Consider the following 115343-nt stretch of genomic DNA (forward strand, 5'->3'; position numbering starts at 1 on the left):
TCCGCCCCCGCAGCCTGCCCCGCGGGCGCGGAGACGCGCACAAGAGACAGGCGGTCAACACGGCGAGGACGGGCGTCTCCGCGGTCACGAGCGCGAGCGGGCCGTGTTTGAGCTCGCCGGCGGCGAAGCCCTCGGCGTGGTCGTAGGAGATCTCCTTGAGCTTCAAGGCGCCCTCGAGGGCGACGGGAACCCCGAGCTCACGGCCGACGAAGAAGAACGCCTCGCCGTCGCCGTACTCGCGGGCGGCCTCGCGCACCCGGTCCTCGGTGTCGAGCACCTGCTGGACCGCGCCGGGAAGCCCGCGGAGGTCCTCGAGGACGGACCGCGCGTCGGCCGCGGCGAGGGCGCCCCGCTCCCGCCCGATGGCGACCGCGAGCATCGACAGCGTCGCCACCTGGGAGGCGAACGTCTTCGTCGCCGCGACGCCGATCTCCGGGCCCGCGCGGATGAACGCGGTGTCGTCGACCTCGCGGGTGACGGTGCTCCCGAGGGTGTTCGTCACCGCGACCGTTCGCGCGCCGGCGGCGTTCGCGCGCCGGACCGCGCCGAGCGTGTCCGCGGTCTCCCCGCTCTGGGTGACCGCGACGACGAGCGTTCGGTCGGGAGTCCGTCCGGCGCCGAAGGCGTACTCGCTCGCGGTCTCGACGGTCGCGCGCACCCCGGCGAGATCCTCGAAGAGCCGCGCCGCGTACCGTCCCGCGTAGTTCGACGTGCCGCAGGCGACGATCTGGATCTCCTCGACGTCGGCGAGAAAGCCCGGCGGGAACGAGACGTCGAGGTCGACGCGTCCCCGGTCGAGGTCGATCCGCCCCGAGATCGTCTGCCGGAGCGCCGACGGCTGCTCGTGGATCTCCTTGCGCATGTAGTGCTCGTAGCCGGCCTTCTCGGCCGCGTCGGCCTCCCACTCGACCGTTTCGACGCCACGGTCGACCGGCTCTGACCCTGCGGCGTCGCCGGCCGCGAACACCTCGACGTCGCCGTCGGCCGACAGATCCGCCACGTCTCCGTCCTCGAGGTAGGTCACCTCGCGGGTGCGGTCGAGGAACGCCGTCACGTCGCTGGCGACGAAGGCCGCGTCCTCGCCGTGGCCGAGCACGAGCGGGCTGCCGTCCCTGGCGGCGACGATCCGGTCGGCATCCCGGTCGACGACACAGACCGCGTAGCTCCCCTCGAGCCTGTCGATCACGCGCTCGACTGCGGCGCGAAGGTCCCGGACGTCGTCGTCCGCACGCGCCGCCTCGAGGAGGTGTGGAACGACCTCGGTGTCGGTGTCGCTCGTGAACTCGTGGGCGTCGAGCTCCGCGCGGAGCTCCTCGTAGTTCTCGATGATGCCGTTGTGGACGACCGCGATCGACCCGGTGCAGTCGGTGTGGGGATGCGCGTTCGCGTCGGTCGGCGGGCCGTGGGTGCTCCAGCGGGTGTGCCCGATCCCGCAGGTGGCCTCGGGCGCGTCGGGGACGGTCAGATTCGAGACCTCACCCGAGCGTTTCCGCACCGTGAGGTCCCCATCGGTCACCAATGCGATCCCGGCGGAGTCGTAGCCGCGATACTCCAGATTCTCGAGCCCGTCGTAGACGATCGGGCCGGCCGCCTCGGCGCCGACGTAGCCGATGATCCCACACATCGTTATCCCCTCCGAACGACCGCGTCGGGCTCGATCGTCCCGCTCACGACCGCACCCGGATCGACCCGCGAGGCATCCCCGAGGACCGTGCCGGGAACGAGCGTCGCGCCGCCGCCGACGGTCGCGTTGTCGCCGACGACGCCGCCGAGCGTGACGTCCGCGTGGACCTCGTCGTCGACGATGACCGTCGCGCGGCCGCCGGCGATCGTCGCGTTCGCGCCCACGCGGGCGTTCCCGGCCACGACCGCGTCACGCACCACCGCGCCGGGCTCGATGACCGCGTCCGGAAACACGACCGACCCCTCGACGACCGCGTTCGCGCCGATCGTCGCGTTCTCGCCGAGGGCGCTCCCGCCGCCGACGACCGCGTTCTTGCCCAGGCGGACGTCCGTACCGACGACCACGTCGTCGGCGACTCCGGGGGCGGACTCGGCGTCGGGCTCGGATACGGACTGCACGTCGGACTCGGCGTCGAACGCGGTGCCGGACTGCACGCCGGATTCGGAACCGGTATCGGCGCCGGACTCGGCACCGACGAGGGAGGCGTTGACCCGGAGGAGATCCCAGAGGTACGAGACGTCGAGCCACCGTCCGCGGTAGCCGATCGCCGTGATCGGGTCCTCCCCCGCGATCCGGTCGAGCGTGTCGGTGAGCGCGAGCTCGCCCGCGGGCGAGGTCCCCCGGATCGCGTCGAAGACGTCCGCCGTGAACCCATAAACGCCGGCGTTGATTCGGCTCGTGTGGACCGGCCCCTCGGGCTTCTCGTCGATCCCGGTGACCCGGTCCCGGTCGTCGAGGGCCACCACGCCGTAGTCGCCGGGGTGGTCGACGTCGGTCACCGTCATCACGGGCGCCTTCCCGTCCCGAGTCTCCTCCCGGACGCGGCCGACGAGGTCGGCGTCGACGAGCCGGTCGCCGTTCAACACGACGAACCGGTCGTCGACGGCGGGTTCCGCCTGGAGGAGCGCGTGGCCCGTCCCCAGCTGGTTGGCCTGTTCGACGTACTCGACGTCAACGTCCCAGTCGTCGCCGTCGCCGACGTGGTTCCGGATCCGCTCCTGGCGATATCCGACCACGAGGACGATCCGGTCGATGCCGGCGTCGCTGATCGCCTCGATGACGTACTCGAGGATCGGCCGGTTGGCCACGGGCAGCATCGGCTTGGGCCGCCGGTTCGTGAGCGGCTCCAGGCGCCGCCCCTCGCCGGCCGCCAACACCACGGCGGTCACGGGGTCGTCGGTCATACCGGAAGGAGACGACCGTCCGGCATAAATCCTCACCACTCGGCGACCGTCGCTGGATCCCGCCCCGTGATCCCGGCCGGCGTGCCACCTTCCTCGCCGACGTCAGCGACGGTCCCGCGTCACCGTCTCGCCGGGCGCGGTCGTCTCCTCGACGCCGAACACGACGCCGGCGTTCAGGTTCGTATCGATCCCGGTTTTGACTCCCTCGCCGAGCACCACGCCGAGCTTCCGGCGCCCCGTGTCGACGCGCTCGCCCTTGACCGTCATCCGAACGGGCTCGTCGTCGTGGCGCAGGTTCGCGACGACCGTGCCGGCCCCGAAGTTCACCTGCCGGTCGATCACGGAGTCGCCGACGTACGAGAGGTGGCCGATCGCCGTCTCGGCCATCACGACCGAGTTCTTCACCTCGACCGCGTGGCCGATCCGGGCATCGGGGCCGATCACGGTCGATCCGCGCACGTACGCATTCGGGCCCACCTCCGCACCGGATCGAACGATCGCCGGCCCCTCGATCGTCACACCCGAGCGAACGCGGGCGCCGGACTCCACGACGACCTCGCCCTCGAGGGTTGCATCGGCCGCCACCTCACCGTCGACGCGTCCCTCGAGGTCATCGAGGACCGCCTCGGTCGCCTCGAGCAGCTCCCACGGACGTCCGACGTCGAGCCACCGTCCGTCGTACTCGACGACCGCGATCTCGGTCCCGTCGGCGAGCAGGATCTCCAGGGTCTCGGTCAGTTCGTACTCGCCGCGTTCGCTTTCGCCCGTCGCCTCGAGCGCGTCGAAGGCGTCCGCCTCGAAGGCGTAACAGCCGACGTTCGCCAGGTTCGTCGGCGGGTCGGCCGGCTTCTCGACGATCGTCTCGAGGGTCGGGTGCTCGGTCGTCCCGGACACTCCGCCGTCGGTCGTCCCGCCGTCGATCGTCCCGCCGTCGGCGGCAGCGTCGTCGGTCGCCAGGGAGACCACGCCGTACGAGCGCGGATCCTCGACCTCGGTGACCGCGATCGCGGTGCCGTCCGCTTCGGCAAGCGATCGGGGGAGCGACTCATCGATCACCACGTCGCCGTTCACGACGAGGAAGTCGTCGTCGACGATCCCCTTCGCCTGCAGGACCGCGTGCGCGGTGCCCGCCGGGTCGGCCTGTTCGACGTATTCGACCGGCGCGCCAGCGTAGCGGTCGCCGATCGCCTCCTCGATCGCGTCGCCCCGGTAGCCGGTCACGATCACGAACTCGTCGACGACGGGGAGACAGGCGTCGAGCACGCCCTCGAGCAACGAGCGATCATCCACGGGCAACAGGGGCTTGGGACGCCGGTCGGTCAACGGTCGCATTCTGGTTCCACGGCCGGCCGCGAGCACGACGCCGTACATACGTGACTCGGAGAACGGGACGGGGTTTATCTTCTGCGGTGGGAGCCGCGACCGGTGTGCGATGCGTGCGAACGACCTACATATAGCCGAGGTCGCGCAGGCGCTCCATCAGGTCCTCCTTGTCCTGGGCGCGGCCCGCGCGCTCGGTCGTGTTCTCGAGGTCCTGCAGCCAGGCCGGCTCGCCGGTGGTCTTCTCGGTGGAGACTTCGCTGCCGAGCGAGCGGAAGCCGGCGAAGTACTTCGGCGAGATCGGCACGTCCGCCTGCTCGATCCCGTCGGGGAGGTCGGCGGCGGAGTCGGGGACGTAGCCGTCCTCGGGGTAGCCCTCGACGGAGTCCGGAACGACGTAGTACCAGAAGGCGTCCCAGACGTCGCGCTCGGCGAACTGCAGGATGGGTTGGATCCGGTCGTGGGGCGGGTAGATGTCCGGGTCGTGGCGCGGCGAGAAGAACGTCTCGTCGGCGCGGGCTTCCTGTTCGTCCCAACGGACGCCGGAGATGACGCCGTCGATGCCGTGATCCTCGAGGGCGTTGTTCAGCGCGACCGTCTTGAGGAGGTGGTTGCCGACGTAGGTGTCGAGCAGGAACGGGAACTCGTCCTCCTCGTACTCGAGGATGTCCCGAACGTGGTGCTGGTTCTGCTCGCCGAGGGCGTCGATCGGGATGTCGTCGCCGGGCTCGAGGTCGTTGGCGTCGACGTACTCGCCGACGTCCTCGTTGCGCGCGTAGACGACGTCGATGTCCCATTCGTCGGCCCAGTGCTCGACGAAGTCGGTGATCTCGTCAAAATGCTGGTAGTGGTCGATGAAGACCGCCGTCGGCTTGTCGTAGCCGTACTCCTCGGCGACCTCGTTGATGAAGTAGAGCGTGAGCGTGGAGTCCTTCCCGCCGGTCCACATCACGGCCGGGTTCTCGTACTGCTCGAGCCCCCGTTTGGTCACCTCGATCGCCTTCTCGATCTTGTGTTGCAGGGACGGGTAGTCATCGGGCGACTCCCCCTCGCCGTCATCGTACTTGACGTCGACGTACTCCGGAAACTCCGACGACATACCGGAACGGTACCAGCGGGGACGTATCAGGCTTTCTACCTGGTTTCGCGGCTCCGATACCACAGATTCTATATGGGAAACCGCGTGACTGCCGGTTCCTCGGTCGCCGGTATGGACGGTTCCCGTCGACCCGATCGAACGCCGATCGGGAGGGAATCCGGCTGAAACGTGTCGTGGCTGCACGACGCACCCGAAGCCGCGCGCTCGGGCGTGTCCGACCGTCCGGCAGTATTCGTCGCGTATCCGAAGGGCTAACCCCGATGCGGTCCCGTTGGCCGATATGGGCCTGTTCGACAAGCTGCGCGGCGGCTCCGACGATCGCGTCGTCTTCCTCGGGATCGACGGGGTCCCCTACGAACTGATCACGGACCACCCGGACGTCTTCGAGAACCTCCACGCGGTCGCCGAGGAAGGCACCTCGGGGCGGATCGAGAGCATCGTGCCGCCGGAGTCGAGCGCCTGCTGGCCGAGCCTCACGACCGGACAGAACCCCGGAAAGACCGGGGTCTACGGGTTCCAGGACCGCGAACGCGGCTCCTACGACACCTACGTCCCGATGGGGAGCCACGTCGAGGCGACCCGACTGTGGGATCTCGTGACCGAGGATGGCCGCGACGCCACCGTCCTGAACGTACCCGTGACGTTCCCACCTTCGAACCGGATCCAGCGGCAGGTCTCGGGGTTCCTCTCGCCGTCGATCGAGAAGGCCGCAAGCAATGACGACGTCCGTCGGACGCTCGAGCGGTACGACTACGCCATCGACGCCGACGCGAAGCTCGGCCACGACGACGACAAGACCGCATTCATCGAGAACGCCCACGACACCCTGGCGGCCCGCCGGAAGGTCTTCGAACACTACGTCGACGAGGACGACTGGGACCTCTTCTTCGGGGTCTTCATGACTCCCGACCGGGTCAACCACTTCCTGTTCGGCGACTACGCGACCGACGGCGAGTACGCCGCGGAATTCCTGGAGTTCTACCGCGAGCTCGACGCCGTGATCGGCGCGATCCGCGAGAAACTCGACGACGACACCGAACTCGTCGTTGCCTCCGACCACGGGTTCACCCGTGAGGAGTACGAGGTGAACCTCAACCGCTGGCTCGAGGAGCAGGGGTGGCTCTCCTACGACGCCGACGCCGGCGACGAGCCCGACGAGCTCGCCGACATCGCCGACGACGCCCGAGCCTACTCGCTCATCCCCGGCCGGCTGTTCCTCAACCTGGAGGGCCGTGAACCCCGCGGGGGCATCCCCGAGGGGGACTACGAGACGGTCCGCGACGAGCTGATCGCCGACCTCGAGTCCCTCGAGGGTCCCGACGGCCGAGCCGTCTGCGACCGGATCGTGACGGGAGAGGACGCCTTCGACGGCGATTACGCCGACATCGCGCCGGACCTCGTGATCATCCCCGCCGACGGGTTCGACCTCAAGGCCGGCTTCGGATCCGAGAAGGACGTTTTCAGCACGGGACCCCGAAACGGGATGCACAAGTTCGGCAACGCCAGCCTGTTCACGACCGACGCGGACGTGACGATCGGTGACGACGTCAACCTCTTCGACGTCGCCCCGACGATCCTCGACCAGCTCGACGTCGACGCGGACCGGTCCGCCTTCGACGGTGAGTCGCTGCGTGCGGACTGACTGACGAGCAGGCGGGCCGATTGACGGGCCGATTGACGACCGGACGGGCTCAGCCTACTCGAACCGTTTGTTGACGCTCTCGGCGTGGGCCTCCAGCCCCTCCGCCTCCGCGAGCGTCGTGATCGTGTCGGAGAGATCGCCGAGCGCCTCGCGGTCGAGCCGCTGGACGGTCGACGATCGGAGGAACGTCTCCGTCGAGAGCCCTCCATAGCGTTTCGCGCCGCCGTTCGTCGGGAGCACGTGGTTCGGGCCGGCAGCGTAATCGCCGGCGGCGACCGGCGAGTAGGGGCCGAGGAAGGCGGAGCCGACGTTCGTGATCCGGTCGAGCAACGCCTCGTCGTCGTCGGCCTGGATCGACAGGTGCTCGGCGGCGTACTCCTCGGCGAACAGCACCGCCTCGGACATCGACCGGGCGAGAAGGACGCCCGACGCGTCGGCCGCGAGGGCCTCACGGATCGTCTCCTCACGGTCGCGACCCTCGATCCCGTCCGCGACCGCGGAGACGATCGCCTCGGCGGTCGCCTCGTCGTCCGTCACCGCGACGACGGAGGCGTTCGGGTCGTGTTCCGCCTGCGCGAGCAGATCTGCGGCGACGAATTCGGGGTCCGCAGTCGCGTCCGCGAGCACGAGGATCTCGCTCGGCCCGGCCAGGAAGTCGATCTCGACGTCGCCGCGCACCTCGGCCTTCGCGGCCGTCACCCAGCGGTTGCCGGGGCCGACTACCGTCTGGACGCCCGTTACGGTCTCGGTGCCGTACGCGAGCGCGGCGATCGCCTGCGCGCCACCGACCTGATAGACCGCGTCGGCGCCGGCCTCGTGGATGGCCGCGAGCGTGACCGGATTGATCTCGTCCGCCGGCGGGGTCGCCACCGCGACGTGGTCGACGCCGGCCACCGTTGCGGGGATGACGCCCATGATCGCGCTCGAGGGGTACGCGGCGGTGCCGCCAGGGACGTACACGCCCGCGCGCTCGATCGGACGGAACCGGCGGCCGAGCTCGCGCCCGTCGACGGTCTCACGGTGATCCTCCGGGACCTGCTGCTCGTGGAAGGTCCGGACGTTCGCGGCCGCCTCGCGGATCGCGTCGAGGCGGGGATCGTCGGCGTCATCCAGCTCGACGTGTGCCCGTTCGGCCGCGTCGGTGACGTCGATGTTGCCGACCGAGACGTCGTCGAACGCCTCGGCGAACTCCCGGATGGCGACGTCGCCCTCGGTCCGGACGCGGTCGACGATGTCGCGGACGTCGTCGCGGACCGCACCGATCCCGGCGTCGCGCTCGAAGAACGCGCGCCGGTGGTCGGGCGAGAGGTCGGCGATCGACCGGACGTCGAGGGGTGACTCCTCGGTCATCGGTTCCGCCCGATCATCGGTTTCTCCCAGTCATCGGTATCGCTCCGTGCGTGCAGTCATACCCCGAACTGGGCGATGCGCCGAAAAAGGCGTTCCGGATGTCGAGGTCAGCACCCGTGATCGGCGCTCGTGGTCGCTTCCGAAGCTGAACGCTCGGCGCCAACCCTTAACACGATCCGTGACGGAACGACGGTAATGGCCGATCCCTCCCCGACGTCGACCCCGGCGGCGATTCTCGACGGTCGTGTGAGCAAACCCGAGGCGGCGGTGTTCGTCTCGGGCGTCGCGAGCATGGGCTTGGAGATCCTCGCGGGCCGGATCGTCGCACCGCAGTTCGGGAGCAGCATCTACACGTGGGGGACGATCATCGGCGTCTTCCTCGCCGCGTTGAGCGCCGGCTACCACCGCGGGGGGAAGCTCGCGACCGAGGAGGCGACCGAGCGACGGCTGGCCAGGCTCCTGTTGGGGACGGCGGTCTGGGTCGCGCTGCTCGTGTTCGCCGGCGACCTGCTGTTGCGGTCGACGGTGGCGTTCCCCCTGCCGAGCCGGGTCGCGTCCCTGCCGGCGGTCGTCCTGCTGTTCGGCCCGCCGACGTACCTGCTCGGGTTCATCAGTCCCTACGGGGCGGAGCTCTCCCGGAAGGAGGGACTCGGTCGGGCCTCGGGCCACGTCTACGCGGTCGGGACGATCGGCAGCATCGTCGGCGCGTTCGGGACGACCTACTTCCTGATCCCGAGCCTCGGCGTCGACGCGATCGGGCTCGTCTTCGGGCTGCTGCTCGTCGCCACCGCCGCGTTCCTCCTGTTTCCGTCTCCCTCCCGCGACTCGATCCTCGCGGTCGTCGGCGTCCTCGTCGTCCTCGTGGCGGCGTTCTCGAGCGGTGCGGCCGGGGTCGCCCCGGAGGGACAGGTCGTCTACCAGACCCAGACGCCCTACCAGCAGCTCGAGGTGATCGACAGCGGCGACACGCGAACGCTCTACCTCGACGGGCAGCGCCACAGCGCGATGGACCTGTCGAACCCCGATCAGCACGTCTTCTCCTACACGCGGTACTTCCACCTGCCGTCCCTCTTCGCCGACGATCCCGACGACATCGATCGCGTCCTGTTCATCGGCGGGGGCGGGTTCACCGGCCCGAAGCGGTTCGTCGAGGAGTACGACGCAACCGTTGACGTCGTCGAGATCGACCCCGAGGTGATCGACGTCGCGAAGCGCTACTTCGACGTCGAGGAGTCGGAGCAACTGCGGATCCACAACGACGACGGTCGACGATACCTCCGCAACACGAACGAGACCTACGACCTGATCGTTCTGGACGCCTACAAGAAGGACAAGGTCCCCTTCCAGCTCACCACGAAGGAGTTCATGGAGCTGTCCAACGACCGCCTCAGCGAGGACGGGATGGTCTTCGCGAACGTCATCTCCGCGCCGAGCGGCCCGGCTTCGCGCTTTTACCGCGCGGAATACGCCACGATGAACGCGGTCTATCCCAACGTCTACTCGTTCCCGACCGCCGGCGGCGGCGTCATCCAGAACATCGAGATGGTCGCGACGAAGAACTCCACGGTCGTGACCGAGGAAACCCTCCGGGAACGCAACGAGCGCCGCGACATCGGGATCGATCTGTCCTCGGAGATCGGTGACTATCGCACCGAGGAGGACGTCGGCGACGCGCCGGTCCTTCGGGACGACTACGCGCCCGTGGACAGCCTGCTCGATCCGATGGTCGGCCAGCGGTACGTGATCGACGAGGCGGGATCGGTCGAGAACGCCTCGGCGGGCTCGGACGGAACGGGCGGTGAAGACGGTGAAACTGACGGTGCGGGTGGATCGAACGACGGCGGCGACGAAAACGACGCCGCCGTCGAGCGCCTCGATCCGCCCCTCCTTCGAAATCCGCCTCTCCTCCGCGCGCGATCCGGAACGTTTGACTCGCTCACGGTCGAACCGTCGACGTGAGCCGTCGTCGTCTGCTGCTGTCGTTGTGCGGGCTCGTCTTCTTCCTCAACCTGGCGAGAGTCGTCTTCGCCCCGCTGTTGAACGTCTTCATCGTCGAGTTCGGGATCGGCGAGGCGACGGCGGGCCTCATCGTGACGCTCACGTGGCTCGGCAGCGCGTCCCTCCGGCTCCCTGCCGGCTGGCTGCTCACCCGCGTCCCGCGACACTATCTCGTGCTCATCTCGGGGGGCCTGCTCGCGGTGTCCGCGGCAGGCACCGGGGCGGCGGTCACCGTCGAGCAGCTGATGGTCGGTGCGTTCGTGATGGGGACCGCCTCCGGCGTGTATTTCGTCGCGGCGAACCCGCTGTTGAGCGAGCTGTTCCCGAGTCGGGTCGGTCGCGTGATGGGGATCCACGGCGGGGCGACCCAGATGGCTGCCGTCGCGGCGGCTCCCCTCGTCGCCGTCTGGATGAGCCTCGACTGGCGGTACGCGATCTGGACGATCGCCGTTGGCGCCGCGGTGATAACGGTCTATACCGCGATCCAGGCTCACGCAACCGAGATGCCGACCGCCGGCGCGGCGGACCGATCGCTGATCGCGGGGGCGCGCTCGGAGTGGCGGATCATCCTCGCCGCCCTGGGGCTTGCCGGCGTGGCCGTCTTCATCTGGCAGGGCGTGTTCAACTTCTACGAGTTATATATGCGCTCCCGGGGGCTGTCGCCGGCCGCCGCCTCGACGATGTTGACGATCGTCTTCGCGGCCGGCGTTCCGGCCTTCGTCGTCGCCGGCGAGGTCGTCGACCGGCTGCCGTCGGTCCCGGTGTTGTTGGGCATCGGCGCGTCCTTCGCCGGCTGTCTCCTGGCGCTGCCCGCCGTCGACGGCGTCATCGGGCTCGCCGCGATCTCCGCCGTGATGGGGTTCGTCATCCACTCGCTGTTCCCGGCGACCGACGCCTACATCCTGACCGCGCTCCCGGATTCGGCCCGGGGGAGCGCCTACGCGGTGTTCAGCTCGATCTGGATGCTGTCGCAGTCGGTCGGCTCGGCGGTGCTCGGGAGCCTGATAGAGCGCGGCTACACCTACGACGCCGTCTTCGGCGCCGCCGCGATCGGCCTTCTGGCGACGCTGGTCGTGCTCGCCGGCCTCGAACGGGCCGGCCGGCTTCCGTCCTGAGTCCGTCCGATCGACGACTCGAGGACGGGGTGTGTCAGGTACACTCATCCGTGACGATCACGCTCAAGGGCGTCCCGCGCGAAGCACACACAGGATGGAGTTCGAACTGCTGGGCTGGCCCGACGCGGACCCGACGCTCCGGCTTGACTACCGGGCGTTCAGCTACGCCGGGAAGTTTGCGACCTCGGGGACCGGCGTCGCCGTCCTCCGGGAGGATCGGCCGGATGCGGTGGCCCCGGGCTGGGAGCCGGATCCGTCACAGCCCGACCCCGCCCCCCGGCCGGATGCGGACGGCGACACCGCGACCCTTGCGGACGACGTCGTCGCCGCGGTCGCGTTCAACCGGGACCGGACGGACCCGAGCACCCTGTGGATACGGTACGTGTCGGTGCACACGGCGCGGCGGGGCGAGGGACTTGGCCCGCGTCTCGTCGCCGATCTGGTGCGGTGCGTTCGCGATCGTGAGTCGACCGACGGCGGAACGGGCGACGGACGGACCGACACGATCGATCGGATCCGGATCGGGGTGAACAACCCGTTTGCCTACGAGGCTCTTTATAAGGTCGGCTTCGCGTTCACCGGCCGGGAAACCGGAGTTGCCGAACTCGTCCTCGAGCGACCGATCGACGCGCCGGCCGATCGCGATCGCGAAACGTATCGGGCGGGGCTCGACGTCTATCGCGACCGCGACCGTGGCGAGCCGGAGGCCTCGTTCCTCGATGAACGAGTCGACGGCGAGGGACCGCCGCCGCTCGTCGAGGGGGCTTTTTAAGGTATCGCGCCGACGAACTCCGAACGATGGGAAACGCCGACCTGCGTTCGCTGGCGTCGATCCGCGACGTGACGTTCGCGGACATCGAGGGGAGCGTCGTCGCGGTGGACGCGCACAACTGGCTGTATCGGTACCTGACGACGACGGTCAAGTGGACGCGGGACGATATCTACACCACCGCCGGCGGGACCGAGGTCGCGAACCTCGTCGGGATCGTCCAGGGGCTCCCGAAGTTCTTCGAACACGACCTCGTCCCCGTCTTCGTCTTCGACGGCGAGGTGACCGACTTCAAAAGTCGGGAGATCGCCGACCGGCGCGAGAAGCGGGAGGCGGCCGAGGAGCGCCTCGCCGAGGCCGAAGAGCGCGGTGACGCCGTCGAGGCCGCGCGGCTGGAGGCGCGCACCCAGCGGTTGACCGACGTCATTCAGGAGACGACGCGGGGGCTGCTCGACCGCCTCGACGTGCCCGTCGTCGAGGCGCCCGCGGAGGGCGAGGCGCAGTGTGCCCACATGAACGCGGTCGGCGACGTCGACTACGCGGGCAGCGAGGACTACGACACGCTGCTGTTCGGCGCCCCCGCGACGCTCCGGCAGCTCACCAGCAAGGGGGATCCGGAGCTGATGGATCTGGAGGCGACCCTCGCGGAGCTGGGGCTGACGCGCGAGGGACTCGTCGACGTCGCGATGCTCTGTGGCACCGACTTCAACGAGGGGATCGCGGGCATCGGTCCCAAGACGGCGGTCTCGGAGATCGAGGAGCACGGCGACCTCTGGGGCGTCCTCGAGGCGCGCGGGGAAAGCATTCCCGACGCGGTGGCGATCCGGTCCCTCTTTCTCGACCCGCCGGTCCACGAGGACTACGCGATCGACACGACTCTCGATCCCGATATCGAGGCGGCACGCCGGTACGTGACCGAGGAGTGGGAAGTCGATCCGGCCGAGGTGGAGCGCGGGTTCGAACGCATCGAGGAGTCGATCGCCCAGACCGGTCTCGACCGATGGACGTGAGCGCAGTCCGTGACGTCACCGACGATTAAATAGAATTAAATCTCCCGGTATAACCGTTGAATCGCCGTAATCCGGCTAAAAACGGGTTCACGACTGCCACCCCTCATTACCCCCCGGCCGTTACGCCGAGATGCAATGTTCGAAACCGACCCATCGCTGTTGGCGACCTGGAGTATCGACCTGGCGGAGACGATCGCGCTCGCCGGACCGCCGGCCGACCTGCCGGGCGCGGTGCCCGACTTCGTGGGCGAGATCCACGACGCCATCCGGTCGTTCGGCGGCGGTGAGGGCGGGATCGGCGAGACCATCTCCGAGCTGACGCCCGGCGGCGAGGGCGGCGCCGGTGCCGGCAACGGGAGCGCCGACGCCGCCGGAGCCGGCTCTGTGGATGGTGCTGAGAGCTAACGCCAGCCCGGTATAGTCACCGAGCGTCGGCCCAGTTCCACGCTCACTGGGCGAATTTAAATACCGATCCGCGACTGCGGCGGTCGATCGCAACCGTTCTACGCACACCGGTCCAACGGGGAGCCGTGACCACGTGGATCGAGAACCCGACCGGCGGGCGCGCTCGCGGCCCGCGCGGGCTGGTGCGGGCGTGGGCCGAAGTCCTTCTCCGACCGGGGCGGTTCTTCCGGAACGGGGTGAGTCCCGGCGACCAAGCGCCCGGGTTGACGTTCGCGATGGCCGTCGCGGTGGCGTTCACGGCGGGCTGGTTCCTCGTCGATCCGACCGCCATTCCGGGGATCGTCGGCTCAGCCGCGGCCTCCGCCGCGGTGACGCTCGTCCTCGTCGGGGTGTTGGCCGCGCCGGTCGGGCTCCACCTGACGGCGGTCGCGGGGGTGATCGCCGCCATCGTCGCGAGCCTGCGACGGACGGCGACAGGATCGATCGGGACGGCTGACCGGGGTGGCGTGAGCGAGACCGTTCAGGTCGTCGCGTACGCGTCGGCGCCGTTCGCACTCGCCGGCCCGCCGCTCCCGGCGCTCAGGGTCGCGTGTACGATCTACGCCACAGGGTTGCTCGTGATCGGGTTTCGGAGGATTCACGGCCTCTCCTGGCCCCGTACCGTGATCGCGAGCCTGCCACCGGCGGTCATCGGGTTTGGGTTCGGCTATCGATCGCTTTTCGCGTTCCGAGCACTGGCAGGGTGGTAGCTGCCGATTCGGGCGGCTCGTCCGTCCTCCCGGGCGATTGATGGCGGATCCCACGCCGGATGGCTTTCGACAACCGTTTTAGGCGGGAGGATTTTTATCACATCAAATGGGATCCTGTATCATCTGCGGCGCCTCCGTGGACGGTCGCATCTGCGACTCCCACGAGGAGGACGTCGTGTTCGACTTTCGCGGGAACGCCCCGAACGAACTCGTTTCGAATCGATTCTACCGCGGCACCGTCGACGGCTACGCCGACTTCGGCGTCTTCGTCGACCTCGCGCCCGGCGTCACCGGGCTGTTGCACCGCTCCGAGCTCGACCAGCGGCTCGAATCCCTCGCGTGGGAGCCCGGCGACACCGTCTTCGTCCAGGTGAAGAACGTCCGCGACAACGGCAACGTCGACTTGGGATGGTCGATCCGCCAGTCGATTCGGGAGTTCCGCGGCACGCTGGTCCAGGAGGACGGGACCTCGCGGCTTCCCGATGACGACGATTCGGACGAGGACGACGCCGACGAAGCAGACGAAGCAGACGACGCCGACGAAGCAGACGAAGCAGACGACGCCGACGAAGCCCACGCGGACGCCGATGCGGTGGACGAGGGAAACGGGCGCGGCGGTGACGTCGCGGCCGCCACGGCGGAACCCGACGCCGGGAACTCGGAAACGGACGAGACCGACGTCGCTGAGGGCTCGACCACGGATGCGGTGACTGCGGGGATGGACGCGGCCGATACCGACGAGACGGTCGAAACGGAAGCAACGACCGGCGAGGAGGCGACGGCTGACGGCGATCAAACCGACGACGAACCCGCACCCACTGCCGACTACGATCGTGTGCAGGTCGAGACGCTCGGTGATCGCGTGTCGGAATCGGTTCGGATCGAGGGCGAGGTCGTGAGCGTTCGTCAGACCGGCGGACCGACGGTCTTCGAGGTCCGCGACGAGACCGGCGTCGTCGACGTCGCCGCCTTCGTCGAGGCCGGCGTCCGTGCGTATCCGGGCGTCGAACTCGGAGATGTCGTGCGGATCGACGGCGAGGTCGAGCGACGGCGCGAGGAGATCCAACTCGAGACCGAGGGACTGGCGGTCCTTGAGGGCGCGGACGCGGAAGCGGTCGAGCGACGGCTTGCCGAGGCCCTCTCCGACCGGGCCCGTCCGGACGAGCTCGACGCGCTGGTCGCGGACGAGGCCGTCACGGCGCTTTCCGAGGACGTCCTCGACGCGGCGGAGGCGATCCGCCGGGCCGTCCTCGAGTCCCGACCGATCGTGGTTCGCCACCCCGCCACGGCCGACGGCTACGTCGCCGGCGCGGCGATCGAGCGTGCGGCCCTGCCGCTCATCCGGGAGGAACACGCGAAACGCGACGCCGTCTACCACTACTTCACCCGGCGTCCGCTCGAAGGGTCCGTCTACGAGATGGACGACGCGACCACGGACGTCACCCGAATGCTGCAGGATCGCGACCGGCACGACGAGAAGCTCCCCCTGTTCGTGCTCGTCGGCACCGGATCGACCGTCGAGTCGGCCGACGGGATCGGGCTACTCGACGTCTACGACGCCGCATCCGTGGTGATCGACGCCGCGGTCGCGGACCTCGAAACCCGCGAGTCGGTCGATACGCTCGTCTCGCCGGAGCTCGCCGACGTCGACGGTGACCTCGACCTCTCGACCGGGGCGCTTTCGGCCTCGCTGGCCGCGACCGTCAACGACGACGTCCACGACGACCTCCGTCACCTCCCGGCCGTGAGCTACTGGGGCGGGACGCCGGCGGCGTACGCCGACCTCGCCGCCGATGCCGGCTACGACGCCGACCGCGTCGCCGAGCTTCGGGAGGCGATCGCCCTCGAGGCGTACTACCAGTCCTACGAGGACAAACGCGAACTCGTCGAGGATCTGCTGTTCGACGACGCCGGCGACCTGGCAGTCCACGTTTCCGAGCAGTTCCGCGAGAAGCTCGAGACCGAACTGGCCACCGCGCGGGAGAACCTCCACACCGAGGACGTCGACGGCGTCCGGGTCACCGTCCTCGACACCGACGCCTACACCCACCGCTACGACTTCCCGCCGACCGCGCTGCTGATCGAGACGCTTCACCGGCGGACGCACGAGTCCGACGAGGTGTCGGTCACGCTCGGCATCGGGACCGACGAACTCTACCTCCGGTCGACCGCCGACCTCTCGGTCCGCGAGATCGCCGCCGCGGCCGCCGATATCGCCCCCGACGCGGATATCTCGACGGCGAGCGTCCGCGACGGCACGATCGAGTTCCTCTCGGGCGAGCGCGACGCCGTCGAGGACGCCGTGATCGCCGCGGTCGCGGACCTCGTCTAGATCCCGGAGACCCCGTTCAGACACCGGACCCGCCGGAGCGACACCCTTAACCACGAATCCCGTCGATCCACGCACAATGAGTACCGACGCTTCGAGCGAGGGATCCGCCGACGACTCCGCGGCGTTCGTCGCCGCCTGCGAGGAGCTGGCCGAGCGGATCGTTGCCGGCGAGATCGACCGGGACGACCTCGAGTCAGCCAAACTCGACGTCTGCTCGACCCACTCCTCGCCGAAGGTGCCGAAGAACACCGACATCCTCGATCACGCCCCCGATGAGGCCCGCGAGGAGGTCGAACGGGTCGTGCGCCGCAAGCCGGTGCGGACCGCCTCCGGCGTCTCCCCGGTCGCGATCATGACCTCGCCGGAGCTGTGCCCCCACGGGAAATGTCTCTACTGTCCGGGCGGGCCGGCCTCGGAGTTCTCCTCCGCGCAGTCGTATACGGGCCACGAGCCGGCCGCCGCGCGCGGCGAGCAGAACGAGTACGACCCCTACGGGCAGGTCACGCTCCGGCTCGAGCAGCTCCGGGCGATCGGTCACCCGGTCGACAAGGTCGAGCTCATCCTGATGGGCGGGACGATGACGGCCCGCTCACACGACTACCAGGAGTGGTTCGTCAAGCGCGCCCTCGAGGCGATGAACGACTACGACCTCGATGCCGATCCCGAGCCGGCCGAGGACGAGTCGTTCGCACAGGACCCCGACGAGCACGAGTTCCGGTACCTCGAGGACGTGATCGCCGAGAACGAGACGAACGAGATCCGCAACATCGGGACCACCTTCGAGACGAAGCCCGACTGGTGTGACCCCGAGCAGATCGACCGAATGCTCGATCTCGGCGGTACGAAGGTCGAGGTCGGCGTCCAGACGACCTACGAGCGGATCAACCGCGAGATGCACCGCGGCCACGGCACCCAGGCCTCGAAGGATGCCAACCGACGGCTGCGCGACGCCGGCTTCAAGGTCGGCTTCCACATGATGCCCGGCCAGCCCGGGATGACCCGGGAGATGTGTCTCGAGGACTTCCGGCAGCTCTTCGAGAATCCCGACTGGCAACCTGACTACCTGAAGATATACCCGACGCTCGTGGTTCGGGGCACCCGGGTGTACGACAGCTGGTACAACGACGAGTACGAGCCCCTCGACAACGAGGCGGCCGCGGACCTGATCGCCGAGATGATGGGCGAGATCCCCGAGTACACCCGGCTCCAGCGCGTCCAGCGGGACATCCCGGCCGACTTCATCGATGCGGGCGTCTGGAAGTCGAACCTCCGGCAGCTCGCCGAACAGCGTGCCGCCGAGAAGGGCATCGAGATCCGCGACGTCCGGTCGCGGGAGGTGGGGATGAACGACGCCGATCCGGATCCGGACGCGATCGAGTTGTCGACGACGACCTACGAGGTCGCCGGCGGGACCGAGCACTTCATCGCGTTCGAGGATCCGGTCCGTGACCTCCTCGTGGGATTCTGTCGGCTCCGGTTCCCCTCCTACGCGGCCGGCCAGCCCGGTACGCCGGGCACGGAGGCCGATCCGGTCCGGCGCGAGCTGGCGGACGCGGCGATCGTCCGGGAGCTCCACGTCTACGGCAGCGAGGCGGCGATCGGTGAGGACGCCGGCGCGGGCGGCAGCGACTGGCAGCACAAGGGATACGGGCGTCGGCTCATCGACCACGCCGAGGAGCTGGCGCGCGACGCCGGCTTCCCGAAGATCGCGGTCATCTCGGGGATCGGTGCCCGGCAGTACTACCGGACCAAGCTGGGCTACCATCAGGACGGCCCCTACGTCTCGAAGCGACTGTAGCCAGGAGTCGGATCGCGTGAGGGAAAGGCACAAGCGCGGGGCGGTCCGTGATCCGGTATGGCATCCACACCGCAGACCCTGGTCGCCGACGTGATGACGGCCCCGCTTGAGACGATCGCCGCGGACGCGACCGTACGGGAGGCCGCCGAGCGGATGCGCGATCAGGACATCAACGCGCTGTTCGTCCCCGGCGTCGACGCCGGGATCATCACAACCACGGACGTGGTGGCCGCCGTCGCTGAGGGGGCGGATCTCGATGAGACGACGGTTGGCGACGTGATGACGGCGCCGGTCGAGCGGATCACGACCGCCGAAGACCTGTCGGAGGCGGCCGCGATGATGACCACCTTCGGGATCAAGCATCTGCCGGTGATCGACGATGACGGCGACTACGTCGGGATGGTCTCCACGACGGATCTGACCACCCAGCTCGCCTAAGGCCGCCACCCGTCCAGTTGACCGGTTCAATCGGTCGGACGTCCGGTTGCGGGGGCCGGAACGACACGCCTTTTCCGCGGCCGCGTGTGGGACCGGTATGGAACCGAAACGTGAACTGTCGAGCATCGACCTGCGCGCGCTCGTCACCGAGCTCGGGCGATACACGGGCGCGAAGGTCGACAAGGCCTACCTCTATCCCGAGAGCCTCCTCCGGCTGAAGCTCCGCGACTTCGATCACGGCCGCGTCGAGTTGCTGATCGAGGTCGACGAGTGCAAGCGGGCACACACCGCCGACGTCGAACACGTGCCGGACGCGCCGGGGCGCCCGCCGAACTTCGCGAAGATGCTGCGGAACCGGCTCTCGGGGGCCGACTTCGTCGGCGTCGAACAGTACGAGTTCGACCGGATACTCACCTTCGAGTTCGAGCGCGGCGACGAGGACACCCGGATCGTCGCGGAGCTGTTCGGGCAGGGGAACATCGCGGTGCTCGACGAGACCGGCGAGGTCGTCCAGGCGCTCTCGACGGTCCGGCTGAAGTCCCGAACCGTCGCGCCGGGGGCCCAGTACGAGTACCCGTCCTCGCGACTCAACCCGCTTGAGATCCCCCTCGAGACCTTCTCGCGGCGGATGGACGAGTCGGACACCGATGTGGTGCGCACCCTGGCGACGCAGCTGAACCTCGGCGGGCTCTACGCCGAGGAGGTCTGTTCGCGGGCGGGCGTCGAGAAGACGCTCGACATCGACGACGCCGACGAGTCGACCTACCGCGACCTCCACGACGCGATCGCCCGGATCGACGAACGCCTTCGGTCCGGCGAGTTCGACCCCCGCGTCTACGAGGAGGACGGCCGCGTCGTCGACGTGACCCCGTTCCCGCTCGCCGAGCGGGAGGACCTGCCGAGCGAGTCCTTCGACTCCTTCAACGCCGCCCTCGACGACTACTTCTACCGGTTCGATCGTGACGGCGGAGGCGGCGGCGAGGACGGCGGAACCGGCGCGGCGGAGCCCGAAAAGCCCGACTTCGAGGCGGAGATCGCCAAACAGAAGCGCATCATCGAGCAGCAGGAGTCGGCGATCGAGGGCTTCGAGGAGCAGGCCGAGGCGGAGCGCGAGCGCGCGGAGTTGCTGTACGCGAACTACGACCTCGTGGACGAGGTGCTCTCGACGGTGCAGTCCGCCCGCGAGGAGGGGCTGAGCTGGGACGCGATCGGGGAGACGCTCGCGGAAGGTGCCGAACGGGACATTCCGGCCGCGGAGGCGGTCGAGAACGTCGACGGCAGCGAGGGGACCGTGACGATCCGGCTCGACGACGCCACGATCGAGCTGGATGCGACGGCGGGCGTCGAGGTGAACGCCGACCGGCTCTACCAGGAGGCCAAGCGGATCGAGGGGAAGAAGGCCGGCGCACAGGAGGCCATCAAGTCGACCCGCGAGGAACTGGAAGCGGTTCGCGATCGCAAGACTGAGTGGGAGGCGGCCGACGGCGATCCGACCGACGCGGCGGGGGAGGACGGTTCGGAGGGCGACGACGCGAGCGACGCCGAGGACGCCGACCACGAGATCGACTGGCTGGCCCGTTCGTCGATCCCCATCCGAACGACCGACGACTGGTACGAACGGTTTCGATGGTTCCGGACCTCGGACGACTTCCTCGTGATCGGCGGGCGCAACGCCGACCAGAACGAGGAACTCGTGAAGAAGTATATGGGGACTCACGACCGCTTCTTCCACACGCAGGCACACGGCGGGCCGGTGACCCTCCTGAAGGCGTCCGGCCCCTCAGAGTCCTCGGAACCGGTCGACTTCCCCGACGCGAGCCTGGAGGAGGCGGCGCAGTTTGCGGTCTCGTACTCCTCGGACTGGAAGGACGGCCGTGGCGCCGGCGACGCGTACATGGTCGAGCCGGACCAGGTCTCGAAGACGCCCGAGAGCGGCGAGTACCTCGAGAAGGGCGGGTTCGCGATCCGCGGCGACCGGACCTACTTCGAGGACGTTCCCTCCCGGGTCGCGGTCGGCGTGCAGTGTGAACCCGTGACGCAGGTGATCGGCGGGCCGCCGTCGGCGATCCGCGACCGCGTGGCGACCAGCATCGAGCTGGAGCCGGGGATGTACGCCCAGAACGACGCCGCAATGATGGTCTACCGGGAGTTCAAGGACCGGTTTGTCGACCAGTCGTTCGTCCGGAAGGTCGCCAGCGCGGACCTGATCCAGGAGTTCCTCCCGCCCGGCGGATCCGAGATCATCGAGTGAGCGGCGGACCCGGAATGCGGGATTCGGAATCCGGGACCCGAACGCGGGATCCGAATGTGGAACCGGCCGGCCGATCGAGACGACGACCGACCGAGACGGCCGCCGACCGAGACGGCCGCCGACCGAAACGGCGGCAAACGCCGACGGAAAGGGCAAGAGTCACACGGCCGCCCGACCAGGATCCGGTATGAGCGACGAGACCGATCACGAGGACGCCGACGGCGCCGCGAGCGACGATCGGATGACCGATGGAGGATCGACCGAGGGCGACCGAGCCGACCGCCGGTTCGAGACGCGCGCGATCCACGCGGGCCAGGAGCCCGATCCGGAGACTGGCGCGCTGATGACGCCCATTCACGCCAACTCCACCTATAAACAGGACGCCCCGGGGGAACACCGCGGCTACGAGTACTCCCGCACCGGAAACCCGACCCGGACCGACCTCGAAGCGAACCTGGCCGACCTCGAGTCGGGAACCCACGCGCGGTGTTTCGCATCGGGAATGGCGGCGATCAACACCGTCCTCAACCTGCTCGAGTCCGGCGACCACGTCGTCGCCGGCGACGACGTCTACGGCGGGACTCACCGCATTCTCACGCAGGTGTACGAGCAGTACGACGTCGAGACCACGTTCGTGGACACGACCGACCACGAGGCGGTCGCGGACGCGATGCGCCCGGAGACGGAGCTCGTGTGGGTCGAAACGCCGACGAACCCCCTGATGAACGTCAACGACATCGCGGCCCTGTCCGAGATCGCCCACGAGGGCGACGCGCTGTGTGCGGTCGATAACACCTTCGCGACGCCGTACCTCCAGCGGCCCCTCGAGCTGGGCGCGGACATCGTCTCGCAGTCGCTGACGAAGTATCTCGGCGGCCACTCCGACACGATCGGCGGCGCGCTCATCGTGGACGGGAAGGGGCTCGACGAGAAGCTCGGGTTCTATCAGAACTCGGTGGGCGCGACCCCCGGTCCCTTCGACAGCTTCCTCGTGCTCCGCGGGATCAAGACGCTCCCGGTCCGGATGGACCGGCACTGCGGGAACGCCGCCGAACTCGCCCGGTGGCTCGACGACCACGAGGCCGTCGAGCGGGTGTATTACCCCGGCCTCGAGAGTCATCCACAACACGAACTCGCGAGCGACCAGATGGACGACTTCGGCGGAATGCTCTCCTTCGAGCTCGACGGCAGTCTCGAACAGGGCTCGACGGTCGTCGCCGAGACCGAAGTGTTCACGCTCGCGGAGTCGCTCGGCGGCGTCGAGAGCCTGATCGAACAGCCCGCCGCGATGACCCACGCCGCGATCCCCCGCGAGGAGCGGATCGCGGCCGGGCTCTCGGACGGCCTCATCCGTGTCTCCGTCGGGATCGAACACGTCGACGACATGAAGGCGGATCTCCAGCAAGCGTTCGACGCCGCCTTCTAAGCTGCGTCGTCGTCAGGAGACTCCGCATCGGCGTCTACGGACGTCGTGCCCAGATCGTCGGTGATCTCCGCGAAGAGGTCCTCGACGCGACCGGCGATCTCCGCGCGGATCTCCCGGACGCGATCGAGGTCCTCTCCGTCGGGATCCAGCAGGGCCCAGTCGCGAACGTCGACGTTCGCGTCCGCGCCGAGCTCGCCGACGTCGAGCGTCGAACACCCCATCGTCGCGACGAAGTCGCAGGAGCGCAGCTCCGCGATCGTGATCGCCGTCGGCGTTCGGTCCGAGAGGTCGATCCCGACCTCGGTCATCACCTCGAGGACCTCCTCGTGGACGTGATCAGCGGGCCGGGTGCCGCCGGTCACGATCTCGACCTGGCCCGTTAGCCCGCGACGCTCGCGTTCACGCTCCGCGAATGCGGTCGCCATCTGGGACCGGCCGGCGTTTCGGACGCACATGAATGCGACGCGGATCGGGTCGTCGGCGTCGTTCGAGCCAGTTGCGTCGGTGGAGTTGGCGATACGGTCGGTTGCGGTACGGTCGGTTGTAGTACGGTCGGTTGCAGTACGGTCGGTTGCGGTACGGTCGGTTGCGTTGGGTTCGGGTGGCATAGTGGATGATCCGGGGTGCTATCTGCGTCCGCTAGTCGTCCGTCGGCGGCGCCTCCAGACTGCCGGCGTCGAACCCGTCCCAGTCGAACCGACGCCGGAAGAACAGCGCCACGTTCACAAGCGCCAGCAGGACGGGCACCTCGATCAGGGGGCCGACGACGGTCGCGAAGGCGACGCCGGATCCGACGCCGAAGACGGCGACCGCGACGGCGATCGCGAGCTCGAAGTTGTTCGAGGCGGCGGTGAAGCCGATCGCCGTCGTCGTCGAGTAGTCCGCGCCGATCCCCCGACCCATTCCGAAGCTGACGAGGAACATCACGATGAAGTAGATCGTCAGGGGGACGGCGATCAGCAGCACGTCACCCGGTGCGGCGAGGATGGCGCCGCCCTGGGTCGCGAACATCACGACGATCGTAAACAGCAGCGCGATCAGGGTGAGCGGGTCGATCGACGGAACGACGGTCTCCTCGTACCACTCGGTCCCCTTGCGGCGTGTGCCGATGAAGCGGGTCAGGAAGCCGCCGAGGAACGGGATCCCGAGGAAGACGACGATCGCACGAAACACCTGCATCGGCGTCACGTCGAAGGTCGTGATGCCGGCGACGAGCGACTCCAGACCCAAAAGCGACGGGAGCACCAGCGCGAAGAACCAGACGTACACGCCGTAGGTCAGGATCTGAAACAGGCTGTTGAACGCCACCAGGCCGGTGACGTACTCGGTCGATCCGTCCGCGAGCTCGTTCCAGACGAGGACCATCGCGATACATCTGGCCATCCCGATGAACACGAGTCCGAGGAAGAACTCCGGGCGTGCCGGGAGGCCGGGGACGACGCCGCCGAAGAAGACGACCGCGAGCCCGACCATCAGCGTCGGCCCGATCAGCCAGTTCTGGACCAGGCTGAGGCCGAGCACGCGCCAGTTGCTGAAGACGGTGGGCAGGCGCGAGTAGTCGGCCTTCGCCAACGGCGGGTACATCATCAGGATCAGCCCGATCTCGACGAGGTGAAGGTCCCGAATCGGCTGCGTGACCCAGGGTGCGACGGAGCCGAGCCCGACGCCGACCGCCATCGCGCCGAGGATCCAGACGGTGAGGTACTTGTCGAGGAAGTCCATCGATCGCGGGTCCCCGCAGTCCGGACAGCCACAGTTCGGGCCGTGCTCGTGGTCGACGTTACTCACCGACGCTCACGCTCCCCTCAAGGACCGTCACGAGCGCCACCGCGCGGTTGGTGGATCGGTACTTCTTCCACCGGCCGTCCTTTCGCCCCTCGACGATCCCGGCGTCGACGAGCGTCGAGAGGGCGTGGCTGAGCCCGCTCTCGCTCACGTCGACGACGGCGTGGAGCTCACAGACGCACAGTTCCTCCTCGGCGGCCACCAGGACGCGAGTGAGGGTGTACCGCGTCTCCGAGGCAAGCGCCGAGAGCACGTCCAGTTCCGCCTCGACGCGGTCGGTTCCGATCGCGGCCTCGAGCGTGCCGAGCTCCGCCAGACGTCGATCGACGTCCTCGCTGCGGCACTCCTCGAGTTCGTCCTCGAGATACCGTTGGAGTCGTTGTGTCGCGTGCGCCATCGACAGTTGATTGAATATCTGTTCAAGTAATCGTTTCGGTCGTTGGATATAGAGGGGATCCAAGCGGTATGTAGACAAACACGGGGGATTCGGCACCGTTCGGATATATAGGGCACAAACACGGATCAGTAGTCGATCTCCCGACGGATACGTGTCCGATACGTACGGAGTGTGATCGGTTATTCGAAGCGAAGTAGTTGAATAGATCCTAAAACAAATCGGATCCGGGCTGCGTCACACTCGGTTCTCGCGGCCGGGATCGACGTCGATCGCGTCGACGGGACAGACGTCGACACAGAGCATACAGTCGATGCACTGCTCCTCGTCGGTCGGGTTCGCCTTGCGCTCGCTCTCGGGATGGCCCGGGGTGTCGACCCAGTCGAAGACGTCGACGGGGCAGTCCTCGAGACACGCGCCGTCGGCCAGACAGATGTCGAAATCGACCGCGACGTGCGTCCCCCGGATCCCCAGCTCCTCGGGCGGGTCGGTCGACCCCCACACGGTGACCTCGTGTTCCTCGCCCACGTCCTCGCGGTTGGTTTCGAAGTTCGGATCGATACCCATCAGTGTCCGAACGAAGTGGGCCTCGACATATAAACGGCCGGGGGACGGGACGCTCACACGAGCGCCAGGGTTTTTATCGTCGACGCCGAACGTCTTCGTATGAGTACCGAGACGGCCGACGGCGACGGTGACGCGGGCGCCGAGTCCACGGTCGTAGTGACCCCGAGCGCAGCCGAACAGGCGCTCGAGTTGATGCGCCAGGAGGGGATGGATACCGACATCAGCGGACTGCGGCTGTTCGTCCAGCAGGGCGGCTGTGCGGGGCTCTCCTACGGGATGCGGTTCGACACGGAACCGGAGGACGACGACGCCGTGGTCGAGCGACACGGGCTGCGCGTCTTCGTCGATCCCGCAAGCGAGGACTACATCGGCGGCAGCACCCTCGACTACGAGGACGGCCTCCAGGCCGCCGGCTTCCACGTGGAGAACCCCAACGTCGTCTCCGAGTGCGGCTGCGGGGAGTCGTTCCGGACGTAGTCCGGTCCGGAACCGATCGGAGCCGCCCGGAACCGATCGGAACCGTTGACCGCCACGGAACCGATCGGGACCGAATCGAAGCGACCGAGACGCCACCGTTTATACCGTTGCTCGAGTACCGCGCCGTATGGAGCGAGACGCCGTGACGTCGCCCGACGGCGATCGGGTCTACGTCGATCGAAACGCCGGCGACCGTGGGAGCGAGGGGCCCTTTTACATCGTCTACGCCGACGAGCGCGGCGAAACGCGGTGGGGATTCCTGTGCGGGAACTGTGAGAGCCTCGACACCGCGATGGACACGATGGGACGGATCGAGTGTACCGAGTGCGGCAACATGCGAAAACCCGAGGAGTGGGACGCCGCTCACGAGTGACGCCGAGAGGTGACGCCGAGAGGTGACGCCGTTCACGGATGACGCCACGGCGAGTGATGCCACGATGAATGACGGCCACCGCTTATGACGGCGATCGACGATCGGCCCGGCACAACCGGCCCTACACACTTTTAATACGCCTCGCCGATCTTGTCCAGTTAATGACGAATTTCGACATCGATACCGACATCGGATCCGGCTTCGGCCTCGATGACGGCCTCGACGTCTCGATCGTGGCGTGGGGGATCGCCGGGCTCCCGCTGCTCGTGACCTTCGTCCAGACGGTCCTGTCGCTGCTCGATCTGACCGCCGAGACGCTCGGGATCCGCGGCGTGCTCGACCCGATCTACTCGATCGACGTCGTCTTCCAGGCTGCGGAGGTGTTCAAGGACCAACCGTCGCTCGTCGCGGCGCTGTTCGTTCTCATCACGATCGCGTGGATCGTCCAGGGCGCCGCGATGATCGCCCTCGACCATCGCGACCTCGCGTTCGGCGCCGCCGGGCTCGCGTCGATCCTCTATCTCGTGCTGTTCTTCGGCGTCTACTCCCCGCTTTTCGGGTCGGGAATCGGTGCCGGCCAGCTCGTCGGGTTCTTCGCGGTCCCCGTGCTCGCCACCGCCCTGGTCGTCTCCGCGGCGTGGATCCACGACTGGTCCGAGGAGGTGCTCGCGGAGACGTCCGGTCGACTCGGCGATCTCGAGGCACGCATCGGCGACGCCCGGGACCGGTTCGAGTCGCGGTTTGCTGACCGGCTCGGGCCGCTCGACGCCCTCGAACCGGTCGCACCCACCGGCGTCGGCGAGGCCGAGGCAGCGGCCGACCGCTTTCACGGCCGGTGTGATGAACTCCTCGAGGAGATCGACCGTGCACAGCGGATCGAGGACCCCGACCGGCGTCGGGAGGAGGTCTCGACGGTCGAATCGCGTGTCGACTCCCTCGATCCGGCGGCTACCGTCAACCGGATCGCCGACGACCTTCGGCAACGGGTCGTCTCCGGCGTTCGAACCGAATTCGGCGACATCACGGTCCGGTCGCGATACGGGGGCGCGTACACCCTCGCGAACCTCCCGTCCCGATATCGCGAGGTGTCGCTCCCCCCGGACGGGGCCGCCGTCAGGACGGCCGATCTCAACACGGTCCTCCAGGATCGGATCGAGAGCGGAGCGGCGCTGTCCGACGTCGGCGAAGCGATCGGCGCGGCCGATGACCACATGGCGCGCATCGACTCGTTCCTGGCTGACCACGAGGAGCGGGCCGACGCGACGATCGAACGCGTCCGGGCGCGGCTCGAGACCGTCGACGAGCAGCTCGACCGGCTCCCCGAGTCGGTCCGATCGAGCGCACGCGACGTGTTGGTGGAGAACCGCGAGGAGTCGATCACCGGCCGCACTGCGATCGAGCGGACGCTCACCGACGCGGCCGACGCGTTGCACGACTGCGCGTTCGACGAGTGCGAGCGACTGCTGGAGCAGGCGGACGCGGAAAGCGAACGACTCGTCGCGGCCGCGGAGTTCTTCCGAGCGCTCGATGGCCGGGTCCAACACGGCGGGTCGAGCGTCGACGTGCCCGCGGCGGTGGACTCGGCAGCCGTCGAGGCGGTCGCCGAGGCGATGGGGGAGGCCCACGATCGGTCGGTCAGCGTGACAGACGGTCGGGTCCGGATCGGCGACGACGAGACGGACGCCGAGTCCGCGTTCGGACGGGGGAGCACCCGCGATACGACCCGCGACACCGGTGCCGATCGCGAGGAGAACCGACACGCCGACGGTCCCGGGTCGACCGTCGACGACGGGACCGCGGGCGGAGTCGGGAGTGACACGGATGCGGATGCGTCATCCACCAAACGGCCCGAGGAGGTCCTCGACGCCGCGTTGTACTTCCTGCGGGAGCTCGAGGAACACGCACGCTCGACCGACGGCGACCGGGTGCAGTACCAGATCGACGATCTCCCGACGACGATCGCGGAGCCGGACATGCTCGAGAACGTTGAACGGTTCCTGCGCAACCAATCCGACCTGATAACCGAGGTGGAGCTGCAGGATCCCGACCCGCCCGCGTTCTTCGAGGTCGTCGTCGCCGACGAGCACCAGGCGACCGACGCGATCCGAACGGCCCGTGACCGGTACACGGAGCGATACGGGTGATCGATGGGCGGAGCCGACCGATGGGCGGGACCGGCTGATGGGCGGGGCCGACCGGTGGGCGGGGCCGACCGATGGGCGGAGCTCGTCGGTCGCGATGACGTGACTCGACCGTTCCCCTACACTTAAGCTATCGTCCTGACAGGTATACGGTATACTCGCTTATGCGCTGTAAGATCTGCTCACTCCCCGACTCTCAGTGGGAGGATGACGACCTCGACGACCACCTCCTCACGGCACACCGGGACGAACAGCCCGCGATCCGCGCGGTCTATACCGACCGATACGATCGCCTCTTCGAGGACGGCGACCCGATCGTCGATCCCGAGGCGGAGGCGGACGCCGACGACCCCTCGGACGGAGAACGCCGAGCCGACATCCCCGGCACGTCGTCGGACCCGCCCGCCGAGGACGACCCGGATCCACCGACCGACGCCGAATTCGACGTCGACTTCGAGGACAGTTACGGGAAGAAGTGGTTCATGATCGGCGTCGGCGGCGCCGGGAACAACATCCTGGATGCGGTCCTGCTCCGTCGCGACACGCTGCGGCGGAACAACGAGAACCGCGCGCTCATCTGGGAGGGCGGGTTGGCGGGCTACGGCATCCTCAACACCAACATCGCCGAGCTCGAACAGACCTACTACGCCCAGGAGGAGCGCGGCTACTCGCGCCAGCAGCTGATGATGAACGCGATCATCGGCCAGGGCGCCCACGGCTACCAGGGAATGGGCCGTCGGTGGGACCACGGCAAGAAGGTGATGGAGCGGGACTTCGAGGACGGCCGGAACCCCTTCCGCGAACGGTGGGATATGGACCCCCAGACGCTTCAGGACGCACAGGCGATCATGTTCATCCACAGCGTCACGAAGGGCACCGGCTGCGGGTCGACGCCGGTGTTGGCCCAGAAGATCCGTGAGGAGGTGCTCAACGACGATTACGTCATCTCGAAGGCGTTGCTTTCGTCGGTCGTGATCCCCTCCGAGGGTGGGAACGACGGGATGTCCGGCGGGAAGGCACGCGTGAACGGCGTGGTCGGGCTGGCCAGAATGTCGGCCGCCGTCGACGCGATCGTCCCCTTCGATAACGAGCGTCTGGAGGCGGCGGGTGCGGACATCACCCCGCGGATCGACGGGCTGCAGGAGTACAACCCGCCCCATTACGCCGACCTCAACCGACCGCTCGTGGCGTTCCTGGAGGCGTTCACCATGTCCTCGACGCCGCAGTTCGTCAAACAGGACGCCTCGATGTCGATCCACGGCGACGTCTTCGACGTCGCGGACAGCTTCCGCCCGGTCGAGGATAAGTATCCGCTCGATCTCGACGCCGACCACCGGCCAGCGGTGATCCTCGCCCCGGTGCTCGGCCGCGCACGCGGGGAGACGATCAATCGATCGCAACTCGAGACGCTCGTCTCGAACGCCCTGTATCAGAATCGGCTCGCGAAGTTCGACCCCGAGACGGCCTGGGGCGGCACCTTCCTCCTGTACGGTCCGGAGCGAAAGATGGAGGAGGTCTCCCGGCTCGTCTCCGACGGGGTCGCGCGGGACATCCTCGCCAGCGAGGACTTCCTCGATGCGGCCAACCAGCCCGGGACCGAGTCGATCGACATCCACGTCGAGCAGCTCGTCACTCCGGACCTCGACGACGTCTACCTGTGGGGAACGCTGTGGAACCCGCGGATGCCATCGCTCGAGCGGATGTACGACCACGCAAAGAACATCAAGGAGGGGAACAGCCAGCAGGCGGAGAACCTCCGTGCGGTCTGGCAGGACGTCGAGCCGCTGTTCTCCTGTCTGGGCCGGGAGAACATGGCCTGAGGACGATGCCCGTGAACACCCTGCCGACGGTCTTTTTGGGCCTGTTCGACCGGTCGAGCGACGACGGCGACGACATCGAACGGATCGCGAGCCGGCTCGGCGCCTCGGCGTCGGCGGCCGACGTCGAACGGCGGATCGACACGTTGGGGCGGTCGATGGACCGGCTCGTCTCCGCGGCCGACCTGCCTGAGTCGGCCGGACCGTCGCCGGATTCCGACCCGGTCGAGAAGGCCGAATCGCTCCGCCGGGCGATCGAAACCGACCGCATCCGGATCGAGGGGTCTGCCCCCGGCCGCGGGAACGATGGACGCAGCGGACACGCCGGTACCGGAGGACGGGGCAGTACCGGCGGTCGCGATCGGGCGGCGGCCGAGGCCGAAACGGTTCGGCAGGCGGCGCGGAGCGTCTCCCGGGAGGTTCGCCCCAGCGCGTCGGTGTCGAGCCGACTGCTCGATCAGCTGTCCGGATCGCGACGGGCCACCGAGGAGCAGGTCGAGGAAACCCTCCGTGAGGCCCTCGAGCACCTGGACGAACACGAGCGGGCGATGGACGTCGTCGACCGGACTGACGGGGTCGAGGACGTCGCCGAACTCGCCGAACGACGCCGGGACGCATCACGGCGAAACCGACGTGCGGAGAGCGGTCGTGACCGGCTTCAGGAGGCGGTCACGGAGCTGCTTGCGGCGGTCGACGTCGACGTGGACGATGACGAGACGCTCGACCGCCGCGTTCGGGAGGCGACCCGAACGCTGCGCGAGCGGGAGCCGACGCCGAGTCGAGAGTCGGCACCGAGTCGGAGGGAGGGACCGAGCGAAGGAGACGGGCGGCGGGACGACCGATCCCGCGGTGGGACGGCTTCGGGATCGACGGACGACTCGGAGAGCGTTCGAACCGCGGTCAGACGGGCTCGGGAGTCGACGACGCCGCGGTCACGGGAGGCGCGCACCCTCTTCGAGGCGCTCGAGACCGGGCGCGTCGAGCCGACGACCGACGCGCTCGAGACCGCCGCGACGCGGCTCGACGAGCTGGCGACCGCACGAAGCCTGCTCGACAGCGTCGATCCCGGAGACGTCTCCACGCTTGCGGGGACGATCGACGACCGGCTGGCCGATCACGAGGGGCCGATCGTCGACCGGCTGGCCGACCGCGTCGAGGAGCTGGACTCACGGATCGACCGGATCGACGAGACCAACCGCGTCCTCCTGGTCGCGGCTCACGAGGAGTTGACCTTCTACGACCGACAGCTCCTGGGCGCACTGGACGCGACGACCGGCTCCGGCGCGGGAGCGGATGCGGAGGCGGTCCGGGACCGTGTGGCCTCGCTTCGCGAGCGTCGAGAGACGATCGAGACGGAGTACGTCGAGGAACGGTCGGATCACAACCACAGCATCCCGCTGTACTTCCTCTCGATCGCTGACACGTACCTCGAGGAGGCGACCGAACGACTGAACGCCGGAAAGCCGGCTCGTGCCGACGGGATCTGCACGGTGACGGAGGCCGTCATCGACCACATCGAGGGACTCTACGAGCAGAACCAGTACAGCGTGATGTTGCGGAGCCTCCGTGGGTAGGCGTCGGCGATCCGACGTTCACGGCGGGCCGACCGGTGGGACGCTGGGCCGGGATCGAAACGGACGGACGCTGGAGGGATCCGTCACCCCGACAGAACCTGTCACCGCTCGGTCACTCGGAAGATATATGTGGGAGTTGCCAGACATATTATTTGACTTTCGGGTATGGTGTATCTATTCGTGGGTACGGGACAGGCGGGCAGCGCTCTGGTGGACGAGGTGTTCGCCCACGAGGGCATCCGCATCGAAGCGGCACCGCTGGCGTTGAACTCGACGGTGCGCGATCTCGAGAATCTCACACACATCGACGACGACGAGTGGATCGGCGTCTCGGAGACCGACGGGCTCGTTCCCGGGACCCAGGCGGGGTTCGAGGAGGTCGTCACCGGGGGGTTCGGGCGGCGACCGCGACGCGCGAACGACGTGATGGAACGGCACGGCCAACAGCTCGTTCCGATGCTCGAGAACCGGTTCGGCGAGGACGGAAACGTTCCCTTCGCGTTCGTCTTCCTCGGCCTCGGCGGCGGGACGGGGTGTGGGATCGCCCCGCACGTCGTGGACGCGATCCGCCGATACGCGGCCGGCGACGTCAAGGTGATCGCCGTCGCCGTCCTGCCGAACACACAGGAGTCGGTTCACGTCGACGCCTCCGAGGACGACGAGACGGTGAGCGCCGGCCGGCAGGCCTCGAACGCGGTCTACGGGCTCGATCGACTCGAGGAGACCGTCGACGGGATCATGCTGGTCGACAACCAGCGGCTTGGCTATGAGGACGCCGCCGAGGGACGCTTCGCCGAGTACAACGAGTACGTCGCCGGGTCGGTCGTCGACCTGGTTTCGGGGCCGGTCGTCGAGCGGATCGACCCCGGGGAGTACGACGAGATCGACGCGCCGATCATCGACATCCAGGACATCGTCACCTCGTTGTCGTTCGGTGCCGGCCCCGACGGTGAGCCGGGGTACGGGACGATCGGCCGGTCGATCGAGATGACGAAATCGCTGCCGGGATATTTCCTCCCGGTCATCGGCGACCAACAGGTCGACGCCGCCGAGCTCGCGTATCTCGCACAGGCCAAACAGAGCGTCGACGACGTCTCCTTCGGGGACGCGAAGAAGGCGATCGGCCACGTCCGCGCACCGCGCCAGTACATCGCCGACCCCGAGTACCAGATCGAGATCTCGGAGGTCCGCCGCCGGCTGAACGAGCACTGTTCGGAGGTGAACCTCGGAATGGTGCCGACGAGCCGCAACCTCGTCTCGTGTACGACGGTGTACACGTTCGAGCGAACCGACCTCAACCGAATACGGGAGATCGAGGAGATCGCCGAAACGTATGAAGCGGCCTGACGCACCCGCCCATCGGATCGCCATCGGCGTCGCCCTCGTCAGCGCCGCCGTCGTCGCGATCCTGCTGTTCGTTCCGATCACGGCCGGGAGTGACCCGGCCTCGCGACTGGCGGCGGCGAAGGCTGCGGTCGCGCTCACGGAGCAGCTGCCGCTGCTCATCGGCGTCGGCGCCGGATTCGGACTCGCCGCCGGGTCCGTGATCGGCGCGCTCCGTGCCTACCACCAGGAGGTGACGGATCGATGAGGACGGGGCGATCGCGGGCCCTCACCGGCCTCGTCGCCTGCTGGCTCGTCGTCGCGCTCGCCGTCGGCGGCGTCGCCTCGGGTGCCGCAGCCGCCGGCTACCAGGACGCGGACGCGGCGTGCTCGAGCGAGGCGGCAAGCAGTCAGTTCTCGCTGCTGCTCCTGCTCGAGAACGGCAACGTGTCCGGTCCGGGGGACACCGTCGATCTCTATCCGGACACGGAGGCACGACTCGTCTTCTGTGACGGGACGACGGCCCAAGTGACCGGCGAGAACGGGGTCTGGTCCCTCAGCGAATCCGACTCACTACGCCGGACGGACACCACGGACACCTACTATACGGTACGGACTGACGCCGACTTCGAGGGCGATCTCACGACGCTGATCGACCAGACGACCGGTGAGGATGCCGACGGCCCGACGCTACGGATCGTGACCGCGAGCGAGTCGACGCTGTCGTACCTCGAGGATCCGGTGACGATCCGGTATGCGGGCGGGACGGGTGATTCGTCCGGTCCGGTGGCGGATGAACTGGCCGCGTACAACCGATCGCTGACGGTGGCCGCGGAGAACCGATCCATCCTCGAACGCGCGGCGAACTCCTCCGCGCCGCTGAGCGCCGACGTCACTGCCACGGATCTCACCACCACACGGAGCCGGATCAACGAAACCGGGGAAACGCTCTCGGTCGCGCTCTTCGCCTCCGCTCGAAACGGAACGCCCGGGGCAGCCGACGGGTACCTGGCCCATCAGGACCACCACGACCGGGCGCTTGCGGCGTTCGACGAGTCGGTCGACACGTACCTGGCCGCTGCCGCCGCCGAGGCGCGGACGGCCCGGCTGACCGCCATCGGGGCCCTCCTCGGTTCGTTCGTGGTCTTCGGCGGCATCGGCGGCGGCATCGGGAGCTGGATCGCCAGCCGCGACCTCCAGTCGATCCGCCGTGAACGTCGCCGCCGCAGTAACGTGGGATACGGCTGGGGCGACCTGAAGAAGGCGTTCGCGATCGCCGTCCTCGGCGTGATCGCGGGACTCCTCTCGTCGTTCCTGCTCGGATCGACGCTCCTCGAGGTGCTCTTATGAAGAACAACGTTCGATACACGCTACAGATCGGTGGCATCGTGTTGGTGACGACGATCCTCGGGTTGGGGATCTTCTGGTATTTCGGCTCGCAAGCCGGCTTTTATGCCCTGATCGTCGGGATCCCGACGGTCGTGATCGGCGCCGCCGTCGTCTATGCGCGGCAGTCACAGCCGACCGGCGGTGGCGGGACGACGCAGTACTTCGAGGGGAAGGCTCAACGCGTCGGCGAGGACGTCCGAACCCTGCTTCGGGACTACGAGCAGCTCGCCGGAGAGCTGTCGACGTGGGACACCGACCCGATCGAGGAGGACGTCTCCTACCTGCTCGAGGGGCTCGCGGAGGCGGGCGTCGAGTTCGACCGGGCGACGAATCGGTTCGAGGTGACCGGAACCGGCGACGTCCGCGATCTCGAGCGGATCGAGGGGCGCGTCTCCGAACTGCGCTCGGAGATCGCGGACTCGGCACGCACGCACGTCGGCGGGACGCTCGACGACTGCGTGGACGCACAGCGCCGCCTCCAGGACGCCGGATTGATCGACCGCGTGGAGGAGCCCCAGCCTCCCGACGGCGAGTCGTTCGCGGCGCTGCTCGATGCGCTCGACGGCGCCGAGGCGGCGATGGACGCGGCGATCGACGACGCGGCCGCCGAGCTCGACGCGATCGCCGAGGCGACCGACGCCCCCCTCGACCCGATCGATCGGGGCGTCGGCCGGGCCGATGACGCCCTCGAGGCGGGCGAGTACCACGCTGTGGCCGACGCGCTGCTCGATGCGCGTGACGCGCTCGAACAGGACCTCTCGACGGACTTCGAGAGCGAGCGGTCGAGCCTCGAATCGTTCGTCGACACCGCCGGGTCGTCGGTCGTGACCGACTACGTCTCGCCGGCTCTTCTCGACGACCTCGAGGACGTCCACGAGGAGCTCGAAACGGTCGACTCCGCGCTCGATATGGCGCGCATCCGTGAACTCACTGCCGACACACGCTCGATCTGTACCGAGATGATCGACACGATGAGCACGGAACTGGACGACCATCTGCGAACCCTTGCGGACGCGGACGTCCCCGCCGACTACTACGAGTACCAGTCGGCGGCCGACGAGTCGTACGTGAGCGATCTGCGGGCCGCGGACGACCTCGATGCGTACCGGTCGATCTGGCTCAACGCCGCCGGCGAGCTCTCGGCGGCGATCGACGCCGTCGAGGACGAGGCGGCCGTCGCGGAGGCGTACGGAACCGTCGAGGACGACATCACGGAGACGCTGCGTGCCACCGGTCGCGTCGGGGCGTCCGACGTCCCCGTCAAACAGGCGGCCGCGTTCTTCGAGTTGTACGCGGATCTCCACGAGAACGCCACGTACGATCCCTCGGCGCCGGCGCTCGTGGCCGAGGACTTCGGGGAAGCCTACGATGTCACCGTCCAGGCCGGCTTCGACGAGGGAGGGCCGGAACGACGGATCGACGTCTCCCTCGTCGGTGGATCCCTCGAGGAATCACGGACGATCGAGACCCACCTGCTCGACGTCGTCACCTTCGAGGAGGTCCCCTACGGGGAGTACGACCTCACGGTGACGACCGACGAGGAGGCCTACGGAACGGTCGAGCGCGAGGTCGTCGTCGACGACGACCTGGAGCTGGAGGCGACGATCGCCGAGGTCGCGCTCCGCGAGGAGGTCTGTTCCGGAATCGAGGGTGACGCCCGTGACGCGCTCCCGGACGCCCGGGACCTGTTCGAGTCGGAGTTCAACGAGACGGAGTACCTCTCGACGGCGATGGACTTCCCGATGAGTGACGACTTCCTGCCGTGTCTGCTCGCGCTGTGGGCCGAGGAGGAGGGACTGACCGCCACGCGTGCCGACGGCGACGTCCTGGTCTACGACGGCGAACAGTTCAGCAACCGGCTCGCGAACATCGTCCGACACAACCTCTCGGAGGGGGAATCGATCCCGTATACGCAGATCCGCAACCGGTATCTCGCGGTGCCGGCCTCGGACGGCCTGATCGTCGACACCCTCCAGGAATCGCCGGTCGCGTCGGCCATCGAGTGTGACGAAACAGAAGTGACGAAGCTATCCTAACCCCACCATCGACCATGTCCCACACCCAACGAACCGATACGTACACGCGCTGGGCAGTCATCGCATCCGGCGAGGGAGGCGGTCGCATCGCCTCACAGTTCTTCAGCCGCCGGGAGAACCCCGGCGTCGAGGACCGGATCCTCGTCATGAACACGAACCGGACGGACATCCGGAACACGATCGACCGCCTCGAGAACACCCTCGGCGACTCGGATTCGCTCGGCGACCACGCGATGGTCTTCGGCAGCGACGAGGGGGCCGGCAACGTCTTCGCCGACGGCGAGCGCCTCGCCGAGGAAAGCATCGACGAGATCATCCGCTCGATCCGCGGCGTGGTGCCGACCGCGGACGCGTTTATGCATATGGCGACGCTCGGCGGCGGCACCGGGAACGGGTCGATCCCCTACACGATCCGAACGTTCAAAAACGGGAGCGACAGCGATGCCTATGAGCCCTGGATGGAGGACGTCATCCACGCGGCGATCGGCGTATGGCCCTACGAGGACGAACCGCCCCAACAACAGTTCAACGCGGTCTGTGGGCTCTCCCGCCTCCTGCGAATGCCGGACGGGACACAGAACGCGGACATGGTCCTCCTCGGCGCGAACACCCACATCGCCCAGATGGGCAACGGCGACGATGATCCACACGGCCATCCGAACGACATCGTCAACGAGCGGCTGATCGAGGCGTTCGACCTGATGATCAGCGCGGGCCGGGAGACCCAGGGCGTGATCGACGTCCAGGACTACGTGAGCGTTCCCTCACAGATCGGCGCGTACCACTTCACGCCGGCCATCGCGACGGACATGAACGCGAACGTCTACGACCTCGAGTACATGTTCGAGAAGGCCGCAGAGAACGCCTTCGTCCCGATGGACGTCTCGACGACGAAGACGGCGTTCGCGATCGTCCGGGCGCCCCGGGGGCTGGCGAACGACGAGGAGTTCAGCGAGAACGCGGTCAACTCCGCCTTCGAATCCTGGAAGCGGGATCGGGGTATCGACGCGCCGGGGATGTCGACCGTCTCCATCACCGACGGTGCCCGCGACAAGGTCGACGTCCTGTTGCTGCTGGGCGGCTTCGATCTGGAGCCGCTTTTGGACCGCTCCTGGGACGCCTTCGAGACGCACAAGACGCGGCTCGAACGCGGCCGGCGGCTCGGCAACGCGTCGATCGCCGCCGACCAGATGACCCGGATCGAAGAGAACCTCGACGAGTACATCAGGTTCCTGGAGGAGTGAATGAGCCGGACCCGGACACGCATCGACGCGGTCGCGTTCACCCTCCTGCTGCTGGTCGCGCTCTCGATCGCACCGGTCGCGGGGGCAGCCCTGGGTGCGGGCGATAGCGGCGTCGCCGGCGACACGGGTGGTGGGTCCGCCGTCGACGCCGGTGGCGAGTCCGCCGTCGACGCACGGGAGAGCACGACCGTCGACGACCGTCCGACGTCGACGGCGATCGCTCTCGGTGCCGCCGATCCGGCGGCACGGAACGTCGAGACGAACAGCACGGCACGGAACTCGAACCTCTCGTTCACACTCGATGGATCGACGCTCGAGATCGAGGTCTCCGCCGACGCCTTCGAGAGCGAGAACGAGACCGGGATCGACGTCGTCGTCGCGGACGCGGACCCCTACGAGAACGTCGAGGGGTCCGAGACGGATGGCACCTACACCTACGAGGTCGATCTCACCCAACGGTCCTTCGACGACCTCTCGGACGCGACGGTGACGGTCTCACGGACCAGTGACGGGGAATCACTCGGCGATGGAACGGGCACATTATGGTACGTCGACCTCGCGAGCGACGGCGCCGCCTTCGACGCACAAAACCGGCTCGTCGTGCCGATCGAGCAGTCGATCGGGCTGCAGGGGAATCTGCTGTTCACCCTCTCGGCGGGCGATGAGGAGACGAACGTCTACGCCGAACGGATCGGCCCAGCAAGTGATGCTGACCGCGACCGGCTCCGGTTCGTCCGTAGCTCCGGGTTCGAGACCCTGATCGGAACGGGCGAGGACATCGAGATCGGGGCCGCGGACCACGAAGATGCCCCGCGTGTCGGATCTCCGACGACGATCGCGGTGGACGACATCACGGGGAACCCGCAGGTTCTCCTCGACGGCGGCGACGTGGTCGTCGCTCACCCACAGATCGCCAACGGGAGCGAGTACGTAGTCACGATCGAGGGAACCGTCGGGGAGCGGTCCCCGATCACCACGCGCAGCATCACCGCCGAGAACGGCGGTGAACTCCGGTTTTCCTCCGGGGGCCTGGTGCTCGGCGCGCCCGGATCCGAAGTGGAAGTCGAGATCGAGGGTGACGGCGGAACGGTCGGATCTGGGACGGCAACGATCTCGGGGACGGTCCTCGAGGCGAGAGTGACGAACGCCTCCAACGTCGCCGTCTCCGGACTGAGCGACACGGTCGCACTCGACACGAATGACGACGAGAACGCCACGCCGACCGTCGACGTCTACGTCTCCTGGGAGAACCGGTCGGGCGAGCCGCGCCTCCTCGAGGACGTTCCGGTCGACGTCGACAACGAAACGCTCGTCGTCCCCGAGACCGGCTACCGGCTCACCGGAACGGGACATACCCTGTTGATCGTCACTGAGGAGGACGAGACCGCCGTCGCCTCGACCGTCGACGGATCGGCGGACGAGGACACCGGCGTCGAACCCCTGACCGGCGGTATCGGCGGTACAGGCGGGATCGTAGGGATCGTCGGTACCGTCATCGGATCGACGATCGGACAGGCCATCCTCGGGTTCCTCCTCGTGGTCGTCATCGGCGGGATCGGGGTCTTCAAACTGACCTCCTCGGGCGGATCGGACGGTCCCGGCGGATCCGGCGGCCGCGGTCAATCGGGAGCCGGCGGCGGGATGGGCATCCAGACCGTCGACGTCGATCTCGTCGACGCGAGCGGCGACCCCGTCGACACGACGCGAACCGTCGTTTTCGAGCCGACCGGCGGGATGGCGAACACGATGAATCCGCAACAGAAACGGGTTGCCGGGAGCGGGGAGGTGGACGTCCCGGAGCAACAGTACTACGTGCGCGTCGAGGGGAGCGACACGGGCACGACGCTTCCGCGCGGCCAGGAGTCGATCCGGGTCCAGGTGCCGCCCCAGCAGGGGACGGTCACCGTGCATAGCGCCCGCGACGAGGACGAACGCATCGCGGACGCGGAGATCCGGTGCCGGACCCCGGAGGACGTCATCACCACCGACGTGGACGGCGACGACCTGCGGACCGACGGCGACGGGACGACGACCCTCGAGCTGCCGCCGTCGGTCGATCCCGAGTCCGTGACGCTGGAGGTCGAACACGACCGCTACGAGTCGACCGAGTCGGGACTCCAGCAGTCGATCGGGTTGGAGCCGAAGACGGGGACGATCGTCGTCGAGACGGGCATCGACGGGCAGTCGGCGGGCAACGTTCCCGTGTCGGTTCAACCGGTCGGGGAGTTCCCGCGCGCCAACGACGGCGGCACGGAGGCGCGAAGCGACGACGATGGGTCGGTGACGATCGACGACCTCGTGATCGGGGAGTACCGGGTCACGGCGTCGTTCGACTCGGACGCGATCGTCGACGTGGACGAGGAGACCGTCGAGGTGGTGGCGGACGAGCAGCGCCGCGTCTCGATCGACGGCGCGTTCGATTTCGATCTCGCGCCGTATCAGGTGCGGATCGACGAGCTCAACGAGGAGATCGCCGACCTCACCCGGTCGAACCGCGACGGCGCGATCCCGTATTACTACGGAAGCGTGCTCACCGCGGCGCTGGATCTCCTCTCGACGTTCCCCGACCAGGGACTGCTGTTCGTCGAACACGGCGTCGACCCCGACGAGGTGACCGAGGCCGTCCTCGCGGCGGTCGCGGACGCGATCGAGTACACCCGCGACGCGATGACGACGAAACAGAACGTCGACCTGTTCGGCGCGTGTTCCTCCCTGCGCAACGAGCGCGTCCGCTGGGAGGGCGATCCCGCGGTCCTGACGACGTCCGGAGACGATCGGCGATCCGGGGGATCCGGGCGGCGGTCCTCATCCGGGCGCCGGAGTGGCGGTCGGTCCGACGATCGGCGAGGGCGGCGTTCCGGCGGGGGGACGGGCGGTCCCCGCGGGAGCGACCAGCGGACGGCGATGCTCGAGGAGCTGATCACGGTGGTGGCGGCCGAGCGGGCGGACCACCGCGGGCGGACGGCCGACCGGCTCGAGGAGACCGAGGCGGTCCTGAGCGAGCGGCGCGGGGAGGTCTCGACGGTCTCGCCCGTCCGCGAGCAGTACGACCGGATCAAGGACCATCTGTCGAGTACGCCCGGCGATACCCGGACCGAAACGCGGGTCCAGTTCGTGGTGTCGGCGTGGATGCTCGACGCCGTACAGCGCGTGTTCGATCACCCCGAACTCGTGGACCGACTGGAGGAGACGGTGTTCTAACATGGTGACGCGACGATCCCTCATCGTTATCGGCGTATCGCTGCTTGCGTTGTCCTCGCTCGCGGTCACGGGGGCCTCTGCGGACCACGGGTCCGCGGGCGAGTACCTCACGCAACTGAACGACCTCCGGAACGCGGAGGCACTGACCGAATACACCGAACTCGACCTGGCACGGAGCCAGGCGGTCGTCGAGCTACAGACGGCCGCGGAGTTCGATTCGTCGATGGACACGCGGATGCATCACCTCTTGAACGCGATCCTCGCGTTCCAGGAGGCGTACGCCGACGCCGAGGAGAACCCGATCGAGAGCGTCGACCACGCCACGGAGGCGCAGTCACACCTGAACCAGCTCTCGGACGCCGGCGGGGAGGAGTACGCCGGCCTGGGGACGGTCGCGCTCGAGCGGTTCTACGCGACCCAGGGAGAAACCCTCTACGAGCAGGCGCAGGCGGCCGAATCGACCCCACGGCGGCTCGAGCTCCTCAACGCGTCGGTTCGCGCCTTCGACGGCGCCGGGGAGTCGGAGCGGTTCGCCGACGCCCAGCTGGAACGCGACCAGCTTCTCGCGGAGTACGAGAGCGATATGAACCGTCACGACGAGCTCGTCGGCGACGCGAACACCTACCTCGACGGCTGTGGCGCGGCCTGTGAGGGGACGACCGACTACGTCCTCTCCGGCCCCTTCGGCGCGATCTCCGAGTACACGGCGGCGATGAGCGCCCACGGAGACGCCAGCGAGGCCGCCGCGATCGCCGAGGAACACGGACTCGACGGGGACACGAGCGAGGCCGCGGCGCTTGAGAGCCGGGCCTTCACCGCGATGGTGTCCGCGGGCGTCGCAAGCGCCATCCTCGCGTTCTTCTACGCCGGCGTCTTCATCGCCGTCGCCGCCGGCGTGATCTGGCGGATCTCGGTCTGGGCACGCGATCTCCACACGAGCGCCCTCGACGAGCTCGTGACACCCCTGGAGGTGGACGATGCCTGAGGCGCTCGGGATGCGGCGGCTCGTGGTGATGGCCGTCGCCCTGTCGGTGCTCGTCGGGCTCTCGATGCCCGTCGGGGCGGCCTCCGGCAGCGTCACGGTCGATGCGGCGATCGACAGCGGATCGGAGTCGACGACGATGCAGTTCACGTTCACGGCCCCACAGAACGGGACGATCACGAGTGCGGATGAGCCGTCGACCGGCGACGTCTCATTCACGTTCGACGATCGGCTCCCGATGACCGTGCAGGCGGGCCAGACCTACCGCGTCTCCTACAGAGCGACTGCCGACCAGAGCGCGTCCGAGGGGACATACAGCGAATCCGCCAGCCTATACTACGACGACGGCAGCACCGCGACGACGGAGTCCCTAGATCTAACCGTTGACGAGGCGGAACCTCGGTTCGGGAGCGTTCAGGTCGACGATGCGCCCGTCGAGGTCGTCTTCACGAGTAGCGGTTCACAGACCCAGAGCGTGTCGCTTGACGTCCCGAACACCGGGAACGGCGCGATGGTTCCGGAGGACGTCGCGTTCGACACGCCGCAAGGGATCTCCGTGAGCGTCGACCGAATGCCGTCGCGGATCGACGGCAACCGGGAGGGAACGATCGACCTCCAGGTGACCGTCGATCGGGATGCGCCGACGGGGACGACACGGGTGTCCGGCACGGTGCAGGACAACCTCGGCACGTCCGGCGGCGACTTCAGCTTCGACGTCGACGTGAGCACGCCGCCGGTCGCGGGCGTCGCGGGCAGCACGGTCGACGTCGGCGACGTGCTGGTGGGGTCGAGTTCGACGGCGGAGTTCCGGGTCACCGAACAGGGCGGGTTCACCGGCCTCGACGGCCTCGAGGTGTCGGGCGGGTCGGATGCGGACGGATCCATCGCCTTCGACACCGGCGGCTTCTCGACGAGCGCCGGCGGGTCGGACACGGCCGCGGTTCGGATCACCGCGGATTCGGACGCCCGACAACACGAGACGCTCCGGTTCACGACGGACATCTCGGGGACGGATCCCGACAGCCCGGCCACGTCCGTCACCTTCGAGGCGCGGGTGATCTATCCGGCGACGCTCGCGGACGTGCGCGTTCCGATGCGCACCTTCGAGTTCGACGAGCCACGCACGGTCTCCACCCAGCAGACCGACGCGACCGTCGAGTTCGAGAACGGCGGCGACCTCGAGATGGACGTCCAGTCGGTTGACGCGTCGGTGAGCGACTCGCGGATCGAGGCGAGCGTGACCGACGTCCCGGGCGCCGTTCCGGGCGGCGGAACCGGGGAGGCGACGGTGCAACTGGCCGCCGATCCGGACACGCCGGAGGGAACCTACGCCCTCGACGTGCGCGTCGATGCCGGCGACGCGGGCACCGAGACGATCACGCGCGAGATCGAGGTCCAACACGGTACCGACCTCGCGGTCGGCGAGTCGAACGTCGCCTTCGGCGAGGTGACGATCACCGAACAGCGGACGCGGACGATCGACGTCGGCGAGGCGCTCGGGTACAACGACCTCTCGAACGTCGAACTCGAGCGGGTCTCCGGGTCCGACCGATGGCTGACGGTGAACCAGGAGCCGCCCAGCGACATCGACGCCGGCGAGACGGGACCGCTCGTCTATAGCCTCCAGTTCGACACTGACGCCGAGGCGTATCAGGAGTACACCTGGCGCTATCGCGTCTCCGCGGACGGCGTCGAGACGGAGACCATCGAGGTGACGGCGGTCGCCAGGCTTCTCTCGCCGGAGGCGATCATCGGCGACCTCGAGGAGCAGGCGAGCGCTGGCGGGTGGCAGGCGACGACCGCGGAGTCGACGACCGGGGCACTGCGGTCGATGGAGACCCGCCTCCAGGAAGGCGAATCCTTCTCGAACGGGGACATCCAGCGGACGCTGACGGTCGGGCAAAGCACCGTCGTGCTGATCGATTCCGTCGAATCGGCCCAACAGTTCCAGTCGGAGGGCAACTACGAGGCCGCCCAGCGTGAGGTGATAAGCGCGATCATCGCCCGGAACATGGTCGCCCAGTACGCCTCGAACATCGAGGACCAGGAGACGGCGGACGCGCTCGAGACGTCGGTGTCGGCCACCGAGGACCCGGTCGCATCGATCGTCGACGAACAGCGGTCCCACTACGAATCAGTGCTCGAGGACGGGGAGGCAACCGCGCTCGAACGACACTTCGCGAGCGACAACCTGGCCGAGCTGGCCAGACAGCGCGGCAACGGCGACCAGGTCGACGAGTACGAATCGACCGCCGAGTCGAGCTTCGCGGAGTACCAACAGCAGGTTTCGACCGGCGTCGACCATCGAACGACGGCGATGAACGACCACCGGGCCTTCGCCGACAACGCCACGTTGACGGTCCTGGGCCAGCCGTTCGTGTTGAACCCGGCACGGATCGACGAGGTCACCGCTCACGCGGCGAGCGTTTCCGGGGACCTCGATGCGGCCGAATCCGCGTTCCGCGAGGCCGGCGCGACCGGCGAGGCGGAGGCGGTCGCGGACACGCGAAACGAGATCGGGACCGAGTTGACGATCCTCCGGTACTCGCTGTACGGCGCGACCCTGCTGTTCGCGGTGGTGTTCCTCCTGTTCGTGGTTCGGGAGGTTCTCAACGCGCGGACCTTCGTCCAGGAGTCCAAGGAGGCAACGGCGGGCGACTTCCTGCTGTAGCGGTCGATCCGCCGTTTCACCCCGGATCGTCGCCGCGAGCGACGGGGATTTGTACGCGCGAGCCGGATCCATCCGTACGCGACGGGACGAATGGTCACGCAACGACGCGTTCGGGTATACAAAGCGCTGACGCGGCTTCTCGGGGCCGGTATCTGCGGCGTCGGCATCGTCGTGATGATGTCCTGGCCCGTCCAGGGAGTGGTGTGTGCGTCCGTCGGCGTGGTCTGTGCGGTGCGGCCGTACATCTTCGCGGAGCTGTTGGAATGGCTCGGCGTCATCGAGGACGCGACGTGAGGAACCGGCCCCGTCAGGTCCACCCGGTGGAGACACGTTTTTTGCGGTGCGCGTCCCTCGTGCAGGTATGTCCGCGCTTCGAACCCCGAACGAGCGAGTCTGTGAGAACTGCGGCCGGATCGAGCGGTGGGACGACGATCGTGAGAGCTGGCGCGTCGAGGAGGCCGGCGACACCTTCTGCATCCACGAATGGGACATCAACGGCGACTTCCTCCCGTTCGACGATGAGGCCGACCACACGGCGGACGCCGGCGACGCCGCCGATCGCCGTGACTGAGACGGCAACCGTACGCCGATCCTCCACGTGACCGTGCCGCGGGACCACGCCAAGCGGATCGCCGAGACCGTGGTGGCAGAACGGCTCGTTGCCTGCGTCAACCGCGTGCCGTGCCGGTCGACGTACCGGTGGGACGGCGACGTCGTCGCCGATGAGGAGACGCCCGACGTCGACGGCGGGGTGGGCGACGACGAGGGGCCGTACGCCGTCGCCGTACCGGCCAGTTCCGTCCCATCCGAAACGACGAGAAACCCTTTTCCCCGCTCAGCGGCGAGTATGAGGTAAGAATGACGCCCAACAACGACACATCTCCGGCTGACGACGGGACGGACTCGACCGACGATGACGCGGTCCAGACCGACGAGGAGACGGACACCGCACCGGGAGAGCGGACCCGCGAGGAGATCCGCAAGACGCGTGAGAAACTCGGCGAGGGTGCCGACAAGGCGGTTCAGGAGTTCGACGAGGGCATCGTCGACCTGCTGTCGTGGGTGCTCGACACCGAAACGCGCGCCCGCATCTACGTGTACCTCCGGGAGCATCCCCGAAGCACCAGCGACGAGATCGCCGACGGGACGGGGCTATACCCGAGCACCGTTCGGGAGGCGGTGGCCGAGCTCCACGAGGAGGAGACCGTCATGCGGGAGAAACGCGAAAGCGACGGCGCCGGCAACAACCCCTACGAGTACGAGGCGATCGCCCCGAGCGATCTCGTCCGCGGCGTCGCCGGGCAGGTGCAATCGGAGCTGAACACCGTCTTCAACCTCGACCGACGTCTCGGTGGCGACTCGAGCGACGATCGGAGCGAGCCGGTCCGGATCTCCGTCGAGAGCGGTGACGACGGTGAGACGGGGGCGGAAGCCGAGGGCGACGACGACGCCGCCGATGACGTCGACGACGACACCACTACCACGGGAGACACCGACGGGACGTAAGCGAGGCGCGCCGGCGGGACGCCGCCGACGGTTCGGGACCTTTTAAGGTGCGCCGACGCGACGGGCGGGTATGGACGTCGCGCTAGGTGGCACGTTCGATCCGATCCACGACGGCCACCGGAAGCTGTTCGAGCGTGCTTTCGAACTCGGCGACGTGACGGTCGGCTTGACGAGCGACGAGCTCGCGCCGAAGACGCGTCACGTCGAGCGGTACGTACGCCCCTTCGAGGAGCGAAAACGCGATCTCGAGGCCGAACTCGCGCCGCTGGCTGCAGAACACGGCCGCGAGTACACGATTCGAACGCTCACCGAACCGACCGGGATCGCCGTTGAACCGCAGTTCGACGCGCTGATCGTCTCCCCGGAGACGAAGGACGGCGGCGAGCGAATCAACGAGATACGCCGCGAGGCCGGCCACGATCATCTCGACGTCGTCGTCGTCGATCACGTGCCCGCCGAGGACGGCGAGCGGATCTCCTCGACCCGGATCGTGAAAGGCGAGATCGACGAACACGGCGCCCTCACGCCCGACCGCGAGGGTCGTGAGGCGACGCGGCCGGAGTGATCCACCCGCCATCGAGCAACCGGCGATCGGGCCCGCCATCGGACACGCACCGACCGGACCACTCCCAGCCCATCACCAGCTCGGCGGTGTGAACCCCGCTTCCTCAAGGACGTCCTTCCAGTGTGTGTGAACGCTGAGCCGCGTCACCGACATGGCGTCGGCGACTGCCGACTGGGGACGTTCCTGCCCGCGGATCAGCGCCGCGGCGTAGAGACTGGCCGCGGCGACCGTCGCCTTGGAGCGGTCGGCATCGGGGACGTTCGACAAGAAGAGGTCAACCGCCGTCGATCGAACGTCGTCGCCGAGGTCGAGTGTCGCACATGCCTCGTCGATCCGGTCGATCCACTCCTCGTTGGCGACGTGGTCGCTCGCTCGATACATACCTCTCCCTAGCGGGGTCGGGTATATAAATAGTTCCGCGGTTCGACAGGTACTTGGGGAGCCTGCCAGTACCTCACGGTGCGCGTGGGTAGCCAAGCACGGAAACGGCGTAGCGCTTAGGACGCTATCCCGTAGGGGTCCGCCGGTTCGAATCCGGTCCCACGCACTGAGCGAACGGAGTGAGCGAGGGAGTCGGAGCGGATTTGAACCCTGCCACGAGCGAGCGGACGCGAGCGAAGTGGCTCCGGTTCGAATCCGGTCCCACGCATTCTACTGAGAACATCGCCGAGAGCAGCAGGTGCGAACCGAGGATTTGAATCAGGGAGCAGCTCTGCTGCGACCGTGGTTCAAATCCGCTCCGGCGCATATCGCCCGTCCGGTCGGGAGTCCATCGTTGAGTGCAGCAGGGGGGTCGTCCACCGACGGACGACCGCAGGAACCCTTTTACTGGTCAGTGCCGAAACACGCCCGACTGATGACTGCTGCGCAAACTCTGCCGGCCACATCGTTCGAGGGGCGTCAGTGAACGGCGTCGTCTTCTGGCTGCTGATCGTGCTGGCGACGGTGGTCAGCCTCGGCACGGCGTGGACGCTCGGCGCCAACAGCAACTCGCCACCGTTTGCTCCCGCGATCGGGGCCAACGCCATCTCGACGATGAAGGCGGCCTTCGCCATCGGCATCCTCGCCGCGCTCGGCGCGCTCACGCAGGGCGGAAGCATCTCCGAGACGGTCGGGTCCGGCCTCGTCGACGGCGTCGCCATCACGTCCCTTGCGGCGACGGTCGGGCTCCTGACCGCGACCGGATTTATGGCCTTCGGCATCTACAGCGGCTACCCGGTCCCCGCGGCGTTCGCGACCACTGGTGCGATGATCGGCGTCGGGCTGTCACTGGGTGGGTCGCCGGCGATGACCACCTACAGACAGATCGCCACCTTCTGGGTCCTGGTGCCGCCCGTCTCCGGCGGCTTGGCCTACGCCACGGCCACGCTGTTGCGCCACGACGACGTTCCGGAGACGCTGAGTATCCCGTTTCTGGCTGCGCTGGTGGGTGCCATCGTCGCGAACGTCCGGCTGAGCATCCTCCCCTCGCCGACGGGAGCCGAACGGGGCTCGCTGGCCGGTCTCGCTTCGGGCGTGGTCTCGACGCCCACCGTGGCCGGCGTGGACGCCGCGACGATCATCGCGACCCTCGTCGCCGCGGCGGTGAGTTTCCGGCTCATCCGCCGACGGACGGTCGCCTCCGTCGACCGCGGCATCAAGACCTTCCTCATCGTGCTGGGAAGCATCGTCGCCTTCTCCAGCGGCGGCAGTCAGGTCGGTCTCGCCACCGGTCCCTTGGAGAACCTCTACGGAGTCGAACTCGGCCTACCGAGCATCGTTCTGCTCGCACTGGGGGCAGTGGGTATCCTCGGCGGTGCCTGGATGGGCTCGCCCCGACTGCTCCAGGCCACTTCCCGGGAGTACGCCCAACTCGGCGTCCGCCGCTCCATCGCGGCGCTGGTTCCCGGCTTCGTCATCGCACAGGCGGCCATCCTGCTTGGCATCCCCATCTCCTTCAACAACATCATCCTCTCGGGCATCATCGGCGGCGGCCTCGCGGGCGGCTCAGCGGGCGTCTCCCGGAGCAAGATCGCCACGACGCTCGTGTTCTGGGTGCTGACGCTCGCCGGATCGATCGCCATCGGGTACGGGCTCTACCGGCTGGCAGCACCGATCCTAGCGCAGTAGGTTCAGCGGACGACGGTCACCGTCACCGGCGCCTCCGCAACGACCGTGGTGGCGACCGTGCCCAGGAGACGCGAGGCGATGCCGGTGGTCCCTCCGTGTCCTCCCATAACGACGTGGTCCACGTCACCGTCCTCGACGTAGGCGATGATGGTCTCGGCCGGCTCGCCCTCCTTGACGACCGTCTCGACCTCGCTAGCCGTGTCGGCCTCGCTGGCCGTCTCCCTGGCCGCTTCGAGCAGTGCCGTGGCCCGCTCGCGGGCGGTCTCGCGTCGTTGCTCCTCCCGCTCGATGACGCCGCTTTCGCTCATCCCGGTGCTAACGGGCGTGGCCACGCTCAAGATCGTCGTCCGACAGTCGAACACGTCGAGCGCGTGAGCCAGCGCCGCCTCGGCCAGCGGCGACCCGTCAAGCGGGACGAGCACGTGACTGGGCTCCATACACCACGTCGGTGGGCGTGGCACATGAATGGGCGGGATCGACACCGCACGACGCTCGGCAGGTCCCGAAACCCCGTTCCCGCCAGGCGTCATATCTACCGGTTATTCTTGGGTGGGTATTGATGTTTTATAGTTATCGCGCTCGTATCGGGGATCGATGAGCGAATCCGCACAGCAGCACACGTACACGGTCGATGCACACGGCGAAAGCGCGACGCGAACCGCCGTCGAGACGCGCGGCTTCGAGTTCGTCGTCGACGAGCCCGAGGCACTCGGCGGAACGAACGACGGCCCGAACCCGGTCGAGTACCTCCTCGGATCGTGGGCGGGCTGTCTCAACGTCGTCGCCCACATCGTCGCGGACGACTACGACATCGAGATCGATTCGCTTGAGATCTCCCTGGAGGGCGATCTCGACCCCCGAAAGCTCCAAGGCGTCTCCGACGACGCACGAGCCGGCTACCAAGAGATCCGCGTGGCGATCGACGCGGAGACGGACGCGGACGAGGAACGGCTTCAGGCGTGGCTCGAGGACGTCGAGCAGCGGTGCCCGGTCGGCGACAACCTGCAGCACGCGACTCCGACCGAGATCGAACTCGTCGGCGAGTCGGTGTCGGTGACCTCGGAGTAGGAGGCGTCACGGTGACGTCTCGGTGACCGGACGTCCCGACGCGCCGATCAGCGCCGTCGAAGCTTCAGGTCCGCACACAGCGCGTCGATCCCCTCCGTCTCGTGGATCCGTCGCTGTCGCTCGGTGCCGCTTTCGTCGTCGAGGACCTCCCGGATCCCGGTGACGTCGAGCCGGTCGCACTCGCGGTCGACGACCTCCTCGAGGGAGACGACGCCCTCACCGTCGGGAGTGATGACGGACGCGCCGTGGCCGTGTCGGAGCGCACGCCACTTGTTCTCGTCGAGGATCTCCCGGCGGGTGTCGGACCCCGATTCACCGTCGGCGTAGCGCTCCGCCAGGTCGACGACGAGCGCGTGGACGTATTCGGCGAACGCCAACGTCACGTCTGGGTCGCGCTGGCCATCGGGTGCACGGACTTCGACGGTGCCGTGTTGGGTGTGGGGGCGGACGTCGAACCAGAGTTCGCCCCGGTCCTCGATCGAGCCGTGTTCGACCATCCGGCGTTCGTACCGCTGGAACGCCTCGAAGTCCTCGAACCGGGAGGGTATCCCGGTGTTCGGGAGGTTCTCGAAGATCTTTGCCCGGGCGGAGGCGAGCCCGGTGTCGAAGCCGTTCCAGAACGGGGAGTTCGCCGAGAGCGCGAGCAGGACGGGCATATACCATCGCAGTTCGTTGGCGATCCAGACGGCGGCATCGGCGTCGTCGACGCCCACGTGGACGTGGACGCCGGCGGTCGTGTTTCGGTGTTGAGGATACTGGATCCGATCGAGCTGCGAGCGATAGCGGGGCTTTTGGGCGTGGTCGAGCTCGCGCCAGCGCGCCTCCGGGTGGAGTCCGGCGCCGGCGATCCGGTAGCCCTGCGACTCCGCGTGGTCGATCAGCGCGTTTCGAACGTCGATGAGGGCGTCGCGAGCGTTCGCGGGATCGTCGATGCGTGGCGTCTGCACCTCGATCGTGCAGGCGAACAGCTCGTGGTCGACGGCGCCTGCGATCGGGTCCGGTGGGTCGGGCCCGTAGACGAGGTCCGCGATCCCGGAGGTCGGGCGGCCGGCCTCGTCGACGATGAAGAACTCCTCCTCGATGCCGAGCGTGCCCATCCGGTCGAACGCGTCCCGCGAACCGAGTTCCATCGATCACCCCTTATTCGTGGGACACTATATAAGGTCGGAAGGCGGATGGCGGTCACGAATCCGCGAGGATGTTCGTCCGACGGCGACACTCACCGCGGCGTCGCGATGACCGCGAGATGGTCCTCGTGATACGGCTCGAGCCGCCGCCGATCGAGCACCTCGTAGGCGTCGCCGAGCCGGTCGACCGCCCGGTCGAAGACGGCCTCGGGGTCCGCAGTCACGTCCTCGCTGCGTGCCTTGATCGCTGCCACGAGCCGGCCGTCGTCGGCCAGAAACTGCGCGTTGCGAACGGCCACGTCGGCCTGCCCCCTGGTCGCGACGTCCTGGACGATCGCGTCGAGATCGGACTCGACCACGTGGGCATACGTCTCTGGCGCCCGCGCGTCCTTCAACAGCGGGAAGAGCCGGTCGCGGGACTGCGCGACGTCCAGCAGGTCGCGGGTGGGCCGCGGCGCGAACTCGACCGCGTAGGTCGGGCCCGCGAAGTCCGCGACGTGGCTGACCGTCGTTCCCGCGGCCGCACCGAGATAGAGGACGCGATCGCCGCCCGCAAGCCCCGTCTCCATCCCGTGCTCGAACATCGCACCCAGTTTCGACCGCGAGGCGTTCCAGGCGCGCCAGTCGCCGTCGGTCGGCTCGCCGTAGACCGGCTCGCCGCGCGTCGCGAGGGTCTCCTCCCCGGCGATGGTGCGTCGCTCGACGCCGGCCGGAAGGACGGAGTCATCGCTCATTGGTCGCCCTCCGCGCCGTCCTCGTCGTCCGCGGCCCGCGCCCGGATCGTTGCGATGCGGTCGCGGAGGTCCTCGTGGACCTCCTCGCGGTGATCGCCGCTATAGTGGTCGATCCGCGCGGCGATCGTCAACTTGCCGGCGAGTGCCCGCGCCGCGGAGCCGCGGTCGGCGGGGCGGGTCTCGCGGACGTACTCGTGGGTGAAGATGATGCCGTGTTTCGGCGACGGCGCGTGCCCCTCGAGGTGTGCGAACAGCGCGTCCTCCGCGCCGAGGACCTGCACCGTTCCCGAGGGCTTCTTCGCGAGCGTCTCGAGGCCGCCCGCAAGCGCGATCAGGCGACTCGCCAGCACCGGCCCGGCCATCGCCGCGAGGTTCGGCGCCACGGCCGGCGCCGTCCGCTCGATGAACTCGCGTATCGCCTCGGCCTCGTCGGCGAGATCGACGACCCGAGTCGCCAACGAGACCGCCCGGCGCTCCGCCGCCGTTTCCGGCTCGTACGTCGCGACCTCGCGCGCGCCCTCGATGCCGGCGTCGACGTCCGCGAACAGGCCCCCGGCCCACTCGGCGGCGCGCTCGGCGAGTTCGTTTGCGGTGCGTTCACAGTCGTCCAGGGATCGGATCGCGTGCACAAGCTGCCGGTCGTCGGCGCGTTCGCGCTCGGCGACCGCCGCCCGCGTTGCGTCGAGGGTGGCCTCGTGAAGCCGGTCGTAGTAGTCGTCGGCGTCGGCCGCGACCCCCGACTCGACGGCGATCTCGGGCCAGTGTCGGGGCTGATCGGCCGATCCCTCGGCGATCGCCGCCGTCGCCGAGTCGGTGCCTCCCGGATCGAGATCCGTGAACCATCCCGTGTGATCGGGATTTGAACCGCTCATAGGGGTCTTTGAAGTCGGACTCATATATGTATTCGCGAACGGGGTTGATCCCTCCCACTCAGTTTGATAAATGATCTATAACTGACTCAATCCAGGTTACTCACGAACCACTCAGTACAGTGTGAGTACCTAACGCTGATGTATTTTGCCTGTTTTCGTTTTGTCGTGGAAATAAAACGAAAAGAAGATCAGAAGTGGCACTTCGCAGAGAACACTCGCTGTGGATGGGCAGATCACTACGCGAGCCATAACCACTTCACTTCCGAGAAGCAGATCGGTTCCGTATCAGATCTCCCTTCAAACTTTTGTGGAGAATGTAAGAAGCGCAGGGGAATAGATTCTGATCGATGAGATTTGCAGGTTCTAGCAGGAGATTAAGATAGGATGTGATAGAAAAAACATCGTATGAAGCGTTCTGTGATGCCCTCTCCAATACCGACGCGTTTCCGTCGATCCAGTCGCAGAAGGCGTCGAAGTCTCGCGCACCGGCTTCATCCGCGATCTCGCGAAGCGTTCCGATTCGCAGTTCGTCGTGTAGTGGCACGGTTACGTGACGTCGATCGTCGTCGTTCGTCGGGTGCTCATAGTACAGCTGCGCGTGATCACCGGCCGTCCGTCGCCACTCAAAATCCCCGGCATTGACGAGGACTGTGACTACCTCCCGCCCAGAAAAGGTCCGTCTCCCCATCTATTGAAGGACGTCCGGAGGAGACTGGTCGCCGGTCGTGTTGTCCTCGGGATCGATTCCCATCGCTTCGAGTTCCTGCTCGGTCGGCTCCCGTCCGATCTCGTCTCGATGAAGTGCAACCGCTTCGTCGAGGTTCGCCAACGCGGCATCGCGGGAGTTCCCCTGGGTCGTCACGCCCGTTTCAACGTCTTTGGCGACCCACGAATCCTCCTCCCGCCAGAGACGGATCTCATCCTCGTGAGCGTCGGCGTCCCGCGTTGAGGTTGCCATTATGTCCTACATACGTGGTGAGAACGGAATAAGTGTTGGTGAGGGGGTCGACGACGTGGTCACCTCGCCAACAGGACCAATATGCCATTCCGCCCGAGGACACGATGGACCGTCTACTTCGATCGGGGATCGTCCGAGATGATCGACACGATAGCCGAAACGAATCGATCCAACCCCGGACCGGCGCCGGAAGAACGCTTCCCGAGGTCATCCGACGCTCGAACGTGCCGACGTCCTGGCGTCCCGAATGGGGCACTGATAACTGCGTGCCCGACGGACCCCCGATCGATGCCCGGCGGTCCGGATCGCCGACGTCGTCCGGACTGAGGGTCTGGACGTGGAGTGTGCGATCGCGGACCGGCTCGGGGACGGACCGGTCCCGGGATTCGGAGCCTCCGACTGCGACTGTGAGAGCCACCTGGCGCGGCGTGACGCCGTCGACACGATGGTGGCCGCGGTCGAGGACGCACACGGTCGGCTGGCCGCGAAGTGCTAGGGCTCGTTCTCGAGGGCGACGTCGAGCAGCTCCTGGCCGCGATCGGAGGAGACGGTCACCTCGGGGACGGCCACGGGGTTTCGGTCCTCGTCGATCGCGACGAAGACCATGTATGACTCGGCTGTAAGCTTCTCCTCGCCGCTTTCGGGATCCTCCCGGAAGACGCGCGTCCGGATCCGGATGCTCGTCTCCCCGGTCTCGTAGACGTAGGATTTCACGACCGCGATGGCGCCGATCGGCAGGGGACGCCTGAAGTTGACTTCGTCGAGGCGAGCGGTGACGCAGGTCTCACCGCAAAACCGCATCGAGCACATCGCACCCAGCTCGTCCATCCACTTGAGCACGTGCCCGCCGTGGGCGGTATCGAGGTTGTTCGCCTGGTCGGGCTGAACGAACCACCGGTTTTCGAGATACGTGTCCAGCAGGTCTGGCATACCCTGACGCACACCCCCGAGCCGGTTGAAACGTTCGGATCGCCGGACGGTATGCGGGATCGCCGGACGCTACGTCGGACCGTCGTCCTCGTCGGGATCCTCGGTCCATTCGGCCGGCAGATCGGCGTCGTCCGCGTCAGTCGATCGCGGCTCGTCCTCGCTCCCGTGCTCGCCCTCACCGGTATCCATCGCGGAGTCCCGGTCCGTTGCCGGCTCCCGGTCCGCGAACGGGTCGCGGTCGTCGATCGACCCGTGTTCGGTGAAGGGGTCGGCGTCAGCGATCGAATCGCGGTTCCCGACGGGTTCCGGGTCTCCACCCTCGGCGGCCGGTTCGACGTCGAACCCGAACTCCGACGGCGGCCGACCGGCCTCGTCGATGACCGCGTCGGCGACGAGGATCGGACACTCGACGCGAACGCCGACCGCGAGCGCGTCCGAGGGTCGGGCGTCGAAGACGAACCGTTCCGCCTCGCCGTCGTCGTACCGTTCGACGTCGACCTTCGCGTAGAAGGTGCCCTCGCTCAGGTCGTCGATCCGCACGCGGTCGATCGCGCCGCCGAACTCGGTGAGCACGCTCACGAGCAGATCGTGGGAGAGCGGCCGTTCGAAGGGTTCTCCCTCGAGGGTCATCCCGATCGACGTGGCCTGGTCGGGCGTGACGAACACGGGGAGGATCTCCCCGCGTGCCGCGAGGAGGACTGCCGGGATCTCCTCGCCGCCGGCGCCGGTCCCGGCACCGATCGCGACGATCTCTGCCTGGTGGTCCATACGGGACGTAGGTCCCCCGACGGTTTGTACCTACCCCTGGCTCGTGGACCCGGATCGGCCGGCTAGTCGTCGAAGTAGCCCAGGTTGTAGTGCCAGTAGGCCCACGTGAGCGTGAACACGAGCGCCGCGCCGAGGAAGAAGACGACGCCGGGTTCGAGCAACGAGACGGCGTGTTCGGCGGCCGCCTCGGCGCGTTCGGCGGCGGCCCCGTCGAACATCACCTCGACGACGTCGCCGCCGCCCGACCCGCCGTCGGTCGTCGTCATCGGGCCGCCGGTCGCCTCCGCTTCGGGGGGCTCGGTCTGCATCACGCCCGCATCGCCGCCGTCCGTGGACTCGACGCCGACGTCCCCGCCGTCCCCGCCGTTCCCGGAATCGGTGACGGTGTAGCCGTCGGTTCCCGCACCGCCGGTCGGGACCGTGACCGCCAACAGTCGCTGGACGGCCAGCGCCGACAGCCCGAGGATCCCGTACCCCCCGAGCAGGCGCTTGAGCGCGGTCTTGATCCCGTCGCTGTGGCGCGACTCGCCGGCGAACAGCACGAGTGGGTCGCTCGTGGGGGCATAGACGTTCATCTCGCGGCCCTTCTCCGAGTAGACCGTGTCGGCGACCTCGACCAGGTCCGCATCCGAGAGGTTCCCGAGGTGGTACTGGACGTTCTGAAGGGACGTGTCGGTGGCCTCGGCGAGTTCGGAGGTCGTCGCGGGCTCCTCGTGAAGGGTGGAGAGCAGCGATCGGGCGGTTTCGGAGGACAGCGCCGCGAACAGCTCGTCGGCGAGCTCGTCATCGACGTCGACGACCCGCGGCTCCTGGTCGCCGAGGGAGATGTCGGGAGGGGAGGGCAGCAGCCGGGACATACCCGACACTCATACAGCGGCCTACAAATCCCTTGTGTCAACCGACGGGGAATGTGGCGTCGCGTATGTGAGATACAACGTATATATGCCCCCAAGTCCCACGTGTGCGTAATGAACGGCAACCGGTTCGGTCGCCTCTTTCAGGTGACCACCTACGGCGAGAGTCACGGCGAGGCGATGGGCGTCACGGTTTCGGGGTGCCCGGCCGGCGTCGAGCTCGACGAGGACCTGATCCAGCGCGACCTCGATCGGCGCAAGCCCGGCCAGTCGATGATCACCACCTCCCGCGGGGAGCCCGACGAGGTGACGATCAACTCCGGCGTCCAGGACGGCTACACCACGGGGACGCCGATCGGAATGGTCATCCAGAACAAGGACGCCCGGTCGGGCAAGTACGAGCCGTACGTCACCGCGCCGCGACCCTCACACGGCGATTACACCTACTCGGCGAAGTTCGGAACGCGCAACTGGGGCGGCGGCGGCCGCTCCTCGGCCCGGGAGACGGTGAACTGGGTCGCCGCCGGCGCGGTCGCGAAGGCGGTCCTCGACGCCTCCGAGCACGACGTCGCGATCAAGGCCCACGTCAACCGCATCGACGACATCGAGGCCCCGGAGGTCCCCTTCGAGCAGATCCTCGAGCAGTCGGAGGCGAACGACGTTCGGTGTGCGGACCCCGAGACCGCCGACCGGATGCAGGAGCGCATCGAGGCGTACCAGGACGAGGGCGACTCGATCGGCGGCTCGATCTACTTCGAGGCGCGCGGCGTCCCGCGCGGACTCGGTGCCCCCCGGTTCGACGGCGTCCCGTCCCGACTGGGGCAGGCGATGATGTCGATCCCCGCGACCACCGCCTTCGAGTTCGGGCTGGGAACCGACGCGACCGAAGTGACCGGCAAGGAGCGCAACGAGGACTGGGAGTTCGACGAGGGCGACCATCCCGAGACGGTCAGCGAGCCCGGCGATCCGGTTCCGGTCGGCAACGACCACGGCGGCCTGCAGGGCGGGATCACGACCGGGGAACCGATCTACGGCGAGGTGACCTGGCACGCGCCGACGTCGATCCCGAAACGGCAGCGCACCGCGGACTGGGAGACCGGCGAGGAGAAGGAGATCCAGGTCGTCGGCCGCCACGACCCCGTCCTCCCGCCGCGGGCCGTCCCCGTGGTCGAGGCGATGCTGTACGTCACCGTCCTCGACTTCATGCTGCTCGGCGGCCGGATCACCCCCGACCGCATCGACGACCAACCCGGGGAATACGACACCGAGTATCACCCGAGCAGTCCCCGAAACGAGTAGCTCCCGAAACGAGGCACTCACGGAACGAATGGTCCCTGTAACGGGGAGCTGCCAGCGCAGGCTTCACCGGTCGGTTCGATCCGTCTCGACCGGCTTCGAGTCGTCGTCGATCGGCTCCGAATTCTCGTCGACCGGTTCCGAGTCGTCATCGTCGATCGGCTCCGAATCCTCGTCGACCAGCTCGGAATCCGTCTCGTCAACCGGTTCCGGATCGGCCGGCTCGAACCCGGCACGATCGAACTCCCCGGACGGGATCTCCGGATCGACGCCCTCCTCGATCAGGCGCTCGCGTGCGGCTTCCCGATCGACCGTTCCCGAGACGGTTCGCGGCACCTCCTCGACGTAGGCGATCGTCCGTGGCATCTTGAACCCGGACAGACGCTCGCGAGCGTGCTCGAGGAGGGCTCGCTCGTCGATCGGCGGGTCGCGTTTCGCGTCCGTTTCGGCGGGTGTGTCGGTTTCGGCGGGCACGTCCGAATCGTCCGCGGGTGCGTTGCCGTCAATTTCGGGATCGTCCCCACCGGACCCGGCTGCCCGCTCGCCCGCCATCTCCGCGTCGTCGGCCGAGTCGACCGGATCCGTGGGACGCTCGGCATCGGTATCGGCGTCGGCATCGGCGTTCTCGACGCGGGAGTCCTCGTCGGCTCCGTCCGCGTCGTTCGTCCGATCACGATCGGCTGCCTCGTCCGCCACGCCACCCGGCTCGGTCCCAGCTGACCCGGGAACCGGATTCGTTTCGTCTCCCGCGCGGTCATCGTCAGCAGCGGCGTCCTCCACGTCCGCGGGAACGAGCAGTGCGCCGACGCGTTCGCCCCACGTCTCGTCGGGGAGCCCGAGCACGGCCGCCGCACGGACGGCATCGTGATCGGCGAGGACACCGGCGACGTCGCCGGGATCGACGTTCTCCCCGCCGGTGACGATCCGGTCGTCGAGCCGGTTGATCACGTGGACGTTGCCGTCCTCGTCGATCCGCCCGACGTCGCCGGTGTGGAGGCCGTGTTCGCCGGTTGCGTCAGCGGTCGCATCCGGGTCGCCGTAGTAGCCCGGGGAGACGATCGGCCCGGCGACGACGAGCTCGCCGGTCTCGCCGCGATCGACGGGCTCTCCCTCGTCATCGACGACGGTGAGGTCGGTCCAGAAGACCGGCCGTCCGACGGTTCCCGGGTTCGCGAAGGCTTCCTCGGGCGTGGCCGTCGCGATCTGGGACGCCGTCTCGGTCATCCCGTAGGTCGGATACACCGGGATCGAGTAGTTCTCACAGCGCTCGATCAGGCCCTCGGTGGCGGGCGCGCCGCCGAGCAGGACCGTCCGCAGCGAGTCCGACAGGGTGCCGCGACGCTCGAGCATTCGGGTGAGCATCGTCGGGACGAGCGAGACGCCGGTGACGTCGTACCGGTCGATGTCGTCGGCGGCCTCGCCGGGATCGAAATCCTCACGAAGCACGATGGTCGTCCCCGAGAGGACCGATCGATAGATGGGCGAGAGCCCGCCGGCGTGGTGCAGCGGCAGCGTCACGAGCCACCGGTCGTCGGGATGAACGCCGAGCCGAAACCCGGAGGCGATCGCCGAGAAGAGGACGTTGCCGGCGGTGAGCTCGACCGCCTTCGGCCGGCCGCTCGTTCCGGAGGTGAACAGCACACAGAGCCGATCCGCCGGCTCCCACGACGGGGTCGGGACCGATTCCGGATCGGGGTCGTGAAGCGCGGTGACGCTCCCGGAGGATTCGTCCGAACTCACCGAGTCCCCCGAACCCATCGCGGTTCCCAAGTCCTCCGAATCCTCTGCCACTGAGACTCCCGAGTCACCCGAGTTCCCTATGTCGCCCGGGGTGTCCACCGAGAGGATCGACATCCCGGTCCCCGAAGCGCCCTCGATCGCGGTCCGTTCGGTCTCGGCGCCGCAGACGAGCACGTCGACGTCCGCCCGGTCGAGGCGGACGCCGATCTCACGCGGAGTGAGCTCGTGACCGATCGGCACGAGCGTGGCCCCGAGCTGCATCGCGGCGTGGACGAGGCCGACGTACCCCACCCGCGGGGAGAGATGCACGCCGAGGTGCGTCCCGGGAGTCACGCCGTGAGCGGCCAGCCGGCCCGCAGTCTCCTCAACGAGCCGGTCGAGATCCGCGTAGGTCCAGGCCTCGCCGTCCGCCGCCCGCACGAGCGCGGTCGCGTTCGGCGCGGCGACGACGCGGTGGGAGAGCCAATCGCGCATACGCCGGGTATGTGACGGAGTCGACTATTGTCTTGTGATCACACCGGCAGTCGATCGGCATCGACAAGCGAAACGCCGCGATCGGTGCTGCGGAACGACGACGTCGACGGTCCCTCCTTTACGGTCACTCGTCGTTTTCTCGGACGGTCAACACCGGCACGTCAGCGGTGCGCACGACTCGTTCGGTCACCGACCCGAGGAGGTATCGGTCGAGTCCCTGTCGGCCGTGGGTTCCCATCACGATCAGGTCGATCGCGTTGTCGTCGACGTACTCGGAGATCGTTCGATACGCAGTCCCGTTGACGACGCTCGTCACGGCCTCGACGCCCGCATCGGCCGCGGTCTCGGCGACACGGTCGGTCGCCTCTTCACCCTCCGACTCCAGGGCGCCGACGACGATCTCCGACCCCGCCTCAAGCGTCGAATAGGCGGAGCCGTCGACGACGTACAGCGCGTGGATTCGTGCATCGTACTGCTTCGCGAGGTCGATCGCGTGGTCGATCGCCGCGTCGGCTGCCGGGCTTCCGTCGGTCGGAACGAGGATCTGATCGTACATTCCGATCGATGATACGGGAAGGTCCGTGTAAAAACTCCCCCTTGCGACGATCGTCAACCGGGCGCGACGATCACCACGATCATCAACCGGATTCGGTCATCGCCGCAACGGCCTCGTCGATCGATCCGTGATCGCGGCAGGTGCGGGCGATCTCGTGGAGGGAGTACGTGTTCTCGATCGACCGGTCGAGACAGTCCGCGTAGGTCGCGATCCATTCGTTCAGCACGCTCTCGAGCAGCGATCGTTCGACCGGTGACAGGGTCACGCCGTCACGGCGCGCGCGGGCGTACACGACGACGATCGGACGGATCCCGTCGTCGATCGCGGCGGCGGCGGCGTCGTCGGTCGGATCGAATCGCTCGTGGCGCCGGCGTGCACGCTCGACGACGCTCGCGACCGACTCCCAATACGCCGAGCGCGTCCCGCCGCACATATCCCGAAACGGGTCGGGGAGATCTTATAAATCATCCGCCGATCTACGGAGCGTCAGCTCCCCGCGAGCCCGAAGCGCCCCGTCAACGGTCGCGTCAGCGTGGACGTCGATGTCCCGAGCCGAGACGTCGCCGCGGACGTGAGCGCCGGCGGCGATCGTTGCGGTTCCGCCGCGGGTCGTCACGTCGCCGTGGATCGTCGTGTCCGAACCGACGTCGATGTCCTCTCGGGCGCGAAGGGAACCGAAGATCGTGTTCCCGGTCCCGACCGCCATTGACTCCGCTCGAACGTTGCCGTGGAGCCGACAGTCGTCGCCGATCGTCGCCGGCGTCGAGACGCGCCAGGCGTCGTCGGAGACGGTCGCACCGCGGGGAACCACGAGCGGATCCTCGCCGTCCTCGTTCCCGTCCCCGTCCTCGGAGAGCGCGGCCGCGAGCTCATCGGCCGCCTCGCGATCCCCGGCGCGCAGCAGCTGTGAAAGGACGATGAAGTAGAAGACGAGGGTTGGAACCGGGTTTCGGATGACGATCCAGCCGTTCGCGTCGAAGCCCTCCTCGACGTCGACGTCGTCGCCGATGTCCAGATCACCGGAGACCATCAGCCGGCCGGCGATGTGGACGCGCTCGCCGAGATACGCGTCCTCCCCGACCAGCACGTTGCCGTCGACGTCACAGAGCATATCGAGGCGGCAATCGCCGGCCGCCTCGATGTCACCCGCGACGGTCACGCGCTCGCCGGCTGCGACGGTTCGACCGCGGATCCCGAGTTCGACGGTCGACTGCCCGCCGATCAGGACGTCTCCGTCGGTCACGATGTCGTGTTCCTCGACCGTCGTCCCGTCCGGGACGGCGAGCTCGTCGAGCGGGTCCGGTCCCAGTGACACGTCCGGTCACAGACCGCGCGACGGTATAAGTTGAACGGGGCGTCCGACGATCGGCTGACGCCGCGACGCCGGGCCACGAGACGCGTCGATGAGAAGCGGCTCCCCGGCGACCGATCGCCATCCGTGCGTTCCGCCGCCAAACACTAAGGTCGCGTGTCCCGTGATCACATACAGTATGGCTTTCGCCAGGACGGCGACCGGGTTTCGGGCCGACGTCGGCGCGCTCGCCTCCCAGATCCACCCCGTGTTCATGCTGCCGCCGATCGCGGCGTCGTGGTTCGGCGCGATCGTCGCCGGCGCGCCGTCGATCTCGGCGGGTGCCGTCCACGCGCTCGCGGCCTTCTTCGCCGTCTACACCGCCCACGTGAAGGACGGGTACGTCGATTTCCACCTGCGCGGCGAGGACGACGACCACCCGATGACCGCGGACGGCTGTCGGATCGCGCTCCTCGGGGCGAGTGCGGGATTCTTCGCCTGCCTGCTCGCCGTCGGCGCCCTCGCCGGTCCGACGGCGGCCGCGCTCACCCTCCCGATGTGGGTCATCGGCTATCTGCACGCGCCGCAGCTCGATACGACTCCCCTCGGCTCGACGATGGGCTATCCGACCGGGATCGCGGTCGCGATGGTCGGTGGCCACGTCGTGCAGACCGGTGTCGTCCCGGCTGGTGCCGCCCAGGCTGGCACCATCGGGGCACCCGGCGACCCGACGACGATCCTCGCGTTCGCGGTCGTGTTTCTCGTCGTCCTGACGGGCGTGAAGGTCGTCGACGACGAATCGGACCACACCTACGACGCGAGCATCGACAAGCGGACCGTCGCGGTCCTGCTCGGCCCGGAGCGGGCCCGCCGGCTCGCCTACGGGCTCTTCGGGCTCGGCGGGACGATGGTGTTGTGGGGGACCGTCTCCGGGGTGTTTCCGGCGTCCGCGCCCGTGGCCGTGGCGGTCTTCGCGACGGTCGCGATGGTTGCCTACCGGGCACCGTCGACGCTGGCGACGATGCTGCTGATCCGCGGGACGTACCTGTTCCTTGCGCTGTTGGTCGTCGCGACGTGGTACCGGCCCCTGGATCCGGTCGGCCTCCCGGACGTCACGGCGCTTGGACCGGTCACCTATCTGGCCACCGAGGTCCTCTTCGGGACGGTCGCGGTCGCGTTGTTGTACCGGGTGAACGCACTCCGACGGGCCGCGGTCACGATCGCCGCGATCTACCCGGTCGCGTACGTCTGGGACTGGTACACCCTCGAGGTCGGCGTCTTCGCGATCGTGACCCGGACCGGCATCGACCTGTTCGGGATCCCGATCGAGGAGCACGTCTTTATGGTCGTCGTCCCCGCGTTCGTCCTCGGCGTCCACGAGACGATCCGGTCGATGGACGCCGGGGCCGGATCGTAAGGTCGTTGTCCCGCGCGCTCGGGGTGCCGGTATGGTGCCGCCGCTCGTGCTCGACATCGATGGGACGCTGACCACCGCCGACCACCGGATCGACCCCCGGGCCTTCGAGCTGCTGCCGAGCTGGGAGGCGCCGGTCGTGTTCGCGACCGGGAAGGCGTTCCCGTATCCGGTCGCACTCGCGCACTTTCTGGGTCTGCCCGAACACGTGATCGCGGAGAACGGTGGCGTCGTCTACGCCGACGGCGAGACCCGGTTCACGGGTGACCCGGACGCCTGCTGGGCGGTCGCCGAGGAGTTCATCGAGCGCGGCGGCAATCTGGGCTGGGGCGGCCGAACGACGGTCAACCGATGGCGTGAGACCGAGGTCGCAATCTCAATGGACGCCGACGAGGAGCTGCTTCGGTCGATCGCCGCCGACCACGACCAGACGGTGATCGACACGGGGTACGCCTATCACGTCACCTCGCCGGGCGTCTCGAAGGGTGACGCCTTCGAGGAGCTCTGCGAGCTGCTCGAGTACGACCCCGACGCGTTCGTCGCGATCGGCGACAGCGAGAACGACGCCTCGACCTTCGCGGTCGCCGGCGAGTCGTACGCCGTGGCCAACGCTGACGACGTCGCGCGCGAGGCCGCCGACACGGTGCTCGCGGACGCACATATGGACGGGACCGCGGGCGTGCTCGAGGCGCTGATCGCGGCGGATCGGTGACGTCGCGGGAACGGATACCGTCGGCTCGGTTCCCGTCGGCTCGGTTCCCGTCGGCTCGATACCGCCGACCCCGAATCAGCCGTCGTCGGCCTCGCCGCGTGCCGCCTCGAAGGTCGCGAGGGCGTCCTCCCGGCGCTCGGCGTGGTCGACGATCGGTGCCGGATACTCGGGCGCGACCGCCTCGCGCCGATCCGGATCGAGCTCGTGCCAGTCGTGGATCAGGTCGGGATCGACGCCGCGGAGTTCGGGAACGTGGGTCGTGATGTACTCGGCGTCGGGGTCGTAGCGTTCGCCCTGCGTCATCGGGTTGAAGATCCGGAAGTAGGGCTGCGCGTCGGTTCCGGTGGAGGCGGCCCACTGCCAGCCGCCGACGTCGTTGGCGGTGTCGTGATCCCGGAGGTGCTCGCGGAAGTGCGCGTACCCCTCGCGCCAATCGACGAGCAGGTCCTTCGTGAGGAAGGAGGCGACGATCATCCGCACCCGGTTGTGCATATCCGCCTCCGTTCGGAGTTGCCGCATCCCGGCGTCGACGATCGGATAGCCGGTCTCGCCGCGTTTCCAGGCGGCCAGCGTGTCGGGGTCATCGCGCCAGTCGATCGGGTGCTCGTAGCTCTTGTAGTTCCGCGAGACCGTCCCGGGGTTGTGAAACAGGACCTGCAGGTAGAACTCCCGCCAGGCGAGCTGGCTCCGGAACTCCCTGACGCTCGAGACCGGGTCGGCGTCCTCGGAATCCGCGTCCCCGCCTTCGAGGTCGGCGACCGCGTCGTCGGCGTCGCCGGCCGCCGCGCGTTCCATCGCGTCCTCGGTGGCGGCGTACACCTCGCGGGGACCGATCGTCCCGAACGAGAGGTCCTGTGAGAGGTCGGACGTGGCCGACGCCGCGGGAACGTCGCGAAGCGCCTCATAGCGAAAGACGTCGGCCTCGACGAACGACGACAGCCGATCGCGTGCGCCGGCGGTGCCGGCCGGGATCGGGTCCGCCTCCGGCTCGGCAAACCCGAGGTCCGCGATCGTGGGGAGTGTTCCGACGGAGATCGTCGCATCCACCGCATCCAAGTCCGCCGCGATATCGTCGACGACCGCTCGCAGTCGCTCCGCGTCGAGGAGGTCCCCTTCCGACGGTGCCGGCTCGGGCGTGGCCTTCTCCCGGTCGCGCCACTTCTTCCAGTAGTAGGTGAACACGGAGTACGGGTCCCCCTTGTTGGTCCGTATCGCGTCGGGGTCGTGGATGACGGCGTCGTGGTACGTCTCGACGTCGGGCGACTCGGCCCCAAGCGGCTCCGCGAGCGACTCCTCGACCCGGGCGTCGCGCTCGCGTGCCAGCCCGGAATAGCCGCGGTTCCAGACCACCCGATCGGCACCGAGGGCGGCCGCGAGCTGCGGGAGGATCTCGGCCGGATCACCCCGGCCGACGATCAGGTCGCTCCCACGTTCCCGGTAGGCGTCCCGCAACTCGGCGAGGGACGCGAGCAGGTATCGGACGCGGGGCGGGCCGGCATGCTCGAGGACGGCGTCGTCGAGGACGAAACACGGGACGACCGGTCCGTGGTCGGCGGCCGCCGACAGACCGACGTTGTCCGCGACCCGGAGGTCACGCCGGTGCCAGAACAGATCCATACGTCGGACACGGACGCGACGTCCCTGAAGGTTTGGCCGTGCTGAAGGTTTGCCCGTGCGGTGGAGACGGCATCCGGCGGAAACCAGCATCCCACGGGGAACGGAGACCGCGACTCGGGATGACGCGGTTTTAATAGATCGACGCCGCTTGTCGAGACAACGCTCGTCGACCGATCGGACCGCCGCGGCGTGTCCGTCGGTCGGCGCCGGGCCGATCTCGATCCACCATGCAACAGTACCTCGATCTCGTCGACGAGACCCTCTCGGAGGGCGTTTATAAGCCGAACCGCACGGGCGTGGACACGATCGCGAACTTCAGCGGCGGGTACACCGTCGATCTGGCCGAGGGATTCCCGCTGTTGACCACCAAGAAGCTGGACGGCTACCGATGGAACTCGCTCATCCACGAGGTCCTCTGGTACCTCTCGGGTGAGGAACACGTGCGGAACCTCCGGGAACACACCGCGATCTGGGACGCGTGGGCCGACGAGGAGGGGCGGCTCGACACGGCCTACGGGCGCTTCTGGCGGCGCTATCCGGTTCCCGAGAGCGGCCTCGACGGCGAGAGCTGGCCCGACGACGCACACCGGTGGGTGACCGTCGAGGAGGACGCCGACGGGACCCGTCACCGGACGTTCGACCAGATCCAGTACGTCCTCGACACTCTCGAGGAGAACCCGCACTCCCGCCGAATGGTCGTGAACGCCTGGCACCCCGCCAACGCGGCCGTCTCGACGCTGCCGCCGTGTCACTACACGTTCGTCGTGAACGTCCAGGGCGGCCGGCTCAACCTGCATCTCACCCAGCGGTCCGGCGACATCGCGCTCGGCGTCCCGTTCAACATCGCCGCCTACTCGTTGCTGGCGACGGCGATCGCCCAGCGGACGGGCTTCGAGGTCGGGGAGTTCGGTCACAGCATCGTCGACGCACACGTGTACTGCGGGGAGGGCGACCGCGGCGCGTGGTACGCGGACAACCTCGATCGGCTGCAGGACCGGCTCGCGGACGTCGAGACGACCGACGACTACCGCGAGGTGAAGCGATGGCTCGAGGGAGTTGCGCCCGACGAACCCGCCGAGAAGGAGGGATACGACCACGTCCCGGGCCTCCTCGAGCAGTGTTCCCGGGAGCCGCGGTCGCGACCACGCATCGAGATCGCCGACAAGCCGCTCGACGAACTCGCCTTCGACGACGTCGAGCTTCGCGACTACGACTCCGCGGACGGGATCACGTTCGCGGTCGCGGAGTGACGTCGGATGAGCGACCGACCCAACGACGACGTCGACGTTCCCGACGGACCCGACGTCGACGTTCCCGACGACCTCACGATCTCCCTCATCGCCGCGGTGGCCGAGAACGGCGTCATCGGCGATTCCGGCGGGATGCCCTGGCACTATCCGGTAGATCTTGAGCACTTTAAAAGGACGACGACGGGGCATCCCGTAATCCTCGGCCGGCGGACCTACGAGAGCATCGCGGCCCAACTCGGAGGACCGCTTCCCGACCGGGTCAACGTCGTCCTCTCGCGGTCGGATCTCGATCTTCCGGACGGCGCCGTCGGCACGGACGGGATCGCGGCCGCGCTCGACCGCGCCGCCGCGGCTGCCGCCGACCTGGGCGTCGAAACCGTCTACGTCGCCGGCGGCGCGACGATCTACGAGGCATTCCTCCCGCTGGCGGACGAGCTGGTGCTCACGGAGATCAACGAGTCCTACACGGGCGACACGCACTTCCCGGAGTGGGACGCCGACGAGTGGACGGAAACGGACCGGGACGAGCGCGACGAGCTCACGTTCCGGACGTACCGTCGCCGGTGAGCCGAGTCCAGCACGGACCACGAACGCCCCGCCGAACTCCCCCGCCTCACGATCGGGCGTACAGTCGTAGGGGGTTCCGACAGCCGTCCTGTGCTTATTTATGCCACGACTCGATAGCGTGCCGTGATGACCCCGCTTGAGCTGTCGCTCCGACTGATCGCCGGCGTATTACTCATCCTGACGAACGGCTTCTTCGTCGCGATCGAGTTTGCGCTGACCCGGGCGCGACAGTTCAGCGAGCAGGAGTTCATCGATGGCACCCCGGCCCTCGAACGAGCCTGGGAGATGACGAACAACTTGGAGATCTATCTCACGACGTGTCAAGTCGGGATTACCGCGTCCAGCATCGCAGTCGGGATCGTCGCTGAACCGGCACTAGCTGCGCTGTTCGAGCCGTATTTTGCGACGACCCCGCTTGCGTCGATCGGCGCGGGGGCGATAATCGCATTCGGAATCATCAATCTCCTGCATCTCACCCACGGCGAACAGACGCCGACCTACCTCGGCGTTGAGCGATCCCGGCTGGTGTGCCGGTACGGAGCGACGCCGCTGTACTGGTTCAACCGGCTCATCTCCCCGCTCATTACGCTCGGGGACTGGATCGCCAAAGCCACGCTCAAGCTGTTCGGGGTCGAGATGACTGGGGCGTGGCTGGAAACCGAAGAGGAAGTCCTCGAATCACGAGCCCAACTCCGAAACCGGTTGCACTCGCTTCTAGAGGAGGGTGAACTCCCGGAGGAGCGCCGCGACGAAATCCTCGCGGCGCTCGACATCGACGAGATCGCGGTCAGCGAGATACTGGTCCCGGCGGACGACATTATTGCCCTCTCAACCACCCGCACAGTCGAGGACAACTTCGACCACATCCGAAACACGCCTCACACCCGATTTCCGCTGGTGGGTGAGGAGCTGACGACGTTTCACGGGGTCGTGTACGCACCGTCGATCATCGACCACTACGAAGATCTCATGGACGGAACCATCTCCTTCACCGAGATCGCAGCACCCCCAATGACGCTCGCGGCAGAGACGAACGTTAGCGACGCGTTCGATCAGTTCCAAACCGAAGACCAGGAGCTCGCGCTCGTCCTCGAGGACGGTGCAGTCGTGGGGCTCCTCACGGCGACGGATGCCCTCGAAGCGGTAATGGGCGAACTCGAGGACCCGCTCGACCGACAGTCGTCGACCTGAATCAGCGCCGACGTATCCACCACTGCAGCGATATCGACCACGATCGCGGCTATCGACTGAGAGACCGTTGATGCGGGACCTTGCCGTGAGTTCCAGTCTTCCATCCATCTCCCTTCGAGCGAGTCGGCCCGGTCTTGGACTCCGTTGAACTCGAAGTCGTCGAGGTCGAGCGTCGAGTGTGTCCACTTCGTGTTGGCGACAGTGCATCCCAATAGGGAGGGTTTTTCCCCGCCGAGACGCTATCGAGAGGTAATGATCGACGACGGAGTGCAGCGACGAGGTGGGCACCGATGAGGGGTAACGACCAGCAGGCGTACGACCGCGGAACCTCGCTGTTCTCCCCGGACGGTCGGATCTACCAGGTCGAGTACGCCCGCGAGGCGGTCTCGCGCGGCGCGCCGAGCGTGGGCATCCGCACCGCCGAGGGGATCGTTCTGGCCGCGATGAGCCGGACCTCCTCGCCGCTGATGGAGGCCGAAAGCATCGAGAAGCTTCACAAGCTCGATGACCACGTCGCGACGGCCTCCGCCGGCCACGTCGCCGACGCACGCAAGCTCATCGACCTGGCGCGTCAACAGACCCAGGTCAACCAGCTACGGTACGGCGAGCCGGTCGGCATCGAGACGCTGACGAAACACGTCACCGACCACATCCAGGAGAACACCCAACTCGGCGGCACGCGCCCGTACGGCGCCGCGCTGCTCATCGGCGGGATCGAGAACGGCGAGCCGCGCCTGTTCGGCGCCGATCCCTCCGGAACGCCCCACGAGTGGAAGGCAACCGTGATCGGCGACGGCCGCGAGGAGATCCAGTCGACGCTCGAGGAGAACTGGACCGACTCGCTGAGCCTCGAGGACGGCATCGAGCTGGCGGTCACCGCGCTCGGCGAGTACGCCGACGACCTGACGGCGGCCGACCTCTCGATCGCCACCATCACCGAAGCCGACGGCTACCGGGTCGTCTCCGAAGGAGACATTACGGACGTCGTGCCGGACCTGCCGGCCGACGCGGACGCCGTAGCCGACGAGGAGGACGACGAACCGGCCGACGACGACGAACCGGCCGACGACGAGTAGCCCGGACCATCGTCGGGCGGTCCCGAAGATCGGAGACGGCCGACTGCGGGACGCAAGCGCTTTTACTCACGGGCGAGCCCTTCCGAACGAATGCGGCGATCAGTCGCGATCGGCATCGGCTGCTGTTTCGTCCTGCTCGTTGCGGGACTCGCCGGAGCTATCGCTCCAACGGCTGCCGAGGGAGGCACACCCGCCGCTGGGGAAGACGTAACCGCTGCCGGGGGAGACGTAACCGCCGCCGTCGTGGAAGGGACCGATCCCACGGGGACGACGGCGATCGGGCCGATACCCCACGAGCCGCAGGCCGATTCGGGCGGGTTCGACCGGAGCGTCTTCGAGATAACGGTCCGTCAAGACGGGCGCGGCGTGTGGACGCTGCGGTACGAACGCGTGCTCGAATCCGCGGACGAACGGGACTCCTTCGAGACGTTCGCGGAACGGTTTCGAACGGAGGAGACCGATCTCTACCGAAACTTCCGATCCGATGCGACCGGGCTCGTTGGAGCCGGCCAGAACGCGACCGACCGAGAGATGGCCGCCGACGGCTTCGGCCGTGACGCGTTCGTCCGGTCGACGATCGGCAACGACATCGGCGTCGTCGAGTTGCGGTTCACCTGGCACGGCTTCGGCGTCGTCGCGGGGGATACGGTCACCGTGGGCGACGTCTTCGAGGGTGGCTTCTACGTCGGCCCCGATCAGGAGCTCGTGTTCAAGCCGGGGGACTCGCTCGCCTTTCGATCCGTCGAGCCGGAGGGAACGCTCTCGAACCCCGATTCGCTGACCGACAGCGTGTCCGTCACCTGGGAGGGTGAGCGCCAGTTCACCGATCGACGGCCGTGGGCGGTCTTCGCGGTCGAGAACGCGACCGATCCCGGCGAGGAAACCGCGTCCGGCGGGAGCGACGCCACTGACTCTCCGACGGACGGAGCCGACCGGTCGGGGATCGACTCGGGACCCGGAACCGGCTCGGACGGTGAGCTGACGACTGATCCGGCCGGCGGACCCGAGGAGACGAACGACGGCGACACCGGATGGGTGCCGATCGTGGCGGCTCTCGGCGTCGTCGGACTGCTCCTCGGCATCGTCATCCGACGCCGCCTCGGCGACGAACCATCCGGCACACCGGCGACGACCCCGTCGGTGGCCGACCGGGATGAAGGCGGGGAGGGACCGGACACGGCCCGAACTGCCGACGGCCTCGATGATCCCGACCATATCGGCGGGCCGGACGATACGACCGCCGACCCCGACGGGGAGACCGCCGATCCGGACGGGGACACTGCCGATCCGAACCGGCGATCCCACGCGCGGGAGACGACCGCCGGTGGGTCACCGGCACCCGAACCCGACGCCGACGACAGCGATGTTCCGACCGAGACGGACGCGGCGCCGGCCGCGACGACGCCATCGATCCCCGACGAGGAGCTCCTCTCCGACGAGGATCGCGTCGTTCGGATCCTGCGTGAACACGGTGGCCGGGTGAAACAGTCCCGGATCGTCGACCGAACGGAATGGTCGAAATCGAAGGTGAGCGTGCTTCTCTCGGAGATGACCGACGAGGGAACCGTCTCGAAGCTTCGGGTCGGTCGCGAGAACGTCGTCAGCCTCGAGGGTCACGAACCCGACATCGTGGGATCGCCGTTCGACGATGACGGTGCGGAGACGTCGACCGGCGAATCGGCGTCCGAGGAGGAGGCAGACGACGGGGAATCGAACGCCGACGGGAAGTGACCACGGCCTCGTCGATCCCCGCACCCTGTCCCCAGATCCCACACCACGCGTCGTCTCGCGCCGCTTTTAGGCCCCGAGCGTCCATCGCGGATAATGAGTTATCGGATCGGTCTGGTCGGCAAGCCCTCGGTGGGCAAATCGACCTTCTTCAATGCGGCGACGATGAACGACGTTCCCGAGGGCGCCTACCCGTTCACGACGATCGACCCGAGCGTGGGCGAGGCGTACGTCAGGGTGCCGTGTGCGGCGCCGGAGTTCGATGAGACCTGTACGCCGAACGTCGGCGTCTGTCGGTCGGGAACGCGCTTCGTCCCGATCCGGCTCGTCGACGTCGCCGGGCTCGTCCCGGGCGCACACGAGGGGCGCGGCCTCGGGAACCAGTTCCTCACCGATCTGAACGAGACGGACGTGCTGGTCCACGTCGTCGACTTCTCGGGGACGACCGACATCGAGGGCGAGGCGACCGAGGGACACGACCCCCGCGAGGACATCGACTTCCTCGAGGAGGAGCTCGACCAGTGGTACCTCGACGTCCTCGAGAAGGGGATCGACAAGTACGAGACTCGATACCACGGATCTGATGCGGCGATCGAGGTCGAACTCGCAGAGCAGCTCTCCGCGTTCGGGATCACGAAGGACGGGGTCAAGCAGGTGATACTTGCCGAGGGGCTCGAACTCGACCCCGAGACGTGGGACGACGCCGACCGTGAGGAGCTCGCGCGGGAGATCCGCAAGCGGACCAAGCCGATGATCGTCGCGGCCAACAAGATGGACACGCCGGCGGCACAGGACAACTGGGAGGCGATCACGACCGATCCCGACTACGACCACCTCACGTTCGTCTCGACGAGCGCCCACGCGGAGAAGGCGCTCAAGAACGCCGACGAGTCCGGCGCGATCGACTACACTGCGGGCGACGACGACTTCGAGGTGCTCGCGGACCTCGACGACGAGCAGGCCGCCGGCCTCGACCGGATCGCGGAGTTCCTCGATGAATACGGTGGCACCGGCGTCCAGACGTCGCTCGAGGCCGCGGTCTTCGACGTGCTCGGCTGCATCGCGGTCTTCCCCGGGTCGGCGAACGGGCCGACCGACGAGAAGGGCGTCTTCCGGGACTGCTTCATCCTCCCGGAGGGGTCGACGACGGAGGACTTCGCCTTCCACATCCACTCGGACATCGGCGAGGGACTTCTTCACGGGCTCGACTGTCGGGCGGACAGACAGGTGTCGAAGGATCACGAACTCGAACATCGCGACGTGATCGAGCTGGTCTCCACGAAGCAGGCCGCACCGTAGGTCCCGAAGATCCCGAGACCCTGAAGACCCCGAGACCCTGAAGACCCCGAAGACGGTCCCGGGAGGTTCTTAACCGGCGGGGACGAAGCCGGCGGCGTGCAACCGGTCGAACGGTCCACGGTCGAGGGCGTCGATTACGGCTGGGTGATGCAGACGACGTTCGTCGTCACGATCCTCGTCGGCGCCCCGATCGTCGCGCTGGCGTCCACGCAGGTCGCGCTTCCGACGTGGGGCGCCCGCGTCGCCTTCGCGATCCGCGTCGGCGCACCGGTCTGGTTCGTGACAGCGATCGCCGTCTACACGTACGCGAAACGGACGAAGGCCGGCGACGTCGTCGACGCTGACTGATCGGCGTCGATGTCGTTTGGGAGCCAAATGATTTCGACGATCGTCGATCTAAACTTCCACGATGAACCGATAGAATGAGGTGTCGGCTGGGGAAATGGCCGGACAAGGATGTTCGACAGGGTTCTCGTGGCGAACCGCGGAGAGATCGCGGTTCGGGTGATGCGCGCGTGCGAGGAGCTGGGGATCGAGACCGTCGCGGTCTACAGCGAGGCCGACGCCGACGCTGGCCACGTCCGGTACGCCGACGTCGCCTACAACGTCGGGCCCGCGCGGGCGGCCGACTCCTACCTCGACCAGGAGGCCATCCTGGAGGCGGCTCGCGCTGCCGACGCGGACGCGATCCACCCCGGATACGGCTTTCTCGCGGAGAACGCGGCCTTCGCCGAGCGCGTCGAGGCGGCCGACGGGATCACGTGGATCGGCCCGTCGGCGGCCGCGATGGAACGCCTCGGGGAGAAGACCCAGGCCCGTCGCGTGATGCAGACGGCCGACGTGCCGATCGTCCCCGGAACCACCGAACCGATCGCGGACGCGGACGCGGTTCGTGCGTTCGGTGAGGAGCACGGCTACCCCGTTGCGGTCAAGGCCGAGGGCGGCGGCGGCGGCCGCGGGATGAAGGTCGTCGAGAGCGCCGACGAGGCCGACGACCAGTTGGAGTCGGCAAAACGGGAGGGCGAAGCTTACTTCTCGAACGACTCCGTCTACCTCGAGCGATATCTCGACTCCCCACGACACGTCGAGGTACAGATCATCGCCGACGACGACGGAACCGTAGTCCATCTCGGCGAGCGGGACTGCTCGCTCCAGCGCCGCCACCAGAAGGTGGTCGAGGAGGGGCCCTCCCCCGCGCTCTCGCCCGCACTCCGGGCGGACATCGCCGAGGCGGCCCGACGCGGCGTCGCCGCCGCCGACTACACCAACGCGGGGACCGTCGAGTTCCTCGTCGAGGAGGATCCGGACCGCGATCCCAACGAGCCGCTCGGACCCGACACCGATTTCTACTTCCTCGAGGTGAACACCCGGATCCAGGTCGAACACACCGTGACCGAGGCGCTCACCGGGGTCGACATCGTGGCCGAGCAGATCCGCGTCGCCGCGGGCGAGGGGCTCTCCATCGACCAGGACGACGTCGACCTCAACGGCCACGCGATCGAGTTCCGGATCAACGCGGAGAACGCCGCCGACGAGTTCGCGCCGGCCAGCGGCGGTCGGCTCGAGACCTATGACCCACCCGGCGGGATCGGCGTCCGCGTCGACGACGCGCTCAGGCAGGGTGACGAACTCGTCACCGACTACGACTCGATGGTCGCGAAGCTGATCGTCTGGGGAAGCGACCGCGAGGAGTGTCTCGATCGGTCACGACGCGCCCTCGCCGAATACGACGTCGAGGGCGTCACCACGATCATCCCGTTCCATCGGCTGATGGTCGAGGACGACCGCTTTCGCGACGGGACTCACACCACGACCTACCTCGACGAGTCCCTCGATCCCGACCGGATCGACGCGGCCCAGGACCGCTGGGGCGATGAGACGCCGGTCGAGGACGCGGACGCGACGACCGATGTGGACGACGCCGAGACCAGCGAGCGCGAGTTCACGGTCGAGGTGAACGGCAAACGCTTCGAGGTCGCCCTCGAGGAGCGGGGTGCCCCCGCCGTCCCCGCGATCGAGGACCTCGCAGACGCCGGCGCGGCCGCAGCTGGTGGCCGACCCGGCGCCGGCGGACCCGGTCGGCCACCCCACGTCGGTCCCGGAGACGCCGATGGCTCGTCCGGATCCGGCGGCGACACCGGGACGACGGACGACGCGGTCGAAGGTGCCGAGGGCGGTGAGGCGATCGACGCCGAGATGCAGGGAACGATCCTCTCGGTCGATGTGACCGAGGGCGATGAAGTTGCCGCCGGCGAGGTCGTCTGCGTGCTGGAGGCGATGAAGATGGAGAACGACGTCGTCGCCGAGCGTGGCGGCACGGTCGCGAGCGTGCACGTCACCGAGGGGGACAGCGTCGATATGGGCGACCCCCTCGTCGTGCTCGAGTGAGACGCCGGCGAGGGCGTCGACGCCACTCCGACTCCACCCCCGGCCACGTCCCTGCTCGGTCCCTACTCGACCCCGGACCGATCGCCGGTGAGCCGGTCGAGTTCGGCGAGGTACTCCTCACGAGGGACCTGGTACGGCTCGTGGTAGTCGACCGCGCCGTCGGCGAACCCCGCCGCGAGGTCGACGAGCGCGTCGACGGCTGCCTCGCGATCGTCGTACGTCTCGGCGGTGACCTCGACCTCCGGCTCGAGGAACAACACGATGTGCCACTCGTCGGTCTGGTACTGGCCCGCTCCGGGACGGGGGTCGCGCGAGCCGTTGGTCAGGTAGATCGTCGGCAGACACGCGGCCGGAAAGTCGTCCTCGGTGAACACGTCGGGCCGAAACGCGACGATCGCGCGCCCGTTCGGCTCCTCGTTCCAGACGCGCCAGCCGTCGGGGAGATCGGGAAGACTCATACCGGTCGTTGATCGCGAACGGTTGAAAGCCCCGCGTTCGCCGGAGTACGTCCATCGCGATCGGTCACCGACGCGAACGCCCGGCACCGGCCGGTCATCGATCGACACCGATCCGAGCCGGGTCGACGATCCCCCGATCGGCCAGCGCCAGGGCGCCAAGCCCGATCGTCACGAGCAGGAACGCGAGCAGCGACAGCCGAGGGATCGTGAAGACGCCGAGCCCACGCCACTGGACCGCGGTACAGGCCCCGTCGAGCCCACAGGTCGCACTCGGAGCCAGCTGGAGCCAGACGTGGGACGCCGACACGCCGATCCCGAGGACGGCGACCGGGAGGGCGGTTCGCCACGTTCCGACCCGATCCTCGAGGGTGCCGACGCCGAGGATCACGACGAGCGGATACATCAGGATTCGCTGGTACCAACAGAGTTCACAGGGAACCAACCCGAGTCCCTCGCTGAACCAGAGGCTGCCGGCCGTGGCGACCGCGGCCACGATCGCACAGCTGCCGAGGACGGAGCGGGCGCGCATATCCACGATCGAACCGGCGTCGGCATAAAGGATCCAGAACGCCGCCGCCCGTCGCGACGGTCACCCGTCGTGCCGGCGGCCGGTCGATCGCGAGACCGACGGCTCGCCGTGAATCCCTCAAAAGAATGCTCGGTCAGGGATTTGAACCCTGGTCGTCGGCTCGAAAGGCCAACATGATTGGCCGGACTACACCAACCGAGCGTCGACATTCGAACCGAGTAGAGGGATCCTAATAAATCCCTTCAATCGCGTGCGCCGTGTGGGTTGGACACAGTCCCGCGACGTCGACGGCCCCCGACGTCGCCGCCCTCACGACGCCGGCGTCCCCGCACGATTCCGGCGCCGATCGTCACTCGCCCTCGAACTCGGGTTCCTCGTCGCTCATAAAGGCGGTCATCCCGGTCATCACGTCCTCGGTGCTCATCAGCTGGCCGAACGCCTGCGCCTCGACGGCCAGCCCGGCCTCGGCGTCGGTGCGTCCCGCGTGGATCGCCCGCTTCGTGTACCGCTGTGCGATCGGCGGGCCGGCCGCGAGGTCTGTGGCGAAGGCGAGTGATCGGTCCTCAAGGTCACCGGAGTCAACGACCTCGTTGAGGAAGCCGTATTCCGCCATCGTCTCGGCGTCGTACCGGTCGGCCGTGAAGATGATCTCCTTTGCCTGCCCCTCCCCGACGATGCGCGGCAGTCGCTGTGTGCCGCCCCAACCCGGCATGATCCCGAGGTTGTGCTCGGTTTGCCCGAACTCCGATCCCACCGACGCGATCCAGATGTCCGCGGCGGCTGCCAGTTCCATCCCGCCGCCCAGACAGTAGCCGTTGATCCCGGCCACGACCGGCATACCGATCCGTTCGAGTCGACCGAGGGTCTCCTGACCCCGCTTCGAGAGTTCCGTGATCTCGATCGGGTCGGCCCCGCTCGCGGCGATGCTCTGGACGTCCGCACCGGCCGAGAAGGCCCGATCGCCGGCACCGGTAACCAGGACGGCGCGTGCGTTCTCGTTCGCGGCCAGCTCATCGATCGCGGCGTCGAACTCGGTCAACAGGTCCTCGGTGATCGTGTTCATCCGGTGGGGGCGGTCGATCGTGACCCGGCCGACGCCCTCGTCGGTGACGCGAACGTCGAGCGTCTCGTAATTCGTCCTCGATACGGAACCGGTCACGTCATCCGCATCTGCGTAAAACCCACCTCGATCGGCGGTCTCGATCAACTCGTCGGTCGGCCGGTATCGGTCGGCGCCCGTCTTCTCGTACCGGTCTCGCAGGACTTCGAGCACCATCCCGACACCTGCCTCGTCGGCCAGCCGTGCCGGTCCCTGGGGGAAGCCGGCCCCGAGCGTGACCGCTTCATCGATCGCCTCGACATCGGCGACGTCGCGTTCGATCAGCCCGGCGACCTCGTTGGCCATCACCGCAAGCAGCCGGTGACGGATCGTGTCGTCACCGGCGTCGGCGGGGATCGTGGCACCGTCGTTCTCGTAGTCGTAAAAGCCGACGTCCGACTTCTTGCCGAGTTCGTCGGCCTCGACCCGTTCGACGATCAGCGGAGACGGTCGATACGCGTCGCCCAGTTCCTCCTGGAGGTATTTGAGAACGTGATAGGCGACGTCGATGCCGATCCGATCCGCGAGCTCGAAGGGCCCCATCGGAAGCCCGATGTCGAACTTCGCCGTCGAATCGACCGCCGCCATCGTCGCGCCGCCGTCGTTGACGATCCACGCGGCCTCGTTCAACAGCGGCATGAGGACCCGGTTCACGATGAATCCGGGACTGTCCTTGCGAACGCGGACCGGCGTCTTCCCGAACGACTCCGCGAGTCCCTCGATCAGTTCGAGAACGTCCGGATCGGTGTGTGCGCCGGCGATCACCTCGACGAGTTCCATCCGAACGGGCGGGTTGAAGAAGTGCATCCCGCAGAACCGCGCCGGTCGGTCGGTCAGTTCCGAGAGATCGGTGATCGAAATGCTGGAGGTGTTCGACGCAAAGACGGCGTCCTCGGGCGCGTATCGCTCGATCTCCGTGTAGACGTCGGTTTTGATCTCCAACGTCTCGGGCACCGCTTCGATCACGACGTCGGCGTCCTCGACGGCCGCCTCCACGTCGACGAGCGGCGTGACCCGGTCGAGCGCCGCCTCGGCCTCGGCGTCGGTGAGACGGTCCTTCTCGGCCAGCTTCCCGAGCGACCACTCGATGCGCTCGTAGCCGTTGTGAACGAACTCCTCGGTGATGTCCCGCATCCGGACCTCGTAGCCGGCCAGCGCGGCCAGCTCGGCGATCCCGTGTCCCATGTTCCCCGCACCGAGAACCGTCACCAGATCGACGTCGGCGAGTCGCATACTCGGTCGGTCGCTCCGTGCTCGGTTCAACGTTTTCCCTCGACGGGCGACGGCAGCGAGGCACGGACGAAACCGTGATGCGCGCCGAGCGACTACCACGCGCTTGTGAGTTCGGATCCACTTCCGTCGGCGGTGGAGGAGACGCTCCGGGCGGACCCGGTCGTGAGCCAGCTCATCGATCGCCACGGGCCGTTACACGTTACGCCCGCCGAGGTGCCGTTTCGGCGGCTCTGTACGTCGATAATCAACCAACAGCTCTCGACGGCCTCCGCCGACGCCATTCGAACACGGACGTTCGACGTGCTCGGGGGTACCGTCACGCCGGAGACGGTGCTGGCGGCTGACGAGGAATCGCTCCGAGAGGCGGGGCTGAGCGCGACGAAGGTCGAGTACCTCCGGTCGGCGGCCGAGGCGTTTCGTGATCGCGATCTCACGCCGGCAGGACTCGCGGACACGACCGACGAGGATGCGATCGCCGATCTTACCCGGATCCGTGGCGTCGGGGACTGGACCGCGCGGATGTACCTCATAGGTCTTTCAAGTTCTTGAATTTCTCTGTAAGATCGCCAAGGAGGGAAATGGAAGAATCGGGGGATGTGATCCCCCTTGGCTATGAATCCCGGATTTAAACCGGGAAGCGCCTAGAAGCAGAGGCGTTTTAATTTATACACTACTAACTTAAATAAATTCCGATTCGTGGTAAAATAATCTCTAGAATTAGTCGATCGCAAATCACTATCTGAGAGTACATATCAGATTAATAATAACTGAAAGTAATGAGTATATAACAGCCAAAGGGGATTGGGGCCTTCACGTCGCTAATCTAAAAACCAACCCCCGGTATACTGTTATCCCCTGAATATAGAACTTTAACACCCTTCAAACTACAAAATCCTAATTACAGACTAACCTAGTCAGCCAATCTATGAGATATCCTAATTCCCGCAATATCGGGGAGTATAGGCCCTGATACCTCAAATCTAGGTGGTTACTATATTCTATATACTCTAAAACGGGGGTATTCGGGTTTATATTGATTATTCTCTCTTCTAAGTCGGTAATCTTGGGTAGAAAGAAGAGATATTTTTGCAAAGCTTTGTCTAATCTTGTAGGAGGTTACTGGGGGTTGTTTTGGAGTAAGTAGATTCTTTGGGGTTTGAATCTTGTCTACTCCTATGGAAATTCCCCAAATATGGACTACCTTGGGAGTAGTTCTAGCCTCGTTTCTTGGTGGTATAGTTGCCGTTCTAATAGGTCAATTTCTCTCATTCTACAGGGAACAAATAGACAGGATCCAAGAGCTACAAACGACAATCAGGTTAGTCAATCACCTTGATGAAGATACTGTAGTAAGTACGGATAACCCTCAATACATTAGAGATTTGAAAGAGGATCTTAAAAGAAATTATTTTAGAAACAAATGGTGGATAAGTAACGAGGTACAGAACGAAATTGAAAAATTATTCCCTATTCTCGAAGAGTCGGAAGTTTGTTCTAATAATATCAAAGAGTTATATGATACGATGAAACTTGGCGTAAACAGGGAGATGAGTATGGAAGGATGGGCGGCAGGAGAACGTAACAAAGAGATTCTCAAGGAAAACATAAATGAAGCCAATGATATCTCGGGAGAAGCTTTGGAGAATCTGGAAGATCCATCTTTCAGGAAACATATATGGCGTTTCCTTGGCAGAGTGAATTAGAGACATAAGTACCAAATTCTGTAAATGGGGTGGATAAGTATGAGTCTACTATTCAGGGAAGAACGAGCGAATTGGGTAAAAATTCTGGAAGAGATGTATGAATATAAGATGGCTATTGGACCGGATTACCAATTAGCGGAGGATATCGATTTGGAAAATCCGATATTCATAGATCAGTTGATCAAATTAAATACATTAGCTGATAACCTAAATTTGGAAATAACTGATTTAGAAGATTCTATAAACTTCCTAAAGTCTGCTGGACTAGTAAGAGAGTATGAAAGTGATGATGGTAGTTCGTTTGGACTCAATCAAGAGGGGCTACAGCTAGCTCATCAGATTAAAACTGAACGACAGAGAAGGAATACTAATCTTATATTGGTAGCTCTTACTGCGATTCTAGCGATTCCGCTATTAGTCGATGTTATCAGGTGGATCTGTGGTGTAGTATAGTTTTTAGTTCGAATGTAACGACTTTCCAATCAACTTTCTTCCTCTAATTGGCTTGCATCAAGTTCCCCTTTGAGGTAGTTTCTCCCCGATTCGGTGATCTTGTATTTCCCTCTCTGTTCCTTTTCGATTAATCCGTAATTAGTCAGTATCCTGATCCGAGAAGCTACTCCTTCCCTAGAGCGATCCAAATTGTAGGCGATAATCGAAGGGCTAAGAACAAGTTCAGAGGAAGCTAATATCTCCAAAATTTCATCGTCTAGAGAGGTTTGCCATTCCCCTCTTTTGCGGCGCATTACTAGCTATACATCGATACTAGGTGGATAACTTCTTTTACTTGTAAATACCTAAACACTAATTAGTATGTGAGTAATTACGAATTAGTAACCAAAGTTTTATAGAGCTAATCTATTATTATCGACATTATGGTCCGACGTAGAAAGGTCCTCATTGGAATTGGAACGAGCGTAGCTCTAGCAGGCTGTAGTGGTGACACAAATAACGATCAACCGGAAGAAAATCAAGAATCCGAACCTGAAGAAGAAACCGAAGAAGAGCCTGAAGAAGAATCACAAAGTGAAACTGAGGCAGTATTTGAAGTTGTAGAAACCGTTGATGAAACTAATTTCCTTTCAACAGATGAAATATCAGTCGGAGGTGTAGTTGAGAATACAGGCGGAAGTGTAGGAGAACAAACTGTCGAAATACAAGATCCTGCAGGTAATACTGTTGCTTCTGAAGAAGTAGAATTAGAGTCGGGAGAGACATATAACGCTGTTATCAACATCGAACCCGGTACTTTCCAAGCAGGAGAATATGAGATTATTATACTAACTGAAGATGACGAGGTATCTTATACAATAACAGTTAGTGAACCTCAGGAAGAGACTGGTGATTCCGGGTATCAAGTAAGAGTAAGATACGATGGAGAATGGTCCGGCTCAATTAGCGGGGATGGTTCTTCAAGATCTGTAGATGGTTCAGGGACAGAAACATTTGATGTTGATGGAGACCCATTTATTGTTTCTGCCAATGCTCAAAAGGAAGATGATAGTTCAGATGAGTTAGTAATAGAAATTCTTGAAGATGGTGAGGTTATTGCCTCTAAAAGAACATCTGCCGAATACGGTGTTGCTCAAGTCACCTCAGAAGATGGTATTGATGAAGGTGGTGATTCTGATTCAACAGATGATAGTGGTGATTCTGATTCAACAGATGATAGTGGTGATTCTGATTCAACAGATGATAGTGGTGACTCAGGTTCCTCTTACGAAGTCAGAATAGAATATGATGGAGAATGGTCTGGAGCCGTCGGTAGTGGCGGTTCGGCAAGTTCAGTTGATGGCTCAGGGACAGAAACAATTGAGATAGACGGAGATCCCGATATCATATCTGCTAATGCTCAAAAGCAGGAAGCTAATTCTGACGAGTTGGTTGTTCAGATACTAAAAGATGGAGAGGTAGTTAAAGAAAGCAGTACAACTGCAGAGTATGGTGTAGCTCAGGTAAGCTATTCGAATTATTAGTTCTCTCACCCTACTTCTTCTTCCTTTTCGCAGATAGGACAATACCATTCCTCTTCTTCGTAATCATACAACGGTTCATTTCGGCATTTGAGGTGAGTTATCTTGTACTGATACAAGCTATTCAGATTTTTATCACCTTCTACGGTGATTGTATCATTCACTATTTCCCGAGCGATTCTCTGCCATTGTGCTAAGATTTTGGGCCTTTCTTCTTCGGATATATCGGGTACGTATTTGTCTAGATTAACCCGGATCCGATCGACCGTATATCCTTCAGGAATATCCTGCTTAATCTCGTTTGAAATTTGAGTCATATCTAATCTCATTTGTCTAAAACCCCATTATAAATTAAATCCGTCCCTTCTTGCGATTATACCTGATTTTCTCACGTTAACAAAAGAAGAAGGAAGTATTATATATCATACATTACCCTCTTCAAGTTCAGAATTATATTTTGAATTAACATTATATAGTTTAGTTAGGTATCCTTCGGTGATTTGTTTATTCTTAATTATCTTTCCTTCTTTTTCGATCATACCTTCAGCTTGGAGAACTTTGATACTCCGATATACAGGATCTTCTTTAACAGTAATTCTTTCAGCTATCTCTTCAATAGTCATTGAATCGTTAATCCAAATCTGATAAGCAGTTTCATATTTAGCACTAAATGATACTCCCTCACAATAACACCAATCTACGGAAGTAGCATACTCTATCAGAGCCTTCCGGTGAGAATCATATTTGGAGTAATAAGTCTCGAAAGGAACCATATCCATCAAAAGACGAACTATATTCTCATTATTACCGAAGAAGAATCCGATATAATTTGCTAGTATACACTCTGCCTTTCCCTGTTTATTGGATCCGGGTATATCCTCAAAATTACCATTCCAGAGCTTGATAAACAATTCTTGTCCCTTCCAATCCCCATATTTCATATATTCTAGCCTATCGTTAAACGAATGTTCTACATAGGGGACATTCTCTTTGTATTCTTCTTTGATATTGATTTTCGGACGGGGGGAAGGAACATTACCTATATCTTGAGAGTCATAATCGGGTTCGGTATCTCCCTCCAAGCCAAGCAGATCCCCTATCCTCTCAATTGAATCAATCCCCATAGGAGGGGCTTCGGGGTTTATTGAGGCTGTAATATATCGATCCGTTCCTTCCCCGTTACACGGTTTTTCTCCCGAACAATAGATATGAGATATTTCAGAGGGAGGGAGGGGAGTAGCTCCATTAGTGATTAGCTCTAAATCTGCTTCGTCGTTATCTCTAATACTTGTTATAGTCGTCTTATAGCTGTTAAGAAGATTGTAGGCTTCTTTGTTTTCGATCCGAACAAGTCGGTTATGTCCCCCGTGGGGAGAATGGAATGAGATTACCGTATGAGGCTCAATTACCGCCTTCAAATCTTCAGGTAATATACCCTCCCGTTCTACATCGAAGAGAACCCAAGTCGTACCATTGAACCACTTCCCGAGAATAAGGCCAATATTCCCACCTTCAGAAAGGTGATTCTTAGCTTCTTGTTCATCAATTAGATTTTCTTTCCTCTGCCACCCTGAACTACTCCGATACTTTTTGAGGTTATCTAATGGGATGTATACCGGATAATCAGGAATTAAATCGCAAATGCGATCGAATATAGTGCTATAAGATACGGTTTTATTGTCTATTCTACTGTCTAAGTCCGCAAAAGTTAAATAGTTATCAGAACGTATAGGTAAGTGCAAAGGCATACTTCCTTCCTTCCTCCCCGCTCCAACGGGGAAGTTTGCTAATTTCAGTAGTTACCTCGATTGGATTTATTTTAGATTATCGTGGATTCTCTTTGAATACTTGAACTTTTAAGACTTTCTCAGAGAACCTTATCCGGATCTACCCAAGCGATCACATCTCCGTGCTTTTGGTTTTCTACAATATCGATACCGTCAGCCTCTCTATTATCCAAAATCTCGTATCGTAGATCCGTGTTATCCGTTTGAATCCGAACCCTATCACGATCCGAGTATTTGACGATCTTGGTATCCCCGTTATGCTTAGATATGACGTCAGAAGCCTGCTGTTCCTCAAGAATCTCTTCAGCCATTTCTTCCCATACTCCGTGATCCCAAGCAGAACGAAGAGCCTCCTTCTCTTCCGAGGAAAGCTCTGCTACTTCAGCTTCAGGTTCAGACTCTTCTTCTTCCTCAAATTGAGCCATCAATTCGGCTTCAAGTTCAGCCTCTTCAGATTCTTCACCTTGGATAACCTCCTTAAATTCGCCGGCCGTCAATTCGGTAATCGGTCGATCTTCCGGCGTTTTCAACCAATCTCTGTTCCGTTTGGCTTCCTGAAGCTGTTCTTCGAATTTCTGTTCTCTGTATCCCGCTTCGTCAAGCCGGTCATACCACCTTTGGCGATCGCGAGCCTTCTGTTCCTTATAGGATAGGTGAGACTCTTCCTCTTCCTTCGAAGAAGGATTCTCCAATTCTTCTGCCTTCTGAAGCTCTTCAAGCTCTTCGTCAGTAAAGATAGACTCAAGCATTGAATCCCGTTCCATAGACGGGTTAATCTCAAAGGAAGTACCTTCGGGATTATCAGAGCCTAACTCCAATTCGACCGAAACCCCTTCTTCTTCCTCTGGAGAATATGCCTCATTTACTAAATCAGCCTTAGCGGCTTGAGATAGCTCCGAGACTGCATAACCTTGGTATTGGTTATCATCCGCGACTTTCCAGTTTTTGCCAAGCTCTGCTATTTCGCTCTTCGAAACTTCCCGTTGAACTTGGGCACCGGGCCCATCGTGATAAACTGTAATTTTATTAGACATAAAAAATCATTCCTTAAAAATATCTTCGACAAAATCCTCGATGATTAAACTCGCCATTTCCTCTTCGCTCCTATCGCTCTTTTTACAGATATAGCTAAAACGATCGGAGTGATATTCCTCTAAATCAATCTCTAGCTTGTTACTCATAATTGTCTCCATCTAAATAGTTATCTAAAATCTGACTAGCATATTCGTGCTTATTGAGGTTAGTACCCTTAGACATTTCTCTGATAAATTGACTATTCTCTTCCGAAAGGGAAATGTGGAAAACGTCGCTCATAGCCCTAATTCCTCCCTCAAGAAGGAGCTATACGAATCTCCATACTCCATTCTTTCCTGTAATTCCTCCCGAATATCGGGAGTAACACTTATTGTCGTGAACCGCTTTTCGTTTTCTGTCATCTTTCATTATGTAATTTGGCTTATAACCTTATAATACTTACGAATTAAACTTTACAAAGATAGGGAAAAGTCCTTTCTAGAAAAATAATCTGTGAATTTTGAGTCTAATTTTAGTGCTTTCGGGAGATATCCATTGTCAAGAACCACTTACGTAAAAATTGGTGCTTAGCTAGATAATATCATAACGGGTTTCATTGTTCGTTAATCTGATATAAATAACTTATAGTAATATATGTAGTTAGTAATAATCAATAGTAATCTAACTCTATTCCAAAAGCTGTCTCTCTTTTCTTTTCTCTCTTTAGATTCTTCTAGAGTATCTCTAATGTACTCTCTGTCTCTTGTTTTCTGTGAGTCTCTAATCTCACTAGTACGATCGTCACTCTTCCTCTCTCTTCTTCCTCCCTCAAATCAATTCTAAGCTCTGTGAGACACACCTCTGAAGGGCCTATGAGACATTCAGTACAATACGATGGAAACCACTCACCTACAGAAAGAATCTCAAGAGCTTGGTTCAATGGCTACTATCGAACCTTAGAGCGAAAAGCAGGGTATCCCCTTCCCCTTCGATCGGGGTTAGGGTAGTCCGAGCCAAGATTCAATCAGGATCCTCTTCTTCCTTTGTGTTTCTCATAGAAGGACATAATAGGGTAAATCAGGGGTACCTATCAAATACCATACTGTAATCAGGGTCTATATCCTCTATTTTCTACCTAAAATCACCGCTAAATATCGGTGATTGTACTGCCTTCTTGCGATTCTAGCTCTAGGTACACAAGTTCAGATAAGTACCGCTATCCAGAATTGTAGTGCCATACTAGGTTATGTCGTTACCAAAAGGGGAGAATCTAAAACTGGATACCTTCGATCTTATCAGAGGTATCTTCGGGCGAGATAGGTAGATATTCTATGGTAGTATCCAGCTTAGCATGACCTAATCGTTTCTGAATTGTTCTCAAGTCGACATCGTTCTTCAGAAGGTGCATAGCATGTCCCCGGCGGATAGCGTGTGAGGTTATCTCGTGTATCTCCCTCCCGGCGGTATCTACTTTCCTCACAGACTGAATTTGCCCCTCCGAAGCAGCCTTCTTTATTACCTTGTTTGGCCTATCCCTTGGGAATTTCTCACTCCTATGAGTCAGAAAGAGATAATCAGACTCCGAAGCTTTGGTGTATGACTCACGGTATCCGCCGTTAATCCATTCATTCAGCCACCAATTCAGGGAAGGTTTGAATGTAACCGTTCGTTCGGTCCCGATCTTGGGGGACCAAAATTCATCTAACTTGTTCTCTGCTAAGTTCACGTCAGACACCTTCAATTCAGCTACTTCTCCCTCCCGCAAAGCAGTATGCCACATAAGCCGAATCATACACTCATTCCTGAAAGCCGGGGAAGCGACGTTATTACAGAGAATCTCTTTTTGTTCTCTGGTTACATACGGCTTCTCCGATTCGGTTTCTTCTCTTGTCTTATCGGGGAGGTAGTGGCTTCGTTCATACAAATCCTCAAAGGGAGTTTCATCAATAACAGAATGGAAACCCGCTAAGTCGTCGTATAGCAGTTTGATACTATCCCACCGGCTTTTCATCGTATTACGTGCGTATCCGTCGTCTTTCAGAGAGAGGAAGTAACGGTGTATCAGGGACTTGTGTCGGTCCCGTTCGATCGGAACGAAGGCCTTGTTATTACTATCCAGCCACTTCAAAAACTGTCTCACGTCGCTCTGTCTCTTCTTGTATGAGGCTTTGGAGTCATACATTAACTCCTTATCTTCAAGCCATTCAGAGACAACTTGAGGGGTATTCATATCTTATCCCCCTTCTTACGGTATCTAATGTCCCCTTCTTCGGTCCCGATCACAGATTCGACTTGTCCGGTTTGGGTAGCCAACTTGTCTAGGACATTTTCCACCGTTTCGGTATCCACCGGTCCCCCTATCTTCTCTGCTACCCGTTCGGGAGTGATCGGAGAAGCCATATCTCCCTCAGGAAGGGTAGCAAACACTTCACTCCGAAGATTCTGATTAGAGGGAGTTTGGTTTTCAATGATGCCCTTCAATTCCTGAAAGTCGGTTCCCATACCCCGGATAGCACTTTCAAGAGCTTCTACCCTCTCTGTAAGCTCTGCTACCTCTTTGGATCCGTTGTGAGAACTATCCTGATTTTCGCTGCTAATCTCCCGTTCTACAGAGATTCTAATCAAGTCAGACATAGTAGAAAACCGGGGATCCTCTGCTACAGCTTCGTTCCATCGTTCTTTTCGTTCGGAGTTGACTGCTATGTTTATCTGAGGTTTCCTCTTACCCATATCTCCCCATTTATCTCTCCCGCGCTAAAAGTCTTTACAGGGAATTTCTTGAAATACTATAACCTATGTACTGCATCTTCGTGCTCGGGCGCGAGGACGTGCTGCCGCTCGGGGACCTCGCCGTGCGGAAGGGGATCGAACAGCTGTATGCGGACGGTAACGACCTCTCGCGTGGGGAGATGCGGGAGATCGCGGAGCCGTGGCGACCCTACCGGAGCTACGGGACGCGATACGTCTGGGCAGCCTACGAACGGTGAAGCGAACAGCCGGTATCGGGGGGGTCCGGACGTTGCCGGGCCAGGGATCACCCGCGACGCCGGACCAGGAACCACACGCGACGGGGATACCGGACACCCGCGATCCGTCGCGCGACGACGGCTAGGTCACGCGGCGGCGTGTGTCGTGATCGGGTATATACCTACGTCCCAGCGACGGTTCGAACGGTCGCGTTACGTGAGGGGACGGGGCGAACGCGAGCGTCGAGTCACTCCTCGAGGAGCTCGGGATCCTCGGCGTCGGATCGGTCGTCGTCGACGCGCTTGCGGACGTCGACCCGGTAGTGTTCGAGGATGTCGCGACCGAGCAGCAGCGGGTACTCCATATGGCCGCGATCCTCGACGCTTGCCGTGACGGTGTGCTGGGTGCCGCCGATCCCGATCACCAGATCGACGACCGGACGTGCCTTCCCGGATTTGTTGCTGCCGGATTTGACCCGTGTCATACTCTTTATCGGGCCGGCGCCGATCTCGGCGGCCAGCGAGGTGTCGATGCTCGTTCGGGTGGCGCCGGTGTCGGACTTGGCGAGCGCCTGGACGGATCCCGACGTCCCCGTGGCGACGACCTCCTCGATGTAGCCGATGATCGGCGCGTCCTCGAAGAGAGATTTCGACACCGGCGGTGCACACGAGGGTCGCGAGTCGTCGAGGGTGCCGGCGAGCGTCTTGACTCGGTCCTCGTCGACGGTGCCGCCGACCTTCTCGATCGCAAGTTTGGCGATGTGGGGGGCCGGCGAGACGCCGGTCGCTTCGAACAGTCCCTTGAATCCGGCGGTCGGATTCACTTCGAGGACGTACCAGCCGTCGTATCCCTCGATGAGGTCGACGCCGGCGTAATCGAGCCCCATCACCTCGGAGGCATACAGGGCCATCTCGGCGGCTTCATCGGGCATATCATCGAGTGCGTTCTCGACGTCGCCGCCGAGGGCGACGTTCGTTCGCCAGTCGCCCTCCGGGGCGTATCGGTACATCGCCCCGACGATCTCGTCGCCGACGACGTAGACGCGGAGGTCCCGATGGTCCTCGTCGTCGCGCTCGATCAGGCGTTGGAGGAACGCCTGCCGGTTTCCGACCTTGGGGTTGACCGGCTCGGTCAGGTCTACCTTCCAGGTGCCGCCGCCGTGAGTGCCGATCGCGGTCTTGTAGACGCCGACGTCGCCGAACCGCTCGCGGCCCTGGTTGAGCCGTTCGTTCGAGAGCGCGAGCAGGGCGTCCGGAACCGGCACGTTCCAGTCGGCGAGCGTCGCTGCGGCCGCGAACTTGTGTATCGCGGCGAGGACGGCATCGGGCTCGTTCAGCATCGGCCGGATGCGCTCGAAGGTGGTCGCAAGCCCCAGGTGTTCGGCGGGCTGGTCGGTGTTCGAGAGCAACAGCCGGTTGAGGACCACGTCGACGTCGGGCTCGATGCTGACGTGCCCGTCGGTGACCTCGATCGCGGTGTTCTCCTTGCGCAGCCAGAACGGCTCGTGGCCGAGGTCCTCGATGGCGTTCAGGATCGCCTTCGTCTCCTTGCTGTTGTGTAACGACAATACCCCGACGCGAGCGGTGTCCCCGGTCATCGATCGATCGATCGGCGGGATCCGGGTAAAAACATCCGGTATCAATCGTGATATCGGAGTGGTCGCGAAGGCGGAGTATCGAGGTGATTCGTCGCATCGCGCCATCGAGGCGCCCGCAAAACGTGCTCTCGAAACGTTCTGGGGGACGTCGAGAACGGGAGCGGCACGATGACGTCTCCACGACGGCATATATATACCGCCGCCGGCGCTCGGGGACGTATGAGCGACGACGAGGCCTTCACCTATAACGGAGGGCGAGTCGGACCCGGCGAGCGGCAGAACATCCGGTACGGGATCAGCGAAACCTATCTCGGGGACCCCGTCCGCATCCCCGTCACCATCATCAACGGCGCGGATCCCGGCCCGACGGCGTTCCTGTCGGCTGCGGCCCACGGCGACGAGCTCAACGGCATCGAGGTCGTCCGCGAGGTCGCAAACGAGTGGGACCTCTCGGAGTTGGCCGGCACGCTCGTGTGTCTCCCGGTGTTGAACGTCCCCGGGTTCCTCGCCCAACAGCGGTATCTCCCGGTCTACGACCGCGACCTCAACCGGTCGTTCCCGGGCAAGGAGGGATCGACGAGCTCGAAGCGGATGGCCCACCGTATCTTCACGAACTTCATCGAGCCCTGCGACATCGGACTCGATTTTCACACCTCGACCCGCGGACGGACGAACATGCTTCACGTGCGCGCGGATATGGCCGATCCGGACGTCCACCGACTCGCGCTGGCGTTCGGATCGAACGTCGTGATCGACAGCGAGGGCCCGAGCGGGACGCTCCGCGGAGAATCGACCGCTGCCGGGATCCCGACGATCACGATCGAGATGGGCGAGGCGCATCGGTTCCAGCGGGGCCTGATCGACGAGGCGCTTGCGGGCGTCGATTCGACGTTCGCCGAGTACGGTCTCCGTGAGCGGTCGTCGGTTCGCTGGCCTGGCTGGCGCACGATCATCTCGGGGTCAGATGAGAAGACCTGGATACGAGCTGACGACGGAGGGATCGTGGATATGCACTACGAGCGCGGATCGTTGGTCCACGAGGGAGACCGGATCGCGACGATCACCAATCCGTTCAAGGCCGACGACGCCACCGTCGAGGCGCCGTTCACGGGGCTGCTCGTCGGGATCCTCGAAAACCCCGTCGTGTATCCCGGAAACCCGCTGTGTCATCTCGTCGAACTCGATGCCGGCGTCCGCCGGGTCATCAAACGAGAGCAGTCGTTCGCGGACGGGGCACCATCGTGAGACGCCGAACCGTCGCCGTGCACCGATCGACGGCCACCGCGATCGCCGCATCCATCTCCCGACGCGGGATTTATACGATCCGATGACGTACCGCGGATCAATGGCAGATAGCGAGGACGTGGACCCGACTCCCGTCCCGCGACCCGAGGAGCTTGAGACGTTCTTTCACCTGGTTGAGGTCCGCCGCGACGGGGAGACGATCCGGTACGTCGGCGAATCGCTCGTTCCGGAGCGTGCGCTCCTCGATCGCGTCGCGCCGGCGTTCTACGAGGCGGGCTACGAGATCGACATCCGACAGGTCGAGGGCGGTCACGTCCTCCTTGCGCGGCCGATCGGAACCCGTCCGGACGGGATCCCGTGGACCAACCTCGGGCTCCTGATCGCGACGATTCTCACGACGCTGTTCGTCGGCGCCTACGGGTGGTATTACGTCCCGCTGTCGACGATCCGGTCGAGTCCCCTTGCAGTCCTGCAGGCGTGGCCGTTCACCGCGGCGGTGCTCGGAGTGTTGTTGACCCACGAACTCGGCCACTACGCCGCCGGTCGGTATTACGACGTCAACGTCTCGTTGCCGTACGTGATACCCTTCGTCTTCCCGTTCGGAACACTCGGCGCGATCATCCGGATGAAGGGGCGAATCCCCTCCCGGCGGGTGCTCTTCGACATCGGGGCCGCCGGCCCGATCGCGGGCCTGCTCGCGACCGTCGTGGTGACCGCGATCGGGTTGTCGCTCGATCCGATCACCGTTCCGGAGTACGTGCTCCAGCGGTCCGGTGAGGTCATCGTGTTCAACGACCCGCCGTTGCTCTCGTGGATCGCTGATGCGATCGGCCGACCGACCGGGTACGAGGACCCGACGAAGGCGGTGCATCCGGTCGTGATCGGCGGCTGGGTCGGGATGTTCTTTACGCTGTTGAACCTGCTTCCCGTCGGTCAGCTCGACGGCGGCCATATGACCCGGGCGATGCTCGGCGAGCGCCAGGAAACGGTCGCTGCCCTGGTTCCCGGCGCGTTGTTCTCGATCGCGGCATACCTCTACCTCGTCCTCGACTACGGGATCAACGAATCCGTGGGACTGTGGGCCTTCTGGGGGCTGTTCGCCACCGCGATCGCCTTCTCGGGACCGGCGACGCCGCTCGACGAATCGGAACTCGGCTGGCCCCGACTGCTCGTCGGAATCGTGACCTTCCTCGTCGGCGCGACGTGTTTCATGCTCGTGCCGGTCCAGATAGTCGCCGCCTGACCGGAATCCGGTGGTCGCAGCCGCAACCGGTGGGCGCCACGCGGGGCGCAGCACCGATCGCCGTGTGCGCTACGATCGCTCGTCGCCGTGGGTATAGCCGCGGTCCGGAAGCGGGTCGCCGTCCACGGTGACGCCGTGATCCGCCGGAACGACGGAGCCGATCCGCGTGAGGTTGACCGGACAGCGATCGATGGCGGTCTCGAGGGCCGTCTCGGGGATCGTACAGACGAGTTCGAAATCCTCGCCGAACCGTGTCCCCGCCTGCCAGCGGTCCTCAGGCGTGTCCGTGACGTCGTCGACCGCGGAATCGATCGGCACGGCCGGTCGGTCGATCGCGACGCCGACGTCGCTGGCGGTCGCGATCTGATGGACGGAGCGGGCCAATCCGTCCGAGGAGTCCATCATCGCCGTCGCGTGGGTAGCGAGGGCACGGCCGGCGTCGACCCGCGGCGGAAACCGGAACAGCTCGTTTGCGCGATCCAGGCGGTCATCGGTCGATGCGGTGGTCCCTGGATCGGCCGCTGCGTCCTCGAACAGCTCGAACGCGGCGGCGCTCCGGCCGAGCGTCCCGGTGACACACACTGTATCTCCGGGGCGGGCGCCGGACCGTCGAACCGGCGCGTCGGTCTCGCCGATCGCGGTCGTCGCGGTCGTGAACTCGGTGTGCTGATCGAGGTCACCGCCGACGTATCGCGCGCCGATCGATTCACAGACGTCCACGGCGCCGTCGATGAACGCCTCGATCGCCGTCGGATCGAACTCGACGTCCGCGTAGACGGCCACCGCGGCGGTCGCGTCCGCACCCATCGCCGCGACGTCGGAGAGGGACGCGCCGACCGACCGCCAGCCCGCCGTGTATCGGGTCGTACCCGCCGGAAAATCGGTCCGGTCGTGGAGCATATCCGTGGTTATCACGGTCGACCCGACGACGGCGGCGTCGTCGCCCGCGTCCGGCAGGGTTGTCGCGATCCGGGCCAGCGCCTCGCGTTCGTCCATCGGGTCCCCCTCCGGTTCCGCCAGTTAAAAAGGTTCGACGACGCCGACGGCATACCGCTCGGTCTCGATCGATGACGTGAGTGCCCCGGTGGCCGGAACCGGGCGTGAAACCGCTTCACACGGCGGCTTCTCGAGACGATGCCTTTAACCCTAACAGGGAAGAATCACTCCCCAATGGTAAGTCTCTACGACGTCCCGGCGGACGCCCTCATCGAGGAGGCGGCCGACCGACTCGCGGACCGCATCGACGAGCCCGAGTGGGTTCAGTTCACGAAGACCGGCGCCGACCGCGAGCTGCCCCCCGAGCAGGAGGACTTCTGGTTCGTCCGCTCGGCGAGCCTGCTCCGCAAGGTGGCGACGAACGAGCCGATCGGCCTCGAACGCCTCGCGACCGAATACGGCGGCAAAAAGCGCGGATCGAACCGCTACGTGGTCTCCCCCGGTGCACACACCGGCGGCTCCCGAAAGATCATCCGCACCTCGCTGCAGGCTCTCGAGGAGGAGGGACTCGTCGAGACCGCCCAGGGCGAGGGTCGCCGCGTCACCGACGAGGGCCACACCTTCCTCAACGAGGTCGCCGAGTCGGTCTTCGAGGACCTCGACCGCCCCGAACTCGAGCGATACGCCTAACTCCGTGCTATGAACGTCGGGAAGCTACTCGAAGGGGAAGCGCTCACGCCGCGACAGATGGGCATCATCTGTGTCGTCTGGCTCGCGATCGTCATCGTGACCGCGGTCGGACTGGCCTTCTTCGTCTGATCGGGCGGCCTGGCCGAGACGGCCCGCGGCCCCGTTTTCAATCACTTCCGGATCCGGATCGTTCGGATCCCCATCCCTCGTATCGACGGCTTCAGCGAGCCGGAGTGATCGTTCACTCGCGATCATCGGTGTCATCGATCGTCGACGGCGTCGCAAAAAACGGGGACGGTGCTGACGCGGACCCGGGATCCGTGAACCTCGACACGGTGGTCTGACTCCGCGGTTTGACCCCGGCGGCCTACCCCGGATCGAACGATCAGTACCCGATCAGAACGTCTCGAGGTATCGATCCTCTTCCCACTGGGAGACCTGCGTCAGGTATTCGCTGAACTCCTGATTCTTCGCCTCGGGGAACTTCTCGGCGGTGTGGGGTCCGAGCGCGTCGAGGACGACGTCGTCGTCCTCCAGCGCTTCGACGGCCCGTCCGAGGTTCGGCGGGAGCGTCTCGATCCCGTACTCCTCGCGCTTCTGTTCGTCGAACTCGTAGATGTCCTCACGGACCGGGTCGCCGGGGTCGGCGCCGTTTTTGATCCCGTCGAGCCCGGACGCGATGAGCGTCGCGAGCGCGAGGTAGGGGTTACACGACGGATCGGGACTGCGAACCTCGAAGCGCGCGGAGACGCCGGCGGCGTCCGGAACGCGGATCAGCGCCGAACGGTTCGTGTCCGACCAGGCGACGTAGATCGGCGCCTCGTAGCCGGGGACGAGCCGCTTGTAGGAGTTCACGGTCGGGTTCGTCACGGCCGTGAACGCGGGGGCGTGGTTCAGGAGTCCGCCCATGAACTGGTAGGCCGTCTCGCTCAGGTTGAACTCGTCGGCGTCGTCCGCGAAGGCGTTGTTGCCGTCCTCGTCGAACAGCGAGATGTGGGTGTGCATCCCGGAGCCGTTGATCTCCGCGATGGGCTTCGGCATGAAGGTCGCGTGCAGGTCGTGTTGTTCGGCGACCGCACGGACGACCGCGCGGAACGTGACGATGTTGTCCGCCGTCGAGAGCGCGTCGTCGTACTTGAAGTTGATCTCGTGTTGTCCCTCGGCGACCTCGTGGTGGCTCGCCTCGATCTCGAAGCCCATCTTCTCGAGGGTGAAGATGATCTCCTTGCGGACGTCTGAGGCGAGGTCCTTGGGTGCGAGATCGAAGTAGCCGCCGTTGTCGTGGGGAATCGTCGTCGCGTTCCCCTCCTCATCCTTCTCGAACAGGAAGAACTCCGGCTCGGGACCGATGGAAACGGAATACCCCATCTCTTCGGCCTCCGCAAGGACCGACTTGAGGACCTGTCGCGGCCCGCCGATGAAGGGCTCGCCATCGGTGTCGACGATGTCACAGACGAGTCGGGCGGCGCCGCCGTCGCCGTCGTTGCGCCAGGGAAGCACCGCGAACGTCTCCGGATCGGGAATGAGCCGCATGTCGGATTCCTGGATCCGGACGAAGCCCTCGATCGAGGAGCCGTCGAAGTAGATCCCCTCGGTTAGCGCCTTCTCGGCCTGGTGGGCCGGGATGGAGACGTTTTTCACGACGCCGAGGATGTCGGTGAACTGGAGCCGGAGGAAGTCGATATCCTCCTCGTCGATGCGGTCGAGGACTGCCTGGTCGTCGGCGGAGAGGCCGCCGTCGGGCGTAGTGTGTTCGTCCGTCATTTTCTGGACACCCCAACCGAATATCCCTAGTATAAAGGTCTTGTCGATTGGTGCATAACCCGCCGACCCGCGATCGGAATTGGATATTCGTAAAGTTCTAATCCCCCTAGGACGTGATACGGTGTAATGACGTACGAAAACCTCGATGCCAAGCTGATAAACGCACTCTTGGGCAACGGTCGAGCAAGCCTGCGAAGCCTCGGCGAGGATCTCGACGTATCCGTTACGACCGTCTCGAACCACCTCAACGACCTCGAGGACGAGGGCGTCATCGACGGCTACACGCCGATCGTCGACTACGGAAACCTCGGCTACGACGTCACCGCGATCGTCCAACTCAAGGTCGAAGGGGATGCGCTTCCGGAGATCACGGAGCGACTTCGAGCGGAGAAACGGATGATCTCCGTCTATGAGGTCACCGGCGACTACGACGTCATCGCGGTCGGGAAGTTCGAGGACACCGACGGGATGAACGATCAGATCAAGTCGCTGCTCACGGACGCGGACATCCGCGAGTCGAACACGTCCGTCGTGTTGAACGCGGTGACCGAGAACGAACAGTTCGAGCTCGAACTGAACGACTGAACGACTGGCTACTACCTACGCTGCCGCGTCGTCGTCGGGAACGTCATCACCGGCATCCTCGGGAGCAGCATCGTCGACGCCGTCGAAACCGTCCTCGAAGACGAACGTTCCGTTCCGTTGAATCACCTCGCCGTCGACCTCGAGGGTCGAATCTTCGCTCATATCGACGATCATATCGACGTGTTCGGCGGACTCGTTGACCTCGTTCCCCTCGCCGACGCAGTCGTCGTAGGCCGACCCGACCGCCATATGGACGGTGTCGCCCATCTTTTCGTCGAAGAGCATATTGTACGTGAACCGATCGATCTGTCGGTTCATCCCGATCCCGAGCTCGCCGAGCCGCCGCGACCCCTCGTCGGTTTCGAGGATCGCGGTCAGCAGGTCCTCGTTGCGACCCGCCGAGTGGTCGACGACGCGGCCGTCCTCGAAGGTGAGCCGGACGTCCTCGATCTCGCGGCCGTACCGGTACAGCGGGAGGTCGAAGTGGACGTGGCCGTCGACGCGATCGGGGACCGGTGCGGTGAAGACCTCCCCGCCGGGGAGGTTCGCCTCGCCGTAGTCGTTGAGTGCGGTGTTTCCGGCGATCGATAGCGTGATGTCCGTCTCCTCGCCCGACCGGATCCGTACCGTCTCGGCGTCGTCGAGGATCTCGACGAGGTTCGACTGGAACTCGCGCTGGGCCGCCCAGTCGAGCGAGACGGCGTCGTAGACGAAGTTCTGGTACCCCTCCGTGCTCATCCCGGCGAGTTGGGCGTGTCCCGAGGTCGGCACCTGCGTGAGACACCACGTCTTCGAGAGCCGCTCCTCCTTGATCGCCTTCCGGGCGCGGTTGTAGGCCGCGTTGGTCTCGGGGTCGACGTCGGCGCCTTCGGTGACGTTGGCGCCGCCACGGGCGATGATGAAGACGTCCGTCTCCTCGTACATCGCGAGTTCGTGGGCCGCTTCCTCGAACCCGTCGGCCGCGCGCTTGAACGCGCGGCTGAACCGCTCGGCGTTCGAGATCCAGACCGGCTGTGCGCCGCGGTCCCCGCACAGTTCGGCCAACGCGACCGCGAGGTCCTCGGCCTCGGGCGGCAGCTGGATCACGACGGTGTCGCCCGACTCGATCCCCGTGGAGTGGTCGACGATCGTCTCGGCGTGTTCGCGGATCCGTGGGTCCATACGCCCGATGGCGGCTCCGATCGAATACCGGTTTCGGGTCGAAGAACGGCGACCGGTTTCGGGTCGGTCGAAGAGCAACGTCGTCGGGAGGGCCTCCCTCCTCCGGGCAGCACCCTCACTCGGCCGACTCCGGATCGCGGCTCGATAGCTCCGCGGGAAGGTCGGCCGCCTCGCCGCGAGAGAGATGGTCCCGCAGCCGGCGCGCGACGGCACGGGCCTCGACGACCTCGCCCTCGGCGACGGCACGGACCAGCGCGGCGGCGCGGTCGGTGCGCGCCCGCTGCCAGGACTCCTCGCGCGATTCGTAGGTCCGAACCGCCCGCAGGAAGTCGACGCGGGAGAACTCGGGCCAGTAGGGGGCACAGAAGTAGACCGCAGCCTCGTTGCCGTTGGCGTGCCACGGCAGGAAGTTCGAGGTTCGTTCGTCACCGCCGGTCCGAACGATCAGATCGACGTCGCGGACCGGTTCGCGGTAGAGCCGGGATTCGACCTCCCGGACGTCCACCTCATCGGGGGCAAGCGACCCGCTTGCGACGTCGGTGGCGACGTCCCGGGCCGCCGTGAGCAGCTCGTTGCGGCCGCCGTAGGCGATGGCGACGTTGAGCCGGAAGCCGTCGTTGGCGGCCGTCCGGCGCTCGGCGTACTCGACCGCGCGTCTGACGCGGGTCGGGAGGCGGTCGACGGCGCCGATCGCGTGAATGCGGACGCCCTCCTCGTGACTCCGGTCGGCGTCGGCGAACTCACGGAGCTTTTCGGCCAACAGGTCGAACAGCGGTTCGAGCTCCTCGTCGGGGCGGTCGAAGTTCTCCGTGGAGAACGCATAGAGCGTGAGCTCCTCGATCCCGAGGTCGCCACACCACTCCAGCACCTGTTCGGTCGTCGAGGCGCCCGCGCGGTGGCCCTCGGGGGCGTCGGCCCCGTGTTCGCGGGCGTAACGGCGGTTGCCGTCCTGAATGATCGCGACGTGTGTCGGGGTGTCGCCGATCTCGCGGCGAAGCAGCCGCTCGTAGGTCCCCTCGATCCACGATCGGGCTCGCTGCAGCACGTCCGAGACAACACGGTCGGGTGATATGTGTCTTTTGAGTGACGTGCGCGCGAACACTTAACAGACCGGAGACGAACGGATCACGTATGTCCGATGTCCTCTCAGACGAGGAAGTCGAGCGGGGCCTCCCGAATGGATGGGAACGCGACGACGACGAGATCGTCCGCGTCTACGAGTTCGATGACTATCTCGACGGGATCGCCTTCGTCGCCGACGTCGGCGAAGTCGCCGAGGAGGAGTTCCATCACCCGGAGATCCGGATCGGCTACGGGGAGGTCGAGGTCCGGTTTACCACCCACGAAGCCGACGGGATCACCGACAGCGATCTCCGACTCGCCGACCTCGTGAACGACGAGTACTGAGCGCCTGGCGAATGGCCGATCGTGATCACGGGACGGGTCCCACCGACGAGACTCGCGCCGCGTACGTTTTCGGCGTTACGTTGCAGTTCGATCCGCCCGCAGCGACCGTCTCGCCCGACCGGATGGAGACGATCGTCCGGATCCCGGCACCCGATCCGGGGCGAGAGGGATGGCTCCTGTTTCGGGATCGGCTCTGGCATGGCACGCTGAGCGACCCCGAACGGTTCCACGGTCCCCTCCGGGAGCGGCTCGGACTCGGAGATGCGCCCGGGATCACGATCGCCGACGTCACCTTTCGCGAGCTCCGGACGGATGCGTCGTACCTGCGCGACCTGCGGGGCGCCATCGAGTCGGAACCGTCCCCGTTCGCGGACGACGATCCGGACGCGGTCCTCCACGCGTACTTCGGGTCCTCGATCCACGTACGTGAGTGATCGTCCCCAGTCCGATGCGCGGGCCATCCGCGACTGGCGTGATGATCCGGCCACCTCGTGGCTCCGTCACCAACGTGTCATTCGGCCGATCTCACCACAATACTGATACCGACTCGCATCGATCGCCTACCCGGTCCCTCCATGAACCTCCAGATCGACGGCAGCAAGGTCCTCTACGCGCTCGGCGTGCTCTTCGCGCTCGGCGCGTTCGCCTACTTCGTCCGCGACGTGGTGTTCGGTCTCTCGATCACGGTGAAGGCCGTCCTCCTGTTCCTCGCGTTCCTCGCGTTCCTGCTCGTCGGGCTGTGGATCGACCGGGACGCGCTCGACGTGGTCGCGTACGCGATCGCGTCGCTCGCGTACGTCGTCTGGATCGCCTACGTGGTCGGTCGGTACGACCTCGCCGAGACCGGCGTGTTCCTCCTGCTTGCCGTCTCGGCCGGCCTGTTCGTCGCGCTCGGGTACGTTGTGCGACAGGGATCCGACGTGGTCTCGACCCGAACGATCCGATACGGGCTGATCGGCGTGCTCGCCGTCGCCGTCCTGTTCGTCGGGGCGGACGTGGCCACCGCCGGCGTCACCGCCGATGTGACCCTCGACGGGGAGGCGACGCTCACCGTTCCCCCGGATGCGACCGAGGCCGAGCCGGACGCGATCGTCCCGGCGACCGGCCAGGTCGGGATGATGACCGTCCGTAACGGCGGGCCGTTCACCCGACCGGTCGATCTCCCGTCGCTGCGGGGCTGTGTCGTCGGCGTCGGTGAGTCCGATGGGGTGCTCGCGACCGACCGGGGCGCCGGAGTGCGGTACGAACCACGGAGCTACCAGCGGTCGGACCGGCTCGCCGGCGGCGAGGAGCGGACTCACGCCATCACCGCCGAGCTGCCGGTTCGCGCGAACGCGACCCAGTCCGGCTCCGTCACGATCGCCGTCGAGCGCGCCGAGGGATGCGACGTCTCCCGGTCGGAGCCGACGCTCCTCGTGGTCGTCGGCGGGGACGCCACCGGCAGCACGCCGCCGGTCGCCGTCGACTGACCGCTATCGGAGCTCCCGGATCGCCGCGAGCAGGACGGCAAGCGCGGAGTCGACGCTCTTCCGTTTCACCGCGGTCCGGTCGCCGTCGAACCGGAACCGAACCGCCTCGACGAACGACTCCTCGGTCCCCCACTCGGCGGCATAGGCGACGCCGACGTAGACGAGCCCGACCGGCTTGCCGTCCCGCCCGCCGCCGGGCCCCGCGATCCCGGTGGCCGCGAGCCCCCACGTGGTGTCGGCCCGATCGCGTGTCCCGCGCGCCATCGCCTCGGCGACCGGTCTGCTGACCGCGCCGTGGGCGTCGAGCGCCTCCCGTGGGACCGCCAGCTCCTGGCGTTTGGCGTCGTACGCGTAGGTCACGAACCCACGGTCGAAGTAGTCACTCGATCCGGGAACGTCCGTGATCGTCGATCCGATCAGGCCGCCGGTCAACGACTCCGCGGTGGCCAGCGTGTCCTCCCGTTCCCGAAGCAGCTCGCCAACGATGGCCTCGATCGGATCCTCGCCGGTCCATCGACCATCGACGAGCGCGTCCGGGAGATCGCGGTCGGTCGGCGCGTCGGCGTCCATACCCCTGCTCGCTCGCGATCGACCTTAAACCTCGGCGCTAGAACTGTGGGCCCAGCCCGGAGAGCACGTCGCCGTCCGCGATGGCGGCGTCGAGTTCGACCGTTGCCCGCCCGAGGTCGGCCAGCCGATCACGGACCCCGTCGTCGGCGATCGCGTATCCGTCGCCATCGGTCGACTCGAAGTGGTCGTCGTTCGCGTAGACGCTGCCACCGACCGTGTGGGCGCCGAAGAAGCCGAATATCGGGCGCAGCTCCTGGTCGATCGCGAGGTAGTGGTGGTTCGTCGCGCCGGTCGCGACGAGCCCGACCGCGGCGTCCTCGAAGGGGGCGACGTCGGCCTGCCACATCCCGCGGGGAACCATGTCGAACAGGTTCTTGAGCGCGCCGGAGAGGGACCCGCGATAGATCGGCGTGCCGACGACGTAGGCGTCGGCCTCGACGATCGCCTCGAGGGCCGCAGCGGTGTCGCCCTCGTAGGCCTCGAGGGTCCGCCCGTCCGCGGTGACGAGATCGTGGTCGGCGAGCCGGAGCGTTTCGGTCGTGATACCCTCCCGATCCGCGGCGGCCGCGAGCGCGGCGTCGACCGCAGTCGCGGTCTTCGAGGGTTCCGAGACGCTGCCGGCGATTCCGAGAACGGTTCGGTCCGCCGCCATCTATCGGGCGACCTCCGCGCCGCCGATCGACTCGACGTCCTCGTCGATCACGTCGTCGACGTCGGTCGGGTCCAGGGGGTCGGCCTCACGAACGGCGGGGATGATCTCCTCGCCGAACTGCTCAAGTTCGGTGTCGTAGTGGAGGAAGCCGGCGAGGACGATGTCGATCCCGATCGCGTCCAGTTTCCGGATGCGCTCGACGATCTGTTCGGTCGTGCCGATGAGCCCGGTCTTGAAGCCGTCGTTGTACTGGACCAGGTCCTCGAAGTCGGAGTCGTCCCACATCCCCTCGCCCTCCGCGGAGGACTGGCCGGCCTGTTTGACCTGCTCGCGGAAGGCCTCGACGGCCTCGTCGGTCGCGTTCTCGATGATCCCCTCGAGCGTCTCCTTGGCTTCCGCCTCGGTGTCGCGCTGGATGACGAAGCCGTTGGCGGCGAATCGCGGCGGCTCCGTGCCGAACTCCTCGGCGTAGGACTCGACGTCCTCGATGATCCCGCGGATCGTCTCGAGGCTGCCGCCGTTGATGAACAGCACGTCGGCCTGCCGGGCCGCCATCTTCCGTGCGGCCGTCGAGTTCCCGCCCTGGAAGACCTGCGGGTACGGATCCTGAACCGGCTTCGGCTGCATCGGGGCGCCGTCGAAGCCGTCGATGTCCTTCCCGATCGTGTAGAATCGGCCGTCGTAGGTGGCGTACTCCTCGGTCCACAGCGCCTTCAGGACCTCGATGAACTCCTCCGAGCGTGCGTACCGTTCGTCGTGAGCGAGCCACGGCTGTCCGAACCCGGTGAACTCGCCTTTGAACCAGCCGCTGACGACGTTGATGGAGAACCGTCCGTTGCTGATCCGGTCCGCGGTCGCGATGAAGTTCGCGAGCGGGCCGGGTTCCCAGAGGCCGGGGTGGACGGCACCGATGACGTGGAGGTCCTCGGTCTGTGCGGCGAGCGCGTTGGCGATCGACAGCGCCTCGAGCTGCCGATCGGCGCCGTAGCTGCCGAAGAACCGCGCCTGCGCGAGCGCGTACTCGAACCCGACGTCCTCGGCCGTCCGCGCGAGGTCCAGGTTGTACTCGTAGGTCCAATCGGTATCCATCTCCCAGTCGGAGACGACGAGGCCCCCGCTGACGTTCGGCACCCAGTAGGCGAACTCCGTGTCCATAACGGGTGCTAATATATGTGCCACCTCCTTATGCGAGTGGTTTATGGCGATTCCTGTCTCCGCTCGATCACACCGGCAATACGTGACGGTACCTCGGATTCGGGACGAGATCGCCGATCGACGGGTAAAAGCCGGTCACGACCGTATGCATCCCCAGTGCAGGTCGAATGTCGATTCTTCGGGCCGTTCCGGGAGGCGGTCGGCGAGCGGTCGGTCGAGATCACGACCGACGCGGAGACGTACGGCGACCTCCTGGCGGAGTTGGAGGACCGGTATCCCGGACTGTCCGGACGGCTGATCGACGACGGGTCGCTCGTCGGCGAGGTCGCAGTCACCCGAAACCGGAAGAACATCCGACACCTCGAGGGACCCGACACACGGCTGACCGACGGCGACGTGGTCCGACTCACACCGTCGGTCTACGGTGGGTGTGTGAACGCCGATCCGAAGCGGTAATTTCTTCCGGTATCGGATGCTCACCGCGACGTCGTGTGGTCCCATCGATCGGATCCAACGATCGGATCCAACGATCGGATTCATCGATCGGATTCATCGATCGGATTCATCGGGCGCTTTTTGTCCACTGACCGCCTACCACGCGTATGCGCCGCCATATTGAACTTCTCGTCGGACTGGTCGGACTGGTCGAACTCCTGTGTCCCCGGACCGTGATCGCCGTGGCCACCCGGCTGGCGTATCGGACGCCGGAGGACCTCGAGGTCCGGGAGTGGGTCTACACCGCCGCGCGGCTGGAGGGCGCCGTCCTCGTGCTGCTCGGACTCGTCGGCCTGTACACGACCGCCGGATCCACGGGATCGGCGGCGACCGACGCCGCGGACGAAGTCTCCTCATAGATCCGCGAGCAACCGCTCCAGCCGCTCGGCGGGATCGTCGGCCGTGACCACCGTCGAGGCCGCGCCGACCGCGTCGACGCCGAGATCGAACGCCGTGGCCACGTCGCCGGCCGTCGAGATCCCGCCGCCGACCGCGATCGAGACCTCGCGTCCCCGCGTGTCGGCCGCCGCTCGAACGCGGTCGATGAACGTCCGAACGCGATCCGGGTGGCGTCGGACGAGTGGGTCGTTCGAGGCGACGTCGGCGGGCTTCTCGAACAGGAGCCAGTCGGCGCCGAGTTCGACGGCGGCGACGCCCTCCGTGAGGTCCCGAACGCAGACGATCGCATCCATTCCGTGATCCCCACAGCGGTCGATCAGCGTTCGCGTCGCGGCGATCGACTGCTCGCGCTCGGGATGGTTCACGAGGACGGCGTCGGCGCCCGCGGCCGCAAGCGTTGCCACGAGTACGTCGCCGGTTCCCTCGCCCGGCTCTCCGGCATCGGCCGCCTGCGCGACCACGGGGCGGTCGGTTTCGCTCGCAAGCAGCCGGACGTCGGGCGTCTGCGGTGCCACCGCGAGCTCGATGGTGGATCCGACCGCGTGGATCGAGGACAGCGACCGGGCGAGGTCGAGTCCCTCCCGGTCCGCGGTTCCGGGATACGTCTTGAAGCTGCAGATGAACGCCGGCGTGGAAAGTGACATACCGATCGATCCGTCCCGAGCCGGGTGAACCCGTCGCCCTAATCAGAAATTGTATACAATATCCCCTGAATCCGTGGACAACATATTTATCCCCCTTTCCCGTGGGCGTAGATATGGCAGGCCCACCGATCGAGGAACTCCACTTCGAGGATGCACCGTCAGTCGGGGACGTTCCCGGCCCGCGCTCGCGGGAACTGTTGGAGAAACAGCGCCGGATCGACTCCAGCGCCGTCGCGTATCCCGAGGACATTCCGGTCGCGCTCGACGAGGGGAAGGGCGCGACCGTCCGGGACCCCGACGGCAACACCTACATCGACCTGTTCGGCGGCATCGGCGTGTTGAACGTGGGTCACTCGAACCCCTACGTGCTTGAGGCCGTCCACGAGCAGGCCGACAAGCTCGTTCACACGATCGACTTCCCGACTGAGGCTCGTCTCGACCTCATCGAGCGTCTCAACGAGATCTCGCCGCCCGGGCTCAAAGACCAGAACCGCTTCGTCTTCGGCGGCCCCACCGGAACGGATGCCAACGAAGCGGCGATCAAGTTGGCGAAGTACAACACGGGCGGCGACGGGCTGATCGCGTTCCGCGGCGCCTACCACGGCACGTCCTCGGGCGCGATGAGCGTCACGGGCAACAAGAAGCTGAAAAGCAACTACACGCCGCTGTTGGCGGACGTGGTGCACGCGCCGTATCCGAATCCGACCCAGCAGGGGAAACCCCCGCAAGAGGCGGTCGACCACGCCCTCGAGGAGGTCAAAGCGATCCTCGAGGACCCATACGGTGGATTGGCAAACCCGGCGGGGATGATCGTCGAGCCGATCCAGGGCGAGGGCGGGATCGTCACCCCGCCGGAGGGCTTCCTCCAAGGATTGCGCGATCTGGCGACGGACAACGACGTGCCGTTGGTGTTCGACGAGATCCAGTCGGGATTCGGCCGGACGGGCGAGTGGTGGGCCAGCGAGTGGTACGACGTGACGACGGACGCGATGACGACCGCGAAGGCGCTTGGCGGGGTGGGCTTCCCGCTGTCGGGACTGATGTACCACGAGGACCTGGACACGTGGGGGTCGGGCGACCATGCGGGCACCTACCGCGGCCACGTGGTGGCGATGCGGGCGGGTGTGCGTGCGATCGAGTACATCCAGGCCCACGACCTGCTGGCACACGCCCGCGAGTTGGGCGCGGAGATCCGCGACCGATTCCGGGAGATCGCCGACTCGAACGACGCGATCGTCGACGTGCGCGGCAAGGGGCTGTTCATCGGCGTCGAGTTCACCGACGACGAGGGCACCCCCGACGCCGAGGCGGTCGACGCCATCCAGACCGACTGCTTCGAACACGGGGTTCTCATCTGGAAGGCGGGGCGACACGGTAACGTGTTACGTGTCATCCCGCCGCTGGTGTTGACCGAGGAACTCGCGGACACGGCGATGACGATCGTCGCCGACGCCATCGATCGGCAGACTGAGTAGCTGTTCAAGACACCGACCGATTCCGAGACGGAACCCACCGATGTCAGACACCGACCGCGTGATCACGGACGAGGCACCGCGCACGAACAACCCGTACTCCCAGGGCGTTCGCGACGGGGACCGGCTGTACGTTTCCGGCTACGGTCCGGTCGATCCCGAAACCGGCGAGCCGGTCGACGGCGACGTCGCCGACCGGACCGAACAGGTCCTCGCGAACATCGACGCCGTCGTCAGGGCAGCCAGCGGCGAGGGGCTTGCCGACGTGGTAAAGGTCACCGTCTATCTGACCGACCTCGACGACTACGAGACAGTCAACGAGGCCTACGGCGCGGCCTTCACGGGCGATCCGCCGGCCCGCGTCTGCGTCGAGGTCTCCCGGCTGCCGGACGACGTCGACGTCGAGATGGACGCCGTCGCGTCGCTCCCGTGACTTCCCGGCTGGGGGGAGCATCCGCGGGTGGATCGACTGCGCACCGTTAAGTAGTTCCACGGCAAATCGCTGTCAGATCGATGTCTCACGACGTACGCAACCGTCTGTCGGGGATCCGGCGGGCACTGCATCGCCATCCTGAGCCGGGATGGCGGGAGTTGCAAACGACCGAACGGGTCGTCGAGGAGATCGAACGGATCGGGGTCGACGAGCTCGCGATCGGTCGCGACGCGCTCGCGAGCGATCACCGGATGGCGGTTCCCGACGACGAGGAACTGGACGCGTGGCTCGATCGGGCTCGCGAGGCCGGCGTCCGTGAGGACGTCCTCGAGCGGACCGCGGAGGGTCACACCGGCTGTGTCGCCGTCCTCGAGTGCGGCGAGGGGCCCACAGTCGGTCTCCGAGTCGACCTCGATGGGGTCTCGATGACCGAATCCGACGAGCCGGGGCACGTCCCGGCGGACGAGGGGTTTCGGTCGGAGCACGAGGGGTATATGCACGCCTGCGGGCACGACGCACACCCGACGATCGCCCTCGGCGTTCTCGAAGCGGTCAAACACGGCGACTTCTCGGGGACGTTCAAGGCGTTCTTCCAGCCGGCCGAGGAGATCTCCGGCGGCGGCAAGCCCCTCGTCGAGGGGGGCTACGTCGACGACGTCGACTACCTGCTCGCGATGCACGTCGGCCTCGGGAACCCGACCGGAACGATCGTCTCCGGGGTGCGAAAGCCCCTCGCGATGGCGCACCTAACGGCGACCTTCGAGGGGGCAAGCGCCCACGCGGGGACGGCGCCGAACGCCGGTGCGAACGCGATGCAGGCGGTCGCGACCGCGATCCAGAACGCGTACGCGATCCCGCGTCACGCCGACGGAATGACCCGGGTGAACCTCGGCCGGATCGAGGGCGGCACGGCGAGCAACGTCATCGCCGAGGAGATCACCATCGACGGCGAGGTCCGCGGGGAGACGACCGCGCTGATGGAGTACACGCGGACCGAACTCGAGCGCGTGCTCTATGCGGCCGCGGAGATGCACGACTGTGACGTGACGTTGCGGGTCATCAGCGAGTCCCCCCGCATCGACAGCGATCCCGAGTTGCGGGACCTTATTGGGGCGGTGGCGCGCGGGGTGAAAAGCGTCGATACGGTCGTCCCCGAGCGGGAGTTCGGGGGGAGCGAGGACGTGACCTACCTGATGGAGCGGGTGCAGGCGAACGGCGGGCTCGCCGCCTACCTGCTCGTGGGTACCGACCACCCGACGGACCACCACACGCCGACTTTCGACGTCGACGAGCGCAGCCTCGACATCGGCGTCGAGGTGATCGCGGAGGCCGTCTCCGAGATCGCTCGACGACGGCCGTGACCGCGATCGGCGGATCGAAGTCCGGGACGGATCACCGATGGCAGCTATCCGATGGTCGATCTCGGCGATGTCGGCGGAACGAGGGTGGTGATCCCAAAGAAACGAGGGTCAGACCCCAAAGGATTAATCCGCACCCTCCACGTACCCCGGGTATGAGCGAGGACGTACCGGAGTCGCTGCGGACGGCAGCCGACGCTGACCGCCCGCGCGGGATCTTGACCCCGTCGGACCGCGATTTCCTCCTCGGTCGCAAGACCGACTACACCGAACACTCCAAGAAGCAAAAGCGCAACCGCATCCGGCGTCGGGTTCGAAACGCGGTGATCGACTTTTCGATCCTCTTTGAACACCTCGAACAGCGCGACCGCGAGACGGTCTTCGATCCCAAAGACGAGGATCGGGAGGCGTTCACACAGGGGGTCATCGACATGCTCGCGTTCCTTCATCTCGGCTCGATGGGCTATCACACGCCGTTCAAGGAGATGCTCGCCGAGGGCGTCGGCAAAGCAGAACAGCGGCTCGCCGGGTCGGATTTCCGGATGGTCAACGTGGAGTTCAACGTCGATCCCGTGGGCCAGATCGATGTCGACGAGGTGATCGAGAAGATCGAAAACGACGAGTTCGCCCAGCTGACCGACGAGGAGCTGCGGGCGTTCGTCCGGCTGCTCTCGATGTCCGAGGAGTTCTCACCGGGTGAAACCCGCGAGGCGATCAAGGACAACGTCGGCGACTTCGTCCGGAAGGTCAACGAGAGCGAGGCCGAACGCGAGCGCGCCGTCGAGGAACTGACGAACCAGCCCTGACCGTCGAGTCGTTTCGTCCGTCCGAACCGTTCTCACCCGTGTCCTGAACCAGCACGTCGCGCTGTTCGAGCGCCGACCATCCGCCGCCGAAACGGGCGTGACCCGGTTCCGATCCGCGAGAGTGTCTACACAATTCGTGGACGGCACTAACGAATATAAGGAAACGTTTATGTGATAAACATCCTATGAGTTGGGTATGCCATCACTCGACACGATGGATGAACGGGGGCGAACACGGCGTATCGAACCGTCGTCTCACGGGACCGAACGGCTCACGCGGTTCGGTGGCAGGGGTGGTCGGCGATGAACGACGCCGACGGAACCGGCGAGCCCGACGGCGCGATCGACCGATTCCGCGAGGAGCTGGATCCGGTCGTGTTCCTGTTCGGTGCCGGGTTGACGCTCGGGTTGATCCTGTTGTACTTCTTCGATCCGAGCCTCGTGCAACGGGGAATCTCGATCGGGGAAACGGTGATGTACTCCTACCTCAACTGGGCGCTTTTGGCCATCGTTTTCCTCGTCGTCGTCTTCCTCGTGTACCTGATTCTGGGCCCGTGGGGACGACTCAGGTTCGGTGAGGAACCGCCGGAGTACAGCTTCTTCTCCTTTTTCGCGATGTTGTATTCGGCCGGCTTCGCCGCCGGCGTCGTCTTCTGGGGACCGACCGAGGCGCTGTTCTACTACGCGGACCCCTCGCCGTTGTTCGACGTGGAGAGCGGCACCGCGGAGGCGATGACGATCGCCGTCCAGCAGACGCTGTTCCACTGGGCGATCCCGCAGCTTGCGGTCTTCACGATCATGGGAATCGGGATCGGCTACTACGCGTACAACTACGAGGACGTGCCGCTGCGCGTCTCCTCGGCCCTGACGCCGCTTTTGGGCCGGAAGAACCTTGACGGTCCGATCGCGAAGGTCGTCGACGTGATGGCGGTCTTCGCGACGATCGGCGGCGTAGCGACGTCGCTCGGGTTCATCGGGAGCCAGTTCATCGAGGGGCTCCGCTACCAATGGGGGATCGATCTGGGGACGACCGGGATCATCCTCGTGGTGACCGCGATGACGCTCGCGTTCACGGTCTCGATGGTGCTCGGGGTCGATCGGGGCATCCGTCGGCTCTCGAACTTCAACATGATCCTGTTCGTGATCCTGATGGTCGCGACGCTGATCGTGGGTCCGACGGCGTTCCTCGTGTTGATGGGCACGCAGGCGCTCGGCGGGATGTTCAACGACTTCGTCGCGATGAGCCTGTTCACCGGTGCGGGCACCGACGGCGGGACCACGTGGATGAACACTTGGACGGTCTTCTACTGGGCGTGGGCGCTCTCGTGGTCCCCGTTCGCCGGTCTGTTCATCGCGCGGATCTCGAAGGGTCGGACCGTCCGTGAGGTGGCTTTCACCGGCATCGCCGCGACCTCGGCGGCCTCCATCCCGTGGTTCATCTTCGTCGGCGGCACCGCCGTCTGGAGCCACCACAACGGGATCGCCGACTTCGGCGCGGTCATCGCGGGCGACGCCGGCGCGGAGGTCTCCGGGTTCATCCTCTTCGAGACGTTCCCGCTCGGGACCGTCTTCATCCTCGCGTTCATGATCCTGGTGACGACCTTCTTCATCACCTCCGCGGACTCCTCGACGCTTGCCGTCTCGATGATGACGACCGGCGGCAAGGCGCAACCCTCGAACATCAACCGAGTCTTCTGGGGCGTCCTCCTCGGAATGATGGCCGCGATCCTGATGACGCTGGGCGGCGTGAACGCGCTGCAGTCGGCGGCGATCATCACCGGCACGCCGTTCGCGTTCGTCTGCCTGTTCACGATGATCGGCCTCATCCGGGAGTTCGTCTCCGACGGCAGCCGGGTGTTGTTGCAGGAGGACTCCTGGCTGTTCGGATCCGGTCCCGCGGATCAGCCCTCTGCGGCCGAGCTGAGCGACGACGACTGACGATCGGCGGCGGCGCCGGCGTCGATTCCAGCCCGTCGACGTCGCCACGCCGGTCGATCGATACTAACATTTAATGTACACTGTATACACTAATTGTGTATGGATAGGGATACTGCCGAACCCGACGCGGACGCGCTGCCGGGGCCGAACGCCGAGCGCTGGGTAAACTTCCACGGGGAGCACGCGGCACCGAGCGAGTATTCCCACGAGTTCGTCTGGGACGTGACTGCAGAGGCCGACGGGCCGTTCGTGACCGACGTCGACGGGAACGTCCTGCTGGATTTCACCTGCCACATCGGGGCGGCGCCGCTGGGGTACAACAACGAGAAGGTGCTCGGCAAGCTCCGGGAGTTCGACCTCGTCGAGCCGATGAAGATCGCCGGCCAGGACATGTACTTCGGGTCGGGACCGGACCCCGAGGACGCGCCAGTCCCCGGGTCGAGCCACCTGATGGCGAAGCTGACGGAGGTTTCGAGCCAGTACGGGATGGACACGGTCTTCCTCTCGAACTCGGGCGCCGAGGCGGTCGAGAACGCGATGAAGATCACCCACGACGCGACGCCGGCCGCCAAATACGGCTACGCCTTCACCGGCAGCTTCCACGGACGGACGCTCGGGACGCTCTCCGTCACTCGGTCGAAGGACGTCTACACCCGCAATTATCCGGAGATTGCCGGCATCCGGACGGTCCCGTTCTGTGCCGACCGCGGCTGCTCGCCGGCGACCTGCGAATGCGGGTTCTTCACCGGCGACGGCGCGGGGTCACAGCTTCGGAACGCGCTAGCGCCCGAGGGCGGCCACGTCGATCCCGCCGAGATCGCGTTCTTGATCCTCGAGCCGATCCAGGGCGTCGGCGGCTACCGGTTCCCGAGCGAGGCGTTCATGGCGGAGGTCGGCGCCGTCAGCGACGAGTACGACATCCCGCTCGTCGTCGACGAGATTCAGTCGGGGATCGGCCGGACCGGAGAGATGTGGGCCATCGACCATTACCCGGTTAAACCCGACGTCATCGCGAGCGCGAAGGCGCTGCGCGTGGGCGCGACGATCTCCCGGTCGGAGGTCTTTCCAAGCGAGAAGAACCGCCTCGGCTCCACCTTCGGCGGTGGCGACGTGCTCGCCTCGATGATGGGTACCTTCACGCTCGAGGCGATCGAGGACCACGATCTGCTCGCGAACGCGACCGACCGCGGTCGACAGGCGCAGGAACTGCTCGGGGACGACGCGCCCGCGTCCGTCGTGGACGTCCGCGGGAAGGGCCTGATGCTCGCGGTGGAGTTCGACACGGCCGACCGCCGCGACGCCGTCGTCGCCGCGGCGCTTGAACGCGGCCTGCTCACGCTCGGCTGCGGGAAGAAGACGATCCGGCTGCTCCCCCCGCTCGACTCGACCGAACGGGAGATCGAACTCGGCGTCTCCATCTTCCTCGAGGCGATCGAGGCCGCCGGCACCGCGACCGCGGCGACGGCGTAGGGTTCGTCCGCCGACGAACGCTCGCGATTTATAAGGCGACAAGGGACCAGCCGCTCCAGTTTATAAACCGGTGGGCGTTCCGGACTGCGGTACGTGTGGCACGCATCGCGGAGGCCGACGGCTTCGGGGTGAACCGTCCGATGCGGGACGACCCCCGAGCCACCGGCCCGGTGGCGCCTCACGCCACCTGTTCACTGTTCCGGAACGTGACCGTCGTGTCGTCCGATTCGACGGTCGTTTGAATGGTGATCCAGCCATCATTCCGGTCGACTGCCCGTGCCTCCTGCAGCGAGAGCTCGACGCGCTCGGTCGTCGTGTGTGACGCGCCGGCCTCGAGCGTGCCGACGTCCGCGGTCCCCTCCCAGACGACGTCGTTCGCGTCGGTGTTGTCCTCGCCGGCGAAGATCCGGATGTACGTCGTGATGCCGGTCGCGGTCTCGTCCTGCTCGTTGTACAGTGTCGCGGTGACGTCCCGACAGGTCGTCCCGCACTCTTCGGTCTCGTCGATCGTGAACGAGAACGGATCCGTGTCGGCGGACGACGTCGTGGTCGACCCGTCATCGTCGTCCACCGGCTGCTCCGTGGCGGGCTCCTCCGTGGGGAACTCCTCGATGGACTCGCCCGAATCGCTCCCGGGGACGGGGCCAACGCCGGTGTACACCATCGCTCCGACCGCGATGGCGAGACCGAGCACGACGAGTCCGCCGGCGATACCGTGTTTTCGGTTCATTCGGGGCTCGCGCTCCGGGTGCTACCCGTCCTCGTACTCGACCGTGATCCCGTCGGGAACCGGCTGGAGGAGGTACTCGTCGGTTTGTCCACGGCGAACCGGAGTGAAGTCGGCGGTGAAGACCGTGCGGGCGTCCGCTCGGATCTCGAACTCCCGGTTGAACGTGAGCGGCGCCTCGCCCGGGACCTCGACGGTGGTCGAGTCTCCCCCGTCGAGCGTCGCGTCGACGCCGTCGGTGTCCAGCTGGAGGAACTCGTAGGTGGCGACGTCGATCTCGCGCTCGTCGACCAGCTGCGTGCTGTCGCCCTGCAAGTCGACGAGGTCAGCCTCCTGCGGCTCGTCGAACTCGTAGTACTCGCGGCCGGACTCCTCGTCCGCATCGGCTTCGGTCCCGGCGTCTTCAGTTCCGGCGTCTTCAGTTCCGGCGTCTTCAGTTCCGGCGTCTTCAGTTCCGGCGTCTTCGGTCCCGAGCCACATCCCGACGATGGTGACGACACACGATTCGAAGTCCGCAATGTCGCCCGGCTGGTCGGTGACCTGCGCCGCGAGCGTCCCGGTTTCGCCGCCGCCGAGACACCCCGCGAACCCGATCGTTCCCGCCGTCGCCGCGCCCGTGAGATACGTCCGTCTGTCCATTGGTAACTTGCTCATATGTATTTCCCTGTGGATGTCTTATCTGAAGGACTGAAACTATGCCGACCCCTCGACGCCGTCAGTATCGTCGTTTCCGTTTACGTCACTATCTTCGTTCCCGTCGGCATTACCATCGTCGTTCTCGGTGGCACCGTCAGCGTTTCCGTCAGCCGCATCCTCACCCGACAGCAGGTCACTCAACGAGCCCCCGAGCCCGTCGCTCGAGCCGTTCAGGAACGAATCGATGGTGTCGTGGATCTCGCCCACCCGGTCGGGAGCCTGTTCGGGCAGACCGTCACTCGGTCCGACGCCGTCCGCGGTTTCAGTGCGCTCGTCGGCGTTTCCTGCACGTTCGTCGGCATCCCCGTCGTGTTCCTCGGTCGCGTTCTCACCGTCGTGCTCCTCGGTCGCGTTCTCGTCGTGTACCGTCTCGTTCGGCGCGGCAGCGTCAGATGCTGCCTGGTTCGATGCGCTGTGCGCGTTCTGCTCCGCCGGATCGGCCGGACTGGCGGCACCGACTGCCGCCACGCCGCCGATCAGGAACATCGCCGCGATCGCGATCGTGATGGGTCGTTTCACGTTCATTGCACTCGCCGCTCGGACGGCCACCCTCATAAGGAGGTGAAGACGTGAACCCGATTTCAGGCGGTTGAGGGACCGTTTACTCCGAATTAAGCCGGATAAAATGAATGAACTGGCGCCATCTCGCCCGTTCCGGATCCCGGCCGTCAACCGAGCGACTGGGATCGTCGCGCGTGCGTCGGTCGCTCGTCGGGAGTGATCGACCATCGACCGAGAAGGGCTTTCCGGCCGGTTTGACGCTCGGCTACTGACTCCCGACCGGCGGATCGCGGTCCACCAGCGACTCGTCGGCCACCTCGACCGCCTCCAGCGACGCGAGCGCGTCCAGGACCTCACGCAGGTGTTTCGGGCCGCTTCCCTCGATGCCGACCGTTACGGGGACGCGATTCGGTCGGTCGACGGCACTCCGATCGTCGCGCTCGAGGCCGTCCAGCTCGGCACCGTGGGACTCGATCGCCTCGGCGACGTCGGCGATCGCGGTCGGCCAGCCGTCGACGTGGAGGCGCGCCTCGGCGTAGCGTCCCAGCTCGATCAGGCCGGTCCGCGTCAGTTCGGCGTGTTCGGTGAGATTCACGTTCCCGCCGGAGACCACCGCGGCGACGTGTTCGTCGGTCACGTCGAGAGCGTCGGAGAGCAGCGCGGCGACCGGCGCGGCGCCGGCCGCCTCCGCGACCGTCTTGGCGCGTTCGGCCAACAGGGTGACGGCGACGGCGATCTCGTCGTCGGAGACGGCGACCACGTCGTCGACGCGTTCCCGGAGCACGGTCCACGTCCTCTCGAGGAGCCGGGTGTCCGCGATCCCCTCCGCGACCGTGTCGACGGCCGGCAGCTCGTGGATCGCGCCGCGTTCGAGGGAGGGCTTGGCGTGGAGGGCCCCCTCCGGCTGGACGCCGATCACGCGAACGTCGTCGTCGATCGCCGATTCGGCGGCGTCGCCGCACAGCGCGGTGGCGATGCCCGAGATGAGCCCGCCGCCGCCGATCGAGACGAGAACGGTGTCGACGTCGGGCAGTTGCTGGGCGATCTCCATACCGACCGTCCCCTGCCCGGCCATGATCGCGGCGTCGTCGAAGGGGTGGACGAAGGTGCGGCCGGTCTCCTCGGCTCGCTCGAGCGCGTGCTCGTAGGAGCGCTCGTAGATGTCGCCCTCGACGATCACCGTCGCGCCGTATCCCCGCGTCGCCTCGATCTTGGAGGCGGGCGTCACCTCGGGGACGACGATCTCCGCGTCGATCCCGAGCAGGTCGCCCGCGAGCGCGACGCCCTGGGCGTGGTTTCCCGCGCTCGCGGCGATGACGCCCGCCTCGCGCTCATCGGGCGAGAGCTGTGCCATCGCGTTGTACGCGCCGCGGATCTTGAACGACCCCGTCCGCTGGGTGTTCTCGAGTTTGAGCCCGACCGACGCGGCACCGCTGGCATCGGCGAGCGTGGTCGAGCCGTCGAGTGGCGTTCGGTGAACTATGTCGGCGATCCGGTCGTGAGCCTCCCGGACGTCCCCTGCCGTGATGACGTCCGCGGCGGTGGAGTCGTCCGCGACGGTTGGGCCGTCCGTGGCGGGTGTCACTCCCTCGTCGGTCATCGATCGTCCTCGCCGGCGAACGCGTCCTCGACGCCGCGGATCGCCTCGGTCAGCACGTCGGTCCCGATCCGGAGGCTGCGCTCGTCGACGTCGAAGGTCGGCGTGTGGTGGCCCGTCGGATGGTCCGTCCCCACGATCAGGTAGGACGCGAGCCCGCCGTGCTCCTGGACCCGCTTCATCAGGAACGTCGCATCCTCGCTGGCGCCGAAATCGGCGGTCGGAACGACCTCGGTGACGCCGTCGATCCCGTCGGCCACGTTCGCGACGTGGTCGACCAGTTCGGGGTCGCTGTCGGCCCGCGGTGATTCGCTTATTACGTCGATATCGACCGTACAGCCGTGCATCGAGGCGGCGCTCCGGAGGGTCCGCTTCAGCCGGCCCTTCATATACTCCATCAGCGCGGTCGTCTCCCCGCGCGCCTCCGCCTCGAGGTGTGCGTGATCCGCGATGACGTTGCTCGCCGTTCCTGACTCCGCCCGGCCGATGTTGACGCGGGTCATTCCGTCAGCGTGTCTGGGGATCGCGTACGCGTTCTCGATCGCCGCCCCGAGCGCCTGCATCGCGTTGTCGCCCTCGTTCGGCGTCTTGCCGGCGTGCGTCGAGGTCCCCTCGATCGTCGCGTCGACGTGGCACATCGCAAGCGGGCGCTCGATCCCGGCGACGACGCGCCCGGTCGGGTGGTCCAGCCCGACGTGGACCGCAAAGAGGTACTCGAGGTCCTCGATGTAGCGGCTCTGAGCCATCGGATGCCCCCCGCCGCCGGCCTCCTCGGCGGGCTGGAAGAAGACGACGAGTCGGCCCGAAAAGTCGCTCGCCTTGATGGCCTCGATCGTCGAGAGGCCCCAGGTCATGTGCGCGTCGTGCCCGCAGGCGTGCATCGTCCCGTCGATCTCCGACCGGAATTCCTCCTCGACGGGGACGTGACCCGGATCG

Annotated in this window: 105 protein-coding genes, 2 tRNA genes and 7 pseudogenes (1 of these 114 running past the window's edge); 65 read left to right on the forward strand and 49 right to left on the reverse strand. The window is 65.5% G+C overall.

What is annotated here, in order from left to right; genetic code table 11:
* The 4 genes from glmS to OQF70_RS06380 form a co-directional block, all read right to left on the reverse strand.
* The coding region (gene glmS / locus OQF70_RS06365) for a glutamine--fructose-6-phosphate transaminase (isomerizing) (protein WP_280536536.1) at positions 1-1624 on the reverse strand (1624 nt) is incomplete at its 3' end.
* Between the two features lie 2 nt (positions 1625-1626).
* Positions 1627-2868: a bifunctional sugar-1-phosphate nucleotidylyltransferase/acetyltransferase gene (gene glmU, locus OQF70_RS06370; protein WP_280536537.1), complete on the reverse strand. Its 1242-nt coding sequence runs from the start codon at positions 2866-2868 to the stop codon at positions 1627-1629.
* Positions 2869-2970: 102 nt separating this feature from the next.
* Positions 2971-4239 (reverse strand): bifunctional sugar-1-phosphate nucleotidylyltransferase/acetyltransferase, encoded by a 1269-nt coding sequence (glmU, locus tag OQF70_RS06375; protein WP_280536538.1) that lies wholly within the window; start codon positions 4237-4239, stop codon positions 2971-2973.
* 76 nt (positions 4240-4315) lie between these two features.
* Positions 4316-5287 carry a phosphoadenosine phosphosulfate reductase family protein gene (locus tag OQF70_RS06380; RefSeq protein ID WP_280536539.1) on the reverse strand — a complete coding sequence of 324 codons (972 nt, stop codon included), beginning with the start codon at positions 5285-5287 and terminating at the stop codon, positions 4316-4318.
* Between the two features lie 280 nt (positions 5288-5567).
* Here OQF70_RS06380 and OQF70_RS06385 point away from each other — a divergent pair, with 280 nt between their 5' ends.
* Positions 5568-6929 (forward strand): alkaline phosphatase family protein, encoded by a 1362-nt coding sequence (locus OQF70_RS06385; RefSeq protein ID WP_280536540.1) that lies wholly within the window; start codon positions 5568-5570, stop codon positions 6927-6929.
* A gap of 54 nt (positions 6930-6983) precedes the next feature.
* Here the strand turns inward: OQF70_RS06385 and hisD are convergent, their stop codons facing one another.
* A complete protein-coding gene (gene hisD, locus OQF70_RS06390; RefSeq protein WP_280536542.1) occupies positions 6984-8279 on the reverse strand; it encodes a histidinol dehydrogenase in 1296 nt (431 codons plus the stop codon).
* Positions 8280-8474: 195 nt separating this feature from the next.
* On the opposite strand from hisD, the gene OQF70_RS06395 reads away from it, so the two are divergent.
* The 11 genes from OQF70_RS06395 (at position 8475) to OQF70_RS06445 (ending at position 22570) form a co-directional block, all read left to right on the forward strand.
* A complete protein-coding gene (locus tag OQF70_RS06395; RefSeq protein ID WP_280536543.1) occupies positions 8475-10238 on the forward strand; it encodes a fused MFS/spermidine synthase in 1764 nt (587 codons plus the stop codon).
* The gene (locus OQF70_RS06400; protein ID WP_280536544.1) at positions 10235-11392 is read left to right on the forward strand and encodes an MFS transporter; all 1158 of its coding nucleotides are present in this window, start codon (positions 10235-10237) and stop codon (positions 11390-11392) included. Before OQF70_RS06395 ends, OQF70_RS06400 begins: the two co-directional genes overlap by 4 nt.
* 94 nt (positions 11393-11486) lie before the next feature.
* Entirely contained in the window at positions 11487-12164 is a 678-nt protein-coding gene (locus OQF70_RS06405) for a GNAT family N-acetyltransferase (RefSeq protein WP_280536545.1), read from the forward strand.
* Between the two features lie 26 nt (positions 12165-12190).
* Positions 12191-13171 (forward strand): flap endonuclease-1, encoded by a 981-nt coding sequence (fen, locus tag OQF70_RS06410; RefSeq protein ID WP_280536547.1) that lies wholly within the window; start codon positions 12191-12193, stop codon positions 13169-13171.
* A gap of 135 nt (positions 13172-13306) precedes the next feature.
* A complete protein-coding gene (locus tag OQF70_RS06415; protein ID WP_280536548.1) occupies positions 13307-13576 on the forward strand; it encodes a hypothetical protein in 270 nt (89 codons plus the stop codon).
* Positions 13577-13701: 125 nt separating this feature from the next.
* A complete protein-coding gene (locus OQF70_RS06420; protein WP_280536549.1) occupies positions 13702-14325 on the forward strand; it encodes a YIP1 family protein in 624 nt (207 codons plus the stop codon).
* Positions 14326-14431: 106 nt separating this feature from the next.
* Positions 14432-16657, forward strand: coding sequence for an OB-fold nucleic acid binding domain-containing protein (locus OQF70_RS06425; protein ID WP_280536550.1), 2226 nt, complete (start codon positions 14432-14434; stop codon positions 16655-16657).
* A gap of 76 nt (positions 16658-16733) precedes the next feature.
* Entirely contained in the window at positions 16734-18455 is a 1722-nt protein-coding gene (locus tag OQF70_RS06430) for a tRNA uridine(34) 5-carboxymethylaminomethyl modification radical SAM/GNAT enzyme Elp3 (protein ID WP_280536551.1), read from the forward strand.
* Positions 18456-18512: 57 nt separating this feature from the next.
* Positions 18513-18893, forward strand: coding sequence for a CBS domain-containing protein (locus OQF70_RS06435; protein ID WP_280536552.1), 381 nt, complete (start codon positions 18513-18515; stop codon positions 18891-18893).
* Between the two features lie 97 nt (positions 18894-18990).
* The gene (gene rqcH / locus OQF70_RS06440) at positions 18991-21144 is read left to right on the forward strand and encodes a ribosome rescue protein RqcH (protein WP_280536553.1); all 2154 of its coding nucleotides are present in this window, start codon (positions 18991-18993) and stop codon (positions 21142-21144) included.
* 241 nt (positions 21145-21385) lie between these two features.
* Positions 21386-22570, forward strand: coding sequence for a cystathionine gamma-synthase (locus tag OQF70_RS06445; RefSeq protein ID WP_280536655.1), 1185 nt, complete (start codon positions 21386-21388; stop codon positions 22568-22570).
* On the opposite strand, the gene OQF70_RS06450 is transcribed toward OQF70_RS06445, so the two are convergent.
* The 4 genes from OQF70_RS06450 to OQF70_RS06465 form a co-directional block, all read right to left on the reverse strand.
* Positions 22567-23025 carry a low molecular weight phosphatase family protein gene (locus OQF70_RS06450; RefSeq protein WP_280536656.1) on the reverse strand — a complete coding sequence of 153 codons (459 nt, stop codon included), beginning with the start codon at positions 23023-23025 and terminating at the stop codon, positions 22567-22569. The genes OQF70_RS06445 and OQF70_RS06450 overlap by 4 nt on opposite strands.
* Positions 23026-23209: 184 nt before the next feature.
* Positions 23210-24292: an ACR3 family arsenite efflux transporter gene (gene arsB / locus OQF70_RS06455; RefSeq protein WP_303651034.1), complete on the reverse strand. Its 1083-nt coding sequence runs from the start codon at positions 24290-24292 to the stop codon at positions 23210-23212.
* 58 nt (positions 24293-24350) lie between these two features.
* Positions 24351-24752: a metalloregulator ArsR/SmtB family transcription factor gene (locus OQF70_RS06460; protein ID WP_280536555.1), complete on the reverse strand. Its 402-nt coding sequence runs from the start codon at positions 24750-24752 to the stop codon at positions 24351-24353.
* 234 nt (positions 24753-24986) lie between these two features.
* Positions 24987-25316: a ferredoxin family protein gene (locus OQF70_RS06465; protein WP_280536556.1), complete on the reverse strand. Its 330-nt coding sequence runs from the start codon at positions 25314-25316 to the stop codon at positions 24987-24989.
* Positions 25317-25415: 99 nt separating this feature from the next.
* Here OQF70_RS06465 and OQF70_RS06470 point away from each other — a divergent pair, with 99 nt between their 5' ends.
* The 18 genes from OQF70_RS06470 (at position 25416) to OQF70_RS06555 (ending at position 46615) form a co-directional block, all read left to right on the forward strand.
* Complete coding sequence (locus tag OQF70_RS06470; protein ID WP_092816113.1) at positions 25416-25793, forward strand: iron-sulfur cluster assembly accessory protein; 378 nt, start codon at positions 25416-25418, stop codon at positions 25791-25793.
* A gap of 127 nt (positions 25794-25920) precedes the next feature.
* Complete coding sequence (locus OQF70_RS06475; protein ID WP_280536557.1) at positions 25921-26166, forward strand: DUF5816 domain-containing protein; 246 nt, start codon at positions 25921-25923, stop codon at positions 26164-26166.
* Positions 26167-26327: 161 nt separating this feature from the next.
* Positions 26328-28310 (forward strand): hypothetical protein, encoded by a 1983-nt coding sequence (locus OQF70_RS06480; protein ID WP_280536558.1) that lies wholly within the window; start codon positions 26328-26330, stop codon positions 28308-28310.
* Positions 28311-28471: 161 nt separating this feature from the next.
* Complete coding sequence (locus OQF70_RS06485) at positions 28472-30127, forward strand: cell division protein FtsZ (RefSeq protein WP_280536559.1); 1656 nt, start codon at positions 28472-28474, stop codon at positions 30125-30127.
* A 5-nt stretch (positions 30128-30132) separates the two neighbouring features.
* Complete coding sequence (locus tag OQF70_RS06490; RefSeq protein WP_280536561.1) at positions 30133-31698, forward strand: hypothetical protein; 1566 nt, start codon at positions 30133-30135, stop codon at positions 31696-31698.
* 165 nt (positions 31699-31863) lie between these two features.
* Positions 31864-33045: a cell division protein FtsZ gene (locus OQF70_RS06495; RefSeq protein ID WP_280536562.1), complete on the forward strand. Its 1182-nt coding sequence runs from the start codon at positions 31864-31866 to the stop codon at positions 33043-33045.
* Entirely contained in the window at positions 33032-33289 is a 258-nt protein-coding gene (locus OQF70_RS06500) for a hypothetical protein (RefSeq protein ID WP_280536564.1), read from the forward strand. The genes OQF70_RS06495 and OQF70_RS06500 overlap by 14 nt, the downstream gene beginning before the upstream one ends.
* Complete coding sequence (locus tag OQF70_RS06505) at positions 33286-34371, forward strand: hypothetical protein (protein WP_280536565.1); 1086 nt, start codon at positions 33286-33288, stop codon at positions 34369-34371. Before OQF70_RS06500 ends, OQF70_RS06505 begins: the two co-directional genes overlap by 4 nt.
* Positions 34368-36446 (forward strand): hypothetical protein, encoded by a 2079-nt coding sequence (locus OQF70_RS06510; protein WP_280536566.1) that lies wholly within the window; start codon positions 34368-34370, stop codon positions 36444-36446. Before OQF70_RS06505 ends, OQF70_RS06510 begins: the two co-directional genes overlap by 4 nt.
* A 14-nt stretch (positions 36447-36460) precedes the next feature.
* Positions 36461-37690, forward strand: a complete 1230-nt coding sequence (locus OQF70_RS06515) for a hypothetical protein (protein ID WP_280536568.1) — start codon at positions 36461-36463, stop codon at positions 37688-37690.
* On the forward strand, positions 37691-40891 hold the full coding sequence (locus OQF70_RS06520; RefSeq protein ID WP_280536569.1) for a hypothetical protein: 3201 nt from the start codon (positions 37691-37693) through the stop codon (positions 40889-40891).
* Between the two features lies 1 nt (position 40892).
* Positions 40893-41876 carry a hypothetical protein gene (locus OQF70_RS06525; protein WP_280536570.1) on the forward strand — a complete coding sequence of 328 codons (984 nt, stop codon included), beginning with the start codon at positions 40893-40895 and terminating at the stop codon, positions 41874-41876.
* On the forward strand, positions 41869-44544 hold the full coding sequence (locus OQF70_RS06530; protein WP_280536571.1) for a hypothetical protein: 2676 nt from the start codon (positions 41869-41871) through the stop codon (positions 44542-44544). Before OQF70_RS06525 ends, OQF70_RS06530 begins: the two co-directional genes overlap by 8 nt.
* Before the next feature lie 90 nt (positions 44545-44634).
* The gene (locus OQF70_RS06535; protein ID WP_280536572.1) at positions 44635-44838 is read left to right on the forward strand and encodes a hypothetical protein; all 204 of its coding nucleotides are present in this window, start codon (positions 44635-44637) and stop codon (positions 44836-44838) included.
* Between the two features lie 67 nt (positions 44839-44905).
* Positions 44906-45115 carry an HEWD family protein gene (locus OQF70_RS06540; RefSeq protein ID WP_092816140.1) on the forward strand — a complete coding sequence of 70 codons (210 nt, stop codon included), beginning with the start codon at positions 44906-44908 and terminating at the stop codon, positions 45113-45115.
* 33 nt (positions 45116-45148) lie between these two features.
* Positions 45149-45400 (forward strand): divalent cation tolerance protein CutA, encoded by a 252-nt coding sequence (cutA, locus tag OQF70_RS06545; protein ID WP_280536573.1) that lies wholly within the window; start codon positions 45149-45151, stop codon positions 45398-45400.
* 2 nt (positions 45401-45402) lie between these two features.
* Complete coding sequence (locus tag OQF70_RS06550; RefSeq protein ID WP_280536574.1) at positions 45403-46050, forward strand: winged helix-turn-helix domain-containing protein; 648 nt, start codon at positions 45403-45405, stop codon at positions 46048-46050.
* A 70-nt stretch (positions 46051-46120) separates the two neighbouring features.
* Entirely contained in the window at positions 46121-46615 is a 495-nt protein-coding gene (locus OQF70_RS06555) for a phosphopantetheine adenylyltransferase (RefSeq protein ID WP_280536575.1), read from the forward strand.
* 72 nt (positions 46616-46687) lie between these two features.
* Here the strand turns inward: OQF70_RS06555 and OQF70_RS06560 are convergent, their stop codons facing one another.
* Positions 46688-46996: a transcription initiation factor IIB family protein gene (locus OQF70_RS06560; RefSeq protein WP_280536576.1), complete on the reverse strand. Its 309-nt coding sequence runs from the start codon at positions 46994-46996 to the stop codon at positions 46688-46690.
* A gap of 82 nt (positions 46997-47078) precedes the next feature.
* On the opposite strand from OQF70_RS06560, the gene OQF70_RS06565 reads away from it, so the two are divergent.
* Positions 47079-47162: transfer RNA gene (locus OQF70_RS06565), tRNA-Leu, on the forward strand.
* A 356-nt stretch (positions 47163-47518) separates the two neighbouring features.
* On the forward strand, positions 47519-48724 hold the full coding sequence (locus OQF70_RS06570) for an inorganic phosphate transporter (protein WP_280536577.1): 1206 nt from the start codon (positions 47519-47521) through the stop codon (positions 48722-48724).
* Between the two features lie 2 nt (positions 48725-48726).
* Here OQF70_RS06570 and OQF70_RS06575 read toward each other — a convergent pair whose 3' ends face one another.
* Complete coding sequence (locus OQF70_RS06575) at positions 48727-49161, reverse strand: universal stress protein (RefSeq protein WP_280536579.1); 435 nt, start codon at positions 49159-49161, stop codon at positions 48727-48729.
* A gap of 157 nt (positions 49162-49318) precedes the next feature.
* Between OQF70_RS06575 and OQF70_RS06580 the strand changes: the two genes are divergently transcribed.
* Complete coding sequence (locus OQF70_RS06580) at positions 49319-49792, forward strand: OsmC family protein (RefSeq protein ID WP_280536581.1); 474 nt, start codon at positions 49319-49321, stop codon at positions 49790-49792.
* A 47-nt stretch (positions 49793-49839) separates the two neighbouring features.
* On the opposite strand, the gene OQF70_RS06585 is transcribed toward OQF70_RS06580, so the two are convergent.
* The 5 genes and pseudogenes from OQF70_RS06585 to OQF70_RS06605 all read right to left on the reverse strand — a co-directional run bounded on the left by OQF70_RS06585 (position 49840) and on the right by OQF70_RS06605 (position 53483).
* On the reverse strand, positions 49840-50922 hold the full coding sequence (locus OQF70_RS06585) for a glutamate--cysteine ligase (protein WP_280536582.1): 1083 nt from the start codon (positions 50920-50922) through the stop codon (positions 49840-49842).
* Positions 50923-51011: 89 nt separating this feature from the next.
* Positions 51012-51653: a fibrillarin-like rRNA/tRNA 2'-O-methyltransferase gene (locus tag OQF70_RS06590; RefSeq protein WP_280536583.1), complete on the reverse strand. Its 642-nt coding sequence runs from the start codon at positions 51651-51653 to the stop codon at positions 51012-51014.
* Positions 51650-52525, reverse strand: a complete 876-nt coding sequence (locus OQF70_RS06595) for an NOP5/NOP56 family protein (RefSeq protein WP_280536584.1) — start codon at positions 52523-52525, stop codon at positions 51650-51652. The genes OQF70_RS06590 and OQF70_RS06595 overlap by 4 nt, the downstream gene beginning before the upstream one ends.
* A 439-nt stretch (positions 52526-52964) precedes the next feature.
* Positions 52965-53213, reverse strand: a pseudogene (locus tag OQF70_RS06600) (type II toxin-antitoxin system HicA family toxin); the annotation flags it as partial.
* Positions 53214-53483, reverse strand: coding sequence for a type II toxin-antitoxin system HicB family antitoxin (locus OQF70_RS06605; protein ID WP_280536585.1), 270 nt, complete (start codon positions 53481-53483; stop codon positions 53214-53216).
* A gap of 292 nt (positions 53484-53775) precedes the next feature.
* Here OQF70_RS06605 and OQF70_RS06610 point away from each other — a divergent pair.
* A pseudogene (locus tag OQF70_RS06610) lies at positions 53776-53907 on the forward strand (DUF123 domain-containing protein); the annotation flags it as partial.
* Positions 53908-53975: 68 nt separating this feature from the next.
* On the opposite strand, the gene OQF70_RS06615 reads toward OQF70_RS06610, so the two are convergent.
* From OQF70_RS06615 to OQF70_RS06625, 3 genes and pseudogenes are all read right to left on the reverse strand, one after another.
* On the reverse strand, positions 53976-54413 hold the full coding sequence (locus OQF70_RS06615) for an acyl-CoA thioesterase (RefSeq protein WP_092816166.1): 438 nt from the start codon (positions 54411-54413) through the stop codon (positions 53976-53978).
* A gap of 357 nt (positions 54414-54770) precedes the next feature.
* Positions 54771-55181, reverse strand: a pseudogene (locus OQF70_RS06620) (bifunctional nuclease family protein); the annotation flags it as partial.
* Positions 55182-55243: 62 nt separating this feature from the next.
* Positions 55244-56038: a winged helix-turn-helix domain-containing protein gene (locus OQF70_RS06625; RefSeq protein ID WP_280536586.1), complete on the reverse strand. Its 795-nt coding sequence runs from the start codon at positions 56036-56038 to the stop codon at positions 55244-55246.
* A 111-nt stretch (positions 56039-56149) separates the two neighbouring features.
* Here OQF70_RS06625 and aroC point away from each other — a divergent pair, with 111 nt between their 5' ends.
* The gene (gene aroC, locus OQF70_RS06630) at positions 56150-57334 is read left to right on the forward strand and encodes a chorismate synthase (RefSeq protein ID WP_280536587.1); all 1185 of its coding nucleotides are present in this window, start codon (positions 56150-56152) and stop codon (positions 57332-57334) included.
* A gap of 63 nt (positions 57335-57397) precedes the next feature.
* Here the strand turns inward: aroC and OQF70_RS06635 are convergent, their stop codons facing one another.
* The 4 genes and pseudogenes from OQF70_RS06635 to OQF70_RS06650 all read right to left on the reverse strand — a co-directional run.
* Positions 57398-59545 (reverse strand): AMP-binding protein, encoded by a 2148-nt coding sequence (locus tag OQF70_RS06635; protein ID WP_280536589.1) that lies wholly within the window; start codon positions 59543-59545, stop codon positions 57398-57400.
* A 124-nt stretch (positions 59546-59669) separates the two neighbouring features.
* Entirely contained in the window at positions 59670-60101 is a 432-nt protein-coding gene (locus OQF70_RS06640) for a universal stress protein (RefSeq protein ID WP_280536591.1), read from the reverse strand.
* Between the two features lie 82 nt (positions 60102-60183).
* On the reverse strand, positions 60184-60534 hold the full coding sequence (locus OQF70_RS06645; protein ID WP_280536592.1) for a hypothetical protein: 351 nt from the start codon (positions 60532-60534) through the stop codon (positions 60184-60186).
* 48 nt (positions 60535-60582) lie between these two features.
* Positions 60583-61416: pseudogene (locus OQF70_RS06650) on the reverse strand (acyltransferase); the annotation flags it as partial.
* 175 nt (positions 61417-61591) lie between these two features.
* On the opposite strand from OQF70_RS06650, the gene OQF70_RS06655 reads away from it, so the two are divergent.
* Together OQF70_RS06655 and OQF70_RS06660 are read left to right on the forward strand one after the other, a co-directional pair.
* Entirely contained in the window at positions 61592-62809 is a 1218-nt protein-coding gene (locus OQF70_RS06655) for a lycopene cyclase domain-containing protein (RefSeq protein ID WP_280536593.1), read from the forward strand.
* Positions 62810-62840: 31 nt separating this feature from the next.
* The gene (locus tag OQF70_RS06660) at positions 62841-63518 is read left to right on the forward strand and encodes a phosphoglycolate phosphatase (RefSeq protein ID WP_280536594.1); all 678 of its coding nucleotides are present in this window, start codon (positions 62841-62843) and stop codon (positions 63516-63518) included.
* Between the two features lie 75 nt (positions 63519-63593).
* Here the strand turns inward: OQF70_RS06660 and OQF70_RS06665 are convergent, their stop codons facing one another.
* The gene (locus tag OQF70_RS06665) at positions 63594-65135 is read right to left on the reverse strand and encodes a deoxyribodipyrimidine photo-lyase (RefSeq protein ID WP_280536595.1); all 1542 of its coding nucleotides are present in this window, start codon (positions 65133-65135) and stop codon (positions 63594-63596) included.
* A 227-nt stretch (positions 65136-65362) separates the two neighbouring features.
* Between OQF70_RS06665 and thyA the strand changes: the two genes are divergently transcribed.
* The 8 genes from thyA to OQF70_RS06705 all read left to right on the forward strand — a co-directional run bounded on the left by thyA (position 65363) and on the right by OQF70_RS06705 (position 74634).
* Entirely contained in the window at positions 65363-66385 is a 1023-nt protein-coding gene (gene thyA / locus OQF70_RS06670; protein WP_280536596.1) for a thymidylate synthase, read from the forward strand.
* A 6-nt stretch (positions 66386-66391) separates the two neighbouring features.
* Positions 66392-66952 carry a dihydrofolate reductase gene (locus tag OQF70_RS06675; protein ID WP_280536598.1) on the forward strand — a complete coding sequence of 187 codons (561 nt, stop codon included), beginning with the start codon at positions 66392-66394 and terminating at the stop codon, positions 66950-66952.
* 126 nt (positions 66953-67078) lie between these two features.
* A complete protein-coding gene (locus tag OQF70_RS06680) occupies positions 67079-68143 on the forward strand; it encodes a hemolysin family protein (RefSeq protein WP_280536599.1) in 1065 nt (354 codons plus the stop codon).
* Positions 68144-68433: 290 nt separating this feature from the next.
* Entirely contained in the window at positions 68434-69219 is a 786-nt protein-coding gene (gene psmA / locus OQF70_RS06685) for an archaeal proteasome endopeptidase complex subunit alpha (RefSeq protein ID WP_280536600.1), read from the forward strand.
* Positions 69220-69309: 90 nt separating this feature from the next.
* Positions 69310-70950 carry a hypothetical protein gene (locus tag OQF70_RS06690; RefSeq protein WP_280536601.1) on the forward strand — a complete coding sequence of 547 codons (1641 nt, stop codon included), beginning with the start codon at positions 69310-69312 and terminating at the stop codon, positions 70948-70950.
* 93 nt (positions 70951-71043) lie between these two features.
* Complete coding sequence (locus OQF70_RS06695; protein ID WP_280536602.1) at positions 71044-72246, forward strand: redox-regulated ATPase YchF; 1203 nt, start codon at positions 71044-71046, stop codon at positions 72244-72246.
* A gap of 96 nt (positions 72247-72342) precedes the next feature.
* A complete protein-coding gene (locus OQF70_RS06700; RefSeq protein ID WP_092816199.1) occupies positions 72343-72594 on the forward strand; it encodes a DUF5822 domain-containing protein in 252 nt (83 codons plus the stop codon).
* Positions 72595-72702: 108 nt separating this feature from the next.
* On the forward strand, positions 72703-74634 hold the full coding sequence (locus OQF70_RS06705) for an acetyl-CoA carboxylase biotin carboxylase subunit (protein ID WP_280536603.1): 1932 nt from the start codon (positions 72703-72705) through the stop codon (positions 74632-74634).
* Between the two features lie 62 nt (positions 74635-74696).
* Here the strand turns inward: OQF70_RS06705 and OQF70_RS06710 are convergent, their stop codons facing one another.
* The 4 genes from OQF70_RS06710 to OQF70_RS06725 all read right to left on the reverse strand — a co-directional run bounded on the left by OQF70_RS06710 (position 74697) and on the right by OQF70_RS06725 (position 77953).
* Positions 74697-75092 carry a DUF5820 family protein gene (locus OQF70_RS06710; RefSeq protein WP_280536604.1) on the reverse strand — a complete coding sequence of 132 codons (396 nt, stop codon included), beginning with the start codon at positions 75090-75092 and terminating at the stop codon, positions 74697-74699.
* Between the two features lie 94 nt (positions 75093-75186).
* Complete coding sequence (locus OQF70_RS06715; protein ID WP_280536605.1) at positions 75187-75621, reverse strand: disulfide bond formation protein B; 435 nt, start codon at positions 75619-75621, stop codon at positions 75187-75189.
* Between the two features lie 126 nt (positions 75622-75747).
* Positions 75748-75822, reverse strand: a tRNA-Glu gene (locus tag OQF70_RS06720).
* Positions 75823-75970: 148 nt separating this feature from the next.
* Positions 75971-77953 carry a 3-hydroxyacyl-CoA dehydrogenase NAD-binding domain-containing protein gene (locus OQF70_RS06725; protein ID WP_280536607.1) on the reverse strand — a complete coding sequence of 661 codons (1983 nt, stop codon included), beginning with the start codon at positions 77951-77953 and terminating at the stop codon, positions 75971-75973.
* A gap of 132 nt (positions 77954-78085) precedes the next feature.
* Here OQF70_RS06725 and OQF70_RS06730 point away from each other — a divergent pair.
* The 3 genes and pseudogenes from OQF70_RS06730 to OQF70_RS06740 form a co-directional block, all read left to right on the forward strand.
* Positions 78086-78484 (forward strand): annotated as a pseudogene (locus tag OQF70_RS06730) (DNA-3-methyladenine glycosylase 2 family protein); the annotation flags it as partial.
* Positions 78485-79128: 644 nt separating this feature from the next.
* The gene (locus OQF70_RS06735) at positions 79129-79656 is read left to right on the forward strand and encodes a hypothetical protein (RefSeq protein WP_280536609.1); all 528 of its coding nucleotides are present in this window, start codon (positions 79129-79131) and stop codon (positions 79654-79656) included.
* Between the two features lie 39 nt (positions 79657-79695).
* Positions 79696-80109, forward strand: a complete 414-nt coding sequence (locus tag OQF70_RS06740) for a hypothetical protein (RefSeq protein ID WP_280536610.1) — start codon at positions 79696-79698, stop codon at positions 80107-80109.
* Positions 80110-80138: 29 nt separating this feature from the next.
* On the opposite strand, the gene OQF70_RS06745 is transcribed toward OQF70_RS06740, so the two are convergent.
* Positions 80139-80402, reverse strand: a complete 264-nt coding sequence (locus OQF70_RS06745) for a winged-helix domain-containing protein (protein ID WP_280536611.1) — start codon at positions 80400-80402, stop codon at positions 80139-80141.
* 129 nt (positions 80403-80531) lie between these two features.
* Here OQF70_RS06745 and OQF70_RS06750 point away from each other — a divergent pair, with 129 nt between their 5' ends.
* Positions 80532-81632 carry a hypothetical protein gene (locus OQF70_RS06750; RefSeq protein ID WP_280536612.1) on the forward strand — a complete coding sequence of 367 codons (1101 nt, stop codon included), beginning with the start codon at positions 80532-80534 and terminating at the stop codon, positions 81630-81632.
* A 5-nt stretch (positions 81633-81637) separates the two neighbouring features.
* On the opposite strand, the gene OQF70_RS06755 is transcribed toward OQF70_RS06750, so the two are convergent.
* From OQF70_RS06755 to OQF70_RS06780, 6 genes are all read right to left on the reverse strand, one after another.
* Entirely contained in the window at positions 81638-81946 is a 309-nt protein-coding gene (locus OQF70_RS06755) for a hypothetical protein (protein WP_280536613.1), read from the reverse strand.
* Between the two features lie 105 nt (positions 81947-82051).
* The gene (locus OQF70_RS06760; RefSeq protein WP_280536614.1) at positions 82052-83377 is read right to left on the reverse strand and encodes a hypothetical protein; all 1326 of its coding nucleotides are present in this window, start codon (positions 83375-83377) and stop codon (positions 82052-82054) included.
* A gap of 119 nt (positions 83378-83496) precedes the next feature.
* Positions 83497-84450 (reverse strand): hypothetical protein, encoded by a 954-nt coding sequence (locus OQF70_RS06765; protein WP_280536615.1) that lies wholly within the window; start codon positions 84448-84450, stop codon positions 83497-83499.
* A gap of 6 nt (positions 84451-84456) precedes the next feature.
* Positions 84457-84597, reverse strand: coding sequence for a hypothetical protein (locus OQF70_RS06770; RefSeq protein WP_280536616.1), 141 nt, complete (start codon positions 84595-84597; stop codon positions 84457-84459).
* Positions 84598-85700: 1103 nt separating this feature from the next.
* Positions 85701-86660, reverse strand: a complete 960-nt coding sequence (locus OQF70_RS06775; protein WP_280536617.1) for a tyrosine-type recombinase/integrase — start codon at positions 86658-86660, stop codon at positions 85701-85703.
* Positions 86657-87160, reverse strand: a complete 504-nt coding sequence (locus OQF70_RS06780) for a hypothetical protein (protein WP_280536618.1) — start codon at positions 87158-87160, stop codon at positions 86657-86659. Before OQF70_RS06780 ends, OQF70_RS06775 begins: the two co-directional genes overlap by 4 nt.
* 65 nt (positions 87161-87225) lie before the next feature.
* Here OQF70_RS06780 and OQF70_RS06785 point away from each other — a divergent pair.
* A pseudogene (locus OQF70_RS06785) lies at positions 87226-87417 on the forward strand (DNA-3-methyladenine glycosylase 2 family protein); the annotation flags it as partial.
* Between the two features lie 227 nt (positions 87418-87644).
* On the opposite strand, the gene OQF70_RS06790 reads toward OQF70_RS06785, so the two are convergent.
* On the reverse strand, positions 87645-88994 hold the full coding sequence (locus OQF70_RS06790) for a RimK family alpha-L-glutamate ligase (RefSeq protein WP_280536619.1): 1350 nt from the start codon (positions 88992-88994) through the stop codon (positions 87645-87647).
* A gap of 219 nt (positions 88995-89213) precedes the next feature.
* On the opposite strand from OQF70_RS06790, the gene OQF70_RS06795 reads away from it, so the two are divergent.
* Entirely contained in the window at positions 89214-90239 is a 1026-nt protein-coding gene (locus OQF70_RS06795) for a succinylglutamate desuccinylase/aspartoacylase family protein (RefSeq protein ID WP_280536620.1), read from the forward strand.
* 100 nt (positions 90240-90339) lie between these two features.
* Positions 90340-91482 carry a site-2 protease family protein gene (locus OQF70_RS06800; RefSeq protein WP_280536621.1) on the forward strand — a complete coding sequence of 381 codons (1143 nt, stop codon included), beginning with the start codon at positions 90340-90342 and terminating at the stop codon, positions 91480-91482.
* A 69-nt stretch (positions 91483-91551) separates the two neighbouring features.
* Here the strand turns inward: OQF70_RS06800 and thiL are convergent, their stop codons facing one another.
* Positions 91552-92478, reverse strand: coding sequence for a thiamine-phosphate kinase (thiL, locus tag OQF70_RS06805; RefSeq protein ID WP_280536622.1), 927 nt, complete (start codon positions 92476-92478; stop codon positions 91552-91554).
* A 174-nt stretch (positions 92479-92652) separates the two neighbouring features.
* Between thiL and OQF70_RS06810 the strand changes: the two genes are divergently transcribed.
* Entirely contained in the window at positions 92653-93108 is a 456-nt protein-coding gene (locus OQF70_RS06810; RefSeq protein WP_092816217.1) for a 30S ribosomal protein S19e, read from the forward strand.
* Positions 93109-93504: 396 nt separating this feature from the next.
* Here OQF70_RS06810 and glnA read toward each other — a convergent pair whose 3' ends face one another.
* On the reverse strand, positions 93505-94872 hold the full coding sequence (gene glnA, locus OQF70_RS06815) for a type I glutamate--ammonia ligase (protein WP_280536623.1): 1368 nt from the start codon (positions 94870-94872) through the stop codon (positions 93505-93507).
* A 126-nt stretch (positions 94873-94998) separates the two neighbouring features.
* Between glnA and lrp the strand changes: the two genes are divergently transcribed.
* A complete protein-coding gene (gene lrp / locus OQF70_RS06820; RefSeq protein ID WP_280536624.1) occupies positions 94999-95457 on the forward strand; it encodes an HTH-type transcriptional regulator Lrp in 459 nt (152 codons plus the stop codon).
* 84 nt (positions 95458-95541) lie between these two features.
* Here lrp and OQF70_RS06825 read toward each other — a convergent pair.
* Positions 95542-96618 (reverse strand): annotated as a pseudogene (locus OQF70_RS06825) (aminopeptidase); the annotation flags it as partial.
* A 115-nt stretch (positions 96619-96733) separates the two neighbouring features.
* Positions 96734-97663: a polyprenyl diphosphate synthase gene (gene uppS / locus OQF70_RS06830; RefSeq protein ID WP_280536625.1), complete on the reverse strand. Its 930-nt coding sequence runs from the start codon at positions 97661-97663 to the stop codon at positions 96734-96736.
* A gap of 86 nt (positions 97664-97749) precedes the next feature.
* On the opposite strand from uppS, the gene OQF70_RS06835 reads away from it, so the two are divergent.
* The 3 genes from OQF70_RS06835 to OQF70_RS06845 all read left to right on the forward strand — a co-directional run bounded on the left by OQF70_RS06835 (position 97750) and on the right by OQF70_RS06845 (position 99494).
* Entirely contained in the window at positions 97750-98025 is a 276-nt protein-coding gene (locus OQF70_RS06835; protein WP_280536626.1) for a 4a-hydroxytetrahydrobiopterin dehydratase, read from the forward strand.
* Between the two features lie 11 nt (positions 98026-98036).
* Positions 98037-98459: an LWR-salt protein gene (lwrS, locus tag OQF70_RS06840; RefSeq protein WP_280536627.1), complete on the forward strand. Its 423-nt coding sequence runs from the start codon at positions 98037-98039 to the stop codon at positions 98457-98459.
* A 141-nt stretch (positions 98460-98600) separates the two neighbouring features.
* Entirely contained in the window at positions 98601-99494 is an 894-nt protein-coding gene (locus tag OQF70_RS06845) for a hypothetical protein (RefSeq protein ID WP_280536628.1), read from the forward strand.
* Between the two features lie 3 nt (positions 99495-99497).
* Here OQF70_RS06845 and OQF70_RS06850 read toward each other — a convergent pair whose 3' ends face one another.
* Genes OQF70_RS06850 through sfnG form a run of 3 tightly spaced genes read right to left on the reverse strand, consistent with a single transcriptional unit; the run spans position 99498 to position 101871 of the window.
* The gene (locus OQF70_RS06850) at positions 99498-100064 is read right to left on the reverse strand and encodes a CinA family protein (RefSeq protein ID WP_280536630.1); all 567 of its coding nucleotides are present in this window, start codon (positions 100062-100064) and stop codon (positions 99498-99500) included.
* A gap of 37 nt (positions 100065-100101) precedes the next feature.
* Positions 100102-100716, reverse strand: coding sequence for an NAD(P)H-dependent oxidoreductase (locus OQF70_RS06855; protein WP_280536631.1), 615 nt, complete (start codon positions 100714-100716; stop codon positions 100102-100104).
* Complete coding sequence (sfnG, locus tag OQF70_RS06860; RefSeq protein ID WP_280536632.1) at positions 100717-101871, reverse strand: dimethylsulfone monooxygenase SfnG; 1155 nt, start codon at positions 101869-101871, stop codon at positions 100717-100719.
* Between the two features lie 156 nt (positions 101872-102027).
* Between sfnG and OQF70_RS06865 the strand changes: the two genes are divergently transcribed.
* Positions 102028-102327 carry a ubiquitin-like small modifier protein 1 gene (locus OQF70_RS06865; RefSeq protein WP_280536633.1) on the forward strand — a complete coding sequence of 100 codons (300 nt, stop codon included), beginning with the start codon at positions 102028-102030 and terminating at the stop codon, positions 102325-102327.
* A gap of 146 nt (positions 102328-102473) precedes the next feature.
* On the forward strand, positions 102474-102725 hold the full coding sequence (locus OQF70_RS06870; protein WP_280536634.1) for a hypothetical protein: 252 nt from the start codon (positions 102474-102476) through the stop codon (positions 102723-102725).
* Here the strand turns inward: OQF70_RS06870 and OQF70_RS06875 are convergent.
* Positions 102720-103409 (reverse strand): triose-phosphate isomerase, encoded by a 690-nt coding sequence (locus tag OQF70_RS06875; RefSeq protein ID WP_280536635.1) that lies wholly within the window; start codon positions 103407-103409, stop codon positions 102720-102722. The genes OQF70_RS06870 and OQF70_RS06875 overlap by 6 nt on opposite strands.
* A gap of 113 nt (positions 103410-103522) precedes the next feature.
* On the opposite strand from OQF70_RS06875, the gene OQF70_RS06880 reads away from it, so the two are divergent.
* The 6 genes from OQF70_RS06880 (at position 103523) to OQF70_RS06905 (ending at position 110886) form a co-directional block, all read left to right on the forward strand.
* Positions 103523-104884, forward strand: coding sequence for an aspartate aminotransferase family protein (locus OQF70_RS06880; protein WP_280536637.1), 1362 nt, complete (start codon positions 103523-103525; stop codon positions 104882-104884).
* A 40-nt stretch (positions 104885-104924) separates the two neighbouring features.
* Positions 104925-105314: a Rid family detoxifying hydrolase gene (locus OQF70_RS06885; protein WP_280536639.1), complete on the forward strand. Its 390-nt coding sequence runs from the start codon at positions 104925-104927 to the stop codon at positions 105312-105314.
* A gap of 80 nt (positions 105315-105394) precedes the next feature.
* Positions 105395-106675 carry an amidohydrolase gene (locus tag OQF70_RS06890; RefSeq protein WP_280536640.1) on the forward strand — a complete coding sequence of 427 codons (1281 nt, stop codon included), beginning with the start codon at positions 105395-105397 and terminating at the stop codon, positions 106673-106675.
* A gap of 152 nt (positions 106676-106827) precedes the next feature.
* Positions 106828-107478: a hypothetical protein gene (locus OQF70_RS06895; RefSeq protein WP_280536642.1), complete on the forward strand. Its 651-nt coding sequence runs from the start codon at positions 106828-106830 to the stop codon at positions 107476-107478.
* A 303-nt stretch (positions 107479-107781) separates the two neighbouring features.
* Entirely contained in the window at positions 107782-109416 is a 1635-nt protein-coding gene (locus OQF70_RS06900; protein WP_280536643.1) for a BCCT family transporter, read from the forward strand.
* Positions 109417-109515: 99 nt separating this feature from the next.
* On the forward strand, positions 109516-110886 hold the full coding sequence (locus tag OQF70_RS06905) for an aminotransferase class III-fold pyridoxal phosphate-dependent enzyme (RefSeq protein ID WP_280536645.1): 1371 nt from the start codon (positions 109516-109518) through the stop codon (positions 110884-110886).
* A 178-nt stretch (positions 110887-111064) separates the two neighbouring features.
* Here the strand turns inward: OQF70_RS06905 and OQF70_RS06910 are convergent, their stop codons facing one another.
* From OQF70_RS06910 to OQF70_RS06930, 5 genes are all read right to left on the reverse strand, one after another.
* Positions 111065-111616, reverse strand: a complete 552-nt coding sequence (locus OQF70_RS06910; RefSeq protein WP_280536647.1) for a hypothetical protein — start codon at positions 111614-111616, stop codon at positions 111065-111067.
* Positions 111617-111637: 21 nt separating this feature from the next.
* Entirely contained in the window at positions 111638-112267 is a 630-nt protein-coding gene (locus tag OQF70_RS06915; RefSeq protein WP_280536648.1) for a DUF4382 domain-containing protein, read from the reverse strand.
* Positions 112268-112306: 39 nt separating this feature from the next.
* Positions 112307-112834: a hypothetical protein gene (locus OQF70_RS06920; RefSeq protein ID WP_280536650.1), complete on the reverse strand. Its 528-nt coding sequence runs from the start codon at positions 112832-112834 to the stop codon at positions 112307-112309.
* Between the two features lie 241 nt (positions 112835-113075).
* Positions 113076-114410 carry a threonine ammonia-lyase gene (gene ilvA / locus OQF70_RS06925; RefSeq protein WP_280536652.1) on the reverse strand — a complete coding sequence of 445 codons (1335 nt, stop codon included), beginning with the start codon at positions 114408-114410 and terminating at the stop codon, positions 113076-113078.
* Positions 114407-115343 carry the 3' portion of an amidohydrolase gene (locus OQF70_RS06930; RefSeq protein WP_280536653.1) on the reverse strand. Its footprint extends 368 nt past the window's final position, so 937 of the gene's 1305 nt are visible here — the last part of the coding sequence; its start codon lies beyond the right edge, outside the window; the stop codon is at positions 114407-114409. Before OQF70_RS06930 ends, ilvA begins: the two co-directional genes overlap by 4 nt.

This window comes from Halopenitus sp. POP-27 (assembly GCF_029889855.1).
Taxonomy (GTDB): Archaea; Halobacteriota; Halobacteria; order Halobacteriales; family Haloferacaceae; genus Halopenitus; species Halopenitus malekzadehii.

Excerpts from the sequence above, each read along its gene's own strand:
- glmU (WP_280536537.1), bottom strand. The coding sequence starts at position 2,868 with ATGACCGACGACCCCGTGACCGCCGTGGTGTTGGCGGCCGGCGAGGGG.
- glmU (WP_280536538.1), bottom strand. The coding sequence starts at position 4,239 with ATGTACGGCGTCGTGCTCGCGGCCGGCCGTGGAACCAGAATGCGACCG.
- OQF70_RS06380 (WP_280536539.1), bottom strand. The coding sequence starts at position 5,287 with ATGTCGTCGGAGTTTCCGGAGTACGTCGACGTCAAGTACGATGACGGC.
- OQF70_RS06385 (WP_280536540.1), top strand. The coding sequence starts at position 5,568 with ATGGGCCTGTTCGACAAGCTGCGCGGCGGCTCCGACGATCGCGTCGTC.
- hisD (WP_280536542.1), bottom strand. The coding sequence starts at position 8,279 with ATGACCGAGGAGTCACCCCTCGACGTCCGGTCGATCGCCGACCTCTCG.
- OQF70_RS06395 (WP_280536543.1), top strand. The coding sequence starts at position 8,475 with ATGGCCGATCCCTCCCCGACGTCGACCCCGGCGGCGATTCTCGACGGT.
- OQF70_RS06405 (WP_280536545.1), top strand. The coding sequence starts at position 11,487 with ATGGAGTTCGAACTGCTGGGCTGGCCCGACGCGGACCCGACGCTCCGG.
- fen (WP_280536547.1), top strand. The coding sequence starts at position 12,191 with ATGGGAAACGCCGACCTGCGTTCGCTGGCGTCGATCCGCGACGTGACG.
- OQF70_RS06415 (WP_280536548.1), top strand. The coding sequence starts at position 13,307 with ATGTTCGAAACCGACCCATCGCTGTTGGCGACCTGGAGTATCGACCTG.
- OQF70_RS06425 (WP_280536550.1), top strand. The coding sequence starts at position 14,432 with ATGGGATCCTGTATCATCTGCGGCGCCTCCGTGGACGGTCGCATCTGC.
- OQF70_RS06430 (WP_280536551.1), top strand. The coding sequence starts at position 16,734 with ATGAGTACCGACGCTTCGAGCGAGGGATCCGCCGACGACTCCGCGGCG.
- OQF70_RS06435 (WP_280536552.1), top strand. The coding sequence starts at position 18,513 with ATGGCATCCACACCGCAGACCCTGGTCGCCGACGTGATGACGGCCCCG.
- rqcH (WP_280536553.1), top strand. The coding sequence starts at position 18,991 with ATGGAACCGAAACGTGAACTGTCGAGCATCGACCTGCGCGCGCTCGTC.
- OQF70_RS06445 (WP_280536655.1), top strand. The coding sequence starts at position 21,386 with ATGACCGATGGAGGATCGACCGAGGGCGACCGAGCCGACCGCCGGTTC.
- OQF70_RS06450 (WP_280536656.1), bottom strand. The coding sequence starts at position 23,025 with ATGTGCGTCCGAAACGCCGGCCGGTCCCAGATGGCGACCGCATTCGCG.
- arsB (WP_303651034.1), bottom strand. The coding sequence starts at position 24,292 with ATGGACTTCCTCGACAAGTACCTCACCGTCTGGATCCTCGGCGCGATG.
- OQF70_RS06460 (WP_280536555.1), bottom strand. The coding sequence starts at position 24,752 with ATGGCGCACGCGACACAACGACTCCAACGGTATCTCGAGGACGAACTC.
- OQF70_RS06465 (WP_280536556.1), bottom strand. The coding sequence starts at position 25,316 with ATGGGTATCGATCCGAACTTCGAAACCAACCGCGAGGACGTGGGCGAG.
- OQF70_RS06470 (WP_092816113.1), top strand. The coding sequence starts at position 25,416 with ATGAGTACCGAGACGGCCGACGGCGACGGTGACGCGGGCGCCGAGTCC.
- OQF70_RS06475 (WP_280536557.1), top strand. The coding sequence starts at position 25,921 with ATGGAGCGAGACGCCGTGACGTCGCCCGACGGCGATCGGGTCTACGTC.
- OQF70_RS06480 (WP_280536558.1), top strand. The coding sequence starts at position 26,328 with ATGACGAATTTCGACATCGATACCGACATCGGATCCGGCTTCGGCCTC.
- OQF70_RS06485 (WP_280536559.1), top strand. The coding sequence starts at position 28,472 with ATGCGCTGTAAGATCTGCTCACTCCCCGACTCTCAGTGGGAGGATGAC.
- OQF70_RS06490 (WP_280536561.1), top strand. The coding sequence starts at position 30,133 with ATGCCCGTGAACACCCTGCCGACGGTCTTTTTGGGCCTGTTCGACCGG.
- OQF70_RS06495 (WP_280536562.1), top strand. The coding sequence starts at position 31,864 with ATGGTGTATCTATTCGTGGGTACGGGACAGGCGGGCAGCGCTCTGGTG.
- OQF70_RS06500 (WP_280536564.1), top strand. The coding sequence starts at position 33,032 with ATGAAGCGGCCTGACGCACCCGCCCATCGGATCGCCATCGGCGTCGCC.
- OQF70_RS06505 (WP_280536565.1), top strand. The coding sequence starts at position 33,286 with ATGAGGACGGGGCGATCGCGGGCCCTCACCGGCCTCGTCGCCTGCTGG.
- OQF70_RS06510 (WP_280536566.1), top strand. The coding sequence starts at position 34,368 with ATGAAGAACAACGTTCGATACACGCTACAGATCGGTGGCATCGTGTTG.
- OQF70_RS06515 (WP_280536568.1), top strand. The coding sequence starts at position 36,461 with ATGTCCCACACCCAACGAACCGATACGTACACGCGCTGGGCAGTCATC.
- OQF70_RS06520 (WP_280536569.1), top strand. The coding sequence starts at position 37,691 with ATGAGCCGGACCCGGACACGCATCGACGCGGTCGCGTTCACCCTCCTG.
- OQF70_RS06525 (WP_280536570.1), top strand. The coding sequence starts at position 40,893 with ATGGTGACGCGACGATCCCTCATCGTTATCGGCGTATCGCTGCTTGCG.
- OQF70_RS06530 (WP_280536571.1), top strand. The coding sequence starts at position 41,869 with ATGCCTGAGGCGCTCGGGATGCGGCGGCTCGTGGTGATGGCCGTCGCC.
- OQF70_RS06535 (WP_280536572.1), top strand. The coding sequence starts at position 44,635 with ATGGTCACGCAACGACGCGTTCGGGTATACAAAGCGCTGACGCGGCTT.
- OQF70_RS06540 (WP_092816140.1), top strand. The coding sequence starts at position 44,906 with ATGTCCGCGCTTCGAACCCCGAACGAGCGAGTCTGTGAGAACTGCGGC.
- OQF70_RS06550 (WP_280536574.1), top strand. The coding sequence starts at position 45,403 with ATGACGCCCAACAACGACACATCTCCGGCTGACGACGGGACGGACTCG.
- OQF70_RS06555 (WP_280536575.1), top strand. The coding sequence starts at position 46,121 with ATGGACGTCGCGCTAGGTGGCACGTTCGATCCGATCCACGACGGCCAC.
- OQF70_RS06560 (WP_280536576.1), bottom strand. The coding sequence starts at position 46,996 with ATGTATCGAGCGAGCGACCACGTCGCCAACGAGGAGTGGATCGACCGG.
- OQF70_RS06575 (WP_280536579.1), bottom strand. The coding sequence starts at position 49,161 with ATGGAGCCCAGTCACGTGCTCGTCCCGCTTGACGGGTCGCCGCTGGCC.
- OQF70_RS06580 (WP_280536581.1), top strand. The coding sequence starts at position 49,319 with ATGAGCGAATCCGCACAGCAGCACACGTACACGGTCGATGCACACGGC.
- OQF70_RS06585 (WP_280536582.1), bottom strand. The coding sequence starts at position 50,922 with ATGGAACTCGGTTCGCGGGACGCGTTCGACCGGATGGGCACGCTCGGC.
- OQF70_RS06590 (WP_280536583.1), bottom strand. The coding sequence starts at position 51,653 with ATGAGCGATGACTCCGTCCTTCCGGCCGGCGTCGAGCGACGCACCATC.
- OQF70_RS06595 (WP_280536584.1), bottom strand. The coding sequence starts at position 52,525 with ATGAGCGGTTCAAATCCCGATCACACGGGATGGTTCACGGATCTCGAT.
- OQF70_RS06605 (WP_280536585.1), bottom strand. The coding sequence starts at position 53,483 with ATGGCAACCTCAACGCGGGACGCCGACGCTCACGAGGATGAGATCCGT.
- OQF70_RS06615 (WP_092816166.1), bottom strand. The coding sequence starts at position 54,413 with ATGCCAGACCTGCTGGACACGTATCTCGAAAACCGGTGGTTCGTTCAG.
- OQF70_RS06625 (WP_280536586.1), bottom strand. The coding sequence starts at position 56,038 with ATGTCCCGGCTGCTGCCCTCCCCTCCCGACATCTCCCTCGGCGACCAG.
- aroC (WP_280536587.1), top strand. The coding sequence starts at position 56,150 with ATGAACGGCAACCGGTTCGGTCGCCTCTTTCAGGTGACCACCTACGGC.
- OQF70_RS06635 (WP_280536589.1), bottom strand. The coding sequence starts at position 59,545 with ATGCGCGATTGGCTCTCCCACCGCGTCGTCGCCGCGCCGAACGCGACC.
- OQF70_RS06640 (WP_280536591.1), bottom strand. The coding sequence starts at position 60,101 with ATGTACGATCAGATCCTCGTTCCGACCGACGGAAGCCCGGCAGCCGAC.
- OQF70_RS06645 (WP_280536592.1), bottom strand. The coding sequence starts at position 60,534 with ATGTGCGGCGGGACGCGCTCGGCGTATTGGGAGTCGGTCGCGAGCGTC.
- OQF70_RS06655 (WP_280536593.1), top strand. The coding sequence starts at position 61,592 with ATGGCTTTCGCCAGGACGGCGACCGGGTTTCGGGCCGACGTCGGCGCG.
- OQF70_RS06660 (WP_280536594.1), top strand. The coding sequence starts at position 62,841 with ATGGTGCCGCCGCTCGTGCTCGACATCGATGGGACGCTGACCACCGCC.
- OQF70_RS06665 (WP_280536595.1), bottom strand. The coding sequence starts at position 65,135 with ATGGATCTGTTCTGGCACCGGCGTGACCTCCGGGTCGCGGACAACGTC.
- thyA (WP_280536596.1), top strand. The coding sequence starts at position 65,363 with ATGCAACAGTACCTCGATCTCGTCGACGAGACCCTCTCGGAGGGCGTT.
- OQF70_RS06675 (WP_280536598.1), top strand. The coding sequence starts at position 66,392 with ATGAGCGACCGACCCAACGACGACGTCGACGTTCCCGACGGACCCGAC.
- OQF70_RS06680 (WP_280536599.1), top strand. The coding sequence starts at position 67,079 with ATGACCCCGCTTGAGCTGTCGCTCCGACTGATCGCCGGCGTATTACTC.
- psmA (WP_280536600.1), top strand. The coding sequence starts at position 68,434 with ATGAGGGGTAACGACCAGCAGGCGTACGACCGCGGAACCTCGCTGTTC.
- OQF70_RS06690 (WP_280536601.1), top strand. The coding sequence starts at position 69,310 with ATGCGGCGATCAGTCGCGATCGGCATCGGCTGCTGTTTCGTCCTGCTC.
- OQF70_RS06695 (WP_280536602.1), top strand. The coding sequence starts at position 71,044 with ATGAGTTATCGGATCGGTCTGGTCGGCAAGCCCTCGGTGGGCAAATCG.
- OQF70_RS06705 (WP_280536603.1), top strand. The coding sequence starts at position 72,703 with ATGTTCGACAGGGTTCTCGTGGCGAACCGCGGAGAGATCGCGGTTCGG.
- OQF70_RS06710 (WP_280536604.1), bottom strand. The coding sequence starts at position 75,092 with ATGAGTCTTCCCGATCTCCCCGACGGCTGGCGCGTCTGGAACGAGGAG.
- OQF70_RS06715 (WP_280536605.1), bottom strand. The coding sequence starts at position 75,621 with ATGCGCGCCCGCTCCGTCCTCGGCAGCTGTGCGATCGTGGCCGCGGTC.
- OQF70_RS06725 (WP_280536607.1), bottom strand. The coding sequence starts at position 77,953 with ATGCGACTCGCCGACGTCGATCTGGTGACGGTTCTCGGTGCGGGGAAC.
- OQF70_RS06735 (WP_280536609.1), top strand. The coding sequence starts at position 79,129 with ATGGAAATTCCCCAAATATGGACTACCTTGGGAGTAGTTCTAGCCTCG.
- OQF70_RS06740 (WP_280536610.1), top strand. The coding sequence starts at position 79,696 with ATGAGTCTACTATTCAGGGAAGAACGAGCGAATTGGGTAAAAATTCTG.
- OQF70_RS06745 (WP_280536611.1), bottom strand. The coding sequence starts at position 80,402 with ATGCGCCGCAAAAGAGGGGAATGGCAAACCTCTCTAGACGATGAAATT.
- OQF70_RS06750 (WP_280536612.1), top strand. The coding sequence starts at position 80,532 with ATGGTCCGACGTAGAAAGGTCCTCATTGGAATTGGAACGAGCGTAGCT.
- OQF70_RS06755 (WP_280536613.1), bottom strand. The coding sequence starts at position 81,946 with ATGACTCAAATTTCAAACGAGATTAAGCAGGATATTCCTGAAGGATAT.
- OQF70_RS06760 (WP_280536614.1), bottom strand. The coding sequence starts at position 83,377 with ATGCCTTTGCACTTACCTATACGTTCTGATAACTATTTAACTTTTGCG.
- OQF70_RS06765 (WP_280536615.1), bottom strand. The coding sequence starts at position 84,450 with ATGTCTAATAAAATTACAGTTTATCACGATGGGCCCGGTGCCCAAGTT.
- OQF70_RS06770 (WP_280536616.1), bottom strand. The coding sequence starts at position 84,597 with ATGAGTAACAAGCTAGAGATTGATTTAGAGGAATATCACTCCGATCGT.
- OQF70_RS06775 (WP_280536617.1), bottom strand. The coding sequence starts at position 86,660 with ATGAATACCCCTCAAGTTGTCTCTGAATGGCTTGAAGATAAGGAGTTA.
- OQF70_RS06780 (WP_280536618.1), bottom strand. The coding sequence starts at position 87,160 with ATGGGTAAGAGGAAACCTCAGATAAACATAGCAGTCAACTCCGAACGA.
- OQF70_RS06790 (WP_280536619.1), bottom strand. The coding sequence starts at position 88,994 with ATGACCGGGGACACCGCTCGCGTCGGGGTATTGTCGTTACACAACAGC.
- OQF70_RS06795 (WP_280536620.1), top strand. The coding sequence starts at position 89,214 with ATGAGCGACGACGAGGCCTTCACCTATAACGGAGGGCGAGTCGGACCC.
- OQF70_RS06800 (WP_280536621.1), top strand. The coding sequence starts at position 90,340 with ATGGCAGATAGCGAGGACGTGGACCCGACTCCCGTCCCGCGACCCGAG.
- thiL (WP_280536622.1), bottom strand. The coding sequence starts at position 92,478 with ATGGACGAACGCGAGGCGCTGGCCCGGATCGCGACAACCCTGCCGGAC.
- OQF70_RS06810 (WP_092816217.1), top strand. The coding sequence starts at position 92,653 with ATGGTAAGTCTCTACGACGTCCCGGCGGACGCCCTCATCGAGGAGGCG.
- glnA (WP_280536623.1), bottom strand. The coding sequence starts at position 94,872 with ATGACGGACGAACACACTACGCCCGACGGCGGCCTCTCCGCCGACGAC.
- lrp (WP_280536624.1), top strand. The coding sequence starts at position 94,999 with ATGACGTACGAAAACCTCGATGCCAAGCTGATAAACGCACTCTTGGGC.
- OQF70_RS06835 (WP_280536626.1), top strand. The coding sequence starts at position 97,750 with ATGTCCGATGTCCTCTCAGACGAGGAAGTCGAGCGGGGCCTCCCGAAT.
- lwrS (WP_280536627.1), top strand. The coding sequence starts at position 98,037 with ATGGCCGATCGTGATCACGGGACGGGTCCCACCGACGAGACTCGCGCC.
- OQF70_RS06845 (WP_280536628.1), top strand. The coding sequence starts at position 98,601 with ATGAACCTCCAGATCGACGGCAGCAAGGTCCTCTACGCGCTCGGCGTG.
- OQF70_RS06850 (WP_280536630.1), bottom strand. The coding sequence starts at position 100,064 with ATGGACGCCGACGCGCCGACCGACCGCGATCTCCCGGACGCGCTCGTC.
- OQF70_RS06855 (WP_280536631.1), bottom strand. The coding sequence starts at position 100,716 with ATGGCGGCGGACCGAACCGTTCTCGGAATCGCCGGCAGCGTCTCGGAA.
- sfnG (WP_280536632.1), bottom strand. The coding sequence starts at position 101,871 with ATGGACACGGAGTTCGCCTACTGGGTGCCGAACGTCAGCGGGGGCCTC.
- OQF70_RS06870 (WP_280536634.1), top strand. The coding sequence starts at position 102,474 with ATGCGCCGCCATATTGAACTTCTCGTCGGACTGGTCGGACTGGTCGAA.
- OQF70_RS06875 (WP_280536635.1), bottom strand. The coding sequence starts at position 103,409 with ATGTCACTTTCCACGCCGGCGTTCATCTGCAGCTTCAAGACGTATCCC.
- OQF70_RS06880 (WP_280536637.1), top strand. The coding sequence starts at position 103,523 with ATGGCAGGCCCACCGATCGAGGAACTCCACTTCGAGGATGCACCGTCA.
- OQF70_RS06885 (WP_280536639.1), top strand. The coding sequence starts at position 104,925 with ATGTCAGACACCGACCGCGTGATCACGGACGAGGCACCGCGCACGAAC.
- OQF70_RS06890 (WP_280536640.1), top strand. The coding sequence starts at position 105,395 with ATGTCTCACGACGTACGCAACCGTCTGTCGGGGATCCGGCGGGCACTG.
- OQF70_RS06895 (WP_280536642.1), top strand. The coding sequence starts at position 106,828 with ATGAGCGAGGACGTACCGGAGTCGCTGCGGACGGCAGCCGACGCTGAC.
- OQF70_RS06900 (WP_280536643.1), top strand. The coding sequence starts at position 107,782 with ATGAACGACGCCGACGGAACCGGCGAGCCCGACGGCGCGATCGACCGA.
- OQF70_RS06905 (WP_280536645.1), top strand. The coding sequence starts at position 109,516 with ATGGATAGGGATACTGCCGAACCCGACGCGGACGCGCTGCCGGGGCCG.
- OQF70_RS06910 (WP_280536647.1), bottom strand. The coding sequence starts at position 111,616 with ATGAACCGAAAACACGGTATCGCCGGCGGACTCGTCGTGCTCGGTCTC.
- OQF70_RS06915 (WP_280536648.1), bottom strand. The coding sequence starts at position 112,267 with ATGAGCAAGTTACCAATGGACAGACGGACGTATCTCACGGGCGCGGCG.
- OQF70_RS06920 (WP_280536650.1), bottom strand. The coding sequence starts at position 112,834 with ATGAACGTGAAACGACCCATCACGATCGCGATCGCGGCGATGTTCCTG.
- ilvA (WP_280536652.1), bottom strand. The coding sequence starts at position 114,410 with ATGACCGACGAGGGAGTGACACCCGCCACGGACGGCCCAACCGTCGCG.